Raw genomic sequence first — 115,343 nt, 5'->3', positions numbered from 1 at the left:
CGTATAAGTATGATGTAGTAGTTTATCCGTTCGACTGGCGACGGCAATTGAATGATTGTGCCAAAGACCTGAATGATACGATCACAGGATTGCTTAAATTCAATCAGCCTATCAAAATGATCGGTCACTCCATGGGCGGTTTGCTGATAAGGGATTTCATTATCAACCACGATGATACCTGGAAGCAACTCAATGCCTCCAAAGGCTTTAAAATTTTGTTCCTGGGGTCTCCGCTGGGTGGCTCCCACAGAATATTGACCGTACTGTTTGGCATGGATTCCATCATCAATTCACTCAACTTTTTAGACCGCGTGCATACCAAAAAAGAATTGCTCGAAATGTTCTGCGCTTTCCCGGGTATACTAAGCCTGCTGCCACTCTCAACAGATAAGGACAATGACTTTGCAGACCCTGCCACCTGGGAAAGTATGCGGAATGCATTGGGAGATGGTGGATGGCCGCTGCCCGGAAAATCTTACCTGGACACATTTAAAAACTACCGCGATAATATCATCGCCAAAAGAGATGGCATTGATTACAGCAACCTGGTTTATATTGCCGGTAAAGATAAGGCCACGCCTTGCGGGTATTACAACGATGTGATACCGCCCCGCACTGAGCTGGTGTTTTTGGTAACAGGCGAAGGAGACCAGAGCGTAACATGGGAAAGCGGAATACCACAACAACTGATAGATAAAAAAGCAGTGTATTATGTTAATGCCAGTCACGGAGCGCTGGCCAATGAACCTACCATTTTTGATGGTATTGAAGAAATACTGGAAACGGGGGCTACTACTTTGTTGAGCACGGCAAGGCCATCCGTTAGAGGCGATGCAAAGGTATTTCGTATGCCGGAAGTGTACAACTTTGATGTGTCAGAGCGCGGGCTGGAAGCGGCTGTGTTTGGAAACAGTGAAGACAATGAACCTATTGCCAGCCAGGTGCCCATTGCGGTTTCTGTCAGCAACGGCGACCTGGCATATGCATCTTTCCCCGTACTTGCCGGACACTTTAACAATGACGGTATTTTATACGCAGAAAAATCCATCGATTGCAATTTAAACTGGATGCTTTCGGCACGCCATAAACTCGGCTTATATCCCGGTGAAATTGGTACGAATTCGCTGGTATTAAGCAATGGCGGGGCATATGATTTTGCCGGTGCCATTATTGTCGGCCTCGGCGATCCGGGGAGTTTAACAGCCTACCTGCTTACGAAAACAGTTGAGCAGGGGGTAGCCAAATACCTGCTGCATATTAACAATGGTGATGCGGCAACTAACCAGGAAATAGGTATTTCTGCATTAATTATTGGTAGCGGGTATGGCGGCCTGTCCATAGATAGTTCCATTAAAGCGGTTATCGAAGGAGTAAATATTGCCAACAGTAAAGTAACAGCGGTATTTAAAAATACAGTCAAAACCATCCAGCGCATTGAGTTTATAGAATTGTTTGAAGACAGGGCGCTGAGTTGTATGTATGCCATCAGCAAGCTGGAAAGCAAGGATAATAAGGCCTTCAATGTACGCATAGGCAGCAAAAAAATAAAGACGTTGTTTGGTTCTCAAACCCGGTTGATTACCGATCCATCAGACGAATGGTGGAACCGCATTACGGTAAGGCTCAAAAAAGTAAAAGAAGGTACCAACGATGTGCAAAGTTTACTGTTCAGTGCCAGTACGGGTGATGCAAGGGAAGAAGAAAGAGAACTGTTCAGCAGTACGCCGCTGATTGATTTATTCATTGACCAGGTATCCACACAAAACAACTGGAATGCCTGTGCTGCCAAAACAATCTTTGAGCTGATGATACCGAACGAATTTAAAGAGCGGTTGAAGAAGAAAGGCAATATCAGCTGGATACTGGATACCGACACGGCGGCTTATCCATGGGAACTGCTGCAGTACAGTACGGCAAACGCAAAGCCCTTGTGCGTGGATGCAGGCATGATACGGCAACTGGCAACAACTGACTACCGCGTTAGCATTAAAAGGGTAGCGGGCGAAAAAGCGCTGATTATTGGCGATCCTTTATTGAACGGTTTTGTTAACCAGTTGCCCGGTGCTGTGAAGGAAGCTAAAGCTGTAGAGACGGTGCTTTCAAACAACGGCTATATAAAAACGTCGCTCATCAACACCAGCGCGGCAGAAATTATAACCAGCTTTTTTTGTGATGATTATAAAATCATCCACCTTGCCGGGCATGGCGCTTTCAATCCGGCATCACCAAGGCAGTCAGGAATGGTAATTGGTAACGGGGAGTTTTTAACAACCTTTGATATTGAGCAAATGAGTACCATACCCGAGCTGGTTTTTGTTAACTGCTGTCATTTGGGTAAAACGAGTGGGGTAGATGAAAAGTTTTTTGAGCAACGATATAAGCTTGCCGCTAATGTTGGTACAGAGTTGATTCGCATTGGCGTAAAAGCAGTGGTGGCAGCAGGCTGGGCAGTAAATGACGATGCAGCGATGGATTTTGCACAAATATTTTATGCACGTATGTTTGGCGGCTATAGTTTTGGCGACGCGGTGAGGGATGCACGTTCCGCTATTTATGAAAAATATCACCAGGATAACAATACCTGGGGAGCTTACCAATGCTACGGGGATCCTTTTTACCGGCTGGTGAACCGCACAGACGGAAAAAAAGAGAGCAAACGCAATTATTTAATTGCCCGGGAAGTAGAAATTGATTTGCATAACCTTCGCAACAGCCTTGATATTAAGAGCACCAGCTGGAAAGATACAATCGACCGGCTTGCATTGATTTCAACTGCAAAAGACAAAGCTGAAATTCAGAGTTCAGAAATTACTGAAACGGAGGCTGCCATTTACTTTGAACTGGCGGAATATAAACTGGCGATTGAAAAATTTGAAGCCCTTAAAAACCAGGAAGATGCAACCTTCTCTGTGTCATCGCTTGAAAAGTACTGTAACGCCCGTTGCAAAAAATATGTGGAGGATTTTAAAGCAGGTGCAAAACCGGCCGAGCTGATCACGAAGCTGAATAACATAATCGGTGAACTGGATGAATTGCTGAAAATAAATGCCACGGCAGAGAGAAAGGTTTTGCAGGCGAGTGCCAGTAAAAGAAAAGGGCTGATTACAAAAGACCCTGCTGCAAAATTACAGGCCTACAAAGATGCTATAGAATACTATTCGCAGGCCGTTGCTATTAATAAAAATGCGTCGTATGCGTTTAACCACATGCTGATTTTTGCGAGTGCTTTATACATGATAGAAAATACCGTGGCTAAACAAATGAAGTATGGCGATATGACGAAAGCACAAGTGCTGAAAGCGATTGCCAACAGGAAAAAAGCGCTGCAACTGCCTTACCGAAATATGGATTACTGGGATATTATTGACGAAGCTACTTATGATTTATCCCACTTATTTTTAGATAAAACGGAGGCACAAAATGAGGAAAAATGGGACAGCGTGGAAGATCGCTTTCGCCGCATCTGGCGTAGCGCGGGTTCTTTGGGAAAGAAGAAAGCTGAACTGGAAAATTTTGAAATTGTCTCAGATATGTTGTCGCTTTCAACAGACAAGGCGGTGCTGTTTTACAAAGAAAAAATTGATGGCATTAAGGAAAGACTTGCAAAGGAGGTAGTGAAAAAATAATGCTTTAAAATTGAAGGATATTTTGTTGGCGGGGCCGGATAAGATTTATGATCATCCGGCCTTTTTTATGATTACTCTTCTTGAATTTTTAGATATGATTATGCGGTTATAATTTTATTTGTATTTTACAATATGAATACCAGCTGGCGCATCCCGTTACTTTTTATTGGTACCATCATCATGTTTGTGGTGATGGGCAAAACCAGTGCTCCGCTAAAGACATCTGCGAAGTATAAATATCGTATGCCTTGAACTTGCTTACAACAGTGAAAAAGCAGATGATATTTTAAAAGATTGGGGAAGTGCTAATATTGAGGTAGCTAAAATCAATACGTATTTTGACTTTATTTTTATCTTTTGCTATGCACTCTTTTTATATTTTACCAGCGAAAAAGCAGCCCGCATTACAAATAGCAAAGTTGGAATGAGTATTGCCCGGGGAACCTTGTGGGCGGGCATTTTAGATATAATGGAAAATGCCGGCATGCTCATTACATTGTCCGGCAATGGTTCTGATGCGGTTGCTCTTGCAACTGCTTTTTGTTCTGCAATAAAATGGGTGCTGGTAGTTATTGCAGTAGTGTATTTGCTGGTGGTTATATTGCAACTGCTATTTAATAGAAAAATAAATTTGCTTTTTATCTGAAGGATTTATTCCCATCAATCATTTCAACTTACATTTATATCTATATTCATCTCCGGGATTTTTCAACAACCTAATTTATTGCACATGAAAACACGCTTCATTTTCTCCATTATATTATTTATACACTACTACAGTCATGCCCAGGATGCCGCTACAAAGGCGGATTCGTTGGTAAGTGCTTACGCCAGGTTATACCAGTTTAATGGTGCTGTGTTGGTGGCCGAAAATGGTACAGTGTTGTTAAATAAAGGATACGGCTATCGCAATGTTTCAGATAAAATATTAAATACTGAGCAGAGTATTTTCCAGCTGGGGTCTGTTACCAAACAATTTACAGCAGCAGTAATTTTAAAATTGCAGGCAGAAAAAAAGCTGAGTGTAACCGATCATCTGAATAAATATTTTCCAGACTATCCCAGGGGCGACAGTATTACAATTGAACAGTTGCTGACACATACCTCCGGCATTTACAATTATACAAATGATGAAAAGTTTATGGCCAATGAAATTACAAAGTCTACTAACCGCGAAAAGATAATGGCGATGTTTAAAGATAAGCCGCTGGATTTTTCACCGGGTTCCAGCTGGAGTTATTCCAACAGTGGTTATGCATTGCTGGGGTATATAATTGAAGCAGTCACCAAACAACCTTACGAGGCAGTGGTGCGGAAATATATTTTTACACCTTTAAAAATGACGCACAGCGGATTTGATTTTACGCATTTAAAAAGCAATGATAAAACCACGGGCTACTTCAAGTTGACTGCAAAAGAAAGTGCCCCAGCGCCTATTGTTGATTCAACCGTTGCTTTTTCTGCCGGCGCCATTTACTCTACCACCGGCGACCTTTACCTGTGGCACAAGGCGTTGGAAAATTATAGCATCCTTACGAAACAACAGCAGGAAAAAGCCTTTACGCCATTAAAGGAGCATTATGGCTATGGCTGGTTTATTGACAGTACTGAAGGAAAAAGAAGGGTTGGGCATGGTGGCGGTATTCATGGCTTTGTTACCAATGTATCCCGGGTGCCGGCGGATGATATTTGTATTGTATTGCTGAGCAATGCATCGGATGGAACATTGAATGATATTACAAAAAGCCTGTTCGCCATTTTATATAATAAAGAATATGTTTTGCCAAAAGAAAAGCCGCACATGCAATTGCCGGAAGCCACGCTGAAGCAGTATGAAGGTGAGTATGAAATTAAGCCGGAACTGCATGTTGTAATGACGGTGAAAGACGGGGAACTGGTGGCATCACCTACAGGCCAGCCAGACAATGTGATGTATGCTGAAAAGGAAGATTCATTCTTTTTAAACCAGCCCGATATTCAAATCAACTTTACAAGAAATGATAAAAAAGAAGTAGACGGCTTTATCCTTCACCAGGGTGGCGCAACCATTCCCTGTAAAAAAATTAAATAAAGTTCATTAAGCGGCATCATGATTTTACGTCCCGGAATTTTATTTGTTTTATTAATTGAGTTGAATATCTTGACAAGGAACATGAGGCTATCTTTTATACTTTGGCACATGCAGCCGGGATATTTAATCCCTTTAACTGTGCACGGATGCTTTTCATACGATGGAAGGAAATTCTTTGAGGATTCGAAAGTCCGATCTCAGTTTCCGATATTTTCCGTTTTCTTTGCAACGCTTATTACTGACACTAATAATTAATTCAACTGAAATGCCTGTCCAGAATATTCCTGAAATTTTTATTGCGAAGAAAAAATCTTTACCCGACCTATTGGTGCATGATTACAGGATGACGGAAGATGTGGTAAAAAACAAGGCGAACCTGAGCGTTAATATGTTCAGTTTTTTACAGACGGGGCAAAAGCACATTCATTTTGCAAACGTGTCTGTGGCTGTTAATGAAAAGCAATCCATCCTGATAAAACATGGCAACTGCCTGTTTACAGAATTGCTGAACCATGAGCAGGTGTATTATTGCAAGCTGTTTTTCTTCTCTCAAAAAATACTGGACGATTTTCTTACTAAACACAAATACAGTTTCGTAGGCTCCAACGGCTCCGATAAAAAAGATGCACCTTTTTTTGTGATTGCCAACGATGAATACATCAACCGTTTTATCAGCTCACTGGCCGCTGTTACCCAGCTGATATCCACTACCGGTCAGCATTTGCTGGCAGTAAAGTTTGAAGAGATTATGCTTTACCTGGTATGCAAATATGGGCAACCGTTCATCCGGTACCTGAATGCATTGGCTAAATCCGATCAGCGGTCGTTGCTGAAAAAGACAGTGGAAAATAATGTGGTCACAGCATTGAAAATCGGGGAAATCGCTTTCTTGTGCAACATGAGTCTTTCCACATTCAAAAGGGCTTTTACAAAGGAGTACAATGAAAATCCCGGTAAATGGTTACAGAAAAAACGGCTTCAAAAAGCGCTTGAATTATTAAAAGACAACAACCTAAAGCCTTCAGAAATCTTTCGGGATTTTGGATATAAAAACCTTTCCAACTTTAGCACCGCCTTTAAAAACGAGTTTGGCATTAGTCCGAGGGAAGTACCTTCAACATAATCTTTTCCGCGTTATTGGCCATGCCCGATCCGTCTGCCACGGGTTTATAATTGAACTTTTTTCATAAGTTTTTGAGCTTTATAAGTAACCGGCCGCTGTCTGCTTATTCTATATTTGCTGTGTTTAAAAATCAACTCAAAAAAAATAATTGATGAACATTACGTTAGAACAGGCAGAGAAAATGATTGCCGCTGCAAAGACAAAAGCTACTGAACTGGGAGCTAAGATGAATATAAGCGTGGTGGATGGCGGTGCCAATATACTGGCATTTGCGAGGATGGACGGTGCCTGGTTAGGTTCTGCCGACATTTCATTGAAAAAAGCAAAGACTGCCCGCTTCTTTGATATGAATACCGGTATTATTGGAAGCTTATCACAACCCGGTGGTTCTTTGTATAATATCGAGCATTCCAATGGCGGCCTGATTACTTTTCCGGGAGGAGTTCCGGTGATCAATGTTTCGGGAGAAATTATTGGGGCTATCGGCGTAAGTGGCAGCTCTGTAGAAAATGATCACCTGGTAGCTACAGCAGGCGCAACAGCAATTTGATTACAAGCGGTGGTCAATTATAATGGGCTGCCCTTAAAAGGCAGCCCTTAGTTTTCTTTAAATGAGAATATAATACCAGGCTCTGATTAACAGTCAGAGGTCTCAGCATCTAAAAAAATGATTTCGTTACATGGGCTTTTTGGTCATCGGGTCTTTCTTCATACCGCTTTTCACTTTACCATCCATGTAAACACAATCCCCGTCCTTCAATTGTCTGCTCGTTCCGTCTTTCATTTTAACAGATCCGTCAGTACCCACAACAGTTCCATTGGTCATGGTCATTTCCTGATCCATCGCCGTGGTTTCTCCTCCTTTCATTACCATCATTTTGCCATCTTTCATCATTACACAATCTTTCATTGACTTCATGCTGCCCATATGGTGCATTTTATCTTTTGCTTTTGTGGTGTCCTGGGCTGTGGCAATACTCGTGCAGGCAATTGCTGCGAAAAGAAGCATCGTTAACTTTTTCATTGCTATATTTTTTTTGGGGTGAATTAATGTTCATTCTATAACCAAAAGTTTGCCAAACTTAACTTCTGTGGCTGCCCAAAAAATTATTTGTGCCGGCTTTAAGATTGGGATAGGTTAGCGGGCTTTTAATTGCTATGTTTGCTAAAACCCCGCAAGCGAAGTGGAAATAGCAATCATTCAATACGAACAACAATATGCCGCCGATTTTAAAAAGCTCAACCTGGAATGGCTGGATAAATATTCGCTGACGGAAGAGGCCGATATGAAAGTGCTGAATGATCCTGAAAAAGAAATCCTGGTCCCCGGCGGATGCATCTTCCTCGCAAAAGCGGGTGATGACATCGTTGGTTCCTGTGCCCTGATTCCAGAGGGACAGGATGAATATGAACTGGCAAAAATGGCTGTGGCGCCTGCCTTCCAGGGCAAGGGCATCAGCAAAATGTTGCTGGAAAAATGCCTCGAAGAAGCTGTCAATAAAAAAGCCAAAAGAATCTTCCTGCTTTCCAACAGCCAGTTAAATACCGCCCTGACTTTATATGAAAAGTATGGCTTCCGGCATATACCCGTCACCGGTTCACATTATGTGACAGCCGATATAATGATGGAGAAAACATTATAGCATAATTCTCGCCCCGGCTTGTAAATTGAAATGCTTAAATGCCGGATTTTAAAAAATCATCAATTCTTTTTTTCTGCCGCAGGTGATGCCGGAAATGGATATCCACAAACTGCAGCCATTCTGTGGCGCTAAAATAATCTAACCCGGGATGTTTCGTCTTGCCTTTAAACTTACTTGCAGCAATCCGGGCAGCGAGGTCATTCATTTCACCCTTAAATTTTTACCAGATTATTTACCAGGTGCCCTTTACTTGCTGGCTGCGGAATCAATGCATTCGAAGGAGCTCCTTCAATCATGGCATCCGGAAAGGAGTTGTTTAAAAACAGGGTTTTCGCAAACGGAGTTGCTTCTTCTGTTGAATGGTCGTTTGCACCAAGGCATATTCTTATCTGTCCGATATAATAATTGGTATCATCAACAAGGTGCGTATACAATTGCCCCAGTGACCTGCTGTCCGGAGTTGGCTTTGCGCACAACTGCTCAAACGTATACTGCTCCAAAGCTTCTATCCAAAAGCCAATTGTATGATTAAAACTATTCAGCAACATCCTTCATTCATTTTTGTTAAGATAATAAAATCGGCCATCACTTAATCCCTGAGTGCAAAAAAAGATGACTAATTTTACCCCACAATGCAAACTGTTAGTCTTGTTATTTTTGGCGCAATCATTTTATTTACTGCAGTTAAATTACTAAAAAGGAAGGCCATCGTTCCTGTTGCAGCGCCGGCAGATTTCAAGCAGGTTCTTACAGGCCAGGTTCCATTTTATAATCAGCTTTCACCGCCGCAGCAACAGCAATTTCAGCAAAGGATGTTACAGTTTTTGGCGCAGGTTAAAATTACCGGGGTCAATGCTACAGTGGAAGACATCGACCGCATCTACATTGCAGCCAGCGCCATCATCCCTGTTTTTAATTTTGCCAACTGGGAGTATTTTAACCTGCATGTGGTATTGCTATACCCGGATTCGTTTGATGATGAATATAAACAGGCTGGGGGCGGAAGAAACATCCTGGGTATGGTAGGCAACGGAGCAATGAATCATGTAATGATATTATCCCAACAGCAACTGCGCCAGGCATTCACCAACGCATCCGGTAAAGAGAATACAGCCATTCACGAATTTGTGCACCTGATTGATAAAACGGACGGTGATATAGACGGCATACCTGCTTCGCTGCTGGATAAAAAATACATACTGCCCTGGCTGCAGCTGATGCATGCCGAAATCAGCCGCATCAAAACGAATGATTCAGATATCAACCCCTACGGTATAACCAATGAATCCGAATTTTTTGCAGTAGCTGCTGAATATTTTTTTGAACGGCCGGATCTTTTTGCAGAAAAGCATGCAGATTTATTTCAGCTGATGGAAAAAATATTCAGGGTGAGCAAAGAAGAGAGTTAACAAAGTGAGCGCATAGGGGCTTTAATGATTTTTACCTACATTGTTATTTTATTGGCATAGCAAAGCTGCCTTAACCAAGTTATCATTAAATGATCAACACGCAGGATTTACATATTGAAGAGGAGATACGACCGTTGTTTGATTTTACCTACAATAGTTATTCGGGCGCTGAGGTAAAGGATATCCTTACCAAAACGCTCAGCTCAAAAGAAGCCATATTCCGGCGGCAGGAATTATTAAAAGGCTTTATCGCCAACCGCGAAATCCTGAGGGATTATTCTTATTACCGGTTTAACCTGGCAGAGATATACGAATTCCTGGAGACGATTTTTGTTGGTTCCGTATCTACCCGCAACATGCGGCTAAAGTTTATGTTTTCTGATAAAGAACGGGAGAAAAAACGAGGCAAACTGATTTTGCTTGTCCGCCTTTTTTATGCCATTAATACAGATTATTTATCAAAGATTGATACAAGCGTTTTTCCGGCGACCTATGCAGCTGAATTGGAAGAGTTGAAGAAGTTCTTTGCGTCATTTGACCTGGAGCGTTATGAAACTGCCTTCAATAAAAATAAATTCAACACCAAACATATGGTGGAGCTGATGCTGATTATCACCCAAAAAATCGGCAATGGAGAATCCGCCGCTTTTTGGAAGAGATGGTTTTTGTTTGAAGCCTACCTGTCTGTAAGTACCGGTATTACCACGTACGGTTTTGTGTTTCCTGTTTTTGACGATGCCCAGTTTTCACTTGCAGAATTTTATCATCCTGTATTGAAAAAGCCGGTGAAGAACGACATTACAGCCCGGCACAATGTGATATTGTTAACTGGCCCGAATATGTCTGGTAAATCTACCCTGTTAAAAGCGGTAAGCATATGCGTTTACCTTGCTCATGCCGGCCTTGCGGTACCCGCTGCAAGAGCTGCGATGCCGTTTTTCAGCACCATTTCTGTAGCCATCAATCTTACCGACAGCATTGTAAGTGGTTACAGTCATTTTATGTCAGAAATTATTACACTTAAAAATGTGCTTTTGGAGGCGAAGAATGACTCAAAATGTTTTGCTGTTTTTGATGAATTGTTCAGAGGCACTAATATTGAAGATGCGCTGGAAATAAGCACGGCCACCATTAAAGGCCTGACGCATTTCCCCAATTCGTTATTTTTTATTTCCACCCATCTTCACCAGTTGAAAGACATGGAAGAAATAAAAACCAACAAAATAAATACCTGTTACATAGAATGTAACCTGGCCGACAATATTCCCGCATTTACCTACAAATTAAAAGAAGGTTGGAGCGACTTAAAATTGGGGCGTATCCTGTTTGAAAAAGAAGATTTAAACAGGTTGCTTGCCAGGTAAATAATTGACAGAAAAATTTATTTTAGCTGGCGGCATTTGCTGATTGAAACAGAATGTATTCACCCTGATAATACCCGCCTCAGCAGCGAATTTTCTTGCCTGTTTTGTTAAAGCTTTTTTAAAAAATTTGCCCGCCACTTCTTACGTCGATGCATTTAAAATTCCCTTTGTTATTGAAAAGTTATTTGCTGTTTTTGATTGCAACTTTTAGCCCCTTTTTGCGTCTATAATGGTAAATAAAAAAAGGAGTATTTATGAAAAAGTCATTAATTGTGATGGTGGTTTCGTTACTGCTGGTGGGTTCCGTTTCTGCACAGCACATTCGCGGTGGCGGTCATTATTATGCGCCCCGGACCCGGGTGATTGTTTCCGGTGGCTTCTACCCCTATTATGGGCTTGGCCTCGGTGGTTTTTATCCATATGGTTTATATCCGCCTAATTATGCTTACAGCAGGCCTTCAAAAATGACGATGCAGATAGAAGACATAAAAAACGATTATGCAGATAAAATCTGGTCGGTAAAGCATGATAAAAGTCTGCCAAGAAAAGAAAGAAAAGCCAAAGTACATGAGCTGAAGGCAGAGCGGGACGATGAAATAAACGACCTGAAGCGAAATTATTACAAGCACTGAGTTTTCTCAGTAGGCAAATAGTAAAAAAGCAAACCACACCAGGGTTTGCTTTTTTATTTTTAACTATCTGATAAGTTTAATGCCGTTCGCCATCCCTTTTGTTTTTATTGATCTCAGGACGTGGCGCAGGCCTTGATTGTATGGCGGGCCTTGTTGGTTTTGTTACTGGTCTTGTAACCGGTCTGGTTACAGGCCTTGGTGTTACGGGCCTCGTAACAGGTCTTGTGCCAGGTTGTACCGGTTTTGTTACCGGCCGTTCTATCGATGGCCTCGCCGGGTTAACTGGTCTTGTGATAGGTCTTGGTTTATCAACGGGCTGAGTGGGCAGGCGGTTACCTCCGGGGTTTCGTTTGTTGAACAGTGCAACACCCTGTTGCCTGGTTTCCGGTTTTGCATAGGTGTTTCTGTAAATACCATTTTGCCGGTTGTTAAATACTATTACTGAATGCACACGGCGCTGGTTGAAATAAAAATCATTCCAGCGATTATAGCGGTACACCGGCCAGCGGCGATAGTAACCAAAGTACCAGTTGTTCCAGTTACTGTGATAACCCCAGTAGGCATGCCAAAACAATGGCCGCCATGGATGCCAGTAAGATGGGTAATAATTCCAGTACCAGGGTGAGCGCCAGATGGTGTAAGTGGGCAGATAAATATACCGCACCATTGGCCAGCTGGCTATAACAACGGTAGTGGTTTTCTGTACGGGGATTGATTGCCCGTCAACCACAACAGTGTTGCCTGTATATCCGGGGTTGGGCGTTTCTGTTGCAGTAATATTGTGGTCTGCATTGGGCTCAATGATGTAATCTTTACCGTACAGTTCTTCATCGCCTATCAATTGTATCTGCACTTTTCCATCCGGATCTTTTTGTACGGTAAACACGGCTACATCTTGTTTTTCCGTAGCGCTTACATCTACCTGCAGCACGATGGTATGTACATCGCCATCGGTGTTATCAATTACTTTTATGTAATCGGTTTTGTTATCGCCATTCAGATCAAGGTTATTGATTTCGCTATTTTCTTCATTGAGTTTTCTTTCAAAACCTTCCAGCGTTTCCGACTCCTGGAACAGTTTTAATACCGCAAATAAATTAAGGTTATCGCCGGGCAAGTCCAGCTTGTCTTCTTTATCCTGGGCAAATAGTTTTGCGGGCAATACAAATGAAAGCAACAGAAGTGGGAGGAGTAACTTTTTCATATTGGTTATTTTAATGGATGTGTTTGCATTGAGTGCATTGTCTTAAAGCGTTTACATTTTAAACCAGTGCATTTAAAATTTAAAATTGTATGTGAAGGAAGTCGCTTCTACCGCAATACAAATTTTCTTCGCATCTACGCTTAGATAAAAGTTCAGTAAAGTGACACAGTACAAGAGTGCGACGCCACTAATGTTAAATAGCAGTACCAAAGCCCGGCCAAAAATCATTTTTATTCTTAACTGCTAGATCGGAAAATCAAAATCAAAAACAAATTTTTCTGCTTTAGGCAACGGTTTACGCGGTAATTTTTCGTTGCGCATGGCCGTGTTATACACAAAGGCAGCCACAACTGCTGCGGCTTGCTGAAGATCTTCAATGCTCAGGTGATCGTATGTATCCATATTGCTGTGGTGCGTACGGGTTTCGTATTCCAGCGGATCCTGTATAAACTGAAAGGCCGGTATGCCAACCGCATCCAATGAAATATGATCAGTACTGCCGGTATTACTTGCCGTGATACCGGTTGCACCCATCTCTGCAAAAGGCGCCAGCCAGGCTTTAAAGATGTCTCTAACGGCCTCATTGTTTTGCAAATAAATACCGCGGATTTTTCCTGAGCCATTGTCCAGATTAAAGTAGGCGGAGATTTTTTGCTGCTCTGGTTTTAACTGCATGGTAGCCGGATCGCCGAAGTGTTTTTTTACATAACCGAAAGAACCGAACAAGCCCTGTTCTTCGCCGCCCCACAAAACGATGCGGATGGTGCGGCGGGGCTGTATGCCCAATGTTTTTAAAATGCGGATGGCTTCCAGCATTACAATACAACCGGCGCCGTTATCAGTTGCACCGGTACCGCCTGCCCAGCTATCCAGGTGGCCGCCGAGCATTACCACTTCGCTTTTTAATGTCGGATCGGTGCCCGGTATTTCAGCCACCACATTGTAACCTGTAAGGTCCTTGTTATAAAAAGTATTCTGCACATTCATTTCTACTTCCACCTTTTTATGGTCCTGCAATAAGCGCATCATTTTTAAATAATCTTCCCTGCTGATTTTCATCGTAGGTAAAGCAGCCTCGAAGCCTTTGGCATAGCCTGCACCACCGTCCACAAACACAGTTCCGTCCCGGTTTCCACGGCTGCTGAGTACCAGACCTGCAACTCCTTTTTTAGCCAGGTACAAGGTGGTGTAATAATCTTTTTTAATCATGGGCAGATATTGTTCCAATTGCTGCCGGGTGATCATGTAATCGTCGGGCAGGTTATTCAGCGCTGTATCTGCATACCTTGTTGCATACGGCTTGAAGGCATCGGGGATATTATTGGTACTTGGTTTTATCATCACGATTTTTCCTTTTAAAGAAGCGCCTGCTTTATCAATCGAGGCTGAATCCAATTCATCCAGCATGATCAATTCGCTTTTGATTGGCTTGCCGGTGCTTTTACACCAGGGAACGGGGTAAGCGATGATGTTTTCATAGTAGGGAAGTTTCATGGCAAGGGTTGCCTGTTCATTGCTCCAGCCTTTTCCAAATTCACCCCAGGCTTCGCGGCCGGCATTTTGCAGTCCCCATTTTTTGCAGGTGGCTGTTACCCAGTCCAGCGCCCGGTTGTAGCCCGGTGAATTGGTTAAGCGAGGACCAATTACATCGGTGAGGTTGTGGGCAATCATCACAATCTGTGAGTTGTTTTTTTCTTCGGCTTTTATTTTTTGCATCATCGCTGTATCCACTATTTCCTGTGCGATGGCAATGTTAACAGTATACAGCATTGCTGTAAATGCGATCCATTTTTTCATGTATAAATGTTTGTTGTATGAGCTGTGGAGCAGGAGGTAATCTACACTCAAGTTAAGGCTTCGGGGTTTATTTACAAAGTGGTTTTATTTTGTAAAACAGGAATTAATTGTTGAAATCTGACGTCACCAGATAAAGTGGATTGTGTGCATTAATACAGCGTAGCCGCGACAACAACTGGCCAGGAATAATAACAGAGAAATAATTGTGGTCAAATTTTATCGATCAATTTTTTTCTTTGTCTTACAAAATAAAGCAGGTAAGGCACAAGCAAAACAAGTTCCAGCCGAAGCCCGGAACCTGCACGTCCTGAGAAAATCAATGGTACAATCATTACATATATGCAGATTAAAATACCTGTCGCCGCATCAACAATGGCAAGCAAATCAGCCCATTCTTTTCTTGTTAAAAGTCCGAATGCAACGAGGCCTTTTAATATGAATAACACGCTTATTAAAAGACCGGTGAGTGACAATGGACCATTGGCAACCAGGCCATATAAAGAGAGCATCATTTCCACTCCAAAAAAGCTAAGAACGAGTAATATAAATGCGGAGCCGCCGGTTAATAAAAACAGCCAGCTGCAAGCCCTGACCCACCAGGGAAGGATGCGGGTGCTTTTTATCAATTCAATTTCTTCAACAAACGAGTCTAATTGGTTTTGTTCGTTTTCATGCATGGCCTGGACAATTATTATTGGTAGTTGAAGATAGGGAAAAGTTGATTGTGGGATAATAAATAGCAGCGGGAAAAGATCAACAAGAATACAGTAAAAATTGTTTTTGGTTGACTTGCTAAGGCAGTAATTCTCTATCGCTAATTGATATGCTTTGCAATTGGCCTCAATACACCATATCTACATTTCCAAAAAAAATGTATATTTAGTAAGTCATTAAACTCAACATTCATCCATTCGTAATGCACGCTTCCCAACCTTCCATACAACCAACTAACCGCCACAGGCGCTGGGTTAAAAGTACCCACTGGATCATCACGGTGAGTTTTATGGTGCTGGCTTTTACGGGTTATGTAATTCTTATGAGTCATCCGAGGTTGTACTGGGGCGAAGTGGGAAATGATCTTACACCGGCCTTGTTCGAGCTGCCCATCAGCAGAAATTATCAGCATGGTGGCTGGGAGAAAAGCACTGCATTTTACAATGTTGCAGGTTCACCTGTAAGTGCAAGCAGGACCTATGATATTTTTAATCAGAATGGCTGGGGGAGAAGTCTTCATTTTTTATCCGCCTGGTTCCTAATTGTAACTGGCTTTGTTTATTTGCTTGCAGGTTTCTTTACCCGTCATTTTAAAAGCGCTTTGTTACCAGCGCCCGGCGAGTTTACCCGCCGTGAGTTTTGGCGCGACATGGTTAGACATGTGCGCATGCAAATTCCTGCTGCAACCAATGGACCGCAATACAGCCTGTTGCAGAAGTGTACTTACCTGGCTGTAATATTTATTTTGCTGCCGCTGATGGTGCTTACAGGGCTCGCTATGTCGCCGGCTATTACGGCATCTTACCCGTTCCTTTTAACAATGTTTGGCGGTGGTCAGTCGGCCCGAACCATTCACTTCTTTGCATCTGTGTCACTCATCCTTTTTTTGGTTGTACATGTGGTGATGATTATCCGGTCGGGTTTTAAGCAACAAATGAGTGCCATGACATTTGGAAAATGATATGAAAAGAAAACATTTACTTACACGGCGTACTGCCATCATTACCGGGCTCGGTTCGCTCGGAGGTTTGTTACTGCCCGGCTGTTCGAAAAAGTTACCTCCAACTTATGGCAACCTGCTGCGCATGGGTGATGCACTCACCTATGTTGCACAACGTTCCTTATTGCCGGGACAATCACTCGCAAAAGAATATGGCCATCATGAACTGTCCTCGTTCCCTGCGACAGGTACTACCAATCCGGCAGATAAATCAACGCCCACGTTCAGTGAAGCATACAGCCGGTTGAATACAAGTACATTCAGCGACTGGCGTCTTTCGGTAGAAGGTAAAGTAGCAAAGCCCGGATTGTACTCGCTTGATGATCTGCAACAATTTCCTGCCCGTACACAAATTACGCGGCACAATTGTGAAGAAGGCTGGTCTGCCATTGGTGAATGGACCGGTGTGCCACTAACCCTGTTACTCCATCATGCCGGTATTTTGTCTACCGCACGCTTTGTCAATTTTTATGCGTACGATGGCTACATGGAGAGCATCGATATGCTGGACGCATTGCATCCTCAAACAATCTTAGCCTATGCGATGAATGGCAGCAGCTTGCCTCTACCACATGGTGCGCCGCTTCGCCTTCGGGTAGAAAGGCAGATTGGGTACAAGAGTGTGAAGTACCTGCAACGCATTGTCGTGTCAGATGAATTTGTGGATATGGGGGATAGTGGATGGTCCTGGTATACGGGGATATGAAAACTGATCCATTGTTTTATTTACACTTGTCTTCAACTAGCCTGATGTGAACCCTGCGTGCAAAGCCAATTTCATTTATAATGCATCCTTAAACCTCCATTAGGAATGATTCTGAGGTGGTAACAAGCTCAGTCAACAAAAAGAATTTTGTATATGCTCACGCAACCATTTAATAGTAAGGTGTAGAAAATTGTAGTAATTTAACAGCGTTTTTTAATAATTGCACAACATTACCAACACCCGCAATAGCCATGAAAAAATCAACGATCTGCTTTGCCGCAATTTGTTTGCTGCAAACATCCCGCCTGCAAGCCCAGCAATGGAGCGAAAAAATAAATGGTACCATCAGTACCGTTACTAACCCTAAAGGACAAACGCTGGGTTATTCCACTACCTCAGGAGTAAAATTAATTACGGTGAATGGACTGGCGTTTAAGGATCTCAATAAAAACGGCAAGCTGGATCAATACGAAGACTGGCGTTTGCCGGTAGCTTTTCGTGCAAAGGACCTCGCAGCGCAGATGACCATTGAACAAATTGCAGGTCTTATGCTGTACAGCAGGCACCAGCCTGTTCCAAGCCCGGCGAAGGGTATTTTTGCCGGAACGTACAACGGAAAATCTTTTCCTGAAAGCGGCGCTGCTGCCAGCGATTTAACCGATCAGCAAAAGGATTTTTTAACGAAAGATAATGTCCGGCATGTGCTCGTAACATCGGTACAAAGTCCGGAAGTGGCTGTGCAATGGAACAACAACATACAGGCCTTGACGGAGGGCATTGGCCTGGGTATTCCGGCCAACAACAGTTCCGACCCAAGGCATGGAACAGTTGCCAATGCAGAATTCAACGCAGGTGCCGGCGGTGCTATCTCCATGTGGCCAGGTTCGCTTGGATTAGCTGCTACTTTCGACCCCAGTGTGGTGAAAAATTTTGGACACATTGCAGCACTGGAATACAGGGCCATGGGTATTGCAACGGCTTTATCTCCACAAGTAGATATGGCGACGGAGCCCCGCTGGAACAGGTTCAGCGGCACGTTTGGCGAACATCCGAAACTGGCTGCAGATATGGCCCGGGCCTATATCGACGGATTTCAAACTTCGTTTGGAGATAAAGAAATTAGTGGTGGCTGGGGATACAATAGTGTAAACGCCATGGTGAAACACTGGCCGGGCGGCGGCAGCGGAGAGGGGGGAAGAGATGCCCATTATGGCTTTGGTAAATATGCGGTTTATCCAGGTAGTAATTTCAGCCAGCATTTTACGCCTTTTACTGAAGGCGCTTTTAAGCTGAATGGCAAAACGGCAAAGGCTTCTGCCGTAATGCCCTATTATACTATTTCAGTTAACCAGGATATTAAGAACCACGACAAGGTTGCCAACAACTACAATTCGTACATCATTACTGATCTGCTGCGTAAAAAATACCATTATGATGGCGTTGTTTGTACTGACTGGCTGGTAACAGGTGATGAAGCGGCGGTAGATCTTTTTATCACCGGTAAATCATGGGGTACAGAAAAATTATCTGTTGCGCAAAGACATTATAAAATTCTGATGGCGGGTGTAGACCAGTTCGGCGGCAACAATGATGCAGTACCTGTAATTGATGCATACAACATGGGTGTAAAAGAACATGGAGAAGCATTTATGCGTGCCCGTTTTGAAGCATCTGCCGTGCGCCTGCTAACCAATATTTTTCACACCGGCTTATTTGAAAATCCTTACCTTGATGCGGAGGCTTCTAAAAATACAGTAGGCAATGCCGCGTTTATGAAAGCAGGGTATGATGCCCAGCTAAAGTCGATGGTGCTGCTGAAAAACAGCAATAAGGTATTGCCATTACAAAAACAGAAAACAGTGTATCTACCGAAAAAATTCACGCCTGCGGGACGAAATTTTTTGGGAATGGAAACGCCGGAAAAACTCGACTACCCCGTTAACATGAACATTGTAAAGAAGTATTTCAACACCACCGATAACCCCGAAGAAGCGGATTATGCTTTGGTGTTTATTGCCAGCCCCAACAGTGGTAATGGTTATAACAGCGAAGATGTGAAAGCTGGTGGAAATGGTTACCTGCCCATTAGTTTGCAGTATGGTGAATACAAGGCTGCTGATGCAAGGGCAGTCAGCCTCGCAGGTGGTGACCAGTTTGAAAACTTTACCAACCGCAGTTACAAAGACAAAAGTATTAAGGCCATCAACATCACCGATCTGGCCATGGTGAATGACACTTACGTAAAGATGAAAGGCAAGCCGGTGATTGTTTCCGTAAACGTAAGCAACCCGATGGTGTTTGCTGAGTTCGAGAAAAATGCCAGCGCTATCTTAATCAACTTTGGTGTACAGGACCAGGCGATATTGGACATATTAACCGGCAAAGCAGTGCCATCTGGATTATTGCCCATGCAAATGCCGGCCAATATGCAAACGGTAGAAAAGCAAAAAGAAGATGTGCCGCTGGATATGCAATGCTACAAAGATGCCGCCGGCCATGTGTATGATTTTGGGTTTGGAATGAATTTCAAAGGTGTAATAAAAGATGCGAGGACGCTGAAGTATACGAAGAAGTAGCGGAAGTTAAAATTCAAAAGTAAAAATTCGAAAATAAAAAAAGCTGAGCATCGATGGAGTTTTCGAAATTGCTTGCATGTAATTGAAAAAAAATTAAAAATAAAAATTCAAAAGTAAGCCCCTGCTGTAAAGGGCAAACATGGAGCAAGTGCAAGCTTTCAACTTATAACTTATAACCCATAACTTATAACTGTTTTCCTTTCTTCCAAAGTATCATAGCATAAAAAGGCAGTCCTGCCAATATCAGGATAAATCCCCAGTACACAGGTTCCTGGCCGGAGCCGCCTATGGCCCACAATGAAAATAAAAAGGTCAATGAGGCGAGCAGGATGGTGGCTGGCCAATGGCCGGACGCCGGAGTTAATTTCCTTTGTAATTTAATCAGCACATAAGCTACGGTTGAAAAAAGATAGGATATCAGCACGGTGATGGTTGTAAGCAGGAGCAGGAACTTAAATTGTTCTGCCAGTCCTTTGGTGTAATTCATAATCATCAATATACTTACGAGTACGCTGCCGATTACAATGCCGGCTATGGGCACACCTTTTTTATTCACCTTACCAAAAATGGCCGGGAATAATTTGTCTTTTGAAATGGCATAGGGCGTTTGGCCCTGTATCAAAATCCACCCATTCAGTGCACCGAATGCAGCGATGGCCACGCCGCCGCTGACCCAGTACCGGGCGCTGCTGCCCCATAATAAAACGGCAGTATCTGCAAACGGCGTTAAGGAATGCGATAGTTTACCGGCAGGAATCATACCCATTACACTCACTGTGCTCAGTATATAGATAATGGCCGCCAGACCGGTTCCCAGCATGGTGGCACGGGAAATTGTTTTTTCAGGATTATTTACACTGCCCGAGGGAATGGTAGCGCATTCAAGACCCGTAAAAGCAAAGAACGTAAAAGCTGTAGTAGCGGTAATGGCAGCTATTGAGGAAGTGCCGCTGGTATTGAAAGGCAAAAAATAGCTGATCTTTAAAAAAAATAAACCACCAATGGCCACTGCCAACAGGGGAATTATTTTAAGCACGGTTGTAACGAGTTGTACCACACCGGAAGTGACAATACCCAATGAATTAACCCAGGTGAGCAACCAGATAGTACCTAATCCTGTTGCAATGGCTGCAAGTGAATTGGTAGCCAGCATTGGAAAAAAAGTACTTAGCGCACTTACCAGTGAAACTGCGATGGCAGCATTGGTGCACCAGATGGAAATCCAGTAACCCCAGGCTACAAGGAAGCCGGCAAAATCGCCCAGGCCTTCGCGGGAATATGCATAGGGACCGCCATCTGCCAGTGGCATCAGCTTACTTAAATTACTGAACACTTTTGCGAGTAAAAAAGCGCCGGCAGTTGCAAACACCCATCCAACTAAACTGATGCTGCCATAGGATGCAAGCGTGGCAGGCATTAAAAAAACACCGGCACCAATCATATTGCCAACAACCAGCGAAGTGCTGGTCCATAATCCTAATTTATTTTCCTTTGGTAATTGATCCGGCATGGGTGGCGTTTTTATTAGCTATAGGGAAGATACAATTTTATGTTTACCCGCAACTTAGCCAATCGCTTAGTCAATCGAAGATCAGGTTTTCGTGAATGATCCGATATACAGCGTATATGCATTACCGTTATGTATGTAAAAAGATAGGGGAAACGGCACAAATATGGTTGCCAGATTTGCTATGCGAAATTGATTATTGGAAGATTTATTTAGCAGGCAATATTTGCAACCAGCACATGTCTTTCACTGCCACCAGGGCGTACTACCGGAAACGCATATACGCCACCAGGATAACCCTGTTACCGGGTATTGCATCATACAATACTAACAGGATTTTCTTAAATATACAGTTGCAAGTTAGGTTTGTATATGCTGTGTTATTACATGCCGGTGGATCTGCGGACTGTCTGCCGGCACTAACAATTTAAGTAGTTTCGGTCCAGGAATCTTCGGCAACAATATTGCCATTTACCCAGGTCCATTGTATCTTTTGGTAAGTAAATGCCACTTCTTCGTATTCGGCAAATTTGGCCAGCTCGAAATTTTTATTGTTGAGCATCACACTTTTTATATCCATGATGTTGGCATTGGTTAAGCGCACTGTATAGTGATTTACCTCCATGCCCGCAGCGCCGGTTCCAGCCTGTATATGTGGTGTAAAAAACTGAAGCTCCCAACTAGTGATGTTTTCATTGTTCACCAAAGCATTAAAAAGCAGTGGAGTGCTTTTATCTAATTCTTTTGTAATGATGAAGGGCCGGTGTTGTCTTTTACCCGTAGGTAAGCCGCTGGACGGGTCCCTGGGCGAAAATACTTCGTGCGTTACAGCAATCACCATTATTTTTCCTTCCCGGCCTTTTTGTGTTACACTTCCTTTTATTTCACCTTGCTTTTGACCCGTTAATTTCAAGTATGCGTTAAGTGCCATGATCGTTTGTTTTAGACACTTAAGTTAACTATAAAATATTGCGAATGCAAGCGAACCGTGCGGTGATTTTTTACCGGGAAGCGATGCTTTATTTTGTTTTAAAAAAATTATTGTTTGCCGTTGAAATCAGGGGCAGCCTTCAATGTAAGAGCGCACAACAAGGAAGAAATGTACAAGCAGGTGATCTGCCGTGGAGGACAAATCGCAAGCATTTTCCCATGACTTCTTTGCCTGGACAAATATTTTATTGATTTGAAGAGAAACCGCTTTTTGTTAGCTGGTCAAAAAGTTGCTTCGTTTTTGGCATGGCAGCATCATCATTTATATCAAAAAGCCGGAAGGTTTCTTTATCGCCCTTATAAAGCGGATTCTCCTGCATATCGCCCTGCGACTTGTAGGCGGCAATTACCCATTGGGCAATCACTTTATAAGATACCTGTTTGCCCTTGCCAAAATGTGTGGCTACATCCAGGTAAAATGAGGGCGCATTTTTCTTCATGGCAGTTTCCGGGAAACCTTCCAGCATGGTAAAATCTTCCGGCTTTTCATCCAGGTAGGTGCTGCCTGCAAGTATCACTGGCCTGTGATTGCCCTTGTATCTTTTTAATGCTCTTAATGCCATGATGGCGGCCGTTTTATGATGGCCGTGTTGCCCTGCATATGGCAGCATGGTAATTATAAAATCATAAGGCTGTGCGGCGAGAATCTGGTCCAGCTTTTTTTCAATAAAAGGCACATCCCAGTTTTGCCCGCTAACATACGGCACGGGGTTTAAATTATAATAATCATCCCGCTGATCGAAAAAATAATAGTTGCGAAAGCCCATTATATCGCCTGCTTCCATCATCTCTTTTTTCCTGATGCGGGGAAGCTCGGCCCGGCCTACTGTGGAGTCGGTGAGGTTGAGTTTGTAATATACTGAACCCAGTTCTGATCCGTTAAAACCGCCCTGGCCATCTGTAATCAACGCCAGGTCCACCGTGCCTTTCAGTTCATGTGTTATTTTGTAGAGTATAACCGGGAAACTTGTTTCATCATCGGGGTGCGCATTTACTACAAGCACCCGCGGTCCTGTTTGCGCTGTTGTGATGATGGTATAAAACAGCACACAGAAAATACAGGAAAATAATTTTTTCATATGCAGGTTGTTGATGGTTGGTAATTTGTATCAACTGATAAAATGGTAAGTGACTTAAGATGTACCATAACTGCAGTTACTTTTTTAACCTGACATAACGTTCAATATTAAGGCGGTTAATGCCGGCTCCTTCCACCGTTTCTATTCCCTGCTGAACAAGGGTATCATTTTGTATTGTAATGGTGAAAGGGAAATCATTGCCCTCCCATTCCCGGTCGTTGCAATATTCCAGGTGCTCCGTATAAGTGCTGTCTTTAAGCGAATAGTGGCCGCCTCCTGCACCAAAAGAAGCCGTTGAGTCTTTGCCTTTGGTAAGATCGTGTTTTAAAAAAGCAAAGTGGGTATCGTTGATGATTTTAATGAAGGATACATTTTTGGTATACCAGGTAACCGTGGTATCGCCTTTTTCAATTGTGGTGCCGGAGATTAGTTGCCAGGTACCAATAATGGGCAGGGCGGTTTGGTGAACGGCATCTGATTGTTTTCTTGTTTCGCAGGCTAGCAGCAGTGTTGCACAACTGACAAGGCCGCACATTAGCTTAGTGTATTGGGTCATTTTTACAGGTTTATTTTTTGAATGCTAAATATACGGAGTTCATTATCTAAAACAAGATATGACGGACGGTAAAATCAGGGAGGTAGAAAGAGCGGAATTGTAATACACTACCAAAAGGCATCAGCAAGGGTTTTAGAGGTAAGCAAGTGTTATCAGGCTTAAAACACCGCTGATGGCCATTTTGGATAATGCAATCGGTTTTAAAAAGAGTACCAGCTGTTTAAAGCTGGTCCAAAAAAATTACAAACACTTTTGTATGGCCTCATACAGTTGAATTGCAACAGTGTGCACAGGGGTGCCAACTCACAACATACACCGCTGCCAATTAACTGACTGTTAGTTTAACCAGGCTAAGCCAAAAATTTTCAATGGCATGCATTATCTTAAAGTAGTCACTTATCTCATCCGGCTTGGTGATAAAACAATTGGCATGTTGGTTATAGGCTCTGCGAACATCCTTTGGATTAGAGGAGGTACTGAGCACAATAACCGGAATATGTTTTAAGTGCTCGTTTCTTTTTATAAATTCCAACACTTCATAACCATTCTTTTTTGGCAAATTAATATCCAGTAATATAATATCTGGTAAATTTTTAATTGCAGCATCCAGTATGATTGCTAAAAATTTAATTGCCTCATCCCCGTCCCTGGTAATGCTGATTTTATTTACCCGCCCCATCTGTTCAATTGCTTCTGTTGCAATCAGGATATCACCTTCATTGTCTTCCACCAGTAAAATATGAAATGGTTTCATAAGCTGCTTTTTCTTTACTTAATACAAAATCCCTTTGGTCGCATGAGGAGCATCGGTTCCAACTACAACAAACATCCAGCAACAACTGCGGGGTTCAAACTGCAGGCTTATTGTGCACTATTTATTTGTCCGGCTAACTTTACAGTACACCGTCCGCCGCATAAAAAGAAGACTAAAAAAATGCACCAACCGTAAACTTTGGCTGAGTAAATAACCCAGCAATGTTTTTAACAGTTGATGCCTTTTGTATAGCTGGCTTTTCATGGTGGTAATTAATTTAACAAGGCCGTCTTAATCTGCTGTCCACGATGCTGTACATTATTTGCGGTATTTCCTGGTAATGATGGTACAGGTCGCAAAAAAAATCAGCCCCCAGCAAACGGCATTTCTCCTCTTTATCAGCATCCTCTATAATCGATATCATAATTACCGTAGTATCTTTTTTCAATTGTTTAAAAGCTGCCAGTAGCTGTATAGAATGATTACCGGGTAACCCTTCGTCCAGAAAAACTGCATCTGGCTGATGCGTGATATAAAGGTGAATTGCTTCGTCGTATGTAATTGCAGTATATACCGTACTGGCAATTGTTGTTTCCGAAAGCATTTCTTCCAGCCGTTCGATAATATCAATTGAGCTGTCAACAATTAGCACCTTCATGAGCCGCAATTTGGTAATTGCAAAGTACCCACATAAAAAAACTGCTTTTGATAGTAGGGGTTGCTTTTATGGCATAGTATAAAACAGGGTGTTGAGCATAGTAGTTATACTATACAGCGCCGTGCAGCTATGGACGGGCAAATGCCAGAATAAGTTTTAAATATCTGTAATGATGTGGTGGGTGATGGCATAACGGGTAAGATCGGAGTTGGTAGATAATTTTAATTTATCCATTATTTTTCCCCTGTGGGTACTTACCGTTGTAAGCGCCAGCGAAAGCAGGGCTGCAACCTGGGTTAATGTTTTTCCGTTGGCAAGTAATTTAAATATTTCAAATTCGCGGTTACTTAACAACTCATGCGGCTCCTTGTTAACTCCATGGTTGTTTAATAATTTCTCGGCTATTTCCGGTGTTATATGCTTTTTACCCTGGCCGATCCGCTCAATGGCTTTTATTAATTCATACGGTGCAGCGTTTTTATTCAAAAAACCGGCTGCGCCTGCCTTTAATACCCTTACAGCATACAGCTCCTCAGTAAAAATGCTAAGTATCAATACCGGCAACCCGGGCTTAATCTGTTTAATTTGTTCCAATGCCTCCAGACCGCTTCTGCCCGGCATATCCAGGTCGGATATCACAAGGTCAAAATCGTTTTTCATTACCGCATTCACCAGCGATTCCCCGTCTTCCACCTCTGTTATTTCAACGCCAGGGTATTCATCTTTCAGTATCTGTATAATTCCCAAACGAACAAAGCTGTGATCATCTGCAATAATAATGCGTTTCATCCCACTGATTTATTTTTTAACGGTAAGCTGAAGGCAATTTTTGTCCCTTTGCCTGCCGTACTTGTAATGTCAAAGATACCACCCTGGGAAATTATCCGTTCTTTCATTCCTAAAATACCAAATGATTTTCCATACTGGATGGACGCAATATCAAAACCAATGCCGTCATCTGTTATTGATACATGAACGGTATTGTGCGTTGTACTTAGCCGCATCATCACATTATTGGCTTGTGCATACCGGGTAATATTGGTAAAACTTTCCTGGCAGGCTCTAAAAATGCAATTGGCAACCTGCTCGGTTACATTTATTTCCCCGGCTTCATCCAGCAAGTGCACCGGAATGCCTGTTGTGTCTGTAAATTGTTTCGCCAGTTTGGCGATGGCATCCGTAAGGCCATAATCATCCAGCATCAATGGTCGCAGTTCAGTCAGAATTCTTCTTACTGCCTGGTTGCTGCCATTCAATAACTGGATAATGTTTTTTAATTTCATTTTTACCAGTACATTTTCTTCCGGAATTTTTTTATCAATCCAGGCAACGTCCATATTAATGGCCGTTAATTGCTGACCCAGTTCATCATGTATTTCGCGGCCAATCTTTTTCCTTTCTTCTTCGCGTATGTTTTGCAGGTGATCTGTTAAGCGCCGCAATTTTTCTGTTGTTAGTTTAATTTCTTCCTGAACTTTTGTACGTTCTGTAAAATCTATCGCTACACCAGCCAGGCACACGTCGCCTTCATATTCAACCGTTTTGGCGGTGAAATAATAGGGGATTTTTTCACCTGTTTTTAACAGAAGATCAGCCTGTACTGCATCTGCTCCAGTTTGCAGCGTGTTGGCTATTTTTTCAGCAATCATTGGTTTATCGCTGTCATCATAAAAATCCAGCGGGTGCATCCGGGCAATTTCTTGAGGTGTATACTTGGTTACATTTTCCATGTTCTTGCTCCAACGTAAAAATTTACCTGCTTTATTATAAAGAAAAAAAATGCTCGGCAGGCTATTGATGATGGAATCGGATAATTCTTTTTCTTTTGCAATGGCATTCTCCGCATTTTTCAATGCAGTAATATCGGTTGCCGTACCAACATATCCAATGGTTTCACCGGTAGCATCTTTTTCCGGGGTGGCTTGTCCCAACACCCACCTGACAGAGGTATCGTTATGCACAAAACGGTATTCCATTGAAGAAGGCTGGTGATTTTTTGTAGCTTCCTGCCAATTGGCCAGCACGTTAGTCCTATCGTGTTCATGAACAGCCTGCAGCCAGCCATTTCCCAATGCTTGTTCAGCAGGCAAACCTGCAATCTGGCACCACCTGGGATTAACGAAAGTGGTGTTACCCGATTCATCTGTATGAAAAATGCCGACAGGCGAAATTTCAGTAAGCATCGTGTATTGCTGTTTACTTTTTAATACCATCGCTTCCGCTTCGGTACGTAGTTTTTCTCTTTCAAAAATTTCCAGCCCGAATGAGATGTCTTGTGTTACTTCCAGCAGTAAATCAATTTCTTCTTTACTAAAAAAATTTTTTACAGCAGCATATAAAGAAAATGCACCAATGACCTTGCCTGATTTTTTTATTGGTAAAGCGATAGAAGATAAGTACCCATGGTCAAGGGCAGAAATTCGCCAGGGTGCCATTTCAGGTGCAGTCTGTATATCGTTGCAAACAACGTGCATGCCCTGCCTGATAGCAGTACCTGTTGGTCCATGAGATTGCGAGCCATTTGCGGTGGCAGGAATAGACAGATTAGCAAGATAATCTTTTCCATTGCCAGCATATACTGCTGGTACAAGGTATTGGCTGGCTTCATCTGTTAAACCTATCCATGCCATTTTAAATTGCCCGATATCAACTGCAATCCGGCATACTTCATTAAAAAGACTTGCTTCGTCAGATAACTTTACAATTACCTGGTTAACCTGGCTTATAAAAAGGTATAGGCGATTTGCTTTGATGATTTTTTCTTCTGATTCTTTTTGCCTGGTAGCATCATGCAAATTGATTACAAGTCCACCCACATGCGGATCATTCAACATATTTTTCACGGTCCCTTCCAGCCAGATATAGTGGCCTTCCTTATGTTTCAACCTGGTTACAACCGGCAGTACCTCGCCGTAATGTGCGATTGAATTTGTAATCATTTTTTTCAGGGGCTCCCAATCTTCGGGATGTACGTACTGCTTTGGAATACTGGTAATGTCTTCATTCGTCCAGCCAGTAATTCGGGCGGCAGACGAACTGCGGAAAAGGAAATTGAAATTTTTATCAACCAGCGCAGTGATGCCCTGGCTATTTTGTATCAGTGCCTGGAATCGTTTTTCCACAAGGTCCGGTGCTGGTACATTGGCTTTTCCTTCAAGCGGTAGCTCATCGGCTGTATTATTGTTATTGGGCAATGAGGTTGAAAAATGCCGTATTGCTTTATTAATAAAAAAGATAGCTGCCAGCAGCAGTAAAATTGCCGCTAATGGCAACACGTTGTTTAACCAGTAACCTTTTTTTTCAAATCCCGGCAGTATAAAAACAACAATGGCAGCAATGGCAAGAAAAAGCAAGAACCTGATTAGCCGAAGCTGTTGATTGCGTGATGACAAGGGTTTCATAAAATTGACAATTTTCAGCCATGCAAAAAGATTGCACTGTAATATAATTTATGTAGCCTGTTCAATTGTAGTACTTTAAAGTTAAGCATAAATTCACATTTAATTTATTTATCTGCGGGCAACAGTCAGGCGCTATCGATAAAACGGAATCATCGCTTCAAAACACAGATCCATCGCTCTATGATAAAATTATTTGTAATACCCGTTTTAATTCCTGCCAGCGTAAATGAAATGTTCCTTAAATGTTGCACTGATACTGCGACTCCAACTGTTAATTTCTGGAGGTGGCCTTCCCGGCGATCAGCTTCAAACTGGTAACAACTTTTACCTTTTCTGATTTCAGCAACCCGGTAAACGTTATTTTTACAAATTACCCGGTGGTTTGATTATTGAAACAGTCAACTTGTTTTTTGTAGTACTGGCAATTTTTTATGCCTTGCACCGGTCATAATCATCACCTTATTGACGACAGCAGTCAGAATAAACACCCTCACACGACAATGGTATGCAGGAAGCGCCATAGTATCGCGTGTTCATGGGTGTCTGACAATGTGTTGTGTAAGTTTAAACCCTTTTCAGCCAGCTGATAGAGCCAGTACCAAAAGTAAACCGGCCATTAACAAATCCCTTTTTTGTACGGAATATTTGTTACCAGCCTGCAAAGCCCGGTAGAACAGGTTGCTGCGACGGAAAATCCTTGTACAGTTGGGGCTTTATTAGATACAATGGATTGCCTGCCTTTTCTTTAATAATAATTGTTGTAGCAGTTTTTAAAGATTACCTTTAAAACAAACCTGCATTATGGATCGCATAAGTAAATCCGACGAGTTAATTAATGTTAACAAGGAACTTGCATTTCAGAAGGAAGAAAAAAAGCAACGGGCGGCAGAATTAGCCATTGCAAATAAGGAACTGGTTTTTCAAAATGCGGAAAAAGGAAAACGTGCAGAAGAACTGGTGATTGCTAACAAAGAACTTCTCTTTCAAAATGAAGAGAAAGAGAAACGTGCAGAAGAATTAGTGATCGCCAATAAAGAACTGCTCTTTCAAAATGAAGAAAAAGAAAAACGTGCTGCGGAACTGATCATCGCCAACAAAGAACTTGTTTTTCAAAATGCAGAGCGGGAAAAAAGAGATGCAGAATTAGTGATAGCGAATAAAGAGCTCATATTTCAAAACCAGGAGAAAGAAAAACGTGCTGCCGAATTAGTTATCGCAAATGCGGAACTGGTGTTCCAAAATGACCAAAAGGAAAAGATGACCACCGACTTAATTCAGCGCAATAAAGACCTGGAACAATTTACCTATATTATTTCTCATAACCTGCGTGCGCCGGTAGCTAATATCATTGGCCTTTCTTACCGGCTTCAGCAAACAGGCCTTCCGGATGATTTGAGAAGCCAGATAGGCGCCGGTCTTTCTACATCAGTTACCAAACTGGATGAAGTGATCAGGGACCTGAATGATATTTTAAAAATAAGGCAGAAGGTGGATGAAAGCAAACAGTTAATCAACTTTGCAAAGTTTGCCGCAGATATTCAGCTGAGTATTGAAAAAATGATTGAGCATGAGAAGGCTGTTATTTTGTGGAATTTTACAGCAGCAGAAGAAATTGTTACCATCAAAAGTTACCTGCACAGTATTTTCTTTAACCTTATTTCCAATAGCTTAAAATACAGGCAGCCGGCAGTGCCCCCCATGATAAAAATTACCAGCAGTAGAGAAAATGACAAAATTGTTTTGCAGTTTGAAGATAACGGAATTGGGATTGACCTTTCAAAAGTGGGGGAGCAAGTATTTGGATTGTACAAACGCTTTCATACTGACAAGGCCGATGGAAAGGGAATGGGACTTTATATGGTAAAAACACAGGTAGAATCTATGGGTGGAAAAATCAGCATCAGCAGCGAGGTAAATGCAGGCACACAATTTAGAATTGAATTTAATTCCTGATAAATCCCGGCACAATGACACCCTTGCAATTTATTATAATTGATAACGATCCGGTGAATAACCTGCTATGCGATTTGGCCATTAAAGATGCAGTCGCCGATGCCGGTATTCTTGATTTCACTGAACCTGTTAAAGCTTTCGAATACATCAGTAAAGACACTGAAAGTAATAACAATAAACAAATTGTATTGCTGGATATCAATATGCCCACCTGGACAGGGTGGGACTTTGTTGACCATTTTGAAGAACTGGACGAAAAAATTAAAAACAGGTTTAAGATTTATATACTTTCCTCTTCTATCGACAACAATGATAAACTAAGGGCGGTAGAAAATAAGAATGTGGTAGGCTACATTGAAAAACCTCTCACCGAGGAAAAGGTAGTGTCTTTGCTTTAAATACGTATACTAAAATATATTGCCTCCGGCAAGGTTATTGGACCGGTAACGCATAGCCTGGCCGTTGCATCATTCAACAAAAATTAAGTTCTTCCCATTGCACTATATCAAGTCAGCACCCGTCGTTTTAATAAAGCCGTTTTGGTGTTATTAAAACTCTTTTTTTATTATAAGCTGTGGTATATTATAAGCACGATACACTCAACATATGTAATGAATTTAAATGAGCGACGTAAAATACGCCGCTAACCGCAATGCAAAAGCGCAAAGACTAATCTACTGAAGTCGTTCGCTAAGCATTAATCATATCGCCCATAATTTCCTGCGGATTGGTTGCATTCCCCATAGCATTCACCTGGTCAAAGTAGTTGTACCATCCGGCACCTTCAACCATTTGTTCAAATTGTTGTGCAGTTTCGATATTCGGGAAAGTCCAGACAGCAAAGTAATCATAATCTACTCTGCTAAATGTAGCGGATTCATTTTTACCCCAACTTATAATTTGCACGCCGGAATCCATTAATTGTTGAATCGCGGGGCCCAGCGCTGTAAGGTATTTTGCTCTTTCTTCACCGGACATATTTTTCCATGTTGGTTTTGATTTCCAAAGTTCAATGTAAGTAATCATTTTTTTGTAATTTTTATTTTAATATGGAATATAGCTTTTTATTGTCTGCCTGAAAAGTATTTTCTGACAACTATCAATCTGTAATTTAATAAATATATTCTTTAATTTCTGTTTGGCGGGCGTTGACAAATCCTTTTTCTACACCAATTTTTATAAAACCACATTTTGCTAAAACTTTTTGTGAGCCATATTGCGGAACGTTTGCTCTCCTTTGTAGGTTAACTATCGCTTTGCATCTATGCTAACGGTGAGGATTGCCGTTATACAGATAATTGAAAAACCATAGCCCGTAACGGGCAATAAATGTAACAAGAAATGTTCATTGTTCTTTCTGTGTACCCGTTTCATTTAATCTTCTGCAAAGTGGGAAAGTGCGGCACCAGTCGGGTAAACCGGGGTTCAAGCTGCTGTAGCTGGGTTAACAGATAAGAGGGTGCAAGCAAAATAAAAAAAAGTGTTTTTAAAAGTTGAATCAAAAATTCACTGATGGGCAACGTCATAATTGATACAAGCGCTTTGATTATTTACGGCGAAAAAATAATTGAACTGATTTGGCTTGTCCCTGCGCCAAACGTAAAAAAAAGCCAATAAGTAGTGCGCAACAAACGGTGGTCTTTAGTTCAAGCGACGCATATATCTGCTGGCGCGGCGTTTCGGTTATGCGCAGTAAATGGAATCAGTGCATTTAAAATTCACTGATGCATTCAATCAACTTCAGCCAACATTCCCGGAATAAGTAACGGCGAGCCATACAAAGCCATTATATAAAACTATTTTGAAAATGTGATATTGCTCTTTCCTTTATCTTCGGAGGTTGCTACAGCAATACCCCGTTGCTCTTTGCTGTTAACAGCACAATAGAAATGGTATACTATGCCCTTATATTTTATTACAAAAGATTTGTGGGCATAGGTTTCGTCATAGGGCTCGCTTGGTTTTACCAGGTCTTCGCCCGTCCAGTCGGTCCAGTTAATCAGGTCGTACGAACAGGCAAAGCGATTGAAGGCAGCATATTTTTTGCGCTCATTCCAGAATGCGCCGAAATAAAACATCACATAACAATCATCTATTTTTTGAATGACGGCATCGCCTGAAATTCCTGCATGATGATCTATAACCGGCGAGGTACCGTACCGTTTCCAGTCAACCATATTATCGGATACCGCCATGCTGATTCTCTCAGCAGCTTTGCCGGGGTTAGTGCTATCGCCACGTGCGTTGTAATACATCACAAAAGGGTGGCCCGTTTTTTTTGATACATCCCATATAACCGAGGATTTAAATAACGTACCATTATCATACCATCTGGCATCGGCGTCAGTTGATTTTAACACTGGCGAACCTGTGCGTTGCCATTCATGCGCAACGGCAGGATCTTTGTCAGTCCAGGCCATACCAATGGACAGCCGGCCTGCTTCGTAGCCTGTTGTATTACCTCCGAGGTAAGACATCCAGTATTTGTTATCATATTGCTGCAGCTGGTAGTTACCACCCCAATGCATATCCTGCAGGGCATTATAACCTGCTTTTTGGTTGGCATCCCAGCCAGGAGTATCAGCAAACGACAGGATTTTTCCAAGGGTTTTCCATCGTAACACGTTACTGCTTTTTGCCAGCCATGTTTCATAGCCCCTGCCATCATAAACAATGTAGGTCATGTACCAGCTTTTTTCTTTTTTAAAAATGGTAGGGCAATCCAGTTTTTTACCATCATCCGGCGGAACCATTACCAGTCCATACTTATAGGGCGTCTTTACTTCGTTGTACACTTTTTGCATCACTTCCTCCCGTATCTGTATGTTGTTGTTCTGCGCCCGTACGAAAGAAAAAATTAACAGGAAAAGGATGGTTAAACGGGGGCAGCGTTGCTGATGCTTCATACTACTTGTGACTATTTTTTTGGGGTGATTGTTTGATGCTACAGTTGTAGCACTGTTGGTAAACCAAATGCAAGCTACTCATTTTAACGTTGCCTGCGATTGCAGGATGAATGGACATTTTAGTACGGATGCTGAAAAATGGAACAGCATTAAGGTAGGCTTTCTTATTGCACAGGGCTGTTACAGCATGCACAGTCGCTTATAATACAGCTGCCGGTAAGTGTTACAATCATCTGCCTTTCAACCCTGTTTCCTGGCAATGGATGGCTACATTTGTGTAAGTGTAAGTATCATCTGTTTTATTTTAAACCACTCATTTATTTTTATGTACAGACTAGTGCTCATGGTATTACTTGCTGGAATTTATTTGACTTCAGCGGCGCAGCAGCAATCAAACTATAAACTTGTATGGTCAGATGAGTTTGAAAAGGAGGGACGACCAGATTCCACTAAATGGGGATACGAGCATGGCTTTGTGCGAAACGAAGAAGCGCAGTGGTACCAACCCGAAAATGCATGGTATAAAAACGGCATGCTGGTAATTGAAGCAAAGCGTGAGCAAAAGCCCAATCCTGGTTATGTACCCGGCAGCAATAACTGGGCAAAAAAAAGAGCGCTGATTAATTACACTTCATCGTGCCTGGTAACAGCAGGTAAGAAAAGCTGGACGTACGGCCGTTTCGAACTAAGGGCACGCATTGACGTCAGCGAAGGCATGTGGCCTGCCTGGTGGACACTGGGTGTTGAAAAGTCCTGGCCTGCCAACGGCGAGATAGATATCATGGAATATTACAAAGGAAAGCTGCTGGCAAATATTGCCTGCCTGGGTAAGGATGGCAACCCCGAATGGTTTAGCCGCCGGGTTCCCGTTGACTCAATGGATGGTACCGCCTGGTCATCCAGGTTTCATGTGTGGAAGATGGACTGGACACCTGCATTTATCGCCTTGTACGTGGATGGGCAGCTGCTGAACAAGGTAGCACTTGATTCGCTGGAGAATAAAGATGGCACTGGTTTCAATCCTTTTAAACAACCACATTACATGTTGCTCAACCTGGCCGTAGGTGGTATGAATGGTGGTGATCCACGCCGTACAAGTTTTCCGCGAAAGTTTGAAGTGGATTATGTGCGGGTGTACCAGCAGCAATAAAAATGCAGGCCTGGTTATGCCCCTTACAATCTGCTGGATGAATTTGAATCCGGTATATTATTCTGAGCTTGCTTCATAACGTCAATAATGTTTCAATGGGGCAAGTTGTGCGGGTAGGCCTGTTCAATCATTACCTGTTTTTACGGGGGTTGCAAGGTTTATGATCATGCGACCGGAACGACCCTATTTGCCGGCGCTGCGCTTCCCTTCCTGACTTGTCGTAAACTGCCACCAGTAATGTCGCATTTACACAATGTCAACCGGTTTTTATTGGCGAAATTTGTATGCCCCGAAACTGGGGGAAGGCTACCAAACCATTTTAAGCATTTTAAAAAATTAAAGGAGGACAAGCAACATGAGAACAATAACAGTCTTATCAATGATAACACTAGATGGCGTACTGCAGGCCCCCGGCGGAACAGGGGAAGATACATCAGGCGACTTTAAATATGGCGGCTGGACCGCACCTTACACGGACGAAGCTTTTGGTAAGGTGCTGCAAAAAGAGCTTCAGCCCGCAGATTATTTGCTGGGCAGAAAAACATTCGAGCTTTGGGAAAATTACTGGCCAGAACATGCAGAATTTTGGCCGGGTATTAATGAAGGCACCAAATACGTGATGTCCGCAACCAGGAAAGCATCAGATTGGAAAAACTCAGTTTTCCTCAACAACTTGACAGATATTGAACAACTTAAAAAGTCGGCTGGTGCGGACATCCAGGTATGGGGCAGTAGCGAGCTTGTCCAGCTGCTATTTAAGCATGATTTAGTGGACCAACTCAGGCTAAAAATTTATCCATTAACGCTTGGTAACGGAAAAAAGTTATTTGGCAATGGAGCAATTCCGGCAGCATTCAAATTAACAGAAAGTGTGATTACAACAACCGGGGTTATTATTGCCTGTTACAATCGGGCCGGCCGAGTTAAAACAGGTACCATTGAAGTGTAAAAGAAAAACAGGGAACGAACTTGTTGGACGGATAATTTGATTCTTAATGTCTGGTATAAAAAAGCTGCCACTTCTGCGGCAGCTTTTGTTGGTGGTTGATATAGGTAAACAAAGAAAGGTGTAACGATGAATACCATCTGTTCTTTGGTAAATGGTTCATCAATGTGTCGCTGGCTTCTGTTCCGGCAGCCCGCTGCATCATAAGCCAGCCATTTAGTTAAGTTTTTTGCATGGTTTTCATCTGCCAACTAACTATTTAAAACAGCGGGTGTACTCTTCCGGATGGCGCTGATTGTTTATATTTTAAATCCCTCAGCTGGCATTTTTCAACTATAAAATTAATACCTGATAAACCGCATTTTTTTGTGTTTGAAAACCAGCAATATTACCTGGCAACATTGTTAATTTAACCGGCTTTCCGTTGTGGGTTACTTTTACTTTGCCTGGTAAATGAAGTGTACAGATTGCCCCTGCCTTCGACAGGATGCCCGCATGGATTAACCGATTATTTTGCCAGCTAAAATTTAGCTCAAAGCCACCTCTTACACAAACGCCTTCAAAACTACCGGTACTCCATTCCTTTGGTAATGCGGGTAAAAAATCAATGGCGTCTTCATGCGATTGTACCAACATTTCGGTAATGCCGGCCGTTACACCCAACGAACCATCTACCTGCATGGGCGTAAAGCATTTTGCAAACAATTGTAAAAAACATTGATCTTTTAAATAGCCTTTAAAAATTTTATAGGCTCTTTCACCATCGTACAATCTTGCCCACAGCGACATCTTCCATGCTCTTGACCAGCCTGCTCCTTCATCGCCGCGTTGGTTTAATACCGCTTTGCATGCATCTACCCATTGGGGCGTTTTTTTAACTGACAATACATTGCCCGGGTACAAACCATACAGGTGAGAAAAATGCCGGTGATTTTTTTCCAGCTGCGGCCAGTCCTCACTCCATTCCTGCAGGGAACCATCCTTGCCTGTTTGCGGCGGCACCAATTGTTTTCTTGCCGCTGCCACTTTCACTGCATAGGCGGTATCCTTACCCAATAACTTACTTGCCTGCTCATAATTGGTGAAGAGGTCGGATAAAATCTGCATGTCAATAGATGACCCTGCACAGATGGTTGTGCCCGGCAATGTGCTCCCGGTAACTTCATCGAAATAGGGGCCGTTTTTAGGACTGCCCGGAAAATTTTCCGGCGATGTAGAGGGATTGGTAACCAACCATTTTCCGTTGGGATGCTTCACGAGGAAATGCATAAAAAAATCTACTGAACCTTTTAAGATGGGGTAAAAATCTTTTACATAATCAATGTCTCTTGTGAATTTGTAATGTTCCCACAATTCATTGACCAGCCAGGCACCACCTACTGTAAAGGTACCCCAGGTAGGGCCGTCCATGGGAGCAGCTACCCGCCACAGATCAGTGTTTTGGTGTAATACCCAACCGCTGGCTCCATAATGTTCTTTGGCAACCTGCGCACCCTGCTCGGTAACGTCTTTTACCAACTGATACAATGGCGATGCACATTCAGAGAGGTTTGCAGACTCCACCGCCCAGTAGTTCATCTGGGTATTTATATTGGTTGTATATTTTGAATCCCATGGAGGGTTCATATTGTTATTCCAAATGCCCTGCAGGTTGGCTGCCTGCGTACCCTCTCTTGACGAAGCGATCAGGATATACCTGCCAAACTGATAACACAAAGCCGCCAACTGTGGATCGCTGGTTGTTTGTATTTGCTGCAATCTTTGATCTGTTGGCAGAAAAGAATTGGTAGTGCCGGGAAAAGTAAGCACTGCTCTTTTAAATAAAAGTTGATGATCCGTTATATGCGCAGCTCTTATATCCGTGAACTTTTTTTGCTGCACATTGCCAAGGTAATTTTGCACACGCTCATGCGCATTGGCAGATACATCCTGGTAGTTTACAAAGTTGGTAGCTGCTGCAAAATACAACGTTACGGCATTTGCGTTTTCTATGGTCAAAGTAGCATCATCTATTGTTATCCTGCCGCCTTCGGGTATGGCTTTTAGAATGGCTTCGTATTTTAACTGACCTTTTACACCCATATAATCGGCGCTCTTACCAGTTAATTTCAAACCATCCTTTCCATAACTATCCATCTGAAAGTAATCGGTAGCATAGTTGGAGTGTGTCTGATTTCTTTCTCCGTGCAGGCTGGCTGAAAAACTGATACTGCCGGGCTTATCCGCAGTAAACCGGATAACGATTACCTGGTCTGGTGCAGAAGCAAAAATTTCCCGCTGGTACTGTACACCACCCGTCGAAAACGATACGCCGGTAGTGGCGGTTTCAAGGTCGAGCCAGCGTTTATAGCTGGTAACTGAATCCTGTTTTGGAAATAAGAAATGCAAATTAGCCAGCGACTGGTATTTCTGTTGTTCCACAGGATAGCCCATTAATTTTCTGCCAAATAAATTATGCGCTTTTAAGAACTCGCCTTCAAAAACCAGTTGTTGAATGACGGGCAATGTTTTATATCCATCTTTTACTACGGTTGAATACGGGCCGCCTGACCAGTAAGTATCTTCATTGAGTTGTATAATTTCTTCATCGGTTTTACCGTATACCATTGCACCCAACCTTCCATTCCCCACAGGCAGAGCATCTTCCCATTTTGCAGCGGGTTTTTTATACCACATCAGGGTTGCGGGCGAAAAGTTTTGTTGATCTATCCTGGCTGACATTGGTTGCTCCTGTGCAAATAATAAAGCGGGCATATGGCAGAATAACATGATGAAACCCTTGCATAACAAAATTATTTTGCTTCGTTTTTTTAAAGAACCGGTTTTAGATTTTGTCTGGATGTGAGGTAAGTTCATTTGTAGTTGGTTTTTTAAATGCATCTTTAAACATGATGGCGCTGGTAATTAAAATAACGATCATCACCACCGTTTTTAAATGATCGAGTGGCAGTGATTTTACAAAGTAAGCAGCAATTAATACCGCGACCGATCCGGGGATTGCCATCGCAACGGTAGCTTTTCTGTTGTAAGCCCCTTTACTGATAAATTTTGCAGATGCAGGCGGCATCAAAAAGGCGCATGAGCCCATCATTACCGGAAACGCCACCTGTGGCGACATACCTAACGCAAATACCAGCGCCATACAGGGAGCATACAACCCGATGCCTGCGGTCATTAAAGCACCCAGCAAAAAGTTCACTGCCACTGCTATCATTAATTTATACCCGGTCAGGGCAATGGCATCGCCGCCGCCCTGTATCCAATTCATTTTTGTCGCCAGCATAAAACCAACAGTAACCAGTAATGCAAAACCCATAATGAGGCGGATTGATTTTACCGGCAACGCTGCAATGAAACCTGCGCCCATTAAGGCACCCATTGTTGCGGCCACCAGCATCAATACCAGTGTTAATACATCTACTTCAATGATTTGAATAAATATAAGCGCCTGGATGACGACCGGGATAGTGTTGGTTACGTTCAAGGTGCCTGGTAGTATGGCGTCGTCAGTTTGTTTGGTGAATTTTAAAAGAGCAGTTTGCGGGGCAAAAGCGCCAATGCCCAGTACATCAAAGAAGTTTACTACAAAGCCAATGATGGCGGTTATGTAAATGTTTATATTTTCTAAAACAGCTTGATGTTTAAGCACATCACGGGCCAACAGTATTATATATCCAATCCCCAACAGTAAAAGTGTCACCCAGATTATTGTAATCATATCTTTAAAATTGTTACACTTTAAAACTGCGATTGGTTTAACATACTTTAAAAAATGGGGCGGATTGCATCTCCAGTTGTGCTTCTATTTCTTTTGCTGCAGCTGTAACTGACAAGCCGCCTAAATTGGTGCAACGGAGTGTATGATGAATTTCATTTCCTACTTTTTGCATGGTGTCAATTACTTCATCCAATGGAATTAAATGATTGTAATCAGACAAAGCCATGTTAGCGCAGGCTGCTGCATTGGTTGCTGCCATTACATTTCGCCCCAGGCAGGGTGCTTCTACCCGGTTACCGATGGGGTCGCAAATTAGCCCCAATGAATTTTGCAAAGCCAGCGATGCTGCAGCCAGCGACTGGTTTAATGAACCATTTGCCATTACCACAATTCCTGCAGCGGCCATGCCTCCGCCACTGCCTGTCTCCGCCATACAGCCGCCCACTTCCGCGGCAAAGGTGGCATGTGCGGCAATAAATACACCTATTAAACCGGCTGCTAACAGGCCTTTTACTTTTTCATCTTCGGATAGGCCAAGCGATTCTCCCATGCCTATAATTGCCCCGGGCAAAGCACCGCATGAGCCGGCCGTTGGCGCTGCCACAATTACCCCCATTGAACTTTTAACTTCCATCATTGCCGACACATACATGATGATGGTATTACTGGCATCACCGCCGGGCAACCGTTTTTTTTGTAACTGTTCTTTAAATTGCAGAGACTGGCTTCCTAATATTCTGTCATCGTAGTGCGTTCCTTTCAAACCCAGTTGAATGGCATTTTCCATGATGCGAAAAATAGCACGCATTTTTTCAAACACAGCTTCTTTGGTAATGCCGCCTCTTTCACTTTCATACTCCACCGCCAGTTCCCAAAGAGAAAAATTTTTATCCTGGTTGTATTGCAACATTTCCTGGCAGGTAATAAAGGGTACTGAAATATTTTTTCTTGCCATGATGGGTAACACCGGCGCCAGCTTTTTAATGCGGTGTACTTCAGTAAATGCAAGCAGCTCGTTGCATAAATTGCCGGGTAAAAATTGCTGCGCTTTTATTTCAATAAAAGAATGTTCACCGGGATGCCATTCCAGTGCATCAACATCCGCTGCTTCCTGCAAAAAGGCAGTAACATTTTCAGGGTGATCACAGTAAATCAGTGTTTCAAAATAATCACCTGCCATAGATACAGCAGCGCCATCTATCGAGATCACTTCAATCATTCCGCCGCCGGTCGAGACAGCTACCATTCGCCTGCATTCCTCTTTTGAACTCAATGTGAGCTGGTAGGTATTGGGGTGATTGCTGGCAGTTAACGGGCTGATTTCAATTTCGATTTTAATGCCTGCCCGGTCGATGTGGTCAGCTGAAGCCGGTAGTCTTTCATCATAGGCTTCCCATCCCAAAAAGCCACCAAACAATCCCATATCTGAACCCTGGCTGGTGTGCGTGGTAGCCAGGGAGCCGTGTGGGTCAAACTCGATTAAAATATGACTCATCTGACCGTCCATCAAATCGCGGCATAATTTGCCAATTCGTAAAGAAGCAGCACAGTGTGAACTGGATGGCCCCCGCATTACCGGGCCAATCACATCGTTGAATATACTGGGATAGTTGCGCATACAGTATGGCGTTTAAGTCTCCTAAATCTACAAGTTATTTTTAATTCAGGCAAAGTATACATTGGAACTGTTGCTACATTCTGACTTTGCTGCAACACTTCTTTAAAAGCATTGCCCCGAAATGTTACAATTGAAATTGGTTTGGGTGCAGTCAAACAACCTTTGGTAAAAGTGCACCCCCTCTTACAATCACCTTGTTACAATACAATTATTAATAGGGGGCAGGATATGCCTGCGGAAAATTTGATTAGATGGAAGCGTTGGTATAAACCATAATTTTTGTTTTACTTGCGGATGATACAACCATTATCGTATCGGCTGGCAGTGCTGACAAACATCCAACATTTAATGAATTATGGAAAAACAAAATTTAAAATCCCTGATCTGCATGTTAATTTTAGTTATTGTTTTGTTTGCAGGTACAAATGTGCAGGCACAAAAAGTAAATAAAGATATCAGGACGATAGAGCGTCTTGAATTGGATTGGCATAATGCCTATGTTTTCCATGATATTAATTTAATAAGCGGCGTATTAGCGGATGATTTTATTAATTTAGGAAGAACCGGCGGACGAAATAACCGGCAGCAAACCCTTGAAAATTTCAGGAAGGATAGCTCCCTTTACGAATATTGTACTCCTTACGATTTTGAATACAGGATATACAAAAATACGGTGATCGTTTTATGTAAGTCGAAAGAAAAAGGAGTTGCAAATGGAATTCCATTTAGTGCCAATTATTTTTCGCAGGATATTTTTATCAAAGAACGGGGTAAGTGGAAATGCGTGCTGGCCAGCGTGGGGAAAATTCCGGAAAAGAAATAGTAAATGAGCCATTATTGAAGTGAAACAAGACAGTTCTTTCAATTACACTGGCCATACAAAGAGTTGAGAATATCGATTCACTTTAAATAATAAAGAAAATAATACACCACCCCTTAAATGTTTTGAGCAGTAGAGCTGGCCGTAACAAGAACCGGCAGCTTTGTTTCATTTGCCTTTTGTTCTTCAACAGGCTGGCTAACTAGCCGGTGGGCATCACATAAGTAACATCCGTCAATACCGATCGTTGTGACCTATTGAAATTTAGATAATTTTATTTGAATGAAATTAAAAAATGGTAAAGTTTAAAGCGAAAGGATGTAAATTTCCATTTAAAATCACAACTTAAACCAATTAAAAAGTAACAGCTTACCTGCCCTCAATCAGATGAATTATAAAAATATTTTTTCAGCCGTTCTCCTTTTTGCAACAGTACATTTTTATGCCGTTGGCCAGTCAAACACGCCAGCGCCTTTCGGACCATTGCCAACCGCAAACCAGCTGGCATGGCAGCAAATGGAGTACTATGCTTTTGTTCACTTTTCCGTGAATACTTATACCGATATGGCATGGGGAAATGGCGATGAAGATCCAAAAACCTTTAACCCGGTTTCGCTCGATTGCCGCCAGTGGGCCCGTATTGCGAAGGAGGCCGGGATGAAGGGCATTATCATTACCGCCAAGCACCATAGCGGCTTTTGTTTATGGCCTTCAAAATATACGGAATACTCTGTAAAAAATTGTCCCTGGAAAAATGGCAAGGGCGATATTGTCAGGGAGATGTCTGAGGCATGTAAAGAATATGGATTGAAACTGGGTATTTATTTATCACCATGGGATAGAAACCGGGCAGACTATGGTAAGCCGGAATACATTACGTATTTCCGAAACCAGCTGCGGGAATTGCTGACCAACTACGGGGATATTTTTGAAGTGTGGTTTGATGGAGCCAATGGTGGCAATGGCTATTATGGCGGTGCCAACGAAACACGTAAAATTGACCGCACCACCTATTATGATTGGGAGAATACTTATAAACTGGTACGGGAACTGCAACCCAAAATAGTGATCTGGAACGATGGTGGAAAAAGAGCAGACTTGCGCTGGGTGGGTACAGAAGCCGGCTATGTGGGCGAAACAAACTGGAGCCTGCTGGACTCAACCGGTGATGTGCCTGAAGATATGCTTCGCCATGGTGTAGAAAATGGCAACAAATGGGTGCCCGGTGAAGTAAACACTTCGATCAGGCCCGAATGGTTTTACCATAAAAAAGAGGATGGTAAAGTAAAAACATTGCCGCAGTTGATGGAGATCTATTATAACTCCATTGGTCGCAACGCTACTTTGTTGTTGAATTTTCCTATAATGCCCAATGGATTAATACATCCCAAAGACGAAAAAGTAGTAACAGCATTTGCACAGGCAGTTAAAAAAGCATTTGCTGTAAACCTGCTGACCGGTTGCAAAACTGCAGCCTCCAATTTTCGCGGAAAGGATGAAAAATTTGCAGGAGATAAAGCCATTGACCAAAGCAACAAAACCTATTGGGCAACAGACGGTGATGTGAAGACAGGTTCGTTGACGATGCAGTTCACAAAGCCAGTTACTTTCAACCGTTTTCTGGTGCAGGAATACATACCATTGGGTCAGCGTGTAAAATCATTCACGGTTGAAGGATTTGTAAATGGTGCTTGGAAAGAACTGGCAAAACAAACCACCATTGGGTACAAGCGCATCCTTCGCTTTCCAACAGTGACCGCCACCAAACTTCGCTTTGCTGTTACTGATGCCAAAAGCAGCCCGCTTATTTCCAGCATGGGTATCTATAATGCACCACAAATATTGGCGCCGCCGGTTGTAGTTCGTGAGCGGTCAGGCGATATCACTATCAAACCGGCAGATGCTGAATCTCAAATTTATTACACAACAAATGGCAGTAATCCTACGCCGGCAACGGCTGCAAAATACACCGGTCCGGTTAAAACGGGTGATGGCAAAGTGATGATAAAAGCGATTGCCTGGGATGCAAAAACGGGGAAGTCCAGTTCGGTAACAGAAGAAAGTTTTGAGATAGCCAGAAAGAACTGGAAAATAATTGGCATTAATGATACGACTGTCAATAACATATTGGATGGCAACCCGGGCACACAATGGTACCAAAACAATAGCATGCAACTGCCTGTTGACCTGGTAATCGATTTAGGTAAGATGGAAAATGTGAGTGGCTTTAAATACCTGCCAGATCAAAACTGGTGGGCTTCGGGTATTATCTCCAAATATGCTTTTTTTATTTCTCAGGATGGCGTTGAATGGACAAAAGTGAATGAAGGCGAATTTGCCAATATTAAAAACAATCCTTTGTTGCAATCAAAATCATTTGCTCCCCAAAAGGCACGCTTCATTAAACTACAGGCGCTTCAAAATACGCAAGGTGACAATAGGGTAGGGTATGCCGAATTTGAGGTAATTACGGAGTGATATCAGGTTGCTGCACAAGCCTGGGTATATACAACATAGTAAAAAAATCAAAATGGACAAATGGAAATATAACCCGGTTTGTCCATTTTGTTTCTTAGCGATTATAACCCGATCAATAATGTCTTCTGCAAAGCAATCGTATGGGCGCTCTTAAGTAATTATATGACATTTATTTTTTATCGTCAAGCGAATTGATCCAGGCTGCAATTCTTCGGGCATCAGTTGCTGGTACCTGTGGCATAGGCGCCATTGGTGTGGCGTATCCAGGCCAGTTTTGCGGCTGGGGATTTTTTATCAGCTGCAATATTTTATCTACCGGATAATTTCTTTTTGCAACATCAATAAAACCGGGGCCAACCTGCTTTTTATCAGGATTGTGACAAGCCACACAGGTATACTTCACCAGCAACGGTTTTATTTGTGCGTAGGTGGCCGTGCCCGCTGGTGCTTTACCGGCAGCCATGATGCGTTTGGCGGTATTGACGGTGCTTACTTCTTTCAGGGAAAGCTTTGCACCTTCCGGGATATTGTTGAGGGTATAATAACCTGTTGGATGCACCAATGAATAAGCATTCTCTTTATCCCTGATGCCATCCAGGGTAATAGTGTGAATATAGTATTGCCGGAGGTTACTCACAATCAACCGAACACTCATTGCATCGGCTGCCACCTTTACACCTTTAACCACACATTTCTGTTTGTTCACCGGTGGGCTGCCGTACACACCGTGGTATTTGTAGATGAAACTTTCAATGGCGTAGGACGCAAGATCCGCAGCATATTTTTTATCTACCGGTTTAGTAAATTCTATTTCAAATCCGTCCGGCATCGCTTTTACCGTTCTCATTTCAAAAGGCACCCTGTTGTTCCATGTCAGTCGCTGCAATCCTTCATTGGCATCGCCGGCGGATCCCCAACCTCTGTTGGTTTCACCAATAAACAGAGAGCCGTCATTAGCCCAGGCCAGCCGTACCACGCCTGACTGAAAACCACTTCTAAAATCCCATGCGCAACCCTGCAGCACGCCATTTACAGTTTCCATAAATACACGGCTTAATTTACTTTGGCCCTGGTCTCCAACCAGTAACTGTCCTTCAAAAGGGCCAAAAACACCTTTGGGCACTTTAACAATTTCGGAGGTGGAAATTCCCAAAATGCCATGTGGTAGCCAAACGGCCGGTAACTGCATTTCCGGGATATTCTTTTTCATTTCAAATGCTGTTAAAAATTTTTCGTTCTCCTTATTTTCTGGTTTTACCTGTTCACCATCGGGTCCAAATTCTATCCGTGGATTTACCTTGCTGAATATTTGTTGCTGGGTTAAACTCAATGGAGAATTTTTCATACCCGTCCAAACCAGGCTTGCCGGATGCCCCATAAAAGCGCCTTTTTTAACCGGCATAATACTGCCGGAAGCAACCCAGTCGCCCTGGTTATCAGTATAAAATAATTCACCATCTATCATGCTGATACCGCAGGGAGAGCGCATGCCTGCGGCCCACGGTTCCATGCGGCCGTCATCAAAAATGTGTAAGGTCCATCCCCGCCATGGAACCATGCTTTCGGGATGCCACCAGGCAGCAGGAAAGCCAAGGTTCAGCGTGACGAAAAAAGAACCATCGGGCGCCAGTTTGGGGCCAAAACTATATTCATGATAATTGCCAGAGATTGGCCAGGCATATACCGTTTCAAATACATCTGCCTTGCCGTCCATGTTGGAATCGAATAGCCTCGTCAACTCGCCACGTTGTACCACATACAGTGAACCGTTTTTGTAAGCTGCACCCAACACCTCATGCAAACCGGATGCAAACTTTCGAAAGAAAGGTTTTGCACTGGTTGGATTCTCCACAATAAAAATATCTCCCCGGCGGGTGGTCACTGCCAAATCTCCATTCGGCAATGTGCATAGTCCGCCCACTTCCAGCAAGGTTCCTTCGGGAGAGCGCACTTTGTTAATTTTGAAAAAATCTTCTTCTTTGGCAGTTTCCTGGCATAACACAGCGCTATGCCAACCTACCATTACCAGCCCCGCTAACAGAATCTGTTTAAAGCGCCTGGAAGTAAAACGGGATATAAATGCTATCATAATGTAAATGCTGTAGAGATTAAAAAAGAATAGAATAGCCGATGCTTTTATGAACCGGAACAATGAGTTCCTTTGACCCATCCTGCCCGCGGATCAATGGTTTTGCAGCAGCAGCATCGTCCAATTTTAAATAATAAGACTGGTCATTTATAAGATACCATCCGTTGCCCATGTCTTCAATGGAATTTGCCGTGGCTAACCGCATGTAAATATTGTCCGTTGCATCCTGCAGACTGATTTGCCGGTGAATACCCTGGCCATTTTCAGTAACTGTGGTGGCATCGCTTACGGAAGTTCCGTACAACAGGTATTTAAATGCCGGCCGGCCTTTTTCATCCAGTTCATAGCCTTTAGCCCGGTATCCGGCGTTACTTGTATCTGTTACCCAACGGGCATTCGCATCGGTTAGTTTTGCTATATTCAATCCAGGTTTACCAAAATATTGAATGGCGCCTGTTGGCCTGGAAGATCCGTCGCCTCTTTCATGCCACATGGGCGTTGCATCTAAAAAATTTCCCCGCCATAACTGCACTATCATTCCATTGTCCATGTCATAGGTGTAGTGAATTTTTTCGGGGCTGCCAACATTTACGGCATGTACCACCCGGCCACCTTCCGGCAAATCCATAAAGCTGCGCAAAATAATATTATCGGGTGCATCCACCAGGACCGGATCAGCATCGTCACCAGTTGAAATGTTGGCATCTGAAACAAGAAACTCCCTTACACCGGGCCCCTTTATACTGACGCCAACCGCAGGTTTTGCCCAATCGATATATTTTGAATAGCTCAGTTCAAAAGGGATATCACCTGCTGCTAAATTTGCTGTACCCTTGCCACGCCAGTTGCTAAATGGAATCACTGTAGCATTGTTAATTTTTAATGTGCCCCCGCCGCCAAAAGTATTGATGCTAAAATTATATTCACCCGGCTCCTGTACATGCAGCATGCCCGTGTACCGCAGGATATATTCATTATCGGGTAATCCGCTGATAGCAGAGCTGATAATGGGAGCGGCTTTTTGCATCATTGGTTTAAGGGTGTTGTAGTTGGGCTCCACCACATATTTGCCTTTATACACGGCGTAATGAATGCCTGTTAATGAAGGCCTTCCTTTATTGTAATTACTGAGCACTATATTCCTGAAAGCTACAGGTCCATGATCGCCCTGTAAGCGCAAAGCAGCCTCCGCTACTTCATCATTTGCAACAGCGCCACGGGTAGGTCCACTTAATTCCACATTCTCCTGTATTAATACGCCGTTCAGTGTTACACCAATCATTTTTGCATTGGTGATTTTTACGCCACCTTCAAACTTCGGTGCCTGGAAGCTGATCTTCAGGTGTTGCCACAAGCCTGGCGCCCGGCTAACATTTTGCCTTGGTGCATGCCCGTCATACCCTTTTTTCCCTTCGGGCTTAGCATCATCCCACCTTTCATAAATGCCACCGTTGTCGCCGGAATGAGGATTCAACACTCCCCAGCTATCCAGCAGCTGCACTTCATACCTGCCCTGCAAATAAATGCCGGAATTGGAGCCCTTTGCCATCATATAGTCCAGTTCTATATCCAGGTCGCCGTGCTGCAAATTGGTAAACAAATCATCCTGTGCTGCATCTGTTGGCAGGTTCACCAATACGCCCACTCCGGTTGAATAATTGAGGGTATTTTTCTGAGTAAGATCTGCTTTTACAGTACCTGCAATATGCCAGTTGGCACCTGCATTTTTAAAGTCGCCCAGGTCTGAAAGTGTAAGCTTGTTTTGGGCTTGTGCACCCTGCAGGGAGCACATGACCGCTGCAAAACATGCCAGGGCAGTAAAGCAAAAACTAAAACGGGTAAATGGCATAAGCAATAATTTGTTGTTTGATTAACAGTTAGCGGTGGTAAAAATCAACAAAAAACTTGGTTTGATCTGATATTTATTTGCTTTTTTAATGAGTTATTTTATCCATTGTACAGAAAGGTATGTTGCTTAGATGCTATTTTGAAAGCATTATTTATAATAACCATTGCAATTTTAACTGGTTGTAAATCTGTGTTGCACAGCCATTGTAATTTGCCCAACTTTGTTTTTGTTTAGTTGCTTTTGCAATGGTACAGATCATCAATAAACATTGGTGCCGCATTACTTGATTAAGCAATCCAAAAACAACATTTTCAATGGCCGGTTTTGAGAATCGATCATCGCTGGTGTGCCGTCGAATGGATGACAACAAGGTGAAAAGCCATCAACTGGCACAGGTTTATTGACACATTTTTCCGGGCAGGTTACTGCAAGATTGACCATACTTATTTAGGACAGGATTGCATAAATTTACCCGTTTAAAGTAAACTACTGAACGATACAACAAACAACAAAAATTAAGCAAATGAGAAAGATACTATTTACTATGTTAGTTTTTGCCGCAGCCTTTCTTTCTGGTTTTGCATTCAAGTCTGTCATTTCCAAACAAAATAAACAAACAATCAAAATGAAGAAAGTAACTGGCATTGGTGGTATTTTTTTTAAATGCAAAGACCCAAAAAAAATGACGGCATGGTACCAGCAGCATCTTGGTTTAAACACCAATCCATATGGGGCAAGTTTTGAATGGTATGAAGGTGCAGATAGTACAAAGAAGGCGCAAACCCAATGGACGCCTTTTGCCGAAACAACCAAATACTTTGAACCTTCAACAAAAGATTTTATGATAAACTACAGTGTTGAAAACCTGGAATCACTTGTTGAAGAATTAACAAAGAATGGTGTTATCATTGTCGATACGATTGAAACTTACGATTACGGTAAATTTGTGCACATCCTTGATGCAGAAGGTAACAAAGTTGAATTATGGGAGCCAAAAGGCTGAGTGCCTAAAAATATTTGCAGATAAAATTAGCAGGCTTTGCATTTGTTCAACTAAATAAAAGGATGTATACCTTATAAAATTCTGGCAAAATAAACAACTGGTTTGCTGAAATATCTTTGGCATTTTGCCATCGATTCAACTTTTTGACTTTGCATGTGTTTACCAACCTGAAGAAGTCTGCACCGACGGAAGCTACATGGCCAATGATTGAAAAAAAACGAGCCATAACAACACCAACCTGCTTCTTGTAACAAGTAATTACAGGTGTATGTAGTACCAGGCTTGAAATGTTTTTTTGAAGTTTGTTCAGTAACTTTTAGAAAAGTACAAAATGACACATGTTGTAATCCATCTCTGGAGGTTACTTTATACTCACTTTGATGGCTGCTGGAAAATAAATAAGTATGCAAAAGAAAATATTTTTATCAGCAGCCTGGGAATACCTGGCTATGCTGAATTATGAAGTAGACGCATCTGTGCTGCAACCATACTTGCCACCCTACACAACCCTTGATTTATACCATGGCAAGGCACTGGTAAGTGTTGTAGGTTTTTTATTCAACGATACTAAAGTGCTGGGTATTTCCTGGCCCTGGCATGCCAATTTTGAAGAAGTAAATCTTCGCTTTTATGTGCGGTATTCTGATGGCAAAAACTGGAAAAGGGGAACTGTCTTTATTTCTGAAATTGTACCAAAAAGGGCTATTGCAGCCTGCGCCAATATTTTGTATAATGAACACTACAGTACTGCGAAAATGTTTCACAGCATAAAGGAAGAAAAGAATCAACTGCTTGTAAACTATCACTGGAAGAAAAGAAACCAGCAGTGGAATTTTATTACGGTAGAAGCGGGAACCGATTTACAGGAAATTGAACCAGGCAGTGAAGCCGAATTTATTTTGGAGCACTATTATGGGTACAACCAGCTTAATAAAGATACCACTATTGAATATGCTGTGGAGCATCCCCGCTGGCAGGTATATCCGGTGACAAGTTATTTGCTACAGGCCGATATAGCCAAGCTATACGGAAAAACATTTGTGCAGTTTATTGATGGTGTGGAGCCCCGTTCTGTTTTTCTTGCCAGGGGATCTGCAGTTATTGTACGTAAGCCGTTAAAAATAAAAGCTGCTTCATTTATAGGCTAAAGGGGCAGTGTTTCAGGCAACATACAACCCGCTCTGGCAGGATATGCTGTTCTTTTTCAACTGCAGCAAAACCCTCGGTCGTTTATGGCAACAGGAGGAATTTACAGGTAGTTTTTGACTTAATTGCTACTGCAAGAGCACCGCCACGCTGCAGGAAAATAGGCAGGAAAAAAAAGCCAGCCAGGGCATGTACAAGCAGTGCAAGGTATTCGAACGCGAAGTAATGCCCGTCTGCCTGATGATGGCAGTCTTAATTTTGATACGCCTCATAAAAAAGGGAACAAAAAAAGCAGCAGTATGCAAAGGGCGGTTACCGGCAGCTGCAACTGAAAATACCTATTCGGTTATTTTTGTTCTGTCAGTTCTGCCTGCCTTAATTGTTCGTTATTTTTGTTTCGGATCCTGAACCTGGCCGCATTTTTACCTTCAATTTTACGAATAACCTGCAACTGCCGATTAATAAAACAGTGAATCAAGACGAGGGCCTGCCCCGGAAAAAACCGCTGGAAGAACCGTGAAAAAAACTTCAGTTAATTAAAACATATGGCATTGTGGGGGGAAGAAAGGAAGATTAACTTTAATTATGTTACATATCGTAAAAAGCATTCCCGGTTGTTACAATAAAGGGCCTTTAAAAACCGTTTAATTATTACCTGTTTACTCAACATCCGCATAACCCAAACCTAAAATAATCCTATGAAAAAGAACTATTACAAATGGCTGTCAATGCTGGTAATTGCTGTGTTATTGTTGTCGGCTTGCAACGGCTCCCGGCAGTCAATGCACAACCACGGCGTTAGTAACCGGGGTTTCAGCGGGTATTGATATTCGACTTGGGTTGTCCCTCCTTGTCCCGGGGCTAACTTTTCAGAAACAGTGGCAGGCATGTGCCAGGTAATTTAGCGCAGGAGCAAAACGGTTCCGCCTTTTATTTTAGCGCCATTTTTAAAATCTATCCTGTACACATAGGCGCCGATGGGTTGTTTTTTGCCATTCGTTTTTCCATCCCATTGTTTGGTATTGCCCTTGTCAAAAAATACCAGTTGGCCATACCGGTTGAATATGGATATTTCGGCAAGCGGATAATAGATCAGCCAGGGGATTTGCCAACGGTCATTTAAATTGTCGTCGTTGGGTGTAAAGGCATTTGGTATATGAATGTTTTTATCTTCTGGTACAGGCGGAAAATGCAGGTAGATCACAGCGGAGCCTTCATCCACAAAACGGTCTCCACTTTCAGATTCGGCAACTACCCGGGCAACATTGGTAATTGGTGCCTCCAGCTTGTTGTCAGGCACATTTACAATTACATTAAATGCTACAAGGAATGAATCGCCATGATCCAGGTAGCCTCCGTCCGTTGCACTGGCATTAAACCCCATTCTGAATGTAACTGAGTTGGCTGAAGCGTTATATTCTGCTACATCATCATCCGACCTGTCTGTTTTTAATCCCGGCACTTCGCCCGGGCCATACATTACAATCAACGAATTGCGCTGGTAGGTTATGCCGGCCGGCAATGTATCTGTAACCAGAACTCCAGTCGCTTTTCCATAACCAATATTGGCGCCTTTTAACTGATAAGTTAATACTTCACCGGGTTCGGCAGTGCCATTTTTATTGGCATCAGCTACAGTCTTCACCACCTTGAGGGAAGGGTCCTTCATTTTAATCACCATGGTTATTACGCCACAAAAATATTGGTCTTCGGTAGTGCCCAGGTCAAGGTTTACACTGGTAGCATTGGGTAAAATGCCATAGCCGGTGCCAACATAAAACTGGTCAATGTCAATGCCCATCTGATCTGTATAATTGGGATTTTTAGTAGTAACATGTTTACCGTCATCAGAGATGGTACCATTCCAAACATTATTTACCGGGTTAATGGCATTGCTAAAATTATTTCCATTGATGCTGAACACATCTCCGGTGTATTTTGCGTCGCCTTCCCAGGTAATGATACCCAGTTTAGCATCTTTGGAAGCAAGTGCTCCACCCGGCACATTCAAACCGGTTAGTGTAATATGGGTTACCGTGGAAGCGCTGTGTTCATAAATTTGCTGAAAACCATCATAAACCCTTACACTGTTATATGACACCGAAGCATTTTCGTACACCACTACAATACTCCAGGCCCCGTAGTTTCCGAAATCTCCGCCGAGACCGTTTGAAAGCGCCGCATTGCCCACCGCATAAGTGCCGTTTCCATTCTGTTGTACCAGGGCGGTGATATCCGTAAATGCCTGGTAAAAGCAAAACTCGCCATCCCGCCCCGGATTGGAAATATCTCTATCCAGTTGAGCCGCAGCAAACTCCTGGTAAGCACCTGATGCACCTTTTCTTATTTTGATGGTTTGGTTTTGGGCAAGGGTCATATCAAAATCAGACTTTACAACCCTGCCGCCCCAATATAAGCGGGCAAATTTAATATTGTTAGTTCCTGCAGGTAAAATCAAATCGGCAGAAGAAGAATTTCTTGTGCCTGCACCATTACCTGAGTTGCCGTCAATATCAACAAACTGCATATCTGCGGTTCCAAATGCACCGTTATCGTAGGAACTGTTTCCATCTGCACTGTTACCGTTCATTGCATCAATGTTAACCGTGCCATCGGCTTTAACCAAATGAAGTAAGGTATTTCCAAAAATGGAGATGCCTCCTTTTAAATTACCTGAATAGGCAATTCCATAATCGCGATGCTGTGCCTTAGTGGTAATAGATAACGAAATAGTAAACGACAGCAATAGAAGTATTGCTATACATTGGGTAGGTAGAAGTTTAACCGTAATTTTTTTCATGACTAAAGAAAGAAGTTGCTTTGCCGTGTATCGCCAAAACAAGTGGCTTTCCTGGTTTTCACTGTTTGTTGAAAATGATAAAGGTACAATTGTTTTTTAATATGTCTCCGTGCTGTTATTCATCTCTGCCTATCGGTGTTTCTTTTACATAACGAAGAAATGAGGCTAACTGATATTGTACAAAAAATCATTTGCGAAAAAAGATCTGCATGTTTATAACCCAGGTTTTTCCGGCGCATGGTGATAGTGTCAAAGTTCAAATTGATAAAATAAAAACAGCAGATAATCAATACCTTCGCTTTCATTTTTTATTCTGATGTCAAATTTTTTATACGCCCTTAAGGGTCAGTTTACTGTTCTCAATTTGCTTATACTTTTGTTGGCGCTTGCATTTATTTTTAACAGGTACAAAAGAAGAAGAACAGCGATCATTTTTATCAGCGGCGCTATTTTGATATTTTTAATTTGTTCTACAGCCTATTTACCCAATTACCTGGCCGGTAGGTTAGAAAGCAAATACCTGCCTTACCCGGCGGCAACCAATTTCAATGATTCAGAAAGGGTATTGATTCACGTGCTGGGAAGTGGATATGTATTGGACAAGCGTTTGCCCCCGAATGCGCAAATTGGATGGTGTGCTTTAGGCCGGTTGGCTGAGGCTATCCGTGTGCACAGGATGATAAAGAACAGCACCATTATTTGCTCGGGGTATTCTTCACTTGGCCTGGAAACGCAGGCACAGGTTACCAAACGGGCAGCCATCGTATTAGGTGTGGATTCCAGTCAGCTGGAAACACTTAATTTACCCAGCACTACCCAGGAAGAAGCCCGTGAGCTGTCTGCACATTACAGTAAAAAATCTCATGTTATTATTGTCACCGATGCCATTCACATGCCGAGGGCAATAAAACTATTTGCTGCACAGGGATTTAATCCCATTGCTGCTCCAACAAATTATAAAATAAATGAAGGACCGGTTCAGGAGGATATAAAATGGTTACCTTCTTTTGAACGTATCGGGTTAATGAATTATGTGATTCACGAATACCTTGGCAATTTAAAAGCGACGTTGCAAAACTGATGTAGTTACCTATACCGCCTTCCCGTATGTTATATCACCAAAAACTTATAGGTACGCTGTGAACGTTGGGTTAATTATACAATAAATCAGTTTGTAAGCAAACAACAATTCCGCCATACATGTTTATGGGGTATATTTGAATACAACATACATAATTCACTCTTTATGACCAGAAACAATAACGCCGCATTTTTTGCGAAAGCCCTCATTATTCTACTCCTTGGTACATACCTTTCTTTCAGTTGTTTTGCACAACAAAGCGGTACAGCTATTACCCTGGGTGGCAAAGTGATTCATACAGTTGGAAAATTGCCCGCTGTAGGTACTCCCGTTAAAGACTTTACATTAACCGGTGTTGATCTTAAAGAAAAAGCCCTGGCTGACTATAAAGGAAAATTCATTATCATGAATATTTTCCCGAGTGTTAATACCGGCGTGTGTTCCAAGTCTGTTAGAAAATTTAACGAAGATGCTGCGGGGCTAAATAATGCTGTAGTGCTATGCATTTCTAAAGATTTGCCCTTTGCACAAAAGCAATTTTGTGGTGCCGAAGGCATAGATCACGTAGTAATGTTATCTGATTTCAGAACTGATTTTGGCAACATGTATGGTGTACAAATAGCTGATGGTCCTATGAGAGGCTTGTTGAGCCGTGCAGTGGTGGTTGTGAATCCGGAAGGTAAAATTGTGTACGAGCAACAAGTGCCTGAAATAGGCCAGGAGCCTGACTATGCGGCTGCAATTGCTGCAGTAAAATAAAACAAAGTTGAATTATAATTCCTTCCTCAACCAATCATAAAATTTTAAACCGTTTTCCAAACGGCCGATTGTTTTAATAATTCTTTCTGCCTTTGTTTCCAGTCTTTTGGCGTCTTCAATCCAGTCGATATAATATTTTTGATTGCTGGAGGTTAACGATAGAAAGAACTGGTGGGCTTTTGGCGAGTCCAGCAAACAAAGCAGTATTTCATCCGGAATGGCAACAGGTGAATCATCCTCGTATAATTTTACATGCACCTGGTCACCCTCTTTTTTAGCAATTTGTTTGCGTACAACTGTTTTCAATGGCAGCATCATATTGCCGTCCTTCATGGGAAGTAAATTAAACTGTTTCAACTCATAAGTGTCGATAAAACCGCTTACCCTTATCAGACCCAGGTGATTTCTTTTATCCGCCGGAATTGTTGTAATTACAATATAGTTCCAGCCACCTTTGCCCGCTTGTTTTTTGATTTGATATTGTGCGTTGACAAGTAATTTTTTCATTGTTATTCTTTCTTTTAGCCGTACACCTTCAGCAAAAAAGGATCTGTTATAAAAGAGGTTTGAAAATATACCGAAAGGTATGATTGCCAAATGACAAACACTAGTATCAATGACATAAACAAAATGCTCCGGAATGATACACTGTCCCGGGGCATTTTATTGTCATTCTTATTGATCAGTGCTGCAAAGGCCTTTTCTTAATCATACCACCCTTTGTATCTTTTACAGTATTGATTACCACAAAAGCAGAGGGTTCGATTTTTTGAATCTCAGTATTTAATTTGTTCAACTCCAGCCGTGTAATTACAGTATAAATAATATCCACTTCTGTTGTTTCCCCAGTTTTACCATAGCCACGTTTGCCGCTGTACACAGTAACGCCACGGCCCATTACATCAATGATCATTTGCCGTATTTCATTGCTGTGGGAGGATATAATTGTAACGCCCATGTATTCATCAATACCCTCAACAATAAAGTCAAGCGTTTTGGAAGCTGACAAATAAGTGATCATGGAATAAAGTGCTACTTCAATTGATAAAAAATAAGCCGCTACCGAAAATATAAACACATTGATTACAATGATGATGTCGCCAATGGTGGTGCCGAATTTCCGGCTTAAAAAAATGGCCAGTACTTCTGTACCATCAATAACAGCACCTCCTCGAACTGCAAGGCCAATGCCTGCGCCCAAAAAGAAACCACCGAATACAGCTACCAGTAAATTATCGTTGGTGATGTTAGGAAAATGTACGGTAGCCAGGCAGATGGCCAGGCCGGCAATGGACAGCGCCGTTTTTACTGCAAACTGTTTACCCACCACATTATAGGCCAGCAGAATAAACGGAATGTTCACACAAATGATTAAGATATACAACGGAATTTGTGTTAAAGCAGAAATCAGCAATGAAATACCTGTTGCACCACCATCAATAAAATGATTGGTAAGCAAAAAGCCTTTAAAGCCAAAGGAGGCTGAAAATATGCCCGCAGTTATCAGCAGAAAATCTTTAAAGTACCCTTTAATTGTAATTAAGAATTCACGGTGCTTTTTAGCAAGGCGGTAACTGGAAAAGTTTTCGCTTTCCTGCTGTTTTTTTTTGCCTTGCCGCAAAACTGTTTGGGCAATTATTTGGGTGATGGGAGTCATACCGCTTATTTTAACAGTTAAAAATATAAGCGCCACACTGTTTGCGGCACCTATGTTTATTTGACTTGTACTATTTCGCGTTCATTTTATTGTCAATAAGCTGCCGCCACTTTTCTATCAATTGCAACTCTCCGGTTAACGAGCCACCATCTGAATCTGCATCGTAAAATTCCAGCAACTCATCTGCTTTGGTGTTGTCCAAATGTTCAAATGCGAGTGTAAGCCTGGCAATGCCTTTAAAATTTTCCTGCCCGTCGTTTACAGTTTGTGAAACATGAATCACCCGGCATTTTTTGATTGCTGAAAGTCTTATCTCCCGGGATGTTTCGACGTTATTTATCTTTTTGAAAAAGAAAACAATGCCATTTGTATAATCAATGCCTACGGCTGCATGGCTCCAGGTATCATATTGCGAAAGCCTGGATTGGTGATGTTTCGCCAGGTTAAAAAGCGGTTGCGAAAATTGCCGTTCGCGGCGAGTATTTATTTTATTCATTATTACAAAAGGTATAATGCAGGCAATTACAATAAGTATTGCGGTAACAGATGTTCCTATATCCATTTTTATTTTTTTTAATTAATGAGGTACCACCTCCCGGCATGTAACCGGGTGGGGGAGTACGATGAAAAAAATGTACTTAATTGAAAGAAAAAATAAAAAAAGCTACCAGAAATAGTGGAAAGGAAAAATGAGCGCCGTTTTCTGTAACCTTATCAGGCAGTTTTTTGAATACAAATTGTATTGCAAAAAACGTTGTGAAAATAGTTGTTCAGCTGCTTTTAATCCAGAGAGGATTTCGTCGTGGGTATTTTTAAATGGTGCAGTTTTGCAGGCATTGACAATAGCACCCGAAATGTCAGATTGGGTAGTATGAAAAAATGAGGCCGCAGCAACAGCCTTTTTACAGCCTGGCTGTTCAGCAGAAACGGGTTTTAAAAAAGCATCGGCGTTACCAATGGCAATACCACTGTATACAATTACAACGAAGCAATACAGTGTTAACGCCGAGAGTATACCAATATTTTTTAAGCAATTTTTCAAGTCACGAAGATAGGTGTTTTGGCTGGCATATGCCCGGTGATGGCTCGTGCTGATAGTAACTGAACAGCTTTGTGTAAAATGAATTGAAAAGCAGCACAGGGTGCCCGATACCCTCCCTTACGCTATCAGACGTTAGTATACGAAAGATAATGTGCAATGTAAAAGTGTACAGCATTCTTCACCTCTTGCTATCATCATGCTGTTGTGTTTTAAAGCAATTTTGTTCCATAATAACCCAACAGGGTAAAAACAGCGCAACGGGCCAGCACACCAATGCAGCACCAGGTAGCCAGCCGGTGCATGTTAACATTAAAGCCTACCCCTACCGCGATGCTTACCGGTGCGCCAACAGTAAAAGTGCCTAAGAAGCCCAGGCCTATAATGCCATATTTTTGCCAGAGTTTATGTGCCAGGTTGGGCTTGGTCTCTTTTGGAACGGCTTTTGGCTTTCTGAAACGGGTGATTAATTTTTCAATGGCGCCGCCTAAAAATGCCGCAACAAATACACCCACAATACCGCCTGCAAGGCTGGCAAAAAAAATGGTCCAGGGCGTTAGACCAAATGCAAACCCTGCAGGGATGGCTGCATAAATTTCAAAAGTAGCAAGGCCGGCAACGGTAAGTATTTTATAAAGCATTGACTGTGTTTTCGGCAATATTAAGCTATTTTAATCCTGCAGTTGGCCGTTTGAATGACCTGGATGTTTTGATTGCTGTTATTATATTCATAAAACTTGCTGATATGAGCCATCTCTTACCAGATCGCTGATTTTTTAACATGCGGACGGCGAATTAATTGTAATAAGGGATGCTACAACGGGTTAATACAAAGCCGTGCTTACGGCTGGTAAAATTCAGTTGAAAGGACAAGCGCCTGGACTATTCAATTTGACAAAAATGAAACAAAGTAGAGTGTTATGAAGCTCGCCCCGGAAAAAAACGTGGTCATTTATACTATTTAAATGGTGAGTTCTTTTTTGCAACGGCATTTGTGTCTTAAGCAAGGCAAATGATGTATGCAGGAATGAGTGGGAAATGCAATGATAATTCTCCGGGTATTTTAGAAGCATAAAATTGAAGTGCAGGTAAATCTGGCATGCAAAAAGGAAGATGGGGTGTGTTTTGCTGCCTGCGGCAACCAAAGCCATAAAAGGGAGTAGCAGTCATCCCTCGTATACCTACTTAAAAATTTACATGTCTATTATTTGATGTTGAACATCGAAGATGGAGTACATTTGATATCAGCCTCACTGATGTGGTCATACTTTGGTTGTTGTTTTTTAGTATTGGAACGGTACTCATCAAATCTGCTTTAAAATTAATTGAATGAACTGGACAATAGTTGTCGCGGGAATATACCTGGTTGTGCTGATCGCCGTTTGCCTGCGTATTATTTTTGAAACTCACAGTACCAATAAAACGCTGGCTTATTTACTTTTCTGTTTTTTTATACCGGTGGTTGGTATTGCTTTTTACCTCACGTTCGGAATCAATTACTGGCGGATAAAAAAATACAATACAAAAAAGGAGCAAGCTGCGAGGTTACTTGAACAACTCAAAAGCACCATCCCGGATTTTGATGAAACATCAACAGGGAAGGTTGATAAAAACGCTGCGGAGTATACAGAACTGGCCGCTATGCTCATCAAAGATCCCGGCAGTCCGCTTACAAGTAATAATCGCATTCAATTACTGATAAACGGAGAGCAAAAGTTTCCCGTTTTGATGCAAGCCATCCGAGAAGCGAAGCATCATGTGCATGTGGAGTACTACATTTACGAATATGATGAAACAGGCACCGCCCTGGTGAACCTGCTGATTCAAAAAGCGGAGGAGGGTGTACAGGTAAGGTTTATTTATGACGATTTTGGAAGTCCCGCCATCAAAAAGAAAACAGAGGAACGGATGCGGAAGGCAGGGGTGGAGATACATCCTTTTCATAAAGTACATTTTTACTTTTTAGCCAACAGGATCAACTACCGCAATCACCGGAAGATAGTGGTAATTGACGGGAGTACTGGTTTTGTGGGAGGTATCAACGTGAGTGATAAATATGTAAATAAAAGCGGCCCGCAATTTTCAGGTAAGTTGTTTTGGCGTGATACACATGTCAGGATTGACGGGCCTGCTGTGAACTACCTGCAATATCTTTTTATGTGCGACTGGAACTTCTGCTGCCCGCAGCCATTGACACCCACATTGGATTATTTTACCGGTTCAGTTGAAACTGCCCGGGGAACTTATGTACAGATTGCAGCCAGCGGGCCTGATTCCAGCCAGCCAGCTATCTTGTTTTCGATTTTACAGGCCATATATCTTGCCAAAGAAGAGATATTAATTACCACTCCGTATTTTATCCCCGGTGACAGTGTGCTGGAAGCATTGAGAATAGCCGCTATCAGCGGATTGACCGTAAAACTGCTGGTGCCCGGCAAAGCAGATTCCAGGATAGTAAATGCCGCATCCAAAAGCAATTATACGGATCTGCTGATTGCAGGCGTGGAAATTTACCTGTACCAGAGAGGGTTTGTGCATGCTAAAACATTGGTGACTGATGGAAGACTGACAGTAGCAGGTACAGCCAATATGGACCACCGCAGCTTCGAACTGAACTTTGAAGTTAATGCCATTATATACGACATAAAAGTAGCTACAGACATGCGGAATGTATTTTTCAAAGACCTGGAGGATGCGGTAAAAATAGATAAAGAAGCATGGGTAAATCGTCCATGGTACAGGGTGCTTCCTGAAAGAGCCTGCCGTTTGTTTTCGCCGGTGTTATAAAACAACCAGCTTTTTTTCAGAAATTAATATTGAATCAGAAATTAATTCGCACAGTAAATAACCAGATGGTAATTAATGCAATCGAAATACTAACGGATGACCTTGACGCAACGAAAAAGTTTTATGCTGGTATCTTAGGATTTAGAACAGCAAAAGAAAATACTAATTCAATTGCATTTGTAGCCGGTCACACAATGCTCACTTTTATAAAATCAACTCAACTAAGTCCGCAGTATCATTTTGCATTTAATATTCCCTGTAATAAACTAAATGAGGCACTTGCGTGGGCGGCTTCAAAATTTGGCCTCATTAAAATTGTGGGTGATGAGTTAGTAGCCAATTTTGATAGCTGGAATGCAAAAGCATTTTACTTTTTTGACAACAACGGAAATATCCTGGAATTCATTGCCCGTTATGATCTCAGCAATCATTCTGACCGGTCATTCAGCAGTTCATCTATTCAATCAGTCAGTGAAATAGGGATCGTAACTGATGACCCGTTACAACTTGCAGATGCGTTGTCAAAAGAAAATGATATACCTGTATTTGAGAAAGGCTCCCGCACAACACAATTTGTCACACTCGGTGATGACCATGGCTTGCTGATAATTGTAGCCACCAACAGAACCTGGTACCCTACGGAACAACCGGCGGGAAAGTATTATACAAAAATAAGCATGAACATACCTGGCCGGCAAAAAGAAATTACTGTAAACTGATTTGTCCTTTTTCGTATTACCAGGGATGCAAAACCTTAGTCCTTCATCAAATGCTTATCAAAACCTAGCGCTATAAGCTGTTCATACGCAGCCCAAATATCAGCAGGAATATCCTGGTAAATTTGGAAACCCTTTCCGGGATAAAAGCGGACGCGTTGCAGGTCGCCGACCATAATATTAATTACCCTTTCCATGGGGATATCATCTGTAGGGTAATCAACCAAATCAATTTGTGGCGAGGTAACCAGCAGGTGTTTACCAGGCCAGTGTTTTTTAAAAGTAGCATAAGAACGTCGTTCCATATATGGCTTTTGTACCACTATAAAACTGTGCAGGTCAAGACCTTTTTGTTGCAGCAACTGTTGCGTAAATAAAATGTTTTCGCCGGTATTGGTTGACTTGTTTTCTACCAAAATGGCGTCAGCAGGTACACCATTTTCTATTGCTATCCTTGCAAATTTGTCGGCCTCACTTTCTGTCCACATGTTTTGCGTAAGGTTGCCCAGTCCGCCAGACATGATAACCAAAGGAGCCCAGCCTTGCAGGTACAATTCTGCTGCCCTGTCAGCTACTCTTAAATCATGACTACCCAACGCAAGTATGCAATCCGCTTTTACCAGGTCGTGCTGCATATGGTGGTAATTCCATAGTTGTTGTGCCAGTGTATTTATTTCGGGTGGGAGCATATATGGTCAGTATTTTAAATCAAAAAGGTTGTGATGTGAAGGTCAAAGATATTAACAGTTACATAAATAAAGATGCCTTCGGCAGCCTGCTGAATTATTAACTGCAGATGAGATTGCAACGGGACAAGATTAATTCCCTCCAAAAAGGCATGCCTGTGATGCTATCAGCAGTCATCAAACCGCAATCCGATGCCAGTTGCCAGCATGCAGGTATCCAAGAGCACCTCAATTGGTGCAAAAGATTATCTTGCGGCGGTACAATTATTAATAGCTGCCCATCTTTAACAAAAGTCGCGACGCATTGCAGGTTTTACGTCGTTGCCTGATTAGTGCGCAACGACAGGGCTATGCGCATGTTTATTGAAAAGCATTTCTGTTATTAGTAAATTCGGCGCTGATTGGTAAAGTGCCAGGTAACTTGTACAACAATTACTAAAAATGAAAACAATAAATTTAGTTAGAAGATTTCCGCTATGGCAAACAGCTGTTATATTACTATTGGCCGGATGTAACAAGACCCCGGGTTCACCGCCAGCAAGTGCTTGTTTATACAATGGTGTTGATACCTGCCTGCTCAATATAAAAACAACAATCAGCATTCAGCTGGCAGATGTTAAACAAACCATTCATAGTTTTGGTGCTTCTGATAGCTGGACTGCAAAATTCGTTGGGAGGTGGAGCGACGTAAACAAAAAAAATAAAATTGCAGATTACCTGTTTAGTTTGGATACTGCGGCAGATGGCTCTCCTAAAGGAATCGGATTGTCGCTTTGGCGTTTTAATATTGGCGCTGGCAGTTATGAACAGGGTGGCACCAGCGGTATACCGGATGAGTGGAGAAGAGAGGAGTGTTTCTTAAATGCGGATGGTACTTACAATTGGTCAAAGCAGGAAGGGGCTCAATGGTTTTTAGCTGCGGCCAAAGGCATGGGAGTAAAGTATGTTCATGCGTTTAGTGTTTCTCCACCCGTTTATTTTACAAGAGATGGCATGGCGCATGGCGGTGGTGGTAACAGCTTTAATATTCAACCGGGTAAGATAGCTGACTATGTCAGGTTTTTAAGCACTGTTTCAGCCCACTTTAATTTTGATTACCTGAGCCCCTTTAATGAGCCGCAATGGAACTGGGGTGGGACCAATGCCAGCCAGGAAGGAAGTGCGGCAACCAATACAGAGATGGCTGACCTGGCAAAATTACTGGGCCCTGGGTTGCAGTCAGCCGGCAGCGGCACTAAAATTATATTGGGGGAGGCGGCGCAGTTAAATTTTATCACAAATCCTTATGCAGGCGATCGTGGCGACCAGCTTTACAACTGGTTTAACAAGGCTTCTGCCAATTATCTTGCCAACGTGACCCAGGTGGAAAAAGTAGTAGCCGGTCATAGTTATTTTACAACCTGCCCCGACAATATTTTGATTGCAACCAGGATTGATTTAAACAATAAAAGAAACGCAACAGATACCTCGCTCGGCATCTGGCAAACAGAGTTTGGTATTTTAGGTGATGTGTGCGGTAAGTACAGCGGTTCTCCCAGGCACACAACAATCGATTACGGCTTATATGTAGCCAAAACAATTCACCACGATCTGGTTTTTGCAAATGTCAGTTCCTGGTCTTGGTGGCTGGCAATAAATCCTTACGATTACAGTGACGGGTTGGTATACATCAATGATCCTTCCGGTAATATAAACGTGAATGGTTGCAGGACAGATGGCCTGGTTCTGGATTCAAAACAACTTTGGTGTATGGGTAACTTTTCCAGGTTTGTTCGCCCCGGTATGAAAAGAGTTTCGGCCAGTATTGCCGGAATCGATGATGCCACTGCTGCGGCGTCGTTCATGGTGTCTGCCTATAAGGATGAGCGTACAAAAAAACTCGTGGTAGTAATTATCAATATGAGCAATGACATCAAAAAAATTACGCTGGATGGATTGGGTAATTCCATTCATATTGCGGGCAATACTTTTGATGTGTATACAACGAGCGGCGCTAAAAATCTTGCGAGGTCTGTATTGCCTGCAGATAATATTATCATCGAAGCAAAGTCGGTTACCACGTTGTCTGCAAATTACTTCTAAAAGGACCAACCATATCCAAAACCGGGTAAAGCAGCAGGGTGTAAACCGCCGCTGTCGAAATAGTAGCTGATCAGATGATAGTAGCACCGGGTATTCAAAAGTGGTTGTCTTTACTATAAAGCAGCTTAACGAAAGTTACAAATCTCCAACCGATTGAACCAGCCGGCTAAGTCAGCTGGTGTTTTGATCTTCGTCAGTTTATGATATGAACTTTGTCATAACCGTATAACGTTTACTGAATACCTGATAGCTTTGTAGTAACCAAAAAATTATGCCATGATGAAAATTGTGTACAGGGGATTGAATCCGGTTTTAAAACCAAACCAATCAGAAGAGGAGTACTACACAGAGAAGGAGAACGGGGTGTTGGATGGTGTATTCTCCTACTTTACAAAACTCATGGAATTTTACAGCAGCGATGCAGGCTATCCCGATAGGAAAGAAAACGAAAAACGGTTTATTATTCAGTACACTGCGGCAAAAGAAGATTACGTTGACAGAATCACTGCCGAGTATGCCGGAACCAACTACCTGGATGAAATACTGGCATTGACAAACGAACGGTTCTGCGCATTTGATGATGCGGTTTCAGCTGTACTAGGGTGCAGGTTTATGACTGCCTGACAGCTTTATGATAATTTTTTAGATAACTAATATTAATCCTAAATTCTTTGACTGCCTCAGAAAAAATAAACTCATCTATACAGCTCGCAAATTTATTTTTTACAACGTACCGGGTTGTCAAAAGCCTGCCTTTCACGGTTGCACATCTACACTGGCACTTCTGCTTCAGGAAAAGGATGGTTTGCAGCTTATTCGTTAGCTGTACATTTTTATCTTTGGCGAATTACACTCCTCCAACGGCAAAGTTATCACTGCAATCTTACAAGATCATCTGCTTATAGAAATTTAAAAATGCTTTTCACCAGACGAATTACCATAAAAGGATGACACAGGCATATTATTCTTGATATTTTTTTGTAGTTTCACTACACACTGCTTAATCAAACGGTGTGTAAACCAGCACTCCATTGACGCTACGTTTTAAAATGCGCTATTTATGAAGACAAGACTATTGTTATTTTTCGGATTACTCATTCATTGTTGTACGGCAAATATTTGTATGGCACAAACCGCGGCAAAGCCCGCTGATAAGTTGGTGAACAATTCCCCCTCGGTCAATTTTATTGATGGAACACCCCAAACATTGCTGTTTGGCGCAGAGAAACTGTTGCCCTCAAAAAGCAGTGAGGCAGTTGTATCAGACACGACAGGACAGGTAGTTTTTGTTGCAGGCAATAACTACCCCGGGGTATATAAGCTTCCAATAGATAATATGCCGTGTCTTTTGCCAGGTAAAGATTTTCATAGCAATATGCCAACGTTGAAACAAACGTCGGGAGATTTAAATATGCATACAAGCATTCCCAATCCTTTTAAAAAGGAGGAAAACGTTCCTGCAAGCCGCTGATCAGGCAAGCTTTTCAATGGCTTTGTAAATTAATAACCTCCTGCAGTATCCCTTGTCAGCAGCATGAAAGAAGAGCGTGTGTCATCAGTGATTGAATACAATTTCCAATGGTTGTTATCTACTTGTTCCAGTTGCCAGTTTCTTGCCGGATCGGCCAATTGCTTTTTTACTGTCCGGGAAAAAGCGTTGGCAGCCCTTGCCTGCTCCCAAATTTTGATGGTGCTGAATATGGCATATTTACTGGTACAGGCTTCCACTAATAATTTTGAAAGTGGTATCTGGTAGGTTGCACCAGAGCCAATAGCAATGGCTTCAATATGGTTATAGTTTGCAACGGTAGATGAAGAATCCAAACCGAAATTGATACCAAAACTTGCCGGAAAATAATTCGCATAGGCAACATCCCGCAGGTCTTTTCCTTCCGATGTGGTGCTTCCCCATTTCCGCGATACCAGGTCGTACATATTGGTTCCTCCGCCAACATTCCAAACGCTTTGATAATGCCATGAACCTTCGGAAAGTGTAGCGCCTGTTATGCGTAAATCAGGCAGGTGATAAGCGGCTGCTTTTTCAAATAATTTCCGGTGAAACCTTTTAACCGAGTAATATCCATGTCCCTGGTTAAACAAAAATTCCTGCCCATCCCAATCATGAAAATAGAGGCCGTTAATGTTGCTCATATCCGCATAATAAGCGGCAATAGAATCCTGCAACTGCATGCCTGGTATCAAGCCATCGTATCCATACCCAATGGTCACCTGCAGTTTATATATCGTGTCGCCTTGCTGATGGTTTGCTGGTGTTGTGCCCCAGTAACCCCGGGTAACATGTTGCAGTATATAAGGATTGGTTTTTGTAACACCTGCATAATAGATCAGTTCCTTTCCAATTTTCAGGATGTTCAAACTTTTTTCATGCCCTTCCCAGCTTCCGGTTTCCTCCAGGTAAGCCGGGTTTGCAACTTCAATTACAGTATCACTTGAAGAGAGTTTGTTAACCAGCACTTTTTTAAACTGGTAGCAGAGGTTATCAGATGGAATCGGGCTAACATCTTTTGTGCCGCGTCTTAATGAGGTCATGATGGTATGCCTCCCTGCCCATATACCTATCCGGTTGGAGCTGTCCGTAAATTCTTTGTGAGATTGGTTACCAGACGTGAACACAAGCGGTTTATTTTGAAAGGTGGTACCGTCGATATATCCATTGTTGTTTCTGTCTGCACCAAACATGGGCAAATCCTCCAACTGGATCGCCTTAAACCCCAGTTGTTGGGTATAAGAAATGATACTGTCGTAATTATTCCCATAACTCGCAACATCAGGCACATAAGCCGCAGGATCTTTTATCCATTTACCATTAACTGTAAGCCAGGGTAACCCTTCTGACTGAACAATGCTTTTAATCACTGATAGTAATGCGATACTATCCGCACAACCCCACAGGGCTATGGATGAGCCAATGAAATCTACACCAGGCAACGGTTCTACTTCAATGTGATTGGGGGAATTGGTGGGCAATTGCGGAATTAAGGAGAATAAAATTGTTTTGCCCTTTGTTCTGTCAGCCGCATGATATGCGATTGAAATCTGCCCCTGTTCATTTACTTCTGCTGAATTGCCGTACAAAATTCTGTAATACGGTTCAGGGTGTGAGTAAAAAGCTACATCACTTATTCCGTCGCCGCCAATTGAAAATACCTGTCCTTCATGCAAATTCGCCGGCAGGGGAAACCGCTTTTTATCAGGGCTGTGAATTACATATTGAAAGGGTGCACAATCACCCACGTTGGTTGATTTACCGCCTGTAGTTTGATCGTTAAGGGATAAAACGCCAATGGCATAATTACCTGCATCGCTGGTATCCCTTGCTACTCCAATCACTTCACCAAAAAGGTTGGTAATATTGGTGTAATACGATCCCCACTGCACATCATCAATGCCGCTGCGGTTGCTAAGTGATAGCAGGGTGAATGTAAAATACTTTGCTTTTGTTTCTATTTTAAGTTTAGCCACGGAGCCGTTGATGTACTTTAAAAAAAGCATTGTGTTGGCTCGTGAAAAAGATGCTTTTTGTGGTTCGTAATAGATTTTTTTGCGGCTGTTATGCAGGCACAGCAAGGGAGATGGTTTGCCGGGAATACCAAACTCCCGGTTAGGTTGTACCGTACTATTTTTCATACTGGTAATAAACCCTTTGCTGTTAATACTGATTTTAAAATAATCCGTTGCAAGGTTGGTTTGTGCATACATTGTTGTTACCAACAAACAGGCTGATATAAGAAGCAGCAAGACAATTTCTTTGAGATGATGGGCCAATTTCTGATACATATTTTTATTGCGGTACTGGTAAGCTCGTTATCAAACAAGTCATAAAAGTATACAATTGAGGCCTGACTTTGATATCCATTTGTATGAAAAGACAAATTTGTATATCTTCAGGATACCTGATTAAATTATCACAACAGCGCTGAAAAATTTAAGCATACCAGGATAGAAGAAACCAACATCACATGTTAATTACAATACCATGCGGATTCTTTCTTTAATTGCATTGCTTTTTCTTTTGGCTAATGCAAGCAAAAAAACTCCAGGGAATGTTTCATTAAATGCCGGGAAAAATTGCTTCTTTATACAGTAGGTCAATCAGCGTTATTCGTGTGGCCATTATAAACTTTATCTTTAGTACATTAAATACAACACACATGAAACTGCCATTTCTTTTATTTACCATTTGTTTATCTGTGGTAGTTACCGCACAATCTACACAGAAGCCGCCTTTGCATGGAAAAAACTGGATGGCCGTTACCGGCAAGCCGTTGGCAGCAACCGCGGGGGCTATTATATTTCAAAGAGGCGGTAATGCCGTGGATGCTGCCTGTGCCATGCTGGCTGCTACTTGTACCATGTGGGATGTATTGAGCTGGGGAGGCGAAACCCAGGCATTGATTTATAATCCAAAAACAAAAAAAGTAATTGCTATTAATGCAATGGGCGTGGCACCCACAGGCGCAACGGTTGAATTTTTTAAAAGCAAGGGATATAATTTTCCTCCTGAATATGGCGCGCTGGCAGCTACAACGCCCGGTACCATTGGTGGCCTATGCTACATGTTATCCCAATACGGCACCATGAGTTTGAAAGAAGTATTGGCGCCCGCTATGGAACTCGCTGCTGGTTACCCCATAGAAGCACAAACGGCCAATAGTATGGAGCGTAATAAAGCAATGTTGAAAGAATGGCCGTACAGCAAAGCCGTTTTCTTTCCGCATTTGGGCGAAAAAAGGGAAGCTCCGGAAGCGGGTGAAATTTTTGTACAAAAAGATTTATTGCAGACGCTGACGAAAATGATAGCAGCCGAACAGGAGGCATTGAAAAAAGGAAAATATCGCAAAGATGCGATTATGGCGGCTTATGATCGTTTTTATAAAGGTGATATCGCCAAAGAATTTGTACGGGGTTGCCAGGAACAGGGCGGCTTAATAACGATGGAAGATTTAGCAAGATGGAAGCCCGTAGAAGAAGAACCAACCCATGTTAATTACAAAGGCATTGAAGTATATAAATTGCAGCAATGGACGCAGGGACCTGTTATGTTGCAGGCATTGAATGTGCTGGAAAATTTTGACCTGAAAGCGATGGGGTATAACAGCGCTAAATATATTCATACGTTGTACCAGGCCATGAGCCTCACCTTTGCTGACCGTGATTTTTATTATGGAGATCCCCGCTTTGCCACTAACCAGCCCATGAAAGGCTTATTAAGTAAAGCGTATGCCAAACAACGGGCTGGTTTAATTGACTGGGATAAAAATGATAGTACCATCGGACCCGGCAACCCATATCCTTTTGAAGGAAAAATAAATCCGTACATCAATTTATTACAACAAAGAGGATATACGCCCGACACCAGCAAAAGAAATTTTGTTCCGCGGCATGATGTACGGGAAAACGCGTTCACTATGCCGGATACAGCTTACATGGATCGTTTATGGCGTGGCACTACATCGGTGGAAGCCGCAGATAAAGACGGATGGGTTGTTTCCATTACCCCTTCAGGCGGCTGGTTGCCTGCCTGCATTGCAGGGCACACAGGGGTAGGCATGAGCCAGCGGATGCAGAGTTTTGTACTTGATTCTGTGCTCAATCCTTTTAACGTAGTAGCGCCTGGTAAAAGGCCACGGGTTACCCTAACGCCTTCTCTGGCTATGAAAGAAGGAAAACCCTATGCAAGTTTTGCTGTGCAGGGCGGCGACACCCAGGATCAAAACCTGCTGCAATTCTTTTTAAACATGGCAGAGTTTGGTATGACGGTGCAGCAAGCCTGCGAGGCGGCTAATATCAATTCCAATCAGCTATGGCTTTCGCTTGGTGGTACAAAAACAGATGACCGCAAACCCAGGCCCGGCAGTTTATTATTAAACAACCGTACACCCGAAGCTGTACAAACCGAATTAAAAAGGATGGGCTACACCTTGTCATTCGAAGACAGATCAAGCGGGCCTATCAATGCGATCTGGTTCGACTGGAAACACGGTTCCTTCTGGGGCGGCTCTTCCAATAATGGGGAAGATTACGGAATCGGGTGGTAAGACGTACCCCAGAAGAAGGTACTGCAGTGGCAAAACGTGTGGGGTAAAAGAGTAGCAATGGAAAATGGAAAGAAGTTGAGCCTGCTGTACCATAATTGAGATTACTTTAACGAAACCAAATGATTGCAATAACAGCGTTAGAAAAAGCAGCTGAGCTGAGTAAACCAAGGCGTATCATGAAATATGTCTTGGTTTATTGTACTGCGGGTAATGTGAGTATAACTGTTGATGAAAAAGAATTTAAATTAACCACAGGTGAAGTAATCACAGTTACGTCCGGGCAAATTCACAGTATAAAAAAAACAACTAAAGCAAAAGGCTTTGTGCTTGAATTTACATTAGACTTTTTTTGTAAAAATGATAATGATATTGAACTGATTTTTCACAATGGACTGTTTTGTCATTTTGCAATGAATGAAGTGATAGCCGCAGACAAAAAGATCATTGAAAGTGAACTAAACTGTATTACCGGGGAATTAGAAAAACAGCCTTATCAATACCTCATTTCTGTTCATTCCAGGATTGAATTAATATTAGTTGAAATTAACAGGGCCAAAGTAAAAAGGGGAGATGAAATCTGGAAACCCGATGCGTTATTCCTGAAGTTTTTAGAAGCGGTAAGAGATAATTTTGAGCAGAACTATACACTTGCCGAATTTGCAAAAATGTTGGGCACTACGGAAATAAAATTGAATGAACTGGCGAAACTACACGCAGGTAAAACAGCCCAAAATGTTATCTACGGTCTCATCGCCTCGGAAGCAAAAAGGCTGCTCACCTATAACGATTTATCAGTAAAGCAAGTTGCTTATAAACTCGGGTTTAGCGACCCATTTTACTTCTCAAAATTTTTTAAGAAACACACCAGGATTTCCCCAAAGTCCTATCAAAGCAGTTATTCGCTTTAAATCTTACATGCTTTTCTCAACATTGTCTATGGTTCAGTCCACGCGGCAAAAGTATTTTTGTGTTGTAACTATTAATCAGTTAAACCACAATTATTATGAATACTGACATGCAAAACTATGTTGCCAGCACGGGCAAAATGAACTGGACACCTTTGCAGGAAGAAGGTGTTGACACAACCGGAATTTTCGTAAAAATACTTCGCTTTGATGAGCAGCAGCAACGGCCACCCAGCATTCTGTTGAAATTTGAGCCTGGCGCAAAATATCCATATCATAACCACCCTGGTGGTGAAGAAATATTTGTAACCAAAGGAAGTTGTTTGGTAAATAATACTTTACTGAATGCCGGTGATTACCTCTATACTCCACCGGGTTTTAAACATTTTGTAAAAACAGATAGCGGCTGTGAGATGATTTTTATTGTACCCGAAGAAGTGGAAATTATAGAGAAGTAAAACTTTAAACAAAGCATTTATGAAAAAACATCAGGCAATTGCGTCGCTGTTGCTAAGACTTGCATTGGCAGCCGGCTTTTTATCTGCCGTGGCAAGCAGACTTTCATTGTGGGGCAGCCGTTCATCTGGTTGGAAGAATTTTTTAACCTATACTGCCGAGGTAAATTCTTTTGCACCAAAAAGTGTTATTCCATCTTTAGCATTTACAAGCACTGTACTGGAAACGCTGATAGCAATTACATTGCTGGTGGGATATAAAACAAAACTGGCAGCTTTAGGTGCAACTGTACTCACCCTTTTCTTTGCGCTGGCAATGTCCGTTTCTTTTGGCGTAAAAGAACCACTGGATTATTCCGTGTTCGCCGTTTGTGCTGGTGCATTTTTATTGACAACAATGCCCTGTTATCGTTGGAGTATTGATGAAAAATTATCAAAAATCAACAGAAACAAAATATGAAGGAAGGAACGAACAAACTTAAACAGGGCTGCACCGCTATTTGCGAAGCAATGGCAGTTTTTGATAAAATTATTTTATGAACGAAAAAGAATGGGTTCCGAAAAAAATGCATTCAACCGGTTCGAAATTTCCTAAGGCAGCCGGGGCTAAAATCCCCAGGCTTGAAATTTCCCCGGGCCATTGTGTTATCCAGGTACAACAGGTGCCTGGATGGATAATGATTTTTAAAATGAGCAATGTGTGTTTAGGCTATCCAACCCTCAAAACTTCTTCCACGTGGTTTTTATACAATCGTCCAATCGGTATTTTATGATCGCTGATTGATACATGCGTTGAATTGAACGATGATATTTTTTCAATCGTAGCAATAAATGAACGATGCACTCTCAGAAACCGGTGCGGTGAAAGCAATTTCTCCAGCGAACCGATGCTTTGTTTCACAACAAGCGATTTGCCATTTTCGAGATACAGTTTAACATATTCCTTATTGCTCTCGATAAAAAGAATTTCATGCAGCAACACTTTACACATTTCTTTGTCTATCTTGAAATACACAAAGGAAGCCTGGTTGCCTTTGTACTCAACGCTGGAAGAAGACAAATTACCATCAATAGAAATGAGTTTGACCGCTTTTGCAACTGCTTTCATAAAGCGTGCGAAAGAAACAGGTTTTAAAAGATAATCAACTATACCAAGTTCATAACCGTCGAATGCATAATCACGGTATGCCGTAATGAAAATTATTTTCGGAGGGTTAGGAATGCTTCGCAGAAAATCTGTGCCAATCAGCTTTGGCATTTTAATATCCAAAAAAATGAGGTCTATCTTCTGTTCCTGTAAAATTTTGAAGGCATCAATGGCGCTGTTGCAGGCAGCAGCGATTTCAAGCCCCGGCACTTGTTGAATATAAGAGCTTACCAGCCTTACCGCCAGCGGCTCATCATCTACTATCAAACAATGAATATTCATTTATGCATGATTTAGTATGCTACTATTTTCTTCAATGAAATTTTTTGCCAGCGGCGAGCTTTGCAATTCAATGCTCATCGATACGATATAAACATCTTCCTCAGTGCCATGCTGTAATTCAAATTTCTTCGGATAAAGAAGCTCCAGCCGTTTTCTGACATTATTGATACCGATGCGGTCATCTTTCTGACTACCGTTATTATTATTATCAAAACTATTGATAAGCTTAAAATACAATTGATTTTTTTGAACAGATAAATCGATGCTCATCCATACTTTTCCCAATTGCTCCGATGTTCCATGCTTGAATGCATTTTCAATAAAAGGCTGAAAAAGGAGTGGCACAATCGTCTTGCCTTCGATGTCGCCTGAGAAATTCAACGAAATATCCAGGCGGTCTCCATATCGTTCCTGTTCCAGTGCAACATAATCTTTCATCACGCTGATTTCTTTTGACAACAGTACTTCATCCACCTTGCATTCATACAAAACATAACTTAATAAGCCCGATAGACGTAGCAACATCTTTGGTGCTTTTTCTGATTTTTCACGTACCAGCAAATAAAGGTTATTTAGTGTGTTGAATAAAAAATGCGGGTGCAGTTGCGCTTTCAGTAATTGCAACTCTGCATTTATTTTTTCTTTTTCCAGGCGGGATGCCATTTCCTGCTTGATTACCCATTGCTTAAACAGCTTTATCGGCAATGCAAACATCGCCATCATATTCATCAGCAAAAAGCCGGCAATGCGAAATACCTGGGAGGAGTCAGCCCTCACTTTATCCAGCATTTCCGGCGGCACCCGCAAAGGCAAAAGAATAAAATACCTGATCCCGAAATTTATAAGAACGCCTATCATCATCCAGGCTAAATAGGCCAGCAGAAAAGCAACATATTTTTCTTTTATTAAAAACCATGGCACGAAACAATAAATCACTACATAGGCATACAGGATATTGAACGGAAGATAAATAAGTCCCGTGCGGAAAAGTTCTTTATAAGGCGAGTCTTGTGAACCCATTCCTACGAGAAAAATGTAACTCACTAACCAGAAGACAATATGCCTGGGCAGCGAAAATTTGCTTTCAAAAATAAATCGTTTGATGAAATTGCTTTTTCCATTCACAACCGAAAGTTACTTTTTTTTGAAGGAACATTTCAACCACATTTTAATGAAGTCAGTAAAAAAGTGTTCATTAAAAGATGAACGACAATTTTAGCCAACAAACGACATTAGCGTCAATGGTACCGTTGTGTATAGGCCAATTTCGTTGTCTGGCATTTTTGCTTTTTTAAATTAATTATTCAAACTAAAATTGTTGTGCTTTCGCTCCCATAGAAGAACCGCCATCGTTGTATCATCTCAATCATTCACATTTAAAAAACTACATCATGAAGAAGCTATTAAATCTTCTGCTGCTTTCAGCCATTATTTTCCTGTCATGCCAAAAGCAGCCTGAAAATGCACTTAATTCAAAAAAACTGGCAGGTGAAACTTCTGCCAGGTCAGATGGCCATGCTTATGGAACAATTAGTTCAACCATGGTTTTAAAATGGAACGAAGCAGGTACGCAGGCCATTGCTAATATGGCGCCTTTTACCGGCAGCGGCCCACTTCCACCGATGCCTGAAGCCAGGATTTACGCCATGATCAATGTGGCTATACACGATGCACTGAATAATATTGTACCAAGGTATCAAACCTATGCATTGAAGGATTCAAGAGACAAGGATGCCGATGCAAACGCAGCGGTTGCCCAGGCAGCACACGATGTAATAGCTGCCATGTTACCTCCGCAACAGCCATTTGCAGACAACCTGCTAATAGCATCTCTTGCATCCGTTACCGATGGCGATTCAAAAACAAGGGGCATTGGTTTGGGGAAAGCTGCAGCAAAAGCAATATTGAATTTGCGTATGAATGACGGAGTTAATGTTGTACAATTTCCTTACATAGAGGGAACCTTGCCTGGTCAATACAGGGCCACGCCTCCTTTTGATGGCCCTCCCTTCAATGGGTTTGTTGCGGTACCGGGATGGGGTAATATTACACCGTTTTGCTTAACAAGCGGCTCGCAGTTCCGGCCCGTTCCGCCTTACGCAATTAACAGCGCTGAATACACTGCAGATTATAATGACATAAAAAGTTTAGGTGCAGCTGCCGGCAGTACAAGAACTGCAGATCAAACAGAGATTGCTATTTTTTATCTTGAAAATGCCCCGTTACACTTTAACCGCATTGCCCGGGCAATGATTGAAAAGTACAAACTGGATCCCTGGAAAAGTGCTAGGCTACTGGCACTGCTTCAACTGGCGGAAGCTGATGCAAATATCGCGTGTTTAAATGCCAAATTTTATTATAACTTCTGGCGGCCAATTACCGCGGTACATTTGGGTGATACAGATGGCAATGCCAATACTACGGGTGATGCTACGTGGAATGTGCTGGCACCTCCCACACCTCCTGTGCCGGATTATCCTTCCAATCACGCTGTAAATGGTGGCGCGGGGGCAGCAATCCTGATGCAATATTTTGGCACAGATAATATCAGCTATACACAAACAAGCAGTTCTCTGCCGGGTGTTACGAGAACGCTGACAGGATTTTCCCAATCGGCTATGGAAAATGCCTTGTCAAGGGTGTATGTGGGTTATCATTTCCGCAATGCATGCCTAAAGGGCGTTGACCAGGGCTATAAAGTTGGTAAATATGTTTTCGAAAATTATCTGAAGGAAAATTAAAATCTTTATGCTTTTAACAAACGGCGGCCCGTTTGGGCCGCCGTTTTATTATAGGCGGCTTCAGTTGCGGGTAAAAACTCTTCAGCCTGAAGCCTGCGTCTTCTACGGCTCAACGTTAACATCATTGCAATACAGTATCTTTAAGCAAATACATTTACTATGAACAGTACAATGAATAAATTGAAAGGGCCGGGCGTTTATATCCCACCGCCATTATTGTATGTTTTAACTTTTATAGCTGCTGTACGCATACAAAAAATAATTCCGATTAATAATGCATTGTTTAACCTTACAGCATTAAAAGGTACAGGCGTATTTTTTTTAATGGCCGCCTTGTATTTTTTAGTAAGAAGTTTGAGGCAATTTTTTCTGACAAAAAACACACTGGTGCTGATTAAGCCTGCTACATCTCTCCAGATAACCGGGATCTATAAAATTTCAAGAAACCCAATGTATACAGGACTCGCTATTTTGTACTTTGGAATTACCTGCCTGATAGGAAACTGGTGGAATTTGATTCTCTTTCCGTTACTTTTTATCATTGTTCAGGAATACATAATCAAACGTGAAGAGAAATATCTGGAACTTGAATTTGGTGAGGAATATAAAGACTATAAAAGAAATGTCAGAAGGTGGTTATGACAGCTTGATTCTTTACCTGCAGGATCTCCGGCCGGGCCCGTTTATTAACGGGGTACATTGCATACCAGTAAACGACTGCAGGATGTGAATTACGCTCCCGCTTGTAATCAACCAGTCGAAAGAAGCAGATTGCCCATCAGCGTAAAAGCTTGTTCCAATAATGGACAGTTTTCATATATTATATCTAAGCGCTAATACTTATATTTAATCATCAAAACAAGTACATGAAAAAATACCTGCTGTTATTAATGATTCCTTTTCTGCATGCCTGCACCAATACAACGAAGTACGACACCATCATCCGCAACGCCATGATCTATGATGGCAATGGGGGGGCTCCCTATAAAGGCGATATTGCTGTTAATGCCGATACCATCGCGGCCATGGGTGATTTAAGTAAAAGCAAAGCCAGCGAAGAAAGAGATGCAAAAGGAATGGCAGTAGCGCCGGGCTTCAGCAATATGATGGGGCATTCGGAGGAATCCCTTTTCCAGGACAGCCGTGCATTGAGCGATGTAAAACAGGGCGTAACGATGGAAGTATTTGGCGAATCTAGTTTTGCCCCGCTGAATGCAACCATGAAAAGGCAGGCACAGGAGGGGCAGGGGGATGTTAAATACACTGTAAGCTGGAACACGCTTGGAGAATACATGAACACACTGGAGAAAAAAGGGATTGCCGTAAACATTTCCTCTTTCGTTGGAACAGGCACTGTAAGACAAAATATAATTGGAGAAGGCAATGTTGCACCCACAGCACAACAGCTCGACAGTATGAAAATGCTGGTTCGCCAGGCAATGGAAGAAGGAGCATTGGGCGTTACCAATGCATTGATTTATCCGCCGGACTTTTTTGCCAAAACGGATGAACTGATTGCCTTATCGAAAGAGGCGGCTAAGTATGGCGGCACTTATTCAAGCCACATGCGCAGCGAAGGCAACCGGTTGGTGGAAGCAGTCAACGAAATTATCACCATTGGTAAGGAAGCCAATATACCCGTACATATTTATCACCTGAAAGCGGCTGGTAAAAACAACTGGAATAAAATGGACAGCGTGATTAAAATGGTAAACGATGCAAGAGCAAACGGCTTGCAGATAAGCGCTGACATGTACACTTACCTTGCGGGTGCAACCGGATTAACATCTTCCTTTCCACCTACTTTGCAGGACGGAGGCTTTGGCAAATTATGGGAGCGCCTGCATGATGTTGCTATAAGAAAACAAATGGCCGCAGCCATGAACACCAACGCAGCCGGCTGGGAAAATTTGTATTATGGGTGCGGTGGAGCAGACCATGTATTGCTGCTTTCCTTTAAACAGGATTCGCTAAAAAAATATACCGGAAAAACATTGGCCGAAGTGGCAAAGCTGCAGGGCAAGTCTCCGGAAGCAACTGCCATGGACCTCATCATCAGCGACAGCACACGGGTAGGCGTGGCTTATTTTTTAATGACAGAAGATAATGTAAAAAAGCAGGTGGCATTGCCATGGGTAAGCTTCGGATCTGATGAAGGTTCCTATGCTCCCGAAGGCGTGTTCCTGAAATCGCAGCCGCATCCAAGAGCGTATGGAAATTTTGCAAGAGTATTGGGCCATTATTCCCGCGATGAAAAAGTGCTCACTTTACAACAAGCCATTTACCAGCTGGCAAAGCTGCCCATTGAAACATTAAAAATAAAAAAACGTGGCGAACTGAAAGTGGGCAATTATGCAGATATCATCATCTTCGATCCGGCTAAAGTAAATGACCTGGCCACCTATGATAAGCCGCAACAATTCGCTACCGGAATGATAGACGTTTTGGTAAACGGAAAATTGATTTTAAAAGACGGAGACCCAACGAATGCCACTCCAGGTCAATTTGTAAAGGGCCCGGGTTACAGCAAGAAATAGTTTTGATAATTATATCTGGAGGCTTTAACGGCAATTCGTGGCGTTGTGTAAGGGATATAAATAAGGCAAAAGTAAAACCAGGCATTGATGCAGTATTACAATCAAAAAATACAGGTGATTGGCTTTTGCATTCTATTAATAATGGCAATGGCTTGTTCATGCAACCGAAACCCATACTCAGCTATTCAAGTCCAGCCAGGCAATTTCAAATTTTCTACGCTCTTTTTAACTGCGCAACAAGGTATCCTGGTTAACACTTATTGGGGACCAATGAAAAAGCGCCATGTTTTATTAGTTGACAATTTTTCCCCGTCCTGGATAAAGAAATCAGTGACTGAATCTCATCCTTCGCTGTTAACAAAAACTGACTTTCATTTTAACACGCAAACTGCAAGCGGACGACCTGCGACCGGTCCGGTAGGTATTTGCAATACCTTGATTTTTGGCAATGTTATATTTGAGCAATGTCCGTTTTATGTAATGAAAGATGAAGCCACCCCTTCGGACTTCGATGGTGTATTAGGCAGCGAACTGATGAACAAGGGAATCTGGGAGATTAATTTTTCTAAAGACGAACTCACCTTTACTTCATCTTTTGATTCACTGCCGGACGCCGCCGGTTGCGAACCGTTACAGGCGGCTTTTCGGGAAAACTCAGTAACGTTAAATGTTAAGTTTTCAAATGGCCTCACAAAGCGAATGTCTATTGATTTAGGTTTTAATCAGGGAATGATGCTTCCTCCTAAGGACTATAAAGCTATTGGCAAAAAGAACGTCTACGTTTTAAGTGATGCAAAATTGACTACCGCATCCGACAGTCAGCATGTAACCGCATTCGCCACAGTTGATACAATTAAAATTGGTGATAACAGGTTTGTAACTTCGGTATTGGCAGCGGAAAATAATGAAGAAAGCCTGGTTGGCCTGCAGTTTTTTAAACGCTTTAAATTTATCATACTGGATTTTAAAAACAAAAAACTGTTGATACCTGAGATAATAAGATAAGTTTAATCGCTTCCTAATTACAGTCTATAACTGCTATATTGCTTAAAACAACCGTTCATGAGAAAATTCCTGTTTGTCTTTACACTGCTGGCACTCGTTTGCCTGCAGCTGACCGCTCAAAAAAAATCAATAAAAATGAATGGCGATCCTTCCGCCGGCTTTGATAAATACATTCAGCAATCGATGGCCTTATGGAAAACCCCTGGCCTTTCCATTGCTGTTGTAAAGGATGGTAAAGTTGTTTTTAAAAAAGCCTATGGCGTTACAGAGGTTGGTAAACCGCAGCCATTTACAACTTCCACTTTATCCATCTGTGCTTCTACCACAAAGGCTATGACGGCAGTTTGTATGGGCATGCTGGTAGATGAAGGCAAAATAAAATGGACGGATAAAGTAAGTGAAATATATCCCGCCTTCAAACTCTATGACAATTATGCCAATGCAGAAGTAACCATCCGGGATTTATTTTCGCACAATGCAGGCCTCGGTAATGCAGACTGGCTGTGGGTTACAGGCACACCGGTTGATACCATTATAAATAAAATGCGGCTCATGAAGCCTGCTTATTCCATGCGGTCTTCTTTCATTTATCAAAACCTCATGTATGTAGTGGCTGGCGAAGTAATCCATAAAGTGTCCGGAAAAACCTACGATGATTTTATCAGGGAACGTTTGTTTACACCAATTGGTATGACGCATACCTATCCAAATTATAGCCTCAGTTTGCAGGAGCCATCCCATATACAACCGCATTACCTGGTAGGAGATTCTGTTGTAAGGCCGATTGTATTTGAAGAACCAAAAGGTATTGATGCAGCCGGTGGGGTGTGGTCAAGTGCGGATGATATTGGTAAATGGCTGGTGTTTATATTAGACAGCACAAAATTGAACGGTAAAGCCTTGCTGAAACCCGATACTTACGCAGCTTTGTTTGCACCAACTTCCTTTTCAGATAATGATTTCTATCCAACGGCCCGCCTTACCAAACCGCACTGGACTACTTACGGGCTCGGCTGGTTCCAGGAAGATTACCAGGGTAAAATGGTCAACTTTCATACTGGTAGCCTGGATGGGGCAGTGGCGATTTGCGGGCTTATCAATGACGCGCATTTTGGCGTATATCTTTTCAGCAATATGGATCACACGGAAATCAGGCATGCCCTCATGTATAAGGCAATGGATTACTGGGTTTTTAACAACGATAAAAACGACTGGAGCCCTGACTTTTATAATCTTTACAAAGGGCTGCATGCTGATGCAAAAAAGGCCGAAAGCGAATTCGAAGCAAAGCGTGTCTTGGGCACAGTTCCATCGCTTGCAATAAAAGCATACGCTGGTAAATACAGCAATGAATTATACGGCGATGCAGAAATTGTAAATAACCGCGATTCCCTGTTGCTGAAGTTTGCCAACAATATTAATATGCATTTAACCCACTGGCATTACAATACATTTCTCTGCCAGCCAGATCCGCAGTGGTGGTTCGGCAAATCATGGATGACTTTTACATTGAATGATGCCGGGGAAGTCAGCGCTTTTAATATGGATGGAATGGTCTATACCAAACAGAAAAAGTAAATGACAATTTTTATTAAATACAATTTTTGTCGGGTCTGAGAAGCTATTTTGATCATCATTGCATCGCCCTCTTGTATTGAATACTGTTGATGAACTTTTATAAAAGCGGAGTTGATAAATAGTATGGAATTGTTGGCCAGAACTTAGAACAGACTAAAATCTTAAATACGAGTTTATTATTTAAAGAAGCAACGGGATCTGCTGAAAAAAATACAACTATTTTATTGACTTTCTGAATGGAGCTCGGCTACTATATTCACTGCTTCTTCAAATCTTTTCAACTGCAAATGTTGCTTTACTCTTTCCAGGTGAACAAATGCATATTGTTGCTGCGAATGATGATTTAATAAATTGACTTCACCTTTCCATAAACGATTATGTAATTCAGAAAATCCGGGTATTGTCAAATCTACATTAACCAGGTTATCACCGGCTGTACCTAATGACATAAAGAAACTGAAATAAATGATATGCATTAGCTGGCACGCCAGGAAAAACCGGGCCTGCTGGCAGGCCGTTACTTCTTTGCCAAAATAAATTTTCAAATATTCCTTTTCATCATCTTCATTTTTCAGTATAAAATTGGAGACAACCGCCAGTTCGGTATAACGGTCATTTAAAAATGCCCCTTCCCAGTCCACCAACCAAACCTGCTTTCCGTCGAAAAGTAAATTGTCTGGTTTCAGATCGTTGTGACATGATACCAGGTCTTCTTCTTTATGCGGATACACTTTGATAATTTGTTCGTATTGTTGAAAGACATTGTTTGTTACGCTTTCAGGTAGAATTTTTGACGCCTGGAATTTCCTGACACTGCTGTTTGCAAAATCAAAATAATTTAAGCGGAAAGGAAAACGGGGCAGCGCATGCAATCGCCTCAGCACATCCGGCATCAGCACTTTCGCCTGCTCCTGTGGAAAAGGCTTAGCTTCAATAAAGTCCGTGATAGAAATTCTGTCTGCTACACCTGCGTACCAAACATGTGGTGCAATTCCAGCGTCAGCAGCCGCCTTCATGCAGCCATAGTAGTGCGAAGGATCACCGGGGGCATCTGCACGGGTAATAATACGCAACAGGTATGGTTGTCCCTTCACCACTATGCGAAAAATCAGCGCTGATGAAAGACCAGCAGTTAATTGACTGATCGCCTCAAAATCACTGACTCCAAACGTTACCTGCAGCGCATTTGCTACGGCTGTTATTTTTGCCTCCGGGATCATAAAGGGCAGTTGAAAATTGGATGAGGAAAAGTCAAAATTACATAGACATGTCTTCTTTTTGCATGCCGGAAAAATATATTTTTTGGGCTGAACAATGTTGTGGGCGGTCTGTTAACGAATATGGTACTACTTCTCTTCAAGCATTTCTTATATCTCCGGGTTGTCTTATCAAAACCAGTCTTAGCGCTTCAATTATTACAGTTATAAGGCAATGTTGTTAAGTAAAAGTTTTACGACACTTAAAAAAATCAAATCACACCCGTCAGACTGAGCATTTTTTCCAGCATGTCACTACCAAAATATGCTTCCAATATTTGCGCAATAGATTTAATTTCATCTCATGAAAAAATCCCTCTTACTTTTTGTTTTCAGTTTGATAATTCAGCAGGTGATATCAGCCCAGTCAACCGATGTCCTTGCCATCAGAAAATACACAACTGCCAATAGCGGCAAAATTATAAGCGAATTTGCTGAATTACTTTCCACTCCCAATGTAGCAGCTAACCCTGCCGGTCAGCAAAAAACTGCAGCCTTTATTATGGCCATGATGAACAAAAGAGGGATTCGAAAAGTGCAGCTGTTGGCAGCTTCCACACCGGGCACGCCGCCGGCGGTATATGGCGAAGTATTGGTACCTGGTGCAAAACAAACTTTAATATTTTATGCGCACTATGATGGCCAGCCGGTGAATCCTGCTCAATGGGCCAAAGGACTTGACCCTTTTCAGGCTACCTTATTTACTGATGCCATTGATAAAGGCGGCGCCCTTATTCCTTTTCCCGTTGATAACAATTACAAAAGCGATTGGAGGATATACTCCCGCAGTGCATCTGACGACAAGGCCGGTGTCGACGCCATTTTAAATGGCTATGATGCCCTTGTTAAAACTGGCGCTACGCCTGGTTGCAATCTGAAATTTTTCTTTGAGGGAGAAGAGGAAGCTGGTTCACCACACCTGCATGAAATATTGGATAAATACCGGTCATTACTCCAGTCTGATCTGTGGATCATGTGTGACGGGCCTGTACATCAGTCCGGAAAAAAGCAGATTGTATTTGGTGTTCGCGGCGATGCACACCTTGATCTTACAGTGTATGCATCCAAACGGCCCCTGCACAGCGGACACTATGGAAACTGGGCGCCTAACCCTGCCATGATGCTTGCTAAATTGTTGGCTACTATGAAAGACGAAAATGGGAGAGTGGCCGTTAGAGGATTTTACGATGATGTGACGCCTTTAACCGGTTCAGAAAAAAAGGCACTTGCAGAAGTGCCTTCCGTTGATGAACAAATGGAAAATGAACTGGGCATCAGCACCGTTGAAATGGAGGGACTATCATTAAGCGAATCTATCAACCAGCCTTCGCTAAACGTCAACGGCATGCAAAGTGGTAATGTTGGCAAAATGGCGTCCAATCAGATACCTACCTATGCAACGGCTGTAATCGACCTCAGGCTGGTGATGGGGAATGACTGGAAACGGCAGCAGCAAAAAGTAATAGATCATATCAAATCAAAAGGCTATTTCGTAACTACCAATGAGCCTTCGGATGAAGAAAGAAAAAAGTACGCAAAGATCATTAAAATAATACCCGGGGAAGATGGAATGAATGCGCAACGTACGTCTATGGACCTCCCCGTGCTTCAAAAAGTAATTGCGGCAGTTAAATCAACTTCCGGTGAACAGGTTGTATTGCAGCCTACGTCCGGCGGTACCCTTCCACTTTTCTTGTTTGAAAAATTGCTGAACGCCCATACTGTTACCGTTCCTATAGCCAATCATGATAACAACCAGCATGCAGAGAATGAAAATATCCGCATCGGTAATTTGTTTGATGGAATAGAAACGATGGGAGCGTTGATGATGGTTAAATAAATGCGGCAAAGTGATACAGGTACAAGGCAGCTGTTCTGTGGATATGTACGTCTGCTGGTTTTGCCGGGCTCAATTGCATTGGTATGTTTCATAAAAGCAAATGACAGTGATCATTGTTTATTGCATTGCGCATCCTTTCCTTTGCGTTGTTTATTCAGCGGCATAACGTCTGTATTACAACGCTATGAATACTTCCCAAAACAATTCTGTAAATAAAGCTGGTTTCATAGCCGGGGTGGGCGCATTTTGCTTTACAATTGCGTATGTGCTGGTACAAATACTGCAGGTACTTAAAATGATTGCTTTTCCCTGGGATGAAGTACTGATTTATGGCACTTCTCTTGGCATTGTAATTCCCTTTACGCTTGAAATGCTCGCACTGCACTATATAACCCCTCCGGATAAAAAATTCTGGAGTCATGCGGCATTGATTTTTACAATGATGTATGCGGTATTTGTTACTGCAAATTACATCGTTCAGCTGGCTACCGTGCTGCCCAATAAGTTAAAGGGCACTTATGAGCTGGTAAAAATACTGGACCAAACACCACACTCACTTTTTTGGGACTTTGACGCCGTTGGTTATATTTTTATGGGAATAGCAATGCTTGCGGCGTTGCAGGTGTTTTGCAAAACAGGATTTGAAAAATGGGTAAGGTTTGCATTTTTAGCGAACGGCTTAGTTACGCCATTAATTGCCGTGGTTTACTTTTACCCTGATTTTTCTGACCGGCTTTTGTTACTTGGTTTTCCCTGGGGTATTACAGCACCATCGGCCATGTTAATGCTGGCAATTTTCTTTAAAAAATCTGAAAACAAGGTTAAGGATAGTTATCATTAAATCCCGTATTAAGTATCCCGGGACAAAGGTGGAAACTGCTATGAAATAAAGTGTTCTGGAGATAATGGTGTAGAATATGTGGCCGTTAGCGTCCTGCCTGCAGTTGAGCTTGCAGTTCCGCCCAAAAAAATGGTCCACCCTATGGGTTTGCCAGGTTACAAACAATGTGTTACAAAGACATACGTAATTTATTTGCAAAAAAATCGCAGTAAAAACTCCGGGGCCATGCCCTGGAGCTTTTATTGCAGGATGCTGAAATGTTATTTAACGTAGCGCCTTAACGTCCATGCCAGCGTTTCGTGTTGCTGCATCAGCCCGGTTAAAAAGTCGGCTGTTCCCTTGTCTTTAAATTTATCTTCACAGTCATCAATTCCCTTACGTAAACCAACAATAACGCTTTCATGATCTTTCAATAATTCTTTAATCATACCAGCCTGGTCGGGGTTTTTGCCGGGCGTTTCTTTAATGGAAGTCATCTGTAAAAATTCATTCAGTGTTGCAGGAACTATAAAACCGAGTTTACTGATCCGCTCAGCAATCAGGTCCATCGCCTCGTCCAATTCTTCATAGTGTTTTTCAAACAGTTTATGCAACTCCATAAAACTGTTGCCGCTAACGTTCCAGTGAAATTTTCTTGCTTTCATGTACAACAATACGGTATCTGAAAGTACTGCAGTCAAAACGTCGTTTACACCTTTCAGGTTTTTTTGCGAAATTCCAATGTTTGCATTCATGGTATTTATTTTAAGGGCTAATTATGGGTGAGCTAAAATATTTCAGGCATTATTTTTACGATCCATTACCAGTACAACTACGCCTGCCAGCAGGGCAATGCCGCCCGCATAATCCGGCCAGTTCAGGGTCTTTTTTTCTTGCTTGTTAATTTCAATCGGTCCGAGATCTACTACTTTGTCTTTTTTGGTAAAGCTTACTTTTCCAAACACGAACATAAGGATGCCCGCAACAATTAATATAATTCCGAATACTTTCATTTTAAATTATTTTATGCATCATGTTAAAATACCATGCCATATCGAAAGCACGCAGAATAAGGTACGTTTTTATAGTAATGAAAAATTAATGGGCAAAAAAATCTACACTTACCAGGGCACATACCAAGACATGACAAAACCGGTCGATTGAAATGAGCAGCCTGTGCTGCAACGGAAGCTTTCTGGTCGCAGTTAATTACTGCTTAGGTGGTTCAACCGCAATCTGGCAAATATTCATTACAACTTTTTTCTTAAAATTGAGCTTGTGCATACACCAGGTATTGCGGTTAAACTGCACAGCGTTTTAAATTTGCATAAACTAACAATACAATGGCGGCTTATAAAAACATAAACCCTTTCTCCAAAAAAAACAATGATACCGGTTTTGCAAGTAACAGCAATGATACCGGTGGCCGCTTTATCAATAAAGATGGCAGCTATAACCTGATAAAAGAAGGCATGCCGTTCCATAAACGGTTTAGCATCTTTAACGATATGCTTAACCTGCCTTTATGGAAGTTTATCTCTGTCATCTTTATTTTTTTTCTGCTGATTAATTGCTTGTTTACAGCTCTTTATTTGTTAATTGGCTATGAACAGCTTGACGGACTGATCAGGGGCAGTAACTGGAAAATATTCAGGGAGATATTTTATTTCAGTACCCAAACTTTTACCACCGTTGGGTATGGCCATGTAAATCCCGCAGGGGATGGCGCCAATATGGTTGCTGGTATTGAAGCGCTTACCGGTTTTCTTTCACTTGCTATTGCAACGGGTTTAATCTATGGCCGTTTCTCCAGGCCGAGAAGTTATCTGATCTTCAGCGACAACGCATTGGTGTCGCCGTATAAAGATGGCAAAGCGTTGATGTTTCGCTTTGCGGCATTCAAAGACAAACATGCCCTGACCGATGTGGAAATAAGGGTGAACGCGGGTTTATTGGTGGCAGAAGAGGGTAAAGCGGATTATAAATATTTCAGCCTTAACCTGGAACGTAACCGTGTGGAAAGTATGCCGATGAGTTGGACGGTGGTACATCCTATTGATGAAAATAGTCCGCTGCACGGGTTTACGGAAGAAGATATGAAAACTGCCGACCTGGAGTTGTATGTAATGCTGCGTGGGTTTGATGATGTGTTTAGCAATTATGTACAGCAACGCACATCCTATACGTTTAGTGAAATTCACCATAACCGCAAATTTGCACCCATGTACAGGGAAAGTGAGGATGGTAAAACCACGATCCTGGAACTGCACAAAATAAATGTGCACCACGCAGTCGACAATTAGACAGGCGGCCAACCGCAGCGTAAAGTCTTACTGTTTTTTATGTGCCAATTCTTTCCAGTCTTTTTCATTTACCTCTACACCAAAACGTTTGGCAGCTTTTTTTATATTGTCAAAAGCCGCTTTCCGTTCTTCATCGGTTACGCCTTTTACCTGGTCAAAACGGGCCATAGCGTTCCGAACGTGGGTGGCATTATTAAGTGGTTCTTTTCTTTTTGCTGGAAACGCATAGGCACTATCCTTCAATGTTTTTTTGTCGGCAGCATCTAATTTACCACCAGATTTTGTGGCTGATTTTGTTGTCATGGTTTATTCGTTTAAATAATAAAAAGATTACGAATTCCAATACATATTGTATGCCGCAAACAACATTACAAATGCTTTTTTTTCGAACCCCGGGGGACAAATATCTCCCGGCGTTTTCAAAATACCAGCCGCTTTACTGAAACTATTATTGTACCCGGCTCAAAAATAATCAGCCAATTTTGAGGGCAACCCTGTTATTTTTTGTTTTTAATACATGCCTGGCCGTACCGCATATGTTCAATTAAACAAATCATCCCCGATATTGAGCCGGGGATGAAAATTGATGATGTATGCTTTTCTACCTATAAACTAACATTTAAGGGATCAGTCTCTGTATGGTTGTAAATTTCTGCAACAGTGGTTAAGTCTTTCAGTGTTTGCTTTCCATTATCTGTTGGTATTGAGCCCGAAGGAAACAACTCTTTCAATTTATTTAGTGCCGTTCTGTTGTCTTTTACTGCTTTCAAAAACGCTTTGTAATCCAGAGGAACAGGCCTGCCATTTTCTTTCTGAAAAACATAGTTCTGTGCAAGGTGTTTGGTTTGATAACTGTGGCTGACAGGCAATACAGATTCATAATGATACAAACTGATTTTACCGAATCTTAACCTGTTAATGTATATTCCTTTGCATATTTCACCCTTGTCTTCGGGGAAATATAAAATCTTAAAAGCCTTTGCGGTTTGGATGGCCTCATACTGACCGGGATTGATTTTTTTTCCATCTGCAATCACAGCTTTATCAACCAGTGCTGCACTTTTAAATAACGGTGACCTGTGTTGGTAGCTTATTTTTTTTGCTTCCACTACTTCACCGTCAGTCTTAATAATAAATAGTCCTGAACTAATGTCCCTGCCTTTTTTAAGTTCCTCTTTCATCTGGCTGGCCATTTGTTTAGGGGCCATACATGATACGGTCATTAAGGCAAGAACAAGAGGTAAAACAAGTTGTTGAAACGTTTTCATTGTGGTGTACATTTTTAAGGTTACAACTCATCATACAGTTTCATGCCAACTGTATTAATGTTTGATAACCAAACGGTTATAGTTAACTTCTCTGTACCATTTTCTATGTGGCGGAGCCATTTTCCAAATCAGGGAAAGTAAATGTCATTATTTTAATGTAAAGCATTCGACACTTTACTACAGGTTTCCCGGCCTGTAATTAGTCGGGGTGACTGCCGGACGATGGAAAATTGGATGACTGGTTTTTATTGTAGACGGGTTATCGATAGCTTTACTGCAATTCAATTTTTATAATGAAACATGTTTTGACATTACTGGCTTTTGTTGCCACATTACAAGCCCTCGCACAATCTGATGACAAAATGGATTTTGAATCCTATGATCCGGTTTCAACTTTGATTGTTCCGGGCCACCAGGTTACCAGGGCAAAATTCCCTTTTATAGATGTTCACAATCATCAATGGGGCAATGCGATGTCGCCCTCCAATTTAAAAACGTTGGCTGCAGATATGGACAAATTGAATATGCAGGTAATGGTTAACCTGAGCGGAGGCAGTGGCAATGGATTGAAAAAAATGGCAGGCGATGTAAAGGCTAATTATCCAAACCGCTTTATCATTTTTGCAAACATCAGTTTTGATAATGTGGGTGCACCCGGGTGGACGGAGAAAGCAGTGCGCCAACTGGAAACGGATGTACAAAACGGGGCCAATGGTTTGAAAATATTTAAAGATCTGGGTTTAAATGTAAAGGATGTGAATGGGAAGAGGGTAACTGTAGATGATGCCAGGCTCGATCCTATCTGGGACAAAGCCGGTGAGCTTAAAATACCGGTCATCATTCATACCGCTGATCCAAAACCGTTTTGGGACGCCGAAGATGAACACAATGAACGCTGGCTGGAAATTAAGACACATCCCGGCCGCAAGCGCAGTGCCACCGACCCAGCTCCCTGGGAAACGTTGATAGAAGAACAGCACCGCTTGTTTATGAAACATCCGAACACAACTTTTATCGCGGCGCATTTTGGATGGTATGCCAATAATTTGAATAAGCTCGATAGCCTGCTTACCCGAATGCCCAATGTAGTTGTTGAGTTTGGTGCGGTGATTGTAGAATTGGGAAGACAACCCAAAACTGCCAAAAAATTCTTTGAAAAATACCAGGACAGGATTTTGTTTGGTAAAGACAGTTGGGCACCGGAAGAATATACCACCTATTTCAGGGTGCTGGAAACGGAAGATGAATACTTTCCTTATCATAAAAAGTACCATGCCTTCTGGCGCATGTATGGTATGGGGCTGCAGGATTCGATTCTGAAAAAAGTATATTACAAAAATGCCCTGCGTATCATCCCGAATATAGACCGGGCAGGGTTCCCGGATTAAAATAGGTTTAGTGCAATGTAAAGTGTGCAGGTATTCCGGGTACTGTTGAAATCCGTTTTCTCCCTGTTTCACCAATGGGAATTTTTATATTTTAGCCCATATTAAAAAAGCTGGCTTGCAATCGCAAACCAGCTTTTTTAATATATAAAATGGCAGGTGTAAATTATTTTTCCAGTGTGCCCGCTTTTTTCCAGTCAGCAATAACGGCAATTGTTGCGTCGGGTAATTTATCATGCATGGCAGGCATAAATCCTTTTTCTGTTGGATTTTTTTGAATGCGTGCCAGAATTTCATCCACATTGTCTTTGGCGGCTAAATAATTATCCAGCGATTTTTTGTTGCCCTTACCAGCGATATGACAGGGAGTACAACTTGTCTGAATGATTGGTAGTACGTTAGTTTGGTAATTAACGGCAACCGGAGCGGCGAGTTTTTTTGAATGGGAACAAAACTGAAAAAATAATACCGCAGTTAGCAGCAGCAAGGTTGTTACAATTTTTCGCATGAGTGAATGTTTTAGTAATGAAAAAGTATTGACATACTGAAAATAGCATCTTTTATTTTATGTACAAAAAAAAGAGATGAAAATCAGAAATGATGCGACGAATCCCGCAATACTGCATCGCATTTGAAAATGTCAGGTAGCATTATTGAAACATTGCAGGCATTCCACATGGCCATATATGATCTGTATCATTCGTGGTAGTGATTCATAAGAACGTATGGGGTTAATAATTTCGGGGATCTTTGCTGTGAATAATTTTAAAAAAAGCAGCCTGCGCAGGCAATCGAGTGCCGGATGTTTAACCGTGGTAAAGCTTTGCCATTTTATACAATTTTTTGAATGAACCATCCGCATGAAAAGGATATAAATGAATTGGGAGGTGTATTGCTGGAAGCAGGTGTCAAACTGTTAAGTTCCGGCGCCAGTTGTGCCAGGATACGACTTACGATGAAAAGGCTGGCAGCCTCTTTTAAGTACACAGCACACATTTCCATAGCGCCCAAATCAGTTTCCCTTACACTGAATAATGAAGCAGATGTCTTGGTATTTAACGGCATGCGGAGCATTACCGCACAAGGTGTAAATTTTAAAACTATATCCGGTATCAGCAGGCTTAGCTGGGATGTACTTGAAAATCAATATTCCATTCAGCAGGTAAGGGATGAACTGGACAGACTGATGGCCCTGCCACACTATCCGCGGTTGGTAATACTGTTTTTTGTAAGTCTTGCCGGTTCAGGGTTTTGCTTTTCATTTGGCGGCAAGCTGCCTGAAATGGTGATTGCTTTTGGCGCAACATGCTGTGGCTTATTTGTTCGCCAGGAAGCTGTAAAGCACCGCTTTAATCCCTTTATCTGTGTATACATTGGTTCGCTGGTGGCGTCGTTGTTTGCCGGCGCTTTTATTAAGGCTGGCCTTAATATTAATTTTGAACATGCCTTTGCGACCTCCGTTTTATTTTTAATCCCCGGCGTACCGCTGATTAATTGTTTTACCGATTTGATTGATGGCAATACACTCAATGGAATTGTACGGGGCATCAATGCTGTGATGTTTGCATTGGCTATTGCGCTGGGCTTGCTGACAACAATGTTTATTTATAATCTTAAATAAAACGTGGAATGGACTGGATAACTATATTGGCTAAAGCTTTTTGGTGTGGCTGGGGCGCTGTGGGTTTTGGCATTTTATTTAATGTACCACTAAGAACTTTATTTGCCATCTGGATATGTGGCGCACTCGGTGGCTTCCTGAAATTTAATCTGCTGCTACTGGGGGCGGGCGTTGTATCTGCTTCATTTGCCGGTGCGCTGGCAATTGGTATTTCAAGTATTCCTACAGCTCATTTCAGGCATGCGCCACCGATGGTATTTGCTATTCCATCTGTAATACCACTTATCCCGGGAGTATTCGCCTCCGTACCATGCTGGGGTTAATCAAACTAACAGGAGCCATCGGCCCCGATTACCAGGCGATCATTTCTGACACCGTAAACAATGGCGCAAAAACACTGTTCGTCATTATGTCCCTCGCCATGGGTGTGGCCGTGCCAATGCATTTGATGCGCAAAGAATCTGTAAAGAACATTCGCCTGCGGTAAACAGCCGGTTGATAGTGCCCACCCGGGGTTAAAACCAAATAAGTCCGGGAGTATTACAATGTGACAAACCTGCCCTACTTTCTTTACATCAACTGAATGGCCGTCCATTTTTGATGAGCCTATTGATGCTCCAGCAGAACCCGTGCAATTTTTTCCAGTTTGCTAAAATTATCGTGCACATAAGTAAGCCCGGCCTGGTAAAGGTTGCTGATGTTTTCAGGTGTGGCAATATCCATTTCCGAACAGGCTTCTTTTAATCCCGGCTCCACGCGGTAATAATTATCCTGGTTCTCTTTATCCAGGGTTAGAAACATTTGTGTTAACTGGTAAGAGACGGTTTCAGAATTGCCCGACATAAGGATATCGATCACAGGTTCCAGCCATTGAATTTCTCCCGCATGTTCAAAATGTTTGTAGCTGTATTTTTTCTTTACAGAACCTGTTCCCAGCGAGAGGATGATCATGTCTTTGGCAGAAGGCTTGTCTGTTTTTTCAGGATCATTTAAAAATTTTGAGAATTCAATTTTACGGGCTTCTGCGTAAGCGCACAGTGCAGGGTTGTTGGCATACATGCCGCCATCTACCAGAGTGAACGACTGGCCTGAAACAGATTCAATATGTGCCGGCGGAAAATAAGTAGGCGCTGCGGAAGTGGCTCTTGCCACATCAGCTACCTTAAAATTGTACAGCGCATTTTCGCGTGCATCGGTACTGGTAAAAAAAATGGCGTTGCGGTCTGTGATCTCGTAGGAGGTGATAAGGCTGGGTTTTATAAAATTGTCCAGGGTTTCTTCGCCAAAATAATGTTTTAGTAAACCGTACAAAGGCCCGGCAGAATAGCGCTCATGTATAATGCCGCCGGCACTGGTTATTTTTTCTATCAGCGGCCGGTCAAAGATGACATGCCCTTTCTTTAAATAGAGATCAAGCGCTTCCTGTGCGGAGTAGCGGGCCTTGCCATTTTCACCGGGTACTAAATACAGGCATGATAAAATGCCGCCGGTGCTGGTGCCGGCAATCATATCGAAATAGTCCCCGAGTTTGCAGGAGCTGTTGTTATCCATCTTTTGTAAAATCTTTTCCAGCTGCATCAGGATAGTGCCTGGTATAATGCCCCTGATGCCGCCACCATCAATTGATAAGATCCTTATTTTTTTCATACGCCGTAACTGATTAGACTAAAAAATACGTTTACTAAATATACTTTTTTATGGGTGCAATTACAAGTGTTCTTTTTAATTTATCAGGAGGAAAAATAACTGCAAAAACAAGAATGTTATGTAGCAGTGCAAAATGCCGGTAGCTGCAATCAGGAGTTTTAAAAGCTAAAAAAAACGCAGTCAAATACCATACTTCTCCAATCTTCTGTACAATGAAGCCCTCGTTAAACCCAGTTCCCGTGCGGTCTCTGTGATATTGCCATTAAATTTTTGCAGGGCTTTTTTTATCAGTAACACTTCCATATCTTCCAGCTGCAGCGTTTCAATTACCGGCGCATCTTCATTGGCCATGCGGAACCCTTTAAAATCTTCTGGCTGCAATGTATCACCCTGAGAAAGGATTACCGCTCTTTCAATGGCATGCTGCAATTCCCGTACGTTACCAGGCCAGTGATGTTTTTGTAATTGTTTTACCACGGTGGCATTCAGAGAGGCAACGGTACGGTTGTATTTTTTTGCATACACGTGTACAAAATAATCTGCCAGCAGGGGAATATCATCCTTCCGTTCCCGAAGCGGCGGCAACTGAATTTCAATGGTGTTGATGCGGTACAATAAATCCTGCCGGAACTGCTGATCGTTTACCATTTTATACACCGCTTTATTGGTAGCACACACAAGCCTTACATCAATGGGCTTTGCTTTATTGCTGCCTACTTTTGTTATGGTGCGGTTTTGTAAAACGGTAAGTAACTTAGCCTGCATCGGCAGAGAAATATTACCTATTTCATCTAAAAAAATGGTGCCGCCATCAGCTTCTTCCAGCTTGCCGGTACGGTCTTCTTTAGCATCGGTAAAGGAACCTTTTACATGACCAAACAATTCACTTTCAAACAGCGATTCAGAAATGGCGCCAAGATCTACCGTTACAAAAGGTTTGTCTTTTCTTTTGGATTGCTGGTGAATGTTTTTAGCCACCAGGTCTTTACCGGTTCCGTTTTCACCCAGTATTAAAATGTTGGCATCTGTTGCCGCAACCCGTTCGATGGTTGTAAGAATTTGCAGTATGCCTTCGCTGTTACCGATAAAGGGATGTTCGGCAAAAGAGGAGGTGTTTCTTTGATTGCGGTCGCCGGTAACTTTTGTTTTGGAAGCCCTTTTTTCTCTCGCCGCTTCCATTGCGTTTTTTAAGGTAGCTACCAGTTTATCATTTTGCCAGGGTTTTAAAACAAAATCCTTCGCACCCGATTTGATGGCCCGTACAGCCATTTCAACATCGCCATATGCAGTAAATAATACAACCGAAACCGAAGGATCAAGATCGAGTATTTTGTCCAGCCATTCAAAGCCTTCCTTTCCGCTGCTGAGGTCACGGGTAAAATTCATATCCAGGAGTATTACATCATACCCGCCACTGTTCACCCAATATGGAATCCGCAAGGGATTTTTTTCTGTATCCACTTGCCTGAAATGCCGTTTCAATAGTAAATTGGCGGCACTCAATACGCCGGCATCATCATCTACAATTAATATTTTTCCTTCAATGTTTGCTGTCATGTTGCCTGTAATTTTTAGCCGGTAACTTTTGGGTTCAAAAATATTGATATGCGGTTAAAAGTATTGCAAAAATTTTCCAATCAGGCAAGTTTTTATTGCTGTTCGCTGCTGTACAACAAGGTGTCCGATAGCGGACACTTTAAAGGGCTGTAAAAAGCATATTCCTTGCCTGTAAAGGGTTATATGGTTTGGCATAGCTATTGGCACAGGTGAACCAGAAAATAATCAACAATAGCAATGGACAAAAAAATTGAAAAGAAATTCTGGAATTCTAAACGGATTGTTTGGATCAGCGGCGGTACCCTGGTGGTGGCTTTGCTGGTGTATCAATTAATTTTTGCAGACAGAAGATCGAGTTTAAATGTAGACAAGGAAAAGATTACCGTATCCGATGTTACCCAGGGAATTTTTGATGAATTTATCGTGGTGAGCGGAGTAGTGAACCCAATTAAAACGTACCGCATCGATGCTATTGAAGGCGGTTATGTAAAGGAAAAAGTGATTGAAGGTGGCAACACTGTAAAAGCCGGCGATGTGATTTTGAAACTGGAAAATAACCGCCTGCAAATGGAATTTGTACAGCAGGAAACTGAGATCAACAGGCTGATCAATGAACTGCAAAATACCCGCCTGAAATTAAAAACGGATAAGTTTGGATTGCAACGCACCATGAACGATGTAGACTATCAGTTATCGCAGGCAAAGGATTACAACGACCGTAATGAAAAACTTTTTAAGGATAAAGTAATCAGTGAGCAGGAATACCTGAAAACAAAAAGAGACTACGAAAAATTGAAGGCGCAGCAAACCATTGAAGTAGAATCGCAGACCTATCAAAACGACAACAGTAAATTACAGGTGCAGCAGCTGACAGGAACGCTGCAGCACTCTCAGAAAAACCTGGAACTGATGAAGGAAAATTTAAGCAACCTGGTAGTAAAAGCACCGGTGAGCGGGTTGTTATCTTCTATCGAAGCTGAAGTAGGCAGCAGCATTACAGCAGGACAGAACATTGGCCAGATTGATGACCTGAATGGTTTTAAAATGCGTGCCGGTGTAGATGAACATTATATCAACAGAATTTTTGTAGGCCTGAAGGGCACAATGGAATTTAATAACCAGAACTACGATTTAGTAATAGCAAAAGTGTACCCCGAAGTAAAGGCAGGCCGTTTTGAAGTAGACATGACGTTCGCTGGAAAAACACCGGATGGCATCCGCCGCGGACAATCTGCTTCTATCCGTATGGAGCTGGGTAAATCATCCAAGTCCATACTGATTCCGGTAGGTGGATTCTTTTCTGAAACCGGCGGCAACTGGATATATGTGATGGATGCCAGTGGCAAAAAAGCCGTTAAACGAAACATTACGCTTGGAATGCGCAACCCCGAATTTTTCCAGGTGCTGGAAGGATTGAAACCGGGCGAAAAAGTAATCACCAGCAGCTATGAAAATTATGGCAAAAATGATGTACTCCAATTTTAGCAACCGACTGTTAATTTATTATAAAATGATGGTTATGAAAAAATACCTTTTACTATCTGCGATGCTGGCATTTGTATCTGTTGGAACAGCGACCGAGTGCGCCATTAAAACAACCAAATCAGCCTGCTGCGTAAAAAAGCAAAGCATAGCTGCTGCAGATGACTATTACGAAAATCACAATCTTATTTTCATTAAATATTTCTACTAACAACATACCCTGACGGGGCCGACAAAAACGAAACAATATGATTCAGATTAAAGAACTGCAGAAATTATTTTCAACCGAAGAAGTGGAGACCACCGCCCTTAACGGCATCAACCTGGAAATTAAAGAAGGTGAATTTGTTGCTATCATGGGGCCCAGCGGTTGCGGTAAGTCAACCCTGCTTAATATTGTCGGGTTGCTGGATAATCCATCCGGCGGCGATTACAATTTTTTTGGAACCGAAGTGGCCAAAATGACGGAACGTAAAAGAGCCCAGTTGCGGAAAGGCAATATAGGCTTCGTTTTTCAGAGTTTTAACCTGATTGATGAACTAACCGTTTTTGAAAATGTGGAACTGCCTTTAATCTACATGAACATGCCTGCCAAAGAGCGAAAAGCAAAAGTGGAAACCGTGCTGGAACGCATGAACATCATGCACCGCCGCAATCACTTTCCGCAGCAATTAAGTGGTGGTCAGCAGCAACGTGTAGCGATTGCGAGGGCCGTTGTAGCAAAACCAAAACTGATTTTAGCGGATGAGCCTACCGGTAACCTCGACAGTAAAAACGGGGAAGAAGTAATGAAGTTATTGCAGCAGTTAAATGAAGAAGGTACTACCATCATCATGGTAACGCACAGTCCTTATGATGCTGGATTTTCTCACCGCATTGTGAATTTGTTTGATGGTAAGGTGGTAACAGAAAACTTTCATGTATAAATTAATTTTCCAAACAATACAGATCAGGTAACATGTATTTTAAACTGGCGATACGCAATCTTAAAAAAAATAAACTGTTTACGGCCGTAAACATCATCGGTTTATCAGTTGGTATTGCCAGTGTAATGGCCTTGTCCTTTTCGGTTTACCAGTACATTACTACTGACAGGGTTTTTAAGGGAAAGGCAGATTTGTATTACCTTAAAACGTCCCTGCCTTCTGGTGACAATTATATGCAGACAACCTTTCCGCTTCTGGATGAAGTTGTCAGATCTTGCCCCGAGGTGGAAGCGGCCACCCATACACAAACATGGAATACTCCCTGGTTGAAGTATGGTGAAAAGGAAGCGCAGGAAAGAACAATGTATGTAGAAAGAGACTTTTTTAAAGTGTTTACTTTTCCATTAACGGCTGGCAACGCTGCCAATGCATTGGATGATAAATTTTCGGCGGTGATATCCTATAAAATTGCACGGCAATTATTTGGCACCGAAAATCCAATGGGCAAAACCATTACTGCCGACGACTCCCTGCAATTAACTGTTACCGGCGTGTTGGCGCCACAGGCCAATAATAACACCGTAAAAGCCGATGTTTTATTATCTATCGCACTACTGAAGGATAATAAAGATTTTATTGGGGGAGCCAACTGGTATAACACTTTTGCCAGCAATTTTTTGCGGTTAAAAAAGGGTACCAGTATACCAGCTTTTGAAGCCAAACTTGCAAAAATTGTAGCTGCCAATTATGCGCCGGAAAACAAGCAGAGTATCATAAAAGCAGTCTCTTATAGTAACATAAAAGAGGAGTCAGGGCCATTGATTGGTATCATCATTAAGGGTTCTGTTGGTGCTGCTATTTTTATCCTGCTCATCATTGTGGTTAACCTGGTTAACCTGAATGCTGCCACGATGTACACCCGCTCTAAAGAAGTGGGCGTACGGCAGATGATGGGAAGCGGAAAGAAAAATATCATCCTGCAATTTTGTGTGGAGAACGGCCTGCTGGTACTGTTTTCACTCGTATGTGGCGGGTTATTATTTATGTACCTGCTGCTGCCGCAGATGAACAAATTTACCGGTGACAACTTAGGCGAAAGCGTACTGAATATAAAACAGGATTATCCTTTTTTATTGCTTTTTATTTTGATTGGTGCAGTCATCACGATGGTAGCAGGTAGCCTGCCTGCCTCAAGGCTTACGGCCTTTAAAATAAGCGATGTTGTAAAAGGTAAACTGGGTAATATTAACAGCGGTCACGGTATGCGTAATGTTTTCATTACCGTTCAGTTTACACTGGCCATTGTATTTATTGGTATTACGGTCATTCTTAACCGGCAGATCAATTATATGCGGTCGGTATCTATCGGCTTCAACAAGGAAAATGTGGTGGTGGTAAAAACAGACCTGGCATTCAAAAATCCTGCTGCCGCCGGAGTTCACTTTGAAAGTTTGCTAAACCAGTTGAAAGCAGATGCGAATGTAAAATCATTTTCAACTACTAGTACAATACCCACAGCCTATTGGGATAATTACAATACCTATATTGAAACGGCGAGTGGCAAAGAAGTAAAATTAAAACACGCCGGTACGGACGCAGGTTACCTGAAGACTTTTGAAATACCATTGGTAGAAGGCCGCGATTTTGATGATGCCCTGGCTGCCACAGAAGGCAGTTCGATCATCATCAATAAAACAGCAATGAAGGCTTTTGGCTGGACTTCAGCCATTGGCAAAAAACTAACCTCTAAAGGCAGTAATGAAACAGCTACCGTTGTTGGAGTGATGGAAGATTTTAATTATCAGAATACGCAGGGAGCCATTGAACCATTATTACACTGGTACACAGGCAAACAAAAGCTGGCAGGTAATAATTACTTAAGTATTAATACAACTTCCGGTTATCAGCAGCAATTACTGCAACGGCTGCAGAAAGACTTTGCCGCGATGCCCGGCCGGAGACCGTTTAAATACGATTACATGAGCGATTTGGTGAATCAGCAATATACGCTGTTGAACGGCATTTTGTCTACCACCAACTTTATCGCCTTTTTGACAATATTGGTGGCAAGCATGGGTATGTTTGGACTGATTGCTTTGCTGGCAAAACAAAAAATAAAAGAGATCGGCGTACGGAAAGTGCTGGGGGCAAGCATACAAAATATTGTAGCGATGCTGTCGAAGGATTTTTTAAAACTGGTATTAGTGGCGAGCATCATCGCTTTGCCTGTTGCCTGGTACGCCATGCACAACTGGCTGAATGATTTTGCTTACCGCATTGAAATAAAATGGTGGATGCTCGTGTTGACCAGCGGGATCGCTGTTTTAATTGTACTGTTTACTGTAGGTTTTCAAAGTGTAAAAGCGGCATTGATGAACCCGGTAAAGAGTTTGAGAAGCGAGTGAGGCTTCCCGAATCCCCCGGGGGAACTTTGAATAGTTCAATGATATAAGCTCTTTACAGATACAGGTGATTAAAGAGCGAAAGTCTTAAGACCAAAATATATACCGGAAATAAAAGTATAAATAAAATATAAGGGAAACGCTTCAGCTTTATGCTTTTGCTTTCAGCTTATTAAAAACGCCTTAACGGCATAATACCATGTTTAAAAACTATCTCACAATTGCCTGGCGCAATCTTAAAAAACACAAAGCGTATACTGCCATCAATTTAGTGGGGCTGGTGGTGGCCTTCAGCAGTAGTATACTCGTTTTTTTAGCGGCTTATTTTGATCTGTCTTTTGATCGTTTTCATGCCAACAGTAACCATATTTTTCGTACTTATAGCAAAGTGCAGACACCCGAAGGGGTCCGCTACGGTAATTCAAGTGCCTATCCGTTGGCTCCGGCATTAAAACAAGCATTTCCTGAAGTAAAGTATGCTGCAAGGCTTAAATACGGAGGCAGTGCCGTACGGTATAAAGGGAAAGATTACAACAAATCCATCCGCACAACTGATCCTGATTTTTTGAAGATGTTTTCGTTTCCGGTAATTAAGGGCGATGCCAACACAGCGTTAAACGAACTGAGCAATGTTGTTTTAAGTAAGTCTTTTGCAAAAAGCATTTTTGGTGACGAAGAACCAATTAACAAAACCATCCAGTTAAAGCTGAATAACAAGTGGACTGATTTTATTGTAACGGCCATTATTGACGACTTTCCGCAAAATTCTTCCATTGAATATGATGGGCTTATCCGCATTGAAAATGCGGGTGATTATGTTGCCAATAAAAACGAATGGAATATGCAGAATCACAACGTTTTTATTCAACTGGCTGATAATGTAGACCAGGCGCAATTTGAAAAAAAAGCGCTCCATTTTTTATTAAAAAATAATCCGCCGAGTGTGGATGATATTCAAAAGGCGCATCTTAAGCCCGACGCCAACGGCAATTACGCAACGCTTTTACTAACGCCCCTGAAAGACGTTCACTTTTATGACGATAGTACCGGCGGTACAAAAAAAGGCTACGTGTATACGTTGTTTTTACTGGCATTTTTTATTATGCTGATAGCCAGTATTAATTTTATCAACTTGTCCATCGCCCGCTCTTTTACAAGGGCCAAAGAAGTCGGCGTTCGCAAATCCATTGGCGCCAACAAGGGGCAGATGTTTTTACAAATATGGGGCGAGTCGCTGCTGATTTGTTCCATCGCTTTTATTATTGGTTTGGCGGTTGCTTACTTTTTGCTGCCAGGTTTCCGTTCACTGTTTAACACAGTATTACCTTTTTCATTTATTGCGCAACCACTCACGTTGTTATGCATCCTGGCTTGTTTTGTAATGGTGTCGTTGATATCCGGCGGCTACCCGGCGTTGGTAATGTCGGGTTTTAATACAATTGAAATTTTAAAAGGAAAACTTACTTTAAGAAAAAGAGGCAGCCTGCGCAACAGCCTGATCGTTGTGCAGTTTTCCATCGCTGTTTTATTGATCTGCAGCACCGTGATTGTATTACAGCAACTGAATTATTTACGCAATTTGCCCCTGGGCTATAACAAACAGGAGGTAATCAGCGTGCCCGTTAATAATACGGTAGATGCCGGCACATTTATTCAAAGGATGCGAAATGAATTTTTAATGGATCCCAATGTGGTAGCCGTTTCTGGTACAAATATCAATATTGGCGACGGGCTGGACAACAGTGGCACCAGGCAGAGTTACGGATTTAATTACGGAGATAAAAATGTGCAAACTGATTGGCTGTACGTTGATTACGATTATTTGAAGACCCTTGATATTCCATTAAAAGCAGGACGGGATTTTGATAGAAATTTTGCAACAGATTCCATTACATCAGTAGTGGTAAATGAAAGCATGGCGAAGCAAATGGGGGATAAAGATGTAGTGGGAAAATTTTTGTGGCCTGATACTGCGCAACCAAAAATGCAGGTAATTGGCGTAATCCCTGATTTTCATTTGTATTCGCTGCATGAAAAAGTAGACCCGCTTACAATGCAAATTGGCAGAGGCTCATCAATGAGTTATGCATTACTGAGGATTAAGCCCGGCAATATGGTCACTATGATGGATAAGGTGAAAAAGTTTTGGAAAAGCGAACTGCCCGATAAAGAATTCCTCGGCTCTTTCCTGGATGAAAATACGGAGCGCTGGTTCAGGAAAGAACAGCAGCTATCGACTATTTACAGTATCGCTGCCGGCATTGCCATCATCATTTCCTGCATGGGTTTATTTGCCATTGCCTTGCTGATGATAGAACAGCGTATTAAAGAAATTGGCGTTCGCAAATCGTTGGGTGCAAGCGTGCAGGCCATCGTAACCATGCTTAGTAAAGACTTTATAAAACTCGTGCTGGTATCTATCATCATCGCTTCACCCATTGCCTGGTATGCCATGAATAATTGGTTGAAAGATTTTGCATATCACATCAGTATTCAATGGTGGGTGTTCGTGTTAACCGGTCTGCTGGCCATTGCTATTGCCGTGCTAACGGTAAGCTATCAAAGTATTCGTGCGGCGCTGATGAATCCGGTGAAGAGTTTGAGGAGTGAGTAAAAAGCTGCTCCCTGCCGCCATGGGGGCCGGCAGCCGCTGTATCGGGGGCTCTGTAGAAAATAGAAAAGTTTAAAATTCAAACTCCGCTATCTCTGCCAAGACCTTGACGTCGTGCCGGTAAACCAACAACTGAAAACATGTAAATATCATATCTATGTTCAGGAATTATTTTAAAACAGCCTGGCGAAATCTTTGGAAGAACCGCACGTTCAGCCTGCTGAATATTTCAGGGTTGGCGGTTGGTATATCCTGTGCCGCATTGATATTTTTATGGGTGGAAGATGAGTATACTTACAATGATTATTTTACCAACAGGGATCACCTGTACCAGGTAATGGATAACCAGGTGTACGATGGAAAAACCTATACGTTTGCATCCTTGCCCGGACCGTTTGCAAAGGCTGCTAAAGAAGAAATTCCTGGTATTAAAAATATTGTTAGAACTAACTGGGGCAACCGGGCACTCTTTAACTACCAGGAAAAAGGTGTGTATGCCAATGGCATGTATACAGATTCAGCTTTTCTTAAAATGTTTAACTATGAATTCATCCAGGGCAATGCTGCCAATGCATTCAGCCAGTTGTACTCGCTGGTGGTTACCGAATCAATGGCGAAAAAAATATTCAATAGCACGGATGTAATTGGCAGGCAATTGAAAATGGAAAACCAGCAGGACTATACCATTACTGCCGTTGTAAAGGATATGCCTTTAAACACCCGCTTTGCCAGGCAGGAATGGCTGGCGCCATTTGAAATTTTTGAAAAGCAAAACAACTGGCTGACAAGCTGGGGCAACAACGGCATTCAGAATTTTATTGAACTGGAACCTACCGCTAATGAAGCCGCGGTCAACAGCAAAATGTATGGCTTTATAAAAGCAAAAGATAAAGATGCCAGCGCCATGCCCTTTTTGCTGGCCGTTAAAGACTGGCGGCTGCGCAGCAATTTTGTAGATGGTAAACAAAGCGGTGGCAAAATAAAAATAGTGAAACTGTTTACCATTATTGCCTGGATCATCTTAATAATTGCCTGCATCAATTTTATGAATTTGTCCACCGCCAAAAGCGGCCCGAGGGCAAAGGAAGTGGGCGTACGCAAAGTAATGGGTTCGGCTAAAAGCATGCTGGTATGGCAGTTTATTTGCGAGGCAATACTCATGGCTTTTATAGGTGTAGTGATTGCCGTCGGCATTGTTGCATTGCTGTTGCCTGCATTTAATCTGCTGGTGGAAAAACAATTGTCTCCTGGATTGTTGCAACCGGCGCATCTTATTTCATTGGTTGTAATCGGGCTGTTGTGCGGTTTCATTGCGGGCAGTTATCCTGCCTTTTATCTTTCTTCGTTTCAACCGCTGGCTGTTTTAAAAGGCCTGAAGCTACAGGGCAATGGAGCCGGCTTTATCCGCAAGGGCCTGGTGATTACACAGTTTGTTATTTCCGTAGCACTGATCATTTGTACTATCATTATTTATGAGCAGGTAATGCATACCAAAAACCGCGAGCTTGGCATGAACAAGGATAACCTGGTAATGCTGAACCAGCAAATCATCAGTACTTCCGGTAAGGGTGACATCGGTTCACATTTTGAAAACATCAAAAATGACTTGGTGCAGACCGGGGTAGTAGAGCAGGCCGCACTCAGCAGCAGCGGGGCGTTTTCTGTCGGCAGCAATTCATCCAGTTTTAACTGGAAAGGAAAGGAAGCCACAAAAGACGTATTGATTTCTATGAACTGGGTTACGCCAGGTTACATTAATACCATGGGCATGCAGGTGCTTGCCGGACGTGACTTTCACCAGGATGGCTTTGCTGACAGCAATACGGTGATCATCAATGAAACACTTGCAAAGATGATAACACCTAAACAGTCGGCTGTGGTAGGTACGCAGATTGAAAGGGATAGTACAAACTTTGAAGTAGTAGGTGTAATAAAAGATTATGTATACAATAATGTGTATGGCGGTGTAGCGCCATTAATTATTTTTAACGATAAAAAAGCAGCCAATACCAGCAACCTGCTCATCCGTTTTAAACCCCGGCAGGATTATAAAACCGCACTTGCCAAAGTGGAAAGCGTTATTAAAACCTACAACCCAACTTACCCTTTTGAATACGAATTTGCCAGTGACAGTTTTAAAGAATTATTTATCAACGAAAATTTAATCGGAAAGCTCGCAGGCCTTTTTGCCGTGCTGGCGATTTTCATTTCCTGTCTTGGTTTGTTTGGTCTTTCGGCTTACACAGCAGAAAGAAGAGTGAAGGAGATTGGTATACGCAAAGTATTGGGCGCATCTGTGCAAAGCCTGGGTTCACTATTATCAAAAGAATTTGTAAGGTTGGTCGGTATTTCCTGCCTGCTGGCATTTCCGCTGGCCTGGTATTTTATGCATAAATGGTTACTCGATTATGAATACCGCATCACTATCAGTTGGTGGATGTTTGTGTTACCCGCGGTGATGGCTATGCTCATCACCATTATAACTGTAAGTTTCCAGGCAGCTAAGGCAGCTTTGATGAACCCGGTGAAAAGTTTGAGGAGTGAGTAGGAAGCCTGGCCCCCCTGCCCCCAAGGGGGGTGTGAAATGCATAGTTCACTTTTGGATGGACAAAAAGAAAATTGAATAAAAGAAAAAATAAAAGCCAAAATATAGTAACTAAAACAGCACCCTGACGTATTACCGGCAAAAACCAAAAAGTAAAGAATTCAAACATCTTAACAGCTTAAGCTATGATAAAGAATTATTTTAAAATTGCGTGGCGCAACCTGATGAAATATAAATTTATTTCTTTCATCAACCTGTTTGGGTTAACTGTGGGTTTAACCTGTTGCCTGTTAATTTCAACCTATATTTTAGATGAACTGAGTTATGATAGGTATAACAAAAACGCAGACAATATTTACCGCGTAACCAGGACTTTTAATAATGGCAATGGCGCTGTATCGCTCAAGCTGAGCACCGTGGCGCCTGCTTTTGGTTATTATTTCCCGACCGATTTTCCGGAGATACAAAAGATGACCAGGTTGCTGGACAATGGCCTTACACCGGTGCGATATGGTGAAAAAAAATTCAATGAAAAGAGCATCTTTTTTGCGGATGAAAACCTGTTTGATGTTTTTACAGTGAAGGTGGTAAAAGGCAGTCCGAAGAAAGCGTTGACAGATCCTTTTTCAATGATGCTGTCAGAAGAAGAAGCAACAAAATATTTTGGCAATGAAGACCCGATCGATAAACTGGTAAGGGTTAACAGCCAGTTCGATTTTAAAGTAACCGGCGTTTACGAAGCCTTTCCTTCCAATGCCCATATGCATCCGGGTATGCTGCTGTCGTTTAGTTCCCTGCGGGATTCTGTATTGTATGGCGAAGAAGCGCTGCGTACCAGCTGGGGCAACAATGCATTTTTTACTTACCTGCTGTTGCCGGATAAATTCAGCGCCCAACGCATAGAGGCGCAGTTTCCGGCGTTTGTTGACAAGCACATGGATCATAAAGATTACCAGGGCAAAAATCCATCCCTGTTTACAAAACTGGAACTGCAAAAATTAACAGATATCCACCTGCACTCGCATACAGATTATGAAGCAGAACAAAATAGCGACATCAGCCGCGTGTATATTTTTTCCATCATCGCCTTGTTTATCCTGCTCATTGCTTGTATCAATTACGTCAATTTATCTACCGCCCGCTCTGCGTTACGTGCCCGTGAAATCGGCATCCGTAAAGTAATCGGTGCCAACAAGAAAGAACTGATTCTGCAGTTCCTTGGTGAGTCTGTATTAATTTGCTGGGTGGCAACGTTGCTAGCTTTCGCATTCACTTACTTTAGTTTGCCGCTGCTGAATACAGTCTCTGGTAAATCCATTTCATTATCGGTGCTTTTCAAATGGCAGGTGATTGTGCCTTTGTTGTTAACGCCATTTTTCATTGGCATCGTCTCAGGTATTTATCCTGCGCTCTTCATGTCTTCTTACCAGCCTATTAAAACACTTAAAGGTTTATTTAAAGTAAATGGCGGAAGTATTTCGTTTAGAAAGGCATTGGTGGTTACACAATTTGCTGTAAGCATTATACTTATCATCACAACCATTGTAGTGTTTCAGCAGCTGCACTACATGCAAAAAAAATCGCTGGGTTTTGATAAAGACCGCATCGTTACCATGTCATATACCAATGCCATCAGCAAGCAATATGAACCATTCAGAAATGAGCTGCTGCAGGATGTGGCCTTTAAAGATGTAACCCGCTCTTCCAGGATACCAACCGGCCGCTTGCTGGATAATATGGGGGCATTTTTGTTTGCCAGTGATTCAGCCATGCCCATCACCACCGACATTAAATTCGTGAGTGTCGATCATGATTTTGTATCCACTTTTGGTATACCCGTTAAACAGGGCCGCTTCTTCTCACGAAACTATGGTACCGATACCTCCAGCTTTGTAGTGAATGAATCTGCAGTAAAGGCAATGGGTTTTAAAGATGCCGGTGAAGCAGTCAATAAAGAGTTTAAATACGGCAATACAAAGGGTCATATTATTGGTGTCATCAACGACTTTCATTTTGAATCCATGCACCAGCCCATTGTTCCCATGGTGTTGTTATTGCTGCCACCCAGCCAGGTGTACTTCAATAATTTTTCTGTAAAAATTGCCAGCAGTAACCTGACTGCATCACTCAATCATTTAAGCAGTATATGGACAAAATATTTTCCTGAAACACCTTTTGAGTACCATTTTTTAGACGACCAGTTTGATAAGCTATACGATTCAGAACAGCGCCAGGCCACGCTCTTCATCTCTTTCGCCTGCATCGCCATATTCATTGCCTGTCTTGGTTTATTTGGCCTTTCAGCCTTTGCCATCACGCAACGCATCAAGGAAATTGGTGTAAGAAAGGTATTGGGTGCCAACGTCAACAGCATTGTCGGGCTGCTGTCGAAAGATTTCCTGGTACTGGTAGCAGTGGCAGCCATACTGGCCTTCCCGGTGGCATGGTACGCCATGCACAATTGGTTGAAAGATTTTGCCTACCGCATCGATATACAATGGTGGGTATTTATTGTTGCCGGCGTGCTGGCGGCATTAGTTGCATTCTTTACGGTGAGCGCACAGGCATTAAGAGCAGCGGTTGCAGATCCTGTAAAAAGTTTACGAAGCGAATAATTCTATTCATTTCCTGAAGCGAAAAAATGTGGTGTTCATAAATTAAAAATATTTGTCCGGGCCGGGAAGCAATGTTCATCATCCTTGCGTCGCCCTCTTGTACAAAAACAGCTTTGTTGAACCTTTATTAAAGGGTAGCAAAAAACCGAATTAAAAAAATAAAGAACAGGTATGCTGAAAAATTATTTCAAAATAGCCTGGCGCAACTTAGGTCGCAATAAAGGCTTTTCCTTCATCAACATTTTAGGACTTGCCATTGGTATGGCCAGTGCCATTCTTATTCTTTTGTGGATTGGCAATGAGGTAAGCCATGACCGGTTTCATGCAAAAAAAGATCGTTTGTATGTTGCCAATAACAGGGATAAATTTAATGGCGAGGTATGGGCATGGGGTACTACATCAAAACCCCTCGGTCCTGCCTTAAAACAGGGCTATCCGGAAGTGGAAGATGCCGTACGGGTGCGGAATGCTGATTTTTTATTAACCCTGGGCGAAAAGCACCTGAACGTTTCCGGCATCTTCAGCGACACCGGATTTCTACACATGTTTAGCTTTCCGTTGATCAAGGGTAATCCGGATGCGTTGAAGGGCAATTACAACATTGTGCTTACGCAAAAGCTGGCAAAAAAATTATTCGGTGATGAGGAAGCCATGGGCAAATCTATCAGGGTTGATAGTTCGGATTATTTTACCGTGGCCGGTATTCTGAAGGATTTACCAAACAACACTTCCTTTAATTTTGAATACATCATTCCCTGGCCTTACCTCAGTAAAATTGGTGGCGATGATAGCAGCTGGACGAATAACGGGATCAGGACTTTTGTATCACTGAAGCCATATGCAACGCAGGCAGCCTTTGATGCAAAGATCCGGAACATCACCATCGATCACACCAAAAGCACGGAGAAATCAACCACACAGGTATTTACACAATTGTTCAGCGATGCCTGGTTGTATTCACGTTCGGAGAATGGAAGGTATGTCGGAGGTCGCATAGAGAGAGTCAGATTGTTCTCCATCATTGCTGTATTTATTTTGCTGATAGCCTGCATTAATTTTATGAACCTAAGTACAGCCCGGAGTGAAAAAAGAGCCAGGGAAGTAGGTGTGCGAAAGGCAGTAGGCGCAAATAAAAGCTCGCTCATCGGGCAGTTCATCGGCGAAAGTATTTTGCTTTCGTTTTTTGCCGGTATCATCGCCGTTGTAATCGTACAACTAACATTGGGTAGTTTCAATAAGCTGGTCGATAAACAATTGTTCATCGATTTCCTGAATCCATGGTACTGGTTGTTTGCCATCAGTTTTATTTTAATTACAGGCCTGCTTGCCGGCAGTTATCCTGCATTCTGCCTATCTGCTTATCAACCGGTTAAAGTGTTGAAGGGCACATTTAAGGCAGAGAACGCATTGGTTACGCCACGTAAAATTTTGGTAGTATTGCAATTTACATTTGCCATTGCGCTCATCATTTGCACAATTATTGTCCGCAATCAAATCAGGTATGCACAGCAGCGGGATAGCGGCTACTCCCGCAGTAACCTGGTATACACTTCGCTGCAGGGCGAAGCCGATAAAAATTATCATTTGATAAAGACGGAATTGCTCAGCACGGGCGCCGCAGTGGCCGTCACCAAATCTATGAGCCCCATCACGCAACACTACAGCGATGGGTGGGGTTTTAAATGGCCGGGCAGTAACGAAGAAGATGAAAAAACTGATTTTATCAGGATGTCTTCAGACGCGGATTTTGTAAAAACAATGGGGGTGCAGCTGGTGCAGGGAAGAGATATTGATGTCAACAGTAATGTAGCTGATTCCACTGCTATCCTGCTAAACGAAACTGCGGTAAAAATTATGCGGTTAAAGGATCCGCTTGGGCAAATCATCAGAGCAGATGGTCAGGAATGGCATGTAGTAGGTGTTTTAAAAGACTTCATTTATCAGTCGCCGTATGAGAAGATTTCGCAGCTGGTAGTCATGGGGCCAAAGTCATGGTTCAATACAATTCATGTAAAACTGAATCCTGCAAAACCCGTTACGGAAGATATAGCATTGATGGAAAATACTTTTAAAAAGTATAATACACAATATCCCTTTGAATACAAATTTGTGGATGATAGTTACGCCAAAAAGTTTGACGATGAAAAACGGATTGGAATGCTGGCGGCGCTGTTTGCCGGTCTCACCATTTTTATTTCCTGCCTCGGTTTGTTTGGGCTTGCCACTTACATGGCAGAAAACCGCATCAAGGAAATCGGAGTTCGTAAAGCACTGGGCGCAAGTGTTTCCAGTATCACCACACTTTTATCTAAAGATTTTTTAAAGCTGGTGATTATATCCTTTGTCATCGCATCACCGATAGCCTGGTGGGCAATGACAAAATGGTTAAAGGCATTTACCTACCACATAAGTGTAGAGTGGTGGGTGTTTATAGCTACCGGGTTGTTATCAGTCTTTATAGCCCTGAGTACGGTCAGTTACCAGGCAATAAGAGCGGCACTTGTAAACCCGGTAAAAAGTTTAAGAGCGGAATAGTATTTAAACAACAACAAAACCCTTTAATATATGAAAAAGATACATTTTTTTGCCGCAGCCTTGCTGATGATGACTTCATCTGCCCTGCAGGCGGAGGTTACAAGCGTTAAGCATTTTGAAAAGATTATTGTAAGTCCGTACATACGGGTAACATTTGTGGAGGGCGATAAGGAAGAAGTAAATGTTGAAAACTGTTCGGTAGACAAGCGTAAACTGCACATGGAAGTCAATAATAAAACACTTTGGGTATACCTCGATGGCGCCAAGCAAATTCCAAAAAATGAAACCTCTTATGAAAATGGATACAAGGAGAAACATTCTATTTACAATGGTACGGTGGTAACAGCAACCATCACGTATAAAACGCTGAACAGCCTTTCTATCCGCGGAGATGAAACGCAATTGTTTAAAAGCCCGGTTGCTGCTGATGAGTTTGACCTGAAGCTATATGGTGAAACAAAACTTACTATGAACGAAGTCAATTTTGGCGAACTGCATACCAAATTATACGGCGAAAATACGCTTGAAATAAAAGCCGGCACCATTAAGGAACAGCACTATACATCTTATGGCGAAAGCAAAATAAACACGATTGCTGTTAACGGCCGCAGTAGTTATGTCGTGAGTTATGGTGAATCGGATTTTACATTGAACGCAGCTGATAAAATTAAAGTGACCGCATTCGGCGATGCAAAATTGCATTACAAAGGCGATCCCGAGATAGTAAAGGGAATACACATCGGCGATATGCTGATTGATAAAATAAATTAACCGGAAGGCCGGGCATAATGCAGATTAATAGGAGGATAACAACAGAAATGAAATACGATGTTTAAAAATTTTATAAAAATTGCTTTCAGAAATATCTTCCGTAACAAAGTGTATGCGGCCATCAACATTGCCGGACTTGCCATGGGCATTGCAGCTTTTTTATTGCTGGCGGAATACATCAGCCTGGAGAAAAGTGTTAACCAGTTTCATAAAAGTCTGTCTGGCATGTACCGGCTTATTAATGAAGATGCAGCCGGTAAAACATGGCCTGAACAGGAGCCTGGCTGGGCCTTGCAGGCCAGGCAGCGTTTTCCGGAATTAAAAGAATATTGCCGCTTTGCTGATGATGTTGCCAAAGGCATTGTAAGTAAAAACGACAACAGCAAGCAGGCTTACCGGGAAAACCAAATTGGTTATGCAGAAGGTAATTTTTTCAATTTTTTCAGCTTTCCTTTAAAGCAGGGATCGCCTGCGGACTTCAATAAAACCAATACCTGTTTTATGTCTGCATCAGCTGCCAAAAAATATTTTGGAGATACAGACCCAATTGGCAAAACGCTTACTTTAAACAACCAGTTTGGCGCTGCACTTTATACAGTGGAAGGTGTATATGCTGATATGGGCAACAACAGCGACATCCATTACGATATGGTGTTTTCGCTGGAAACCTTAAAAAATCCAGCCAATTTAAATGATAACGATTGGGCCAGACTAGACAATCTTTCATCGCAATACATCAACACCTATTTTGAATTGAATGAAGGCGTAAACGCAGCCAGCTTTGAAAAAAAGCTTACTGCCATGCGCAATGAATTAAAGAAAGATAAAGACGGTGTGCAGTTTCATTTGCAGGCTTTCTCTGCAGTACATTTGGGTTCTTCTTTAAGCGACCGCTACCTTACCTACGGCAACCTGAAATATGTGTATATGTTAGGCGCTATCGCATTCTTAATCCTGCTGATTGCCTGGTTCAATTATATCAATTTATCTACTGCCAACTCTATCAAACGGGCTGGTGAAGTAGGCATCAGGAAAGCAATTGGTGCCAGCAGGCAAAGCCTTGTAGCACAATTTATGGGCGAGTCTGTACTGATCAATTTAATTGGATTTACCGTTGCGATTGCGCTGGTAATACTGATACAACCTTTGTTTAATCAACTTATCAACAAAACCATTTCACTGCAAACATTGGGTACCACAAAAACATGGTTGTTTGCATTGGCATTACTGGTGGCTGGTTCTGTTTTTTCCGGTGCCTACACCGCGTTTTCTTTATCCAGGTATAATCCGATTGACACATTAAAAGGGAAAATAGGTTCTACCGCCAAAGGTATTTTTTTACGCAAGTCGCTGGTGGTAGCGCAGTTTGTTATTTCCATTGTGCTCATCATTGCGACCATACTTATTTACACCCAGCTCAGCTACATGAAGAATCAGCAACTGGGCATCAATACCAGCCAGCTGCTGGTGATACAAGGCCCTGAAACCGGCAAGGACAGTACATTTAAAAACCGCCGTTCTGCTTTCTGGGATGAATTGTCGCAGCAAAGTTTCATAAAAGATTATGCCACTTCCGGCGCCGTACCCAGCAAAGGCTACAACTTTGCCACCAGTGGATTTACGCAGCCAAACTCAAAAAAAGGAGATGAATTAAAAACCTATGCCTTTGCTATCATTGGCGACCGGTTTTTAAAGGCGTATGATATTGGCCTGGTTGCCGGCAGAAATTTTACCGCAGCAGAATGTAATGTGGAATGGAATTCCAACAGCAAAGTGCTGATGAATGAAACGGCAGTAAAACAACTGGGCTTTCAAAACCCGGAAGACATTTTACACACCAAAATTCAATGGGACGAACGGGCGCTGGATGTAGTAGGCGTGGTAAAAGACTATCACCATAAAAGCCTGCAAAATGCCATCGATCCGATCATCTTTTATCCGCAAAACAACAGCACTTATTTTACTGTCCGTTTAACGGCGGATAAGATGCAGGATAAAATGGCCTTCCTGGAAAAACTCTACAAAAAAAGTTTCAGCGGTAATCCTTTTGAATTCTTTTTTGTAGATGATAATTATAACAAAAGTTACCTGTCTGAAAAGCAATATGGCGACATGTTTTCCTCTGCCGCTATCTGGGCCATCTTTATCGCTTGCCTGGGTTTGTTTGGTCTCACCACTTTTACGGTGGAAAGCCGCATTAAAGAAATTGGTGTACGAAAAGTATTGGGCGCCAGTGTACAAAGCATTGTATCACTATTGTCAAAAGATTTTTTACTGCTGGTGTTAATTGCCTTGCTGATTGCTACGCCGGTAGCCTGGTACTTCATGCACCAGTGGCTGCAGGATTTTGCATATCGTATCGATATCGGTTGGTGGGTATTTGCACTGGCGGGCTGCATTGCAGTAGCCATTGCACTCTCTACCGTTTTTTACCAGGCAGTAAAAGCGGCGATCACTAATCCTGTGAAGAGTTTGAAGGCGGATTAGGTGATGGATAATTCTATAGTGAATGATTTATAATAAAAATTGATTGTTATGTTTAGAAACTACGTAAAAATCGCCTGGAGAAATTTATTCAGGAATAAGGGTTTCTCCCTTACCAATTTGCTTGGCCTAACCATTGGCATCACTTGTGCCATACTCATCCTGTTATGGGTGAAGGATGAGGTGAATTACGATAAGTCGCAAAAGAACTACAGCGAAGTGTACAAGGTAATGGGCCATCGCAATTTCAACAATACCATTTTTACAGATGAGGCCATGGTGCTGCCGTTGGCCGCATCTTTAGAGCAACAGATACCACAGGTAAAACACGCAGTTGTTACTACCTTTCGTCAGCCTTATATACTGACCAATGGTGAAGCCAAATTGAAGAAAGATGGTTATACGGTAAGTGAACATTTTTTTGATGTGTTCTCTTATAAATTTATCAGGGGAAATGCGATCAATGCCATCCGGGAGCCAGCTTCTATTGTGCTCACGGAATCTGCGGCAAAAGCTTTATTTGGTGACGCCGACCCAATCAACAAAACAGTGAAGGTAGATAATGAACGGGATGCTAAAGTAACTGCTGTTGTCGCAGACGTGCCCGGTAATTCGAGCATACAATTCGATTGCATTATGCCGTTCAATTATGCAGACGAAAGCCTGAAGCGATCCATGGCCAACTGGCAAAATTCATCCTGGCAGGTGTACCTGCAAACCTTACCCGGCGCTGGTATAGCTGCTATAGAAAAAAAGATCAACGAGATAAAAGTGTTGCATGATCCCGGTGATAAAAAGATCACATCTTACTTTGCTTTCCCTATGAGCAAGTGGCGGCTGTACAGTGATTTTAAAGACGGAAAAAATGTAGGCGGCATGATAGAGTATGTGCGGTTGTTTACCATCATCGCCATCATAATATTGCTGATAGCCTGCATCAATTTTATGAACCTGTCAACCGCCCGCTCAGAAAAAAGAGCGAAAGAAGTCGGCATTCGTAAAACACTGGGTTCAGAAAAAAAGCAGCTCGTGATACAATTCTTTTTTGAATCCATCATACTGGCGCTTATCTCTTTTGTGTTTTCAATTTTGGCGGTATACCTTTTGTTACCGGCATTTAATACCCTCGTTGAGAAGCAACTGTTTCTTGATTTTACACAACCTCAATTCTGGCTGGCAGCATTTGCCATCATCGTATTTACCGGTGTGGTAGCGGGCAGTTATCCTGCAATATACCTGTCTTCTTTCAGCCCCATCAAAGTGTTGAAGGGCACCTTCAATCCCGGCAAAAATGCAGTATTGCCAAGGCATTTTTTGATCGTCGGTCAGTTCGTAATTTCTATCTTGCTCATCTCTGCCACCATCATCGTATACCAGCAAATCAACCTCGTAAAAAACAGGGCAACGGGATACAACCCCAATAACCTGATCTCCATTCCAGGCTCACCCGAAACGCAAAAAAATTATACAGTTATTAAAAATGAACTGTTACAGACTGGCCTGATTAGTTCGGTAACAAGAACCATGTCGCCCATTACTGAAATTTACTGGAAGTCGCCTGCACCAGACTGGACGGGCAAACCGGCCAATCTCAATCTTATTTTTACAGGCCTTACAACTGACAATGATTTTACAAAAACGATGGGTATTAAGGTATTGCAGGGCAAAGATTTTTCAGGCGCCGCGGTTGACAGTTCTTCCGTTTTGTTGAATGCGGCGGCTGTACAAGCTATGAATATAAAAGATCCGGTTGGCATGCAGATACGTAACGGCAATAAGGAGTTTACGGTGATTGGGGTAGTAAACAATATCGTGATGGAATCTCCTTTTACTCCCGTAGATCCGATGATGGCTTTTTATAACCCTGACAATTCCAACTGGATCAGTATGCGGTTGAATAGGGATGTACAACCACAGCAAGCGCTTACGGCCATAGAAACGGTTTTCAAAAAGTACAATCCTGCAGTACCATTTGAGTACCGGTTTGTTGATAAAGAATTTCAGCGCAAGTTTTTAACGGAAGATCTCATCAGTAAGCTGGCGAACATTTTTGCGCTGCTCGCCATTTTTATTTGTTGTATTGGTTTGGCTGGCTTGGCTTCTTTCACCATTATTAAACGCCTTCGTGAAATTGGCGTAAGAAAAGTATTGGGTGCTACTATTCAGCAATTGCTGCTCCTCATCTCCAAAGAATTTTTAAAGCTGGTTGCTATAGCATTCATCATAGCAGTTCCGCTTACATGGTGGTGTATGCACAACTGGTTGTTGAAATACGATTACCGGGTAAATATCAGTATTTGGGTATTTGCAATCGTCGGCATTTTAATGTTGCTGTTAACGATGGCGGTGGTAGGCCTCAATACGATCAGTGCAGCCATGCGCAACCCGGTGAAGAGTTTGAAAGCAGACTGATTGAATGAATAACTTTTTAATGGATAATTGATAATGACAGCAACGCAGGTAAGGGGGATAG

At 42.2% G+C, this 115,343-nt stretch carries 94 protein-coding genes (1 of these 94 running past the window's edge); 55 read left to right on the top strand and 39 right to left on the bottom strand.

Annotated features, from left to right (window positions below):
- The 5 genes from JWR61_RS23340 to JWR61_RS23320 all read left to right on the top strand — a co-directional run.
- A protein-coding gene (locus tag JWR61_RS23340; protein WP_301930116.1) for a CHAT domain-containing protein crosses the window boundary here: on the top strand, positions 1 to 3,626 show its 3' portion. The gene continues 1,681 nt to the left of window position 1, outside the view; only the last 3,626 of its 5,307 coding nucleotides appear in the window; its start codon lies beyond the left edge, outside the window; it ends in the stop codon at positions 3,624 to 3,626.
- 424 nt (positions 3,627 to 4,050) lie between these two features.
- Positions 4,051 to 4,272: a hypothetical protein gene (locus JWR61_RS23335; protein WP_301930115.1), complete on the top strand. Its 222-nt coding sequence runs from the start codon at positions 4,051 to 4,053 to the stop codon at positions 4,270 to 4,272.
- An 84-nt stretch (positions 4,273 to 4,356) separates the two neighbouring features.
- Positions 4,357 to 5,697, top strand: coding sequence for a serine hydrolase (locus tag JWR61_RS23330; RefSeq protein ID WP_301930114.1), 1,341 nt, complete (start codon positions 4,357 to 4,359; stop codon positions 5,695 to 5,697).
- Between the two features lie 265 nt (positions 5,698 to 5,962).
- Positions 5,963 to 6,820 carry an AraC family transcriptional regulator gene (locus tag JWR61_RS23325; protein ID WP_301930113.1) on the top strand — a complete coding sequence of 286 codons (858 nt, stop codon included), beginning with the start codon at positions 5,963 to 5,965 and terminating at the stop codon, positions 6,818 to 6,820.
- 151 nt (positions 6,821 to 6,971) lie between these two features.
- On the top strand, positions 6,972 to 7,370 hold the full coding sequence (locus JWR61_RS23320; RefSeq protein WP_301930112.1) for a heme-binding protein: 399 nt from the start codon (positions 6,972 to 6,974) through the stop codon (positions 7,368 to 7,370).
- Positions 7,371 to 7,496: 126 nt separating this feature from the next.
- Here JWR61_RS23320 and JWR61_RS23315 read toward each other — a convergent pair whose 3' ends face one another.
- The gene (locus JWR61_RS23315; protein WP_301930111.1) at positions 7,497 to 7,844 is read right to left on the bottom strand and encodes a DUF6799 domain-containing protein; all 348 of its coding nucleotides are present in this window, start codon (positions 7,842 to 7,844) and stop codon (positions 7,497 to 7,499) included.
- 160 nt (positions 7,845 to 8,004) lie between these two features.
- Here JWR61_RS23315 and JWR61_RS23310 point away from each other — a divergent pair, with 160 nt between their 5' ends.
- Entirely contained in the window at positions 8,005 to 8,463 is a 459-nt protein-coding gene (locus tag JWR61_RS23310) for a GNAT family N-acetyltransferase (protein WP_301930110.1), read from the top strand.
- Between the two features lie 34 nt (positions 8,464 to 8,497).
- Here the strand turns inward: JWR61_RS23310 and JWR61_RS23305 are convergent, their stop codons facing one another.
- The gene (locus tag JWR61_RS23305; protein ID WP_301930109.1) at positions 8,498 to 8,668 is read right to left on the bottom strand and encodes a hypothetical protein; all 171 of its coding nucleotides are present in this window, start codon (positions 8,666 to 8,668) and stop codon (positions 8,498 to 8,500) included.
- Between the two features lie 7 nt (positions 8,669 to 8,675).
- Complete coding sequence (locus tag JWR61_RS23300; RefSeq protein WP_301930108.1) at positions 8,676 to 9,011, bottom strand: hypothetical protein; 336 nt, start codon at positions 9,009 to 9,011, stop codon at positions 8,676 to 8,678.
- An 84-nt stretch (positions 9,012 to 9,095) separates the two neighbouring features.
- Between JWR61_RS23300 and JWR61_RS23295 the strand changes: the two genes are divergently transcribed.
- The 3 genes from JWR61_RS23295 (at position 9,096) to JWR61_RS23285 (ending at position 11,868) form a co-directional block, all read left to right on the top strand.
- The gene (locus JWR61_RS23295) at positions 9,096 to 9,872 is read left to right on the top strand and encodes a zinc-dependent peptidase (RefSeq protein WP_301930107.1); all 777 of its coding nucleotides are present in this window, start codon (positions 9,096 to 9,098) and stop codon (positions 9,870 to 9,872) included.
- An 89-nt stretch (positions 9,873 to 9,961) separates the two neighbouring features.
- On the top strand, positions 9,962 to 11,236 hold the full coding sequence (locus JWR61_RS23290; RefSeq protein WP_301930106.1) for a hypothetical protein: 1,275 nt from the start codon (positions 9,962 to 9,964) through the stop codon (positions 11,234 to 11,236).
- 254 nt (positions 11,237 to 11,490) lie between these two features.
- Entirely contained in the window at positions 11,491 to 11,868 is a 378-nt protein-coding gene (locus JWR61_RS23285) for a hypothetical protein (protein WP_301930105.1), read from the top strand.
- A 76-nt stretch (positions 11,869 to 11,944) separates the two neighbouring features.
- Here JWR61_RS23285 and JWR61_RS23280 read toward each other — a convergent pair whose 3' ends face one another.
- The 3 genes from JWR61_RS23280 to JWR61_RS23270 form a co-directional block, all read right to left on the bottom strand.
- Positions 11,945 to 13,072 (bottom strand): hypothetical protein, encoded by a 1,128-nt coding sequence (locus JWR61_RS23280; protein ID WP_301930104.1) that lies wholly within the window; start codon positions 13,070 to 13,072, stop codon positions 11,945 to 11,947.
- Between the two features lie 243 nt (positions 13,073 to 13,315).
- The gene (locus JWR61_RS23275) at positions 13,316 to 14,869 is read right to left on the bottom strand and encodes a M20/M25/M40 family metallo-hydrolase (protein WP_301930103.1); all 1,554 of its coding nucleotides are present in this window, start codon (positions 14,867 to 14,869) and stop codon (positions 13,316 to 13,318) included.
- 209 nt (positions 14,870 to 15,078) lie between these two features.
- Positions 15,079 to 15,546: a hypothetical protein gene (locus JWR61_RS23270; RefSeq protein ID WP_301930102.1), complete on the bottom strand. Its 468-nt coding sequence runs from the start codon at positions 15,544 to 15,546 to the stop codon at positions 15,079 to 15,081.
- 239 nt (positions 15,547 to 15,785) lie between these two features.
- On the opposite strand from JWR61_RS23270, the gene JWR61_RS23265 reads away from it, so the two are divergent.
- The 3 genes from JWR61_RS23265 to JWR61_RS23255 all read left to right on the top strand — a co-directional run bounded on the left by JWR61_RS23265 (position 15,786) and on the right by JWR61_RS23255 (position 19,865).
- The gene (locus tag JWR61_RS23265) at positions 15,786 to 16,544 is read left to right on the top strand and encodes a cytochrome b/b6 domain-containing protein (protein WP_301930101.1); all 759 of its coding nucleotides are present in this window, start codon (positions 15,786 to 15,788) and stop codon (positions 16,542 to 16,544) included.
- Position 16,545: 1 nt separating this feature from the next.
- Positions 16,546 to 17,289, top strand: a complete 744-nt coding sequence (locus JWR61_RS23260; protein ID WP_301930100.1) for a molybdopterin-dependent oxidoreductase — start codon at positions 16,546 to 16,548, stop codon at positions 17,287 to 17,289.
- A gap of 251 nt (positions 17,290 to 17,540) precedes the next feature.
- On the top strand, positions 17,541 to 19,865 hold the full coding sequence (locus JWR61_RS23255) for a glycoside hydrolase family 3 N-terminal domain-containing protein (protein ID WP_301930099.1): 2,325 nt from the start codon (positions 17,541 to 17,543) through the stop codon (positions 19,863 to 19,865).
- A 184-nt stretch (positions 19,866 to 20,049) separates the two neighbouring features.
- Here JWR61_RS23255 and JWR61_RS23250 read toward each other — a convergent pair whose 3' ends face one another.
- The 8 genes from JWR61_RS23250 to JWR61_RS23215 all read right to left on the bottom strand — a co-directional run bounded on the left by JWR61_RS23250 (position 20,050) and on the right by JWR61_RS23215 (position 28,810).
- Positions 20,050 to 21,375 carry an amino acid permease gene (locus JWR61_RS23250; RefSeq protein ID WP_301930098.1) on the bottom strand — a complete coding sequence of 442 codons (1,326 nt, stop codon included), beginning with the start codon at positions 21,373 to 21,375 and terminating at the stop codon, positions 20,050 to 20,052.
- Positions 21,376 to 21,799: 424 nt separating this feature from the next.
- Complete coding sequence (locus tag JWR61_RS23245; protein ID WP_290337315.1) at positions 21,800 to 22,303, bottom strand: Hcp family type VI secretion system effector; 504 nt, start codon at positions 22,301 to 22,303, stop codon at positions 21,800 to 21,802.
- Between the two features lie 244 nt (positions 22,304 to 22,547).
- Positions 22,548 to 23,441 (bottom strand): PIG-L family deacetylase, encoded by an 894-nt coding sequence (locus tag JWR61_RS23240; protein WP_301930097.1) that lies wholly within the window; start codon positions 23,439 to 23,441, stop codon positions 22,548 to 22,550.
- 76 nt (positions 23,442 to 23,517) lie between these two features.
- Positions 23,518 to 23,997, bottom strand: coding sequence for a hypothetical protein (locus tag JWR61_RS23235; RefSeq protein ID WP_301930096.1), 480 nt, complete (start codon positions 23,995 to 23,997; stop codon positions 23,518 to 23,520).
- A 325-nt stretch (positions 23,998 to 24,322) separates the two neighbouring features.
- The gene (locus JWR61_RS23230; RefSeq protein WP_301930095.1) at positions 24,323 to 24,751 is read right to left on the bottom strand and encodes a response regulator; all 429 of its coding nucleotides are present in this window, start codon (positions 24,749 to 24,751) and stop codon (positions 24,323 to 24,325) included.
- Positions 24,752 to 25,028: 277 nt separating this feature from the next.
- The gene (locus JWR61_RS23225) at positions 25,029 to 25,409 is read right to left on the bottom strand and encodes a response regulator (protein ID WP_301930094.1); all 381 of its coding nucleotides are present in this window, start codon (positions 25,407 to 25,409) and stop codon (positions 25,029 to 25,031) included.
- Positions 25,410 to 25,565: 156 nt separating this feature from the next.
- Positions 25,566 to 26,198 carry a response regulator transcription factor gene (locus JWR61_RS23220; protein WP_301930093.1) on the bottom strand — a complete coding sequence of 211 codons (633 nt, stop codon included), beginning with the start codon at positions 26,196 to 26,198 and terminating at the stop codon, positions 25,566 to 25,568.
- Positions 26,195 to 28,810: a PAS domain S-box protein gene (locus JWR61_RS23215; protein WP_301930092.1), complete on the bottom strand. Its 2,616-nt coding sequence runs from the start codon at positions 28,808 to 28,810 to the stop codon at positions 26,195 to 26,197. The genes JWR61_RS23220 and JWR61_RS23215 overlap by 4 nt, the downstream gene beginning before the upstream one ends.
- 801 nt (positions 28,811 to 29,611) lie before the next feature.
- Between JWR61_RS23215 and JWR61_RS23210 the strand changes: the two genes are divergently transcribed.
- Together JWR61_RS23210 and JWR61_RS23205 are read left to right on the top strand one after the other, a co-directional pair.
- Entirely contained in the window at positions 29,612 to 30,763 is a 1,152-nt protein-coding gene (locus tag JWR61_RS23210) for an ATP-binding protein (protein ID WP_301930091.1), read from the top strand.
- A 14-nt stretch (positions 30,764 to 30,777) separates the two neighbouring features.
- Complete coding sequence (locus JWR61_RS23205; RefSeq protein ID WP_301930090.1) at positions 30,778 to 31,161, top strand: response regulator; 384 nt, start codon at positions 30,778 to 30,780, stop codon at positions 31,159 to 31,161.
- A 292-nt stretch (positions 31,162 to 31,453) separates the two neighbouring features.
- On the opposite strand, the gene JWR61_RS23200 is transcribed toward JWR61_RS23205, so the two are convergent.
- Together JWR61_RS23200 and JWR61_RS23195 are read right to left on the bottom strand one after the other, a co-directional pair.
- Positions 31,454 to 31,789, bottom strand: coding sequence for a DUF6616 family protein (locus tag JWR61_RS23200; protein ID WP_301930089.1), 336 nt, complete (start codon positions 31,787 to 31,789; stop codon positions 31,454 to 31,456).
- 770 nt (positions 31,790 to 32,559) lie between these two features.
- Positions 32,560 to 33,669 carry a glycosylase gene (locus tag JWR61_RS23195; protein WP_301930088.1) on the bottom strand — a complete coding sequence of 370 codons (1,110 nt, stop codon included), beginning with the start codon at positions 33,667 to 33,669 and terminating at the stop codon, positions 32,560 to 32,562.
- Between the two features lie 325 nt (positions 33,670 to 33,994).
- On the opposite strand from JWR61_RS23195, the gene JWR61_RS23190 reads away from it, so the two are divergent.
- Positions 33,995 to 34,819 carry a glycoside hydrolase family 16 protein gene (locus tag JWR61_RS23190; protein ID WP_301930087.1) on the top strand — a complete coding sequence of 275 codons (825 nt, stop codon included), beginning with the start codon at positions 33,995 to 33,997 and terminating at the stop codon, positions 34,817 to 34,819.
- Positions 34,820 to 35,174: 355 nt separating this feature from the next.
- Positions 35,175 to 35,768, top strand: coding sequence for a dihydrofolate reductase family protein (locus JWR61_RS23185; protein WP_301930086.1), 594 nt, complete (start codon positions 35,175 to 35,177; stop codon positions 35,766 to 35,768).
- Between the two features lie 330 nt (positions 35,769 to 36,098).
- Here the strand turns inward: JWR61_RS23185 and JWR61_RS23180 are convergent, their stop codons facing one another.
- Genes JWR61_RS23180 through JWR61_RS23170 form a run of 3 tightly spaced genes read right to left on the bottom strand, consistent with a single transcriptional unit; the run spans position 36,099 to position 41,101 of the window.
- Complete coding sequence (locus tag JWR61_RS23180; protein WP_301930085.1) at positions 36,099 to 38,621, bottom strand: glycoside hydrolase family 95 protein; 2,523 nt, start codon at positions 38,619 to 38,621, stop codon at positions 36,099 to 36,101.
- Positions 38,590 to 39,483 carry a sulfite exporter TauE/SafE family protein gene (locus JWR61_RS23175; RefSeq protein ID WP_301930084.1) on the bottom strand — a complete coding sequence of 298 codons (894 nt, stop codon included), beginning with the start codon at positions 39,481 to 39,483 and terminating at the stop codon, positions 38,590 to 38,592. The genes JWR61_RS23180 and JWR61_RS23175 overlap by 32 nt, the downstream gene beginning before the upstream one ends.
- Positions 39,484 to 39,520: 37 nt before the next feature.
- Positions 39,521 to 41,101, bottom strand: a complete 1,581-nt coding sequence (locus tag JWR61_RS23170) for an L-serine ammonia-lyase, iron-sulfur-dependent, subunit alpha (protein ID WP_301930083.1) — start codon at positions 41,099 to 41,101, stop codon at positions 39,521 to 39,523.
- Positions 41,102 to 41,489: 388 nt separating this feature from the next.
- Here JWR61_RS23170 and JWR61_RS23165 point away from each other — a divergent pair, with 388 nt between their 5' ends.
- Entirely contained in the window at positions 41,490 to 41,924 is a 435-nt protein-coding gene (locus JWR61_RS23165) for a nuclear transport factor 2 family protein (protein WP_301930082.1), read from the top strand.
- 384 nt (positions 41,925 to 42,308) lie between these two features.
- Complete coding sequence (locus JWR61_RS23160) at positions 42,309 to 44,399, top strand: alpha-L-fucosidase (RefSeq protein WP_301930081.1); 2,091 nt, start codon at positions 42,309 to 42,311, stop codon at positions 44,397 to 44,399.
- A 169-nt stretch (positions 44,400 to 44,568) separates the two neighbouring features.
- On the opposite strand, the gene JWR61_RS23155 is transcribed toward JWR61_RS23160, so the two are convergent.
- A complete protein-coding gene (locus JWR61_RS23155; protein ID WP_301930080.1) occupies positions 44,569 to 46,488 on the bottom strand; it encodes a hypothetical protein in 1,920 nt (639 codons plus the stop codon).
- A 19-nt stretch (positions 46,489 to 46,507) separates the two neighbouring features.
- Entirely contained in the window at positions 46,508 to 48,337 is a 1,830-nt protein-coding gene (locus JWR61_RS23150) for a family 16 glycoside hydrolase (protein ID WP_301930079.1), read from the bottom strand.
- A gap of 523 nt (positions 48,338 to 48,860) precedes the next feature.
- On the opposite strand from JWR61_RS23150, the gene JWR61_RS23145 reads away from it, so the two are divergent.
- The 3 genes from JWR61_RS23145 to JWR61_RS23135 all read left to right on the top strand — a co-directional run bounded on the left by JWR61_RS23145 (position 48,861) and on the right by JWR61_RS23135 (position 51,313).
- Positions 48,861 to 49,340 carry a VOC family protein gene (locus tag JWR61_RS23145; protein WP_301930078.1) on the top strand — a complete coding sequence of 160 codons (480 nt, stop codon included), beginning with the start codon at positions 48,861 to 48,863 and terminating at the stop codon, positions 49,338 to 49,340.
- A gap of 404 nt (positions 49,341 to 49,744) precedes the next feature.
- Positions 49,745 to 50,488 carry a YqjF family protein gene (locus tag JWR61_RS23140; RefSeq protein WP_301930077.1) on the top strand — a complete coding sequence of 248 codons (744 nt, stop codon included), beginning with the start codon at positions 49,745 to 49,747 and terminating at the stop codon, positions 50,486 to 50,488.
- Between the two features lie 696 nt (positions 50,489 to 51,184).
- Positions 51,185 to 51,313: a hypothetical protein gene (locus JWR61_RS23135; protein WP_290337292.1), complete on the top strand. Its 129-nt coding sequence runs from the start codon at positions 51,185 to 51,187 to the stop codon at positions 51,311 to 51,313.
- A 74-nt stretch (positions 51,314 to 51,387) separates the two neighbouring features.
- Here the strand turns inward: JWR61_RS23135 and JWR61_RS23130 are convergent, their stop codons facing one another.
- Positions 51,388 to 53,286: a gliding motility-associated C-terminal domain-containing protein gene (locus tag JWR61_RS23130; protein ID WP_301930076.1), complete on the bottom strand. Its 1,899-nt coding sequence runs from the start codon at positions 53,284 to 53,286 to the stop codon at positions 51,388 to 51,390.
- A 364-nt stretch (positions 53,287 to 53,650) separates the two neighbouring features.
- On the opposite strand from JWR61_RS23130, the gene JWR61_RS23125 reads away from it, so the two are divergent.
- Together JWR61_RS23125 and tpx are read left to right on the top strand one after the other, a co-directional pair.
- Complete coding sequence (locus JWR61_RS23125) at positions 53,651 to 54,367, top strand: YdcF family protein (RefSeq protein ID WP_301930075.1); 717 nt, start codon at positions 53,651 to 53,653, stop codon at positions 54,365 to 54,367.
- Positions 54,368 to 54,532: 165 nt separating this feature from the next.
- Entirely contained in the window at positions 54,533 to 55,126 is a 594-nt protein-coding gene (gene tpx / locus JWR61_RS23120; protein ID WP_301930074.1) for a thiol peroxidase, read from the top strand.
- Between the two features lie 12 nt (positions 55,127 to 55,138).
- On the opposite strand, the gene JWR61_RS23115 is transcribed toward tpx, so the two are convergent.
- The 5 genes from JWR61_RS23115 to JWR61_RS23095 form a co-directional block, all read right to left on the bottom strand.
- Positions 55,139 to 55,633 (bottom strand): YdeI/OmpD-associated family protein, encoded by a 495-nt coding sequence (locus JWR61_RS23115; protein WP_301930073.1) that lies wholly within the window; start codon positions 55,631 to 55,633, stop codon positions 55,139 to 55,141.
- Positions 55,634 to 55,808: 175 nt separating this feature from the next.
- Positions 55,809 to 56,783 (bottom strand): YitT family protein, encoded by a 975-nt coding sequence (locus tag JWR61_RS23110; protein ID WP_301930072.1) that lies wholly within the window; start codon positions 56,781 to 56,783, stop codon positions 55,809 to 55,811.
- 70 nt (positions 56,784 to 56,853) lie between these two features.
- On the bottom strand, positions 56,854 to 57,345 hold the full coding sequence (locus JWR61_RS23105; RefSeq protein WP_301930071.1) for a hypothetical protein: 492 nt from the start codon (positions 57,343 to 57,345) through the stop codon (positions 56,854 to 56,856).
- Positions 57,346 to 57,447: 102 nt separating this feature from the next.
- On the bottom strand, positions 57,448 to 57,825 hold the full coding sequence (locus JWR61_RS23100; protein WP_301930070.1) for a hypothetical protein: 378 nt from the start codon (positions 57,823 to 57,825) through the stop codon (positions 57,448 to 57,450).
- A 209-nt stretch (positions 57,826 to 58,034) separates the two neighbouring features.
- Positions 58,035 to 58,463 (bottom strand): small multi-drug export protein, encoded by a 429-nt coding sequence (locus JWR61_RS23095; protein WP_301930069.1) that lies wholly within the window; start codon positions 58,461 to 58,463, stop codon positions 58,035 to 58,037.
- 688 nt (positions 58,464 to 59,151) lie between these two features.
- Between JWR61_RS23095 and cls the strand changes: the two genes are divergently transcribed.
- Entirely contained in the window at positions 59,152 to 60,609 is a 1,458-nt protein-coding gene (gene cls / locus JWR61_RS23090) for a cardiolipin synthase (protein ID WP_301930068.1), read from the top strand.
- Positions 60,610 to 60,638: 29 nt separating this feature from the next.
- Positions 60,639 to 61,328: a VOC family protein gene (locus JWR61_RS23085; RefSeq protein WP_301930067.1), complete on the top strand. Its 690-nt coding sequence runs from the start codon at positions 60,639 to 60,641 to the stop codon at positions 61,326 to 61,328.
- 35 nt (positions 61,329 to 61,363) lie between these two features.
- Here the strand turns inward: JWR61_RS23085 and JWR61_RS23080 are convergent, their stop codons facing one another.
- A complete protein-coding gene (locus tag JWR61_RS23080; RefSeq protein WP_301930066.1) occupies positions 61,364 to 62,014 on the bottom strand; it encodes a YdcF family protein in 651 nt (216 codons plus the stop codon).
- 438 nt (positions 62,015 to 62,452) lie between these two features.
- On the opposite strand from JWR61_RS23080, the gene JWR61_RS23075 reads away from it, so the two are divergent.
- The 3 genes from JWR61_RS23075 to JWR61_RS23065 all read left to right on the top strand — a co-directional run bounded on the left by JWR61_RS23075 (position 62,453) and on the right by JWR61_RS23065 (position 65,564).
- Positions 62,453 to 64,093, top strand: a complete 1,641-nt coding sequence (locus JWR61_RS23075; RefSeq protein ID WP_301930065.1) for a glycoside hydrolase — start codon at positions 62,453 to 62,455, stop codon at positions 64,091 to 64,093.
- Between the two features lie 276 nt (positions 64,094 to 64,369).
- Complete coding sequence (locus tag JWR61_RS23070) at positions 64,370 to 64,717, top strand: hypothetical protein (RefSeq protein ID WP_301930064.1); 348 nt, start codon at positions 64,370 to 64,372, stop codon at positions 64,715 to 64,717.
- A gap of 436 nt (positions 64,718 to 65,153) precedes the next feature.
- Positions 65,154 to 65,564 (top strand): hypothetical protein, encoded by a 411-nt coding sequence (locus JWR61_RS23065; RefSeq protein WP_301930063.1) that lies wholly within the window; start codon positions 65,154 to 65,156, stop codon positions 65,562 to 65,564.
- Positions 65,565 to 65,593: 29 nt separating this feature from the next.
- Here the strand turns inward: JWR61_RS23065 and JWR61_RS23060 are convergent, their stop codons facing one another.
- Entirely contained in the window at positions 65,594 to 67,891 is a 2,298-nt protein-coding gene (locus JWR61_RS23060) for a hypothetical protein (RefSeq protein ID WP_301930062.1), read from the bottom strand.
- Positions 67,892 to 68,265: 374 nt separating this feature from the next.
- Here JWR61_RS23060 and JWR61_RS23055 point away from each other — a divergent pair, with 374 nt between their 5' ends.
- From JWR61_RS23055 to JWR61_RS23040, 4 genes are all read left to right on the top strand, one after another.
- Positions 68,266 to 70,152 (top strand): gamma-glutamyltransferase family protein, encoded by a 1,887-nt coding sequence (locus JWR61_RS23055; protein ID WP_301930061.1) that lies wholly within the window; start codon positions 68,266 to 68,268, stop codon positions 70,150 to 70,152.
- A 176-nt stretch (positions 70,153 to 70,328) separates the two neighbouring features.
- A complete protein-coding gene (locus JWR61_RS23050; RefSeq protein WP_301930060.1) occupies positions 70,329 to 71,060 on the top strand; it encodes an AraC family transcriptional regulator in 732 nt (243 codons plus the stop codon).
- Between the two features lie 95 nt (positions 71,061 to 71,155).
- Positions 71,156 to 71,515, top strand: a complete 360-nt coding sequence (locus JWR61_RS23045) for a cupin domain-containing protein (RefSeq protein WP_290337274.1) — start codon at positions 71,156 to 71,158, stop codon at positions 71,513 to 71,515.
- Between the two features lie 19 nt (positions 71,516 to 71,534).
- Positions 71,535 to 71,972: a DoxX family membrane protein gene (locus JWR61_RS23040; protein WP_301930059.1), complete on the top strand. Its 438-nt coding sequence runs from the start codon at positions 71,535 to 71,537 to the stop codon at positions 71,970 to 71,972.
- Between the two features lie 249 nt (positions 71,973 to 72,221).
- Here the strand turns inward: JWR61_RS23040 and JWR61_RS23035 are convergent, their stop codons facing one another.
- Both JWR61_RS23035 and JWR61_RS23030 read right to left on the bottom strand, forming a co-directional pair.
- Positions 72,222 to 72,941, bottom strand: coding sequence for a LytTR family DNA-binding domain-containing protein (locus tag JWR61_RS23035; protein WP_301930058.1), 720 nt, complete (start codon positions 72,939 to 72,941; stop codon positions 72,222 to 72,224).
- Positions 72,942 to 74,066, bottom strand: coding sequence for a sensor histidine kinase (locus tag JWR61_RS23030; RefSeq protein WP_301930057.1), 1,125 nt, complete (start codon positions 74,064 to 74,066; stop codon positions 72,942 to 72,944).
- A 266-nt stretch (positions 74,067 to 74,332) separates the two neighbouring features.
- Here JWR61_RS23030 and JWR61_RS23025 point away from each other — a divergent pair, with 266 nt between their 5' ends.
- The 5 genes from JWR61_RS23025 to JWR61_RS23005 all read left to right on the top strand — a co-directional run bounded on the left by JWR61_RS23025 (position 74,333) and on the right by JWR61_RS23005 (position 80,802).
- Positions 74,333 to 75,682, top strand: a complete 1,350-nt coding sequence (locus JWR61_RS23025; protein ID WP_301930056.1) for a vanadium-dependent haloperoxidase — start codon at positions 74,333 to 74,335, stop codon at positions 75,680 to 75,682.
- 159 nt (positions 75,683 to 75,841) lie between these two features.
- Positions 75,842 to 76,324 carry an isoprenylcysteine carboxylmethyltransferase family protein gene (locus JWR61_RS23020; protein WP_301930055.1) on the top strand — a complete coding sequence of 161 codons (483 nt, stop codon included), beginning with the start codon at positions 75,842 to 75,844 and terminating at the stop codon, positions 76,322 to 76,324.
- Between the two features lie 224 nt (positions 76,325 to 76,548).
- Positions 76,549 to 78,219, top strand: a complete 1,671-nt coding sequence (locus tag JWR61_RS23015; RefSeq protein WP_301930054.1) for an amidohydrolase family protein — start codon at positions 76,549 to 76,551, stop codon at positions 78,217 to 78,219.
- A gap of 270 nt (positions 78,220 to 78,489) precedes the next feature.
- Positions 78,490 to 79,224: a hypothetical protein gene (locus JWR61_RS23010; protein WP_301930053.1), complete on the top strand. Its 735-nt coding sequence runs from the start codon at positions 78,490 to 78,492 to the stop codon at positions 79,222 to 79,224.
- A gap of 57 nt (positions 79,225 to 79,281) precedes the next feature.
- Positions 79,282 to 80,802, top strand: a complete 1,521-nt coding sequence (locus JWR61_RS23005; protein WP_301930052.1) for a serine hydrolase — start codon at positions 79,282 to 79,284, stop codon at positions 80,800 to 80,802.
- Between the two features lie 221 nt (positions 80,803 to 81,023).
- Here the strand turns inward: JWR61_RS23005 and JWR61_RS23000 are convergent, their stop codons facing one another.
- On the bottom strand, positions 81,024 to 82,022 hold the full coding sequence (locus JWR61_RS23000; protein WP_301930051.1) for a phosphotransferase: 999 nt from the start codon (positions 82,020 to 82,022) through the stop codon (positions 81,024 to 81,026).
- A 340-nt stretch (positions 82,023 to 82,362) separates the two neighbouring features.
- Between JWR61_RS23000 and JWR61_RS22995 the strand changes: the two genes are divergently transcribed.
- Complete coding sequence (locus tag JWR61_RS22995) at positions 82,363 to 83,898, top strand: M20/M25/M40 family metallo-hydrolase (RefSeq protein WP_301930050.1); 1,536 nt, start codon at positions 82,363 to 82,365, stop codon at positions 83,896 to 83,898.
- Positions 83,899 to 84,082: 184 nt separating this feature from the next.
- Entirely contained in the window at positions 84,083 to 84,739 is a 657-nt protein-coding gene (locus JWR61_RS22990) for a hypothetical protein (RefSeq protein ID WP_301930049.1), read from the top strand.
- Positions 84,740 to 84,999: 260 nt separating this feature from the next.
- Here the strand turns inward: JWR61_RS22990 and JWR61_RS22985 are convergent, their stop codons facing one another.
- The gene (locus JWR61_RS22985; RefSeq protein WP_301930048.1) at positions 85,000 to 85,473 is read right to left on the bottom strand and encodes a Dps family protein; all 474 of its coding nucleotides are present in this window, start codon (positions 85,471 to 85,473) and stop codon (positions 85,000 to 85,002) included.
- Between the two features lie 42 nt (positions 85,474 to 85,515).
- Positions 85,516 to 85,731 (bottom strand): hypothetical protein, encoded by a 216-nt coding sequence (locus JWR61_RS22980; protein WP_301930047.1) that lies wholly within the window; start codon positions 85,729 to 85,731, stop codon positions 85,516 to 85,518.
- Between the two features lie 330 nt (positions 85,732 to 86,061).
- On the opposite strand from JWR61_RS22980, the gene JWR61_RS22975 reads away from it, so the two are divergent.
- Positions 86,062 to 87,021, top strand: a complete 960-nt coding sequence (locus tag JWR61_RS22975; protein WP_301930046.1) for an ion channel — start codon at positions 86,062 to 86,064, stop codon at positions 87,019 to 87,021.
- 27 nt (positions 87,022 to 87,048) lie between these two features.
- Here the strand turns inward: JWR61_RS22975 and JWR61_RS22970 are convergent, their stop codons facing one another.
- Positions 87,049 to 87,324, bottom strand: coding sequence for a DUF6582 domain-containing protein (locus JWR61_RS22970; RefSeq protein WP_290337259.1), 276 nt, complete (start codon positions 87,322 to 87,324; stop codon positions 87,049 to 87,051).
- Between the two features lie 302 nt (positions 87,325 to 87,626).
- The gene (locus tag JWR61_RS22965; protein WP_301930045.1) at positions 87,627 to 88,229 is read right to left on the bottom strand and encodes a hypothetical protein; all 603 of its coding nucleotides are present in this window, start codon (positions 88,227 to 88,229) and stop codon (positions 87,627 to 87,629) included.
- A gap of 353 nt (positions 88,230 to 88,582) precedes the next feature.
- Between JWR61_RS22965 and JWR61_RS22960 the strand changes: the two genes are divergently transcribed.
- On the top strand, positions 88,583 to 89,677 hold the full coding sequence (locus JWR61_RS22960; RefSeq protein WP_301930044.1) for an amidohydrolase family protein: 1,095 nt from the start codon (positions 88,583 to 88,585) through the stop codon (positions 89,675 to 89,677).
- A 163-nt stretch (positions 89,678 to 89,840) separates the two neighbouring features.
- On the opposite strand, the gene JWR61_RS22955 is transcribed toward JWR61_RS22960, so the two are convergent.
- On the bottom strand, positions 89,841 to 90,182 hold the full coding sequence (locus tag JWR61_RS22955) for a cytochrome c (RefSeq protein ID WP_290337256.1): 342 nt from the start codon (positions 90,180 to 90,182) through the stop codon (positions 89,841 to 89,843).
- 339 nt (positions 90,183 to 90,521) lie between these two features.
- Here JWR61_RS22955 and JWR61_RS22950 point away from each other — a divergent pair, with 339 nt between their 5' ends.
- The 3 genes from JWR61_RS22950 to JWR61_RS22940 are packed head-to-tail and all read left to right on the top strand — an operon-like array spanning position 90,522 to position 91,782.
- A complete protein-coding gene (locus JWR61_RS22950) occupies positions 90,522 to 91,295 on the top strand; it encodes a threonine/serine exporter ThrE family protein (RefSeq protein WP_301930043.1) in 774 nt (257 codons plus the stop codon).
- 8 nt (positions 91,296 to 91,303) lie between these two features.
- On the top strand, positions 91,304 to 91,618 hold the full coding sequence (locus tag JWR61_RS22945) for a threonine/serine exporter family protein (protein WP_301930042.1): 315 nt from the start codon (positions 91,304 to 91,306) through the stop codon (positions 91,616 to 91,618).
- On the top strand, positions 91,606 to 91,782 hold the full coding sequence (locus tag JWR61_RS22940; RefSeq protein WP_301930041.1) for a hypothetical protein: 177 nt from the start codon (positions 91,606 to 91,608) through the stop codon (positions 91,780 to 91,782). Before JWR61_RS22945 ends, JWR61_RS22940 begins: the two co-directional genes overlap by 13 nt.
- A gap of 119 nt (positions 91,783 to 91,901) precedes the next feature.
- Here the strand turns inward: JWR61_RS22940 and JWR61_RS22935 are convergent, their stop codons facing one another.
- Both JWR61_RS22935 and JWR61_RS22930 read right to left on the bottom strand, forming a co-directional pair.
- Positions 91,902 to 92,942: a patatin-like phospholipase family protein gene (locus JWR61_RS22935; RefSeq protein ID WP_301930039.1), complete on the bottom strand. Its 1,041-nt coding sequence runs from the start codon at positions 92,940 to 92,942 to the stop codon at positions 91,902 to 91,904.
- Between the two features lie 180 nt (positions 92,943 to 93,122).
- Positions 93,123 to 94,499 carry a sigma-54 dependent transcriptional regulator gene (locus JWR61_RS22930; protein WP_290337252.1) on the bottom strand — a complete coding sequence of 459 codons (1,377 nt, stop codon included), beginning with the start codon at positions 94,497 to 94,499 and terminating at the stop codon, positions 93,123 to 93,125.
- 237 nt (positions 94,500 to 94,736) lie between these two features.
- Between JWR61_RS22930 and JWR61_RS22925 the strand changes: the two genes are divergently transcribed.
- From JWR61_RS22925 to JWR61_RS22875, 11 genes are all read left to right on the top strand, one after another.
- Positions 94,737 to 95,984, top strand: coding sequence for an efflux RND transporter periplasmic adaptor subunit (locus tag JWR61_RS22925; RefSeq protein WP_290337251.1), 1,248 nt, complete (start codon positions 94,737 to 94,739; stop codon positions 95,982 to 95,984).
- A 34-nt stretch (positions 95,985 to 96,018) separates the two neighbouring features.
- The gene (locus JWR61_RS22920) at positions 96,019 to 96,192 is read left to right on the top strand and encodes a hypothetical protein (protein ID WP_301930038.1); all 174 of its coding nucleotides are present in this window, start codon (positions 96,019 to 96,021) and stop codon (positions 96,190 to 96,192) included.
- Positions 96,193 to 96,229: 37 nt separating this feature from the next.
- Entirely contained in the window at positions 96,230 to 96,907 is a 678-nt protein-coding gene (locus JWR61_RS22915; RefSeq protein WP_290337249.1) for an ABC transporter ATP-binding protein, read from the top strand.
- Between the two features lie 32 nt (positions 96,908 to 96,939).
- Positions 96,940 to 99,312, top strand: coding sequence for an ABC transporter permease (locus tag JWR61_RS22910; RefSeq protein WP_301930037.1), 2,373 nt, complete (start codon positions 96,940 to 96,942; stop codon positions 99,310 to 99,312).
- A 196-nt stretch (positions 99,313 to 99,508) separates the two neighbouring features.
- A complete protein-coding gene (locus JWR61_RS22905) occupies positions 99,509 to 101,923 on the top strand; it encodes an ABC transporter permease (protein ID WP_301930036.1) in 2,415 nt (804 codons plus the stop codon).
- Between the two features lie 154 nt (positions 101,924 to 102,077).
- Positions 102,078 to 104,468, top strand: coding sequence for an ABC transporter permease (locus tag JWR61_RS22900; protein ID WP_301930035.1), 2,391 nt, complete (start codon positions 102,078 to 102,080; stop codon positions 104,466 to 104,468).
- A 182-nt stretch (positions 104,469 to 104,650) separates the two neighbouring features.
- Complete coding sequence (locus JWR61_RS22895; RefSeq protein WP_301930034.1) at positions 104,651 to 107,080, top strand: ABC transporter permease; 2,430 nt, start codon at positions 104,651 to 104,653, stop codon at positions 107,078 to 107,080.
- A gap of 171 nt (positions 107,081 to 107,251) precedes the next feature.
- On the top strand, positions 107,252 to 109,615 hold the full coding sequence (locus JWR61_RS22890) for an ABC transporter permease (protein WP_301930033.1): 2,364 nt from the start codon (positions 107,252 to 107,254) through the stop codon (positions 109,613 to 109,615).
- A 30-nt stretch (positions 109,616 to 109,645) separates the two neighbouring features.
- Positions 109,646 to 110,386: a DUF2807 domain-containing protein gene (locus tag JWR61_RS22885; protein ID WP_301930032.1), complete on the top strand. Its 741-nt coding sequence runs from the start codon at positions 109,646 to 109,648 to the stop codon at positions 110,384 to 110,386.
- Positions 110,387 to 110,443: 57 nt separating this feature from the next.
- Positions 110,444 to 112,873, top strand: a complete 2,430-nt coding sequence (locus JWR61_RS22880; protein WP_301930031.1) for an ABC transporter permease — start codon at positions 110,444 to 110,446, stop codon at positions 112,871 to 112,873.
- A gap of 48 nt (positions 112,874 to 112,921) precedes the next feature.
- Positions 112,922 to 115,282 (top strand): ABC transporter permease, encoded by a 2,361-nt coding sequence (locus tag JWR61_RS22875; protein WP_301930030.1) that lies wholly within the window; start codon positions 112,922 to 112,924, stop codon positions 115,280 to 115,282.
- Positions 115,283 to 115,343 lie beyond the last annotated feature (61 nt).

The organism is Ferruginibacter sp., from assembly GCF_028288465.1.
Lineage (GTDB): Bacteria > Bacteroidota > Bacteroidia > Chitinophagales > Chitinophagaceae > Ferruginibacter.
Note: the sequence above shows the minus strand (reverse complement) of the source record. Positions and strands in the feature narration are given on the sequence as shown.

Coding starts and splice junctions, on each gene's coding strand:
- JWR61_RS23335 (WP_301930115.1), top strand. CDS start 4,051: ATGAGTATTGCCCGGGGAACCTTGTGGGCGGGCATTTTAGATATAATG.
- JWR61_RS23330 (WP_301930114.1), top strand. CDS start 4,357: ATGAAAACACGCTTCATTTTCTCCATTATATTATTTATACACTACTAC.
- JWR61_RS23325 (WP_301930113.1), top strand. CDS start 5,963: ATGCCTGTCCAGAATATTCCTGAAATTTTTATTGCGAAGAAAAAATCT.
- JWR61_RS23320 (WP_301930112.1), top strand. CDS start 6,972: ATGAACATTACGTTAGAACAGGCAGAGAAAATGATTGCCGCTGCAAAG.
- JWR61_RS23315 (WP_301930111.1), bottom strand. CDS start 7,844: ATGAAAAAGTTAACGATGCTTCTTTTCGCAGCAATTGCCTGCACGAGT.
- JWR61_RS23305 (WP_301930109.1), bottom strand. CDS start 8,668: ATGAATGACCTCGCTGCCCGGATTGCTGCAAGTAAGTTTAAAGGCAAG.
- JWR61_RS23300 (WP_301930108.1), bottom strand. CDS start 9,011: ATGTTGCTGAATAGTTTTAATCATACAATTGGCTTTTGGATAGAAGCT.
- JWR61_RS23295 (WP_301930107.1), top strand. CDS start 9,096: ATGCAAACTGTTAGTCTTGTTATTTTTGGCGCAATCATTTTATTTACT.
- JWR61_RS23290 (WP_301930106.1), top strand. CDS start 9,962: ATGATCAACACGCAGGATTTACATATTGAAGAGGAGATACGACCGTTG.
- JWR61_RS23285 (WP_301930105.1), top strand. CDS start 11,491: ATGAAAAAGTCATTAATTGTGATGGTGGTTTCGTTACTGCTGGTGGGT.
- JWR61_RS23280 (WP_301930104.1), bottom strand. CDS start 13,072: ATGAAAAAGTTACTCCTCCCACTTCTGTTGCTTTCATTTGTATTGCCC.
- JWR61_RS23275 (WP_301930103.1), bottom strand. CDS start 14,869: ATGAAAAAATGGATCGCATTTACAGCAATGCTGTATACTGTTAACATT.
- JWR61_RS23270 (WP_301930102.1), bottom strand. CDS start 15,546: ATGCATGAAAACGAACAAAACCAATTAGACTCGTTTGTTGAAGAAATT.
- JWR61_RS23265 (WP_301930101.1), top strand. CDS start 15,786: ATGCACGCTTCCCAACCTTCCATACAACCAACTAACCGCCACAGGCGC.
- JWR61_RS23260 (WP_301930100.1), top strand. CDS start 16,546: ATGAAAAGAAAACATTTACTTACACGGCGTACTGCCATCATTACCGGG.
- JWR61_RS23255 (WP_301930099.1), top strand. CDS start 17,541: ATGAAAAAATCAACGATCTGCTTTGCCGCAATTTGTTTGCTGCAAACA.
- JWR61_RS23250 (WP_301930098.1), bottom strand. CDS start 21,375: ATGCCGGATCAATTACCAAAGGAAAATAAATTAGGATTATGGACCAGC.
- JWR61_RS23245 (WP_290337315.1), bottom strand. CDS start 22,303: ATGGCACTTAACGCATACTTGAAATTAACGGGTCAAAAGCAAGGTGAA.
- JWR61_RS23240 (WP_301930097.1), bottom strand. CDS start 23,441: ATGAAAAAATTATTTTCCTGTATTTTCTGTGTGCTGTTTTATACCATC.
- JWR61_RS23235 (WP_301930096.1), bottom strand. CDS start 23,997: ATGACCCAATACACTAAGCTAATGTGCGGCCTTGTCAGTTGTGCAACA.
- JWR61_RS23230 (WP_301930095.1), bottom strand. CDS start 24,751: ATGAAACCATTTCATATTTTACTGGTGGAAGACAATGAAGGTGATATC.
- JWR61_RS23225 (WP_301930094.1), bottom strand. CDS start 25,409: ATGAAGGTGCTAATTGTTGACAGCTCAATTGATATTATCGAACGGCTG.
- JWR61_RS23220 (WP_301930093.1), bottom strand. CDS start 26,198: ATGAAACGCATTATTATTGCAGATGATCACAGCTTTGTTCGTTTGGGA.
- JWR61_RS23215 (WP_301930092.1), bottom strand. CDS start 28,810: ATGAAACCCTTGTCATCACGCAATCAACAGCTTCGGCTAATCAGGTTC.
- JWR61_RS23210 (WP_301930091.1), top strand. CDS start 29,612: ATGGATCGCATAAGTAAATCCGACGAGTTAATTAATGTTAACAAGGAA.
- JWR61_RS23205 (WP_301930090.1), top strand. CDS start 30,778: ATGACACCCTTGCAATTTATTATAATTGATAACGATCCGGTGAATAAC.
- JWR61_RS23200 (WP_301930089.1), bottom strand. CDS start 31,789: ATGATTACTTACATTGAACTTTGGAAATCAAAACCAACATGGAAAAAT.
- JWR61_RS23195 (WP_301930088.1), bottom strand. CDS start 33,669: ATGAAGCATCAGCAACGCTGCCCCCGTTTAACCATCCTTTTCCTGTTA.
- JWR61_RS23190 (WP_301930087.1), top strand. CDS start 33,995: ATGTACAGACTAGTGCTCATGGTATTACTTGCTGGAATTTATTTGACT.
- JWR61_RS23185 (WP_301930086.1), top strand. CDS start 35,175: ATGAGAACAATAACAGTCTTATCAATGATAACACTAGATGGCGTACTG.
- JWR61_RS23180 (WP_301930085.1), bottom strand. CDS start 38,621: ATGAACTTACCTCACATCCAGACAAAATCTAAAACCGGTTCTTTAAAA.
- JWR61_RS23175 (WP_301930084.1), bottom strand. CDS start 39,483: ATGATTACAATAATCTGGGTGACACTTTTACTGTTGGGGATTGGATAT.
- JWR61_RS23170 (WP_301930083.1), bottom strand. CDS start 41,101: ATGCGCAACTATCCCAGTATATTCAACGATGTGATTGGCCCGGTAATG.
- JWR61_RS23165 (WP_301930082.1), top strand. CDS start 41,490: ATGTTAATTTTAGTTATTGTTTTGTTTGCAGGTACAAATGTGCAGGCA.
- JWR61_RS23160 (WP_301930081.1), top strand. CDS start 42,309: ATGAATTATAAAAATATTTTTTCAGCCGTTCTCCTTTTTGCAACAGTA.
- JWR61_RS23155 (WP_301930080.1), bottom strand. CDS start 46,488: ATGATAGCATTTATATCCCGTTTTACTTCCAGGCGCTTTAAACAGATT.
- JWR61_RS23150 (WP_301930079.1), bottom strand. CDS start 48,337: ATGCCATTTACCCGTTTTAGTTTTTGCTTTACTGCCCTGGCATGTTTT.
- JWR61_RS23145 (WP_301930078.1), top strand. CDS start 48,861: ATGAGAAAGATACTATTTACTATGTTAGTTTTTGCCGCAGCCTTTCTT.
- JWR61_RS23140 (WP_301930077.1), top strand. CDS start 49,745: ATGCAAAAGAAAATATTTTTATCAGCAGCCTGGGAATACCTGGCTATG.
- JWR61_RS23135 (WP_290337292.1), top strand. CDS start 51,185: ATGAAAAAGAACTATTACAAATGGCTGTCAATGCTGGTAATTGCTGTG.
- JWR61_RS23130 (WP_301930076.1), bottom strand. CDS start 53,286: ATGAAAAAAATTACGGTTAAACTTCTACCTACCCAATGTATAGCAATA.
- tpx (WP_301930074.1), top strand. CDS start 54,533: ATGACCAGAAACAATAACGCCGCATTTTTTGCGAAAGCCCTCATTATT.
- JWR61_RS23115 (WP_301930073.1), bottom strand. CDS start 55,633: ATGAAAAAATTACTTGTCAACGCACAATATCAAATCAAAAAACAAGCG.
- JWR61_RS23110 (WP_301930072.1), bottom strand. CDS start 56,783: ATGACTCCCATCACCCAAATAATTGCCCAAACAGTTTTGCGGCAAGGC.
- JWR61_RS23105 (WP_301930071.1), bottom strand. CDS start 57,345: ATGGATATAGGAACATCTGTTACCGCAATACTTATTGTAATTGCCTGC.
- JWR61_RS23095 (WP_301930069.1), bottom strand. CDS start 58,463: ATGCTTTATAAAATACTTACCGTTGCCGGCCTTGCTACTTTTGAAATT.
- cls (WP_301930068.1), top strand. CDS start 59,152: ATGAACTGGACAATAGTTGTCGCGGGAATATACCTGGTTGTGCTGATC.
- JWR61_RS23080 (WP_301930066.1), bottom strand. CDS start 62,014: ATGCTCCCACCCGAAATAAATACACTGGCACAACAACTATGGAATTAC.
- JWR61_RS23075 (WP_301930065.1), top strand. CDS start 62,453: ATGAAAACAATAAATTTAGTTAGAAGATTTCCGCTATGGCAAACAGCT.
- JWR61_RS23070 (WP_301930064.1), top strand. CDS start 64,370: ATGATGAAAATTGTGTACAGGGGATTGAATCCGGTTTTAAAACCAAAC.
- JWR61_RS23065 (WP_301930063.1), top strand. CDS start 65,154: ATGAAGACAAGACTATTGTTATTTTTCGGATTACTCATTCATTGTTGT.
- JWR61_RS23060 (WP_301930062.1), bottom strand. CDS start 67,891: ATGTATCAGAAATTGGCCCATCATCTCAAAGAAATTGTCTTGCTGCTT.
- JWR61_RS23055 (WP_301930061.1), top strand. CDS start 68,266: ATGAAACTGCCATTTCTTTTATTTACCATTTGTTTATCTGTGGTAGTT.
- JWR61_RS23050 (WP_301930060.1), top strand. CDS start 70,329: ATGAAATATGTCTTGGTTTATTGTACTGCGGGTAATGTGAGTATAACT.
- JWR61_RS23045 (WP_290337274.1), top strand. CDS start 71,156: ATGAATACTGACATGCAAAACTATGTTGCCAGCACGGGCAAAATGAAC.
- JWR61_RS23040 (WP_301930059.1), top strand. CDS start 71,535: ATGAAAAAACATCAGGCAATTGCGTCGCTGTTGCTAAGACTTGCATTG.
- JWR61_RS23035 (WP_301930058.1), bottom strand. CDS start 72,941: ATGAATATTCATTGTTTGATAGTAGATGATGAGCCGCTGGCGGTAAGG.
- JWR61_RS23025 (WP_301930056.1), top strand. CDS start 74,333: ATGAAGAAGCTATTAAATCTTCTGCTGCTTTCAGCCATTATTTTCCTG.
- JWR61_RS23020 (WP_301930055.1), top strand. CDS start 75,842: ATGAACAGTACAATGAATAAATTGAAAGGGCCGGGCGTTTATATCCCA.
- JWR61_RS23015 (WP_301930054.1), top strand. CDS start 76,549: ATGAAAAAATACCTGCTGTTATTAATGATTCCTTTTCTGCATGCCTGC.
- JWR61_RS23010 (WP_301930053.1), top strand. CDS start 78,490: ATGAAAAAGCGCCATGTTTTATTAGTTGACAATTTTTCCCCGTCCTGG.
- JWR61_RS23005 (WP_301930052.1), top strand. CDS start 79,282: ATGAGAAAATTCCTGTTTGTCTTTACACTGCTGGCACTCGTTTGCCTG.
- JWR61_RS23000 (WP_301930051.1), bottom strand. CDS start 82,022: ATGATCCCGGAGGCAAAAATAACAGCCGTAGCAAATGCGCTGCAGGTA.
- JWR61_RS22995 (WP_301930050.1), top strand. CDS start 82,363: ATGAAAAAATCCCTCTTACTTTTTGTTTTCAGTTTGATAATTCAGCAG.
- JWR61_RS22990 (WP_301930049.1), top strand. CDS start 84,083: ATGAATACTTCCCAAAACAATTCTGTAAATAAAGCTGGTTTCATAGCC.
- JWR61_RS22985 (WP_301930048.1), bottom strand. CDS start 85,473: ATGAATGCAAACATTGGAATTTCGCAAAAAAACCTGAAAGGTGTAAAC.
- JWR61_RS22980 (WP_301930047.1), bottom strand. CDS start 85,731: ATGAAAGTATTCGGAATTATATTAATTGTTGCGGGCATCCTTATGTTC.
- JWR61_RS22975 (WP_301930046.1), top strand. CDS start 86,062: ATGGCGGCTTATAAAAACATAAACCCTTTCTCCAAAAAAAACAATGAT.
- JWR61_RS22970 (WP_290337259.1), bottom strand. CDS start 87,324: ATGACAACAAAATCAGCCACAAAATCTGGTGGTAAATTAGATGCTGCC.
- JWR61_RS22965 (WP_301930045.1), bottom strand. CDS start 88,229: ATGGCCCCTAAACAAATGGCCAGCCAGATGAAAGAGGAACTTAAAAAA.
- JWR61_RS22960 (WP_301930044.1), top strand. CDS start 88,583: ATGAAACATGTTTTGACATTACTGGCTTTTGTTGCCACATTACAAGCC.
- JWR61_RS22955 (WP_290337256.1), bottom strand. CDS start 90,182: ATGCGAAAAATTGTAACAACCTTGCTGCTGCTAACTGCGGTATTATTT.
- JWR61_RS22950 (WP_301930043.1), top strand. CDS start 90,522: ATGAACCATCCGCATGAAAAGGATATAAATGAATTGGGAGGTGTATTG.
- JWR61_RS22945 (WP_301930042.1), top strand. CDS start 91,304: ATGGACTGGATAACTATATTGGCTAAAGCTTTTTGGTGTGGCTGGGGC.
- JWR61_RS22940 (WP_301930041.1), top strand. CDS start 91,606: ATGCTGGGGTTAATCAAACTAACAGGAGCCATCGGCCCCGATTACCAG.
- JWR61_RS22935 (WP_301930039.1), bottom strand. CDS start 92,942: ATGAAAAAAATAAGGATCTTATCAATTGATGGTGGCGGCATCAGGGGC.
- JWR61_RS22930 (WP_290337252.1), bottom strand. CDS start 94,499: ATGACAGCAAACATTGAAGGAAAAATATTAATTGTAGATGATGATGCC.
- JWR61_RS22925 (WP_290337251.1), top strand. CDS start 94,737: ATGGACAAAAAAATTGAAAAGAAATTCTGGAATTCTAAACGGATTGTT.
- JWR61_RS22920 (WP_301930038.1), top strand. CDS start 96,019: ATGAAAAAATACCTTTTACTATCTGCGATGCTGGCATTTGTATCTGTT.
- JWR61_RS22915 (WP_290337249.1), top strand. CDS start 96,230: ATGATTCAGATTAAAGAACTGCAGAAATTATTTTCAACCGAAGAAGTG.
- JWR61_RS22910 (WP_301930037.1), top strand. CDS start 96,940: ATGTATTTTAAACTGGCGATACGCAATCTTAAAAAAAATAAACTGTTT.
- JWR61_RS22905 (WP_301930036.1), top strand. CDS start 99,509: ATGTTTAAAAACTATCTCACAATTGCCTGGCGCAATCTTAAAAAACAC.
- JWR61_RS22900 (WP_301930035.1), top strand. CDS start 102,078: ATGTTCAGGAATTATTTTAAAACAGCCTGGCGAAATCTTTGGAAGAAC.
- JWR61_RS22895 (WP_301930034.1), top strand. CDS start 104,651: ATGATAAAGAATTATTTTAAAATTGCGTGGCGCAACCTGATGAAATAT.
- JWR61_RS22890 (WP_301930033.1), top strand. CDS start 107,252: ATGCTGAAAAATTATTTCAAAATAGCCTGGCGCAACTTAGGTCGCAAT.
- JWR61_RS22885 (WP_301930032.1), top strand. CDS start 109,646: ATGAAAAAGATACATTTTTTTGCCGCAGCCTTGCTGATGATGACTTCA.
- JWR61_RS22880 (WP_301930031.1), top strand. CDS start 110,444: ATGTTTAAAAATTTTATAAAAATTGCTTTCAGAAATATCTTCCGTAAC.
- JWR61_RS22875 (WP_301930030.1), top strand. CDS start 112,922: ATGTTTAGAAACTACGTAAAAATCGCCTGGAGAAATTTATTCAGGAAT.